The organism is Lacisediminihabitans sp. (genome assembly GCF_036569425.1).
GTDB lineage: Bacteria > Actinomycetota > Actinomycetes > Actinomycetales > Microbacteriaceae > Lacisediminihabitans.
Genome location: NZ_DATCQQ010000014.1, coordinates 1 through 104,710 on the forward strand (window position 1 = coordinate 1; position 104,710 = coordinate 104,710).

The window sequence follows — 104,710 nt, forward strand, 5'->3', positions numbered from 1 at the left end:
GCTTCACCTTAAGCAACCCCCACCCACAGCCCATCCCGAGCGCGGGTCATCGCCACGTACAGCTCCCGGCGGTCGAGCTCCCGCCTCTCGCTCTCGGCCGAGTCGAGGCCGAGCGGGGCGGCCTCGAGCAGCCGCAGGGGAGTGCGCACGACGAGCACCTGCTTGAACTCGAGGCCCTTCGCGCGCTTGATCGTGCCCACCTTGACCGCGTCCACAGGTTTGCCGTCGTACTTGAGAAGCTCCACAGTGCGAACGCCCGTACTGGCGAGGGCCTTGATCACGTCGGTCGCTGCGTAGTTGGTGTGGGTCAGGATCCCGATGTCTCCGGGCCGGGTTCCGGCCGCGAGCAGGGTCCGTACATGCTCCACGAGCGATCGATCGTGGCCGGAACGGGAGGTGAACCTGGTCACCTTCGGCTTCGTGCCATGCCGCATGATCTGCGCCGGCAGGTCCGCCTTTGACATCAGTCCCTCGATGTCCACGAACTCGTCGCCGGCCACCAGGCTCGCTGCAAAGTCGGCGATCCCACGGTGTTGCGGTAGTTCCTGGTCATGATCACGCCGCGGCCGGCAATGGAAATACTGGCCTCGGAGAGGGTGTAGCCGCCGGGATAAATCGTCTGCTGGCCATCTCCGATGAGGTTGAGGCCGTCAGCGCGGTCGCCGACAACGGCATGCAGCATCCGGATCATCGCGCAGCTGAGGTCTTGCGCCTCGTCAACGACGACAGCGCTGTAGCCCTCCAGCGGAGTCTTGCGCAGCGACTGCTCCGCGAGCAGGATCACGTCGGCGAAGTCGTTGACGCCGCTCGCGCGAAGCGCGGCATCATACGCGGTGTGCAACTCCCACACCGCGAATCGGTTCTCTGCCGTGAGCCCGCGGCGGCGCCCAACCCTGGCGAGCGTCGCATACTGCTCGAACCGAGTGAGGCCGCGCCCCTTGATCACGCAAAGAATCTCGTCCTTCCAGTAGTCCGAGCGGCTGTCGATCCGTCCAAGCGGGCCATCCTTCGCGACGGCACGCCACGCAGCGTCGAAGCACTGATCGGCCCTCTTCGAATCCAGGGAGTATGGGATTCCGCGGGCCTTGAGCACGCCAATCGCGAAGGCGTGCACACCCGTGAACTCCACCCGGTCGGCGATCTCGGGCGCCATTCGCGAAAGGAGGGACGACAGCACGTCCGGCAGCGTGCGCACGAAGGTGGTGACCAGCACCTTGCCGGGCCGGGTGCGGGTGATGTACGCCGCGCGGTGCAGGCCAACGACGGTCTTGCCGGTGCCGGCGGCGCCGCGGATGCGCGACGGGCCGTTGAACGAGCGACGCACGAGGCGAGCCTGCTCAGGATGCAGGAACGCCATCCATTCTTCGATCGGTTTGGCGAGGATGTTGGCAAGCAGCGCTTCCTCGATCTCCTCAACCGTGATCAGTGCCTGTTGCAACGTCGTGGGCACGATCGGTGCAGGGAGGGTGAGCTCCATCGGCTGATCGCTCATCGCGTACGGAGGGAACAGCTGTTCGACGGCCGACAGGGCGGTCGCAATCTGCTCGGAGGTGAGCCGAGGGCCGCGGCCGACGAGATAGTCAATTGCCTTGTCTTCGCCGACGAGGTCGACGCCGTTGACTCGGCTGCGGATGCCGCGCTGGTTCATGAAGACCGCGACGACCCGAACCTCACCCGGGGCGAGCCCCACGTCGGCAAGCGCTGCCTCGGTCGTGGCGGCCAGGCTGGAGATTCCGTCGAAGCGATCGGTGACGTCATCCTGTCCCTGGAACACCCGATCCGCTGTGACGTGTAGCTCAGCCCAGGACTTGGCATCCACGATGCAGACTCCGGTCGGCCCCACCAGCACGAAGTCCACCTGCGCCTTGCGCGAATTGGGCCAGAGTCGGTCGGTCAGTACGTGGTATCCCATCTCAGTGAGGGGCTCGAGCATGGAGCCGAGTCGCGTCTCGGTCGCCTCGGCGGCGGAGTATCGGCGGTGCATCTCGCGCGCCTTGAGCGCGATGAACTCGGCCTGTTCGGCCTGCGCCTTGTACCGGGCGGCCTCATTGGCCGCCGAATGTCCCGCTGCCATTGTCGGCCTCCATCGTCGCGCCGGAGTGGTCGCGCCCCATCGTCGCGCCGGCCGGCGACCACATCCTCATCCTTGCCGAGTGAGGAGCCCTCGTCTATCGCCCGTTCGGGGGCGGCTGGTGCACCCCGCACCCGCCCGAACAGCGGCTCTCTCACTGCATCCACGGGGCGAAACGGAAGCGGTTTCTCTCCTCTCCTCCACAGGGGAGATCGGGCGAAGTTATCCCCTGCCAAAATCATTAAAATAGCTGATCAAAGCCACTATTTAACTGGATATTCTGGCGTCAAAGTGGGAGAATATAGCCATGACATTGACCCTCTCAACCCCTCGGGAAGCGGCCATGGCCGCGACCGATGTGTGGGCTGTTCCGGGGGAGCAGAACGGGCTCAATCACGGGTTCGGAAGTGGAGACGCGGGCGAATCCCGCATGCTCGAAGACCTCGAGAGCGCCTTCGCCGAGCGGCGGCTCATCGACGCGAAGATCACCCGACTCTCGGTGGATGCCGGCGAGATGATGAAGGCCGCGCGAGCCGTCGAGGCACCACATGTGGCGCAGTCGAGTCGCAGCGTGGTCGAACTCCTCGTCGACGTCGGTCGCATTTCGCGAGTGGAAGCTCATCGCTACTACCGCGTCGGGGTTGCGACCGAACAGCGCTCGACTCTTCTGGGGCAGCCTCTTCCCATCGAATACGGTGTGGTGCGTGGTGCGCTGGATGATGGCAGCATTCCGTTGGACTCCGCGAACTACATCATCTCCGCTCTTGCACAAGCCGCCCCTCGGGCCGACACCGCCGACCTTCTTGCCGCCGAGGACGCACTCGTCGCCTTCGCCCGGGAGTGCCCGGCAGACCTGGTGCGCAGGGTGGCGAACTCGTGGCGCGAAGCGCTCGACGTCGACGGCATAGAGCCCCGGGAGGAAGCCCTCGCGGCGCTGATCTCCTTGCGCCGCACCATCCGCCCGAATGGCATGAAGCGGTACATCATCGATGCCGACCCGATCGGTGCCGCCTATCTGGATGCTGCAATCGACTCGCATGTGGGGGCGAACATCCGCCGCCCACGCTTCGAAACCGACAGCCCAAACTTAGACAACGCAGACACCGACAACGCAGACACCGACGCAGACGCAGATGACGCGCTCATCGCCCAGCGCAGCATCGCGCAGCTCGGCGCCGAGGCGATCTTCGAGCTCGCCCGACACGGCATCGCCTGCACCAACACGGAGATCCCGATTCGGGCGACCACGATCGTGGTGCGGATGACGCTCGAGTCCCTGCTCAGCGGGCTCGGTGAAGCGAACATCGATGGCATCGAGCAGCCGATCTCAGCGGGAACCGCCCGCCGGCTGTCCGCGGAAGCCCAAATTATCCCCATGGTTCTCGGCGGAGACAGCCAGGTGCTCGACCTCGGCACCAGTCAGAGGCTGTTCAGCACGGCGCAGAAGATCGCCATGGGCGAACGTTTCGGCGGCTGCGCCTGGCGCAACTGTCAGCTACCGCCCAGCCATACCGAGGCTCACCATGTGGTGTGGTGGGGCCACTCGGGTCCGTCGGATCTCCGCAACGGCATACTGCTCTGCTCGAAACACCATCACGAAGTCCATCGCAACAACTGGATGATCGAGGTTCGCGGCGATGTTCCGTGGTTCATCCCGCCATCGACAATCGACCACCGGCGCACTCCTCGCCGCGGCGGAAAGCCACCGCGACCAGCGCTGTAGGCCGTCGGCAGACCGACAGCTCCTGCAGATCGGGCAGACCCGGCGGGCCCAGCAGATCCGGCAGACCCAGCAGACCCGGCAGACCCGCCAGACCCGCCGCGCGCGACCGCGCCCGCCACCCCTATTGCGCCACGTACCCGCCATCCACCAGGTGGTAGCTGCCCGTGATGAACGAGGCGGCATCCGAGGCCAGGAAGCAGACGAGCGCCGAGACCTCCTCCGAGGTGCCGAGGCGACCGAGGGCGTGCTTGCCGGCGAGGAACTTCTGCGTGGCGTCATCCAGATTCGCGTCCACGAGGGGAGTGTGAATGAACCCAGGACCCACCGCGTTGGTGCGCACCTTCTTGGCGCCGTACTCGAGGGCCGCGTTCTGGGTGAGTCCGAGCAGGCCGTGCTTGGCGGTGACATAGGCGGAGGAGGAGGCGAAGCCCACGGTCCCGAGAATGGACGCCATGTTGATGATGGATCCGCCACCGTTCTCCGCCATGGAGGGCAGCTGCTCCTTGAGGCCGTAGAAGACGGCGTTGAGGTTCACCTCGATCACCCGGCGCCAGCTCTCGAGCGAATAGTCGCCGATCAGTGCCTGCTCACCGCCGATGCCCGCGTTGTTGACCGCGATGCGGAGGGGCGCGAGCGCGTTCGCGTCGGCCACGCAGGCCACGGCGAAGTCGGGGTCGCTCACGTCGCCCACGATCTTCTCGGCCGTTCCGCCCGCCGCGCGGATCTCGTCGACCACGGCCTGAGCCGGTTCGGCATTCAACTCCGCCACGATCACCGATGCGCCGTTCGCCGCGAGTTCGAGCGCTATCGCGCGTCCGATGCCCGAGCCCGCCCCGGTCCCGATCGCCGAGCGGTGTGCCACGTCGTAGGTTGCCATCTGATGCTCCCGTTCTGGTTGTTGGGACTCCAGCCTGGCCCCGGCGCGGCGGGTGGCGATTGAGGCTTTTGGCCCTTCTTTGGCGGGCGGATGCTCGGCTCCTGGTGCTCGTTCCGGGGTTCTCGGGGTGCCGTCTTCTCCCCTGCGGTCGCTGCCGCCGCCTCGGTTTGCCGCGGGCTCCCATCCTCCACAGGCGCCGCCGGCGCTCCGTTCTACACAGGAAGTGCTGGTCAGAGGCGGGTTGCCGACTTCAAATGTCGGTGGTCGGTGAGACGATGTGAGTATGAACAGTCCGACGGCAGCACCGACGATGAGCGTGAATGCGCTCACCGGTGAGATCGGTGCGCCTGACTGTCTCGGTGCGGCCGGCTGTCTCGGTGCGGCCAACAGTCTCGGTGCGCCCGACTCTTCGCTCGGCGCGCTGACCGACTCGGAGCTGCTGCACACCCTCGAGGCCGCGTTCGCGCGGCGGCACGAGATCGACGCCGAACTCGTGCGGCTGGCCAGCCAGGTGGTCGAGCGATCGCGGTCGTCGCTGGGGCCAGCCGGCCTGGCATCGCGCCTGGGCCAGACCAGCCCCGCCGCTCTGTTGACCGACATCGGCCGTATCCCGTCCGACGAGGCCTTCCGCCTTTGCCGCGTGGGGGAGGCGACGGGCACGCGAATGAGTCTGGTCGGTGAGCGGATGCCGCCTCTCTATCCGGCGCTCACCGAAGCGCTCGCGGCGGGCGGCATCCCGGTCGCCTCGGCCAACTGGATCGTGTCCGCCCTGTCGCAGGTCGCGCCCCAGGCGCACCCCGACGAGTTCGCCGAGGCGGAACGGCAGCTCGCCGCGCACGCCGCAGACCGCTCGGCGGACGAGATTCGCAAGCTCGCCACCCGCTTTCGCGACATGCTGGACGTCGATGGCATCGAACCGCGCGAAGAGGCCCTCGCGCAGCTGTGTTCGCTGCGTCGGATCGTCCGCCACAACGGTATGAAGCGCTACGTGATCGACCTCGATCCGCTCGGCTCGGCGCACCTCGACGCGAGCATCGACGCGGCGGTGACTCAGGCGATCCGCAGCGTGCGATTCGAGGGCGGGGAGGGGCCGGATGCTTGCGGCGACGACCGCGAGCAGCTGCCAGACCCGCGCACCCTCACCCAGATTGCCGCGGCGGCGATCGTGGAGATCGCGCGTCATGCAAACTCGTGCACGAGCACGCACGTGCCGGTGCCGTCGGCCACTATCGTCGTGCGCATGACGCTCGAATCGCTCATGAGCGGCCTCGGTGAGGCGCACATCGACGGCATCGAGCAGCCCATCTCGGCCGGCACGGCGCGACGGTTGGCTGCGGACGCCCACCTCATCCCGATGGTGCTCGGCGGCCCGAGCGAGGTGCTCGACCTGGGCGCGTCCCGACGGCTGTTCAGCCGGGCCCAGCGCCTGGCGCTCGCAGAACGGGACGGCGGATGCGCGGTGCGCGGCTGCCACCGCCCGCCCAGCTACACCGAGGCGCATCACATTCAGTGGTGGTCGCACACCAAGCGAACGGATCTCGACAACGGGATACTGCTCTGTTCGAAACACCATCACGGGGTGCATCGCGACGGCTGGGGAATCGAGGTGATCGACAACGTCCCGTGGTTCGTTCCGCCCTCGAGCGTCGACGTGCAGCGGACCCCGCGTCGAGGCGGCAGGTTGCCCGAGCCGGAGCTGCCCGAGCCCGAGTTGCCCGAGCCCGAGTTGCGGGGGAGGAGTGTGCCCGGCCAGTCGCCGCCGCCGTGGACGCAGTGATCCGCCCGCCGCCGCCCGCCCTGCCGCGACCTGCCCAGCAACCGCCCCACCACTTCACCGAAGCCCGGCACGCCGCACGCCGGGAATGGATCCCGGCCCCCGCGACTTTGACGTTGGGTAGCGCAATGATGTTGAGTACCGCATCGACCAGCAGCATGCACCTGCAAGGGGACCACGAGTGAGTTCGACCGTCACACGCGCCGACATCGGCTTCCGCTCCGAACGCGGACCGATCCTCATCGCGCTCATGGTCACGACCGGCCTCGTCGCAATCGACTCGACCATCCTCGCGACCGCGGTCCCCTCGATCGTCAAAGACCTCGGCGGCTTCTCGGAGTTCCCCTGGCTGTTCTCCATCTACCTTCTGGCCCAGGCCGTGTCGGTGCCCGTCTATGCCAAGCTCTCGGATGTCGTGGGACGCAAGCCCATCATCTTCATCGGCATCGGCCTCTTTCTGCTGGGCTCGATCCTGTGCGGCTTCGCGTGGAGCATGCCGGCCCTCATCGCGTTCCGCGTGGTGCAGGGCCTCGGGGCCGGCGCGGTGCAGCCGATGGCCATCACGATCGCCGGCGACATCTACACGGTGGCCGAACGGGCGAAGACGCAGGGCTACCTCGCGAGCGTGTGGGCGATCTCCTCGGTGGTGGGCCCGACCCTCGGCGGAGTGTTCTCGCAGTACCTGACCTGGCGCTGGATCTTCTTCGTGAACGTGCCGCTCTGCATCCTGGCGGTGTGGCTGCTGCTCAAGTCCTTCCACGAGAAGATCGAGCACCGCACGCACAAGGTCGACTACCTCGGCGCGACCCTGCTCACGGTGTCGCTGAGCCTCCTGATTCTCGGCGTGCTCGAGGGCGGACGCGCCTGGACCTGGAACTCGCCCCAGAGCATCGGCGCCTTCGTGGCGGGCGGCCTGCTGCTCGTGGCGTTCGTCTTCGCCGAGAAGCGCGCGGCGGAACCGGTGCTGCCGCTCTGGGTGTTCTCCCGGCGCCTGCTGCTCACGACGGCGCTCGTCTCGGTGGGCGTTGGCGCGATCCTCATCGGCCTCACCTCCTACGTGCCCACCTATCTGGAGCTGGCCATCGGCACGACACCGATCGTCGCCGGCCTCGCCCTCGCGGCGCTCACCATCGGCTGGCCGATCTCGGCGTCGCTGTCTGGACGCCTCTACCTGCGGATCGGATTCCGCAGCACCGTGCTCATCGGGATGACGCTGGTCGTCGCCGGCGCCGCCGTGCTCGCGGCGTTCTCCCGCACACCGATGCTCGCCGTGGTTGCCGGCAGCTGCTTCCTGATCGGCCTCGGCCTGGGTCTCGTGGCGACCCCGAGCCTCATCGCCGCCCAGGCGAGCGTCCCGTGGAACGAGCGTGGCGTCGTCACCGGCACCAACCTGTTCTCCCGTTCGATCGGCAGTGCCGTGGGTGTGGCGATCTTCGGGGCGGTGGCGAACGCGATCTTCGCCGCGTCCGGTGGGAGCGAGAAAAACCCGGCAACCGTGATCGCCGCCTCGTCGAGCGTGTTCATCTCGGTGGGAATCGTGACGCTCGCGACCGTCGTCGCCGCCCTCACCATGCCTCGCAAGACCGTCGAGCTGGCGGACCAGGCGCCGGCCGGCGAGACATCGGGTTGAACTCCGTTCGGACCGCACTTAGTCGCGAGTGTGCACCCGGTAGACGAGCACGGGGATGAGCACGAGCGACCGCAGGTCGATAAGGGTGTGAGCCACGATGGCGGCGAGAATGCTGCCGGTGGCCAGGTAGAGCAGCATGAGCGCGCCGCCGATCACGATGGACCCGATGATGCCCGCCACGCCCTGGTACACGTGCAGGGCGCCGAAGAGCAGCACGCCGCCCGCCACCGCGACCACGGCGTTGCCGAACACCCCGAAGACGAGGGCGGGAACGGCGAGTCGAAAGAGCAGTTCCTCCACGACGCCGGCGTTGAGCGACAGCGCGATGCCGTAGCGAAGCTCCTTGCGGTCGCGGGGGAGCAGGGCGCTGATGTCGCCGATCGTCGGCACATCCACGGTCTTGCGCGCGAGGTAGACGGCAAGGATGGTTCCGCCGACGAGCGCTACGGCCACACCCACCGCGAGGCCAGGCACGAGCCCGTCGGACCGCTCGACAACGTCCGAGAACCACACGGACAGGGGCCACCGCCGAACCTCGGCGAGGAGCCTCGGCGGGTACTGCCAGACGAGGGCGAGAATCACGATCGACGCACCGCCGAACATCACGAACGAGTCGATGAGCCACTTGCGGAACATCCGCCGACGGCTCTGGGAACTCCGATAGCGCTTGAAGCGCGAGTATTCGCGGCGATCCTTGCGCACGGCCCGCACGATGAGCAGCGCGAGCAACGCCCAGAGCACGCCCACGAGGATCAGCGAACTGGTCGGGGAATCGGGCGAGAGCACGACCCATTGTCTCCCGGGCAGGTTGGCAGCCCCGCTCGCTGGTGCAGGATTGGAGGCATGACCGATCAGCCGACCAGCCCGCCGCATCCGAAGCTCGACGAACTGATCGCGGTGCTCGCCCGACTTCGCGCGCCGGGTGGATGCGCGTGGGACGCCGAACAGACCCACGAGTCCCTCGTGCAGTACCTCATCGAGGAGACCTACGAACTCGTCGACGCGATCGAGGGTGGCAGCCGGGAGGAACTCATCGAGGAGCTCGGCGACGTGCTCTACCAGGTGATCTTCCACTCCGACATCGCCTCGGCGAGCGATGGCGAGCGGTTCGACATCGAAGACGTGGCCGCCCAGATGACCGCGAAGATGATCGGACGCCACCCGCACGTGTTCGGCGACACGGTCGCGGAGACTGCCCAGGACGTGATCGCGGTGTGGGATGACGTGAAGGCGGTCGAGAAGTCGCACCGCACGAGCGTGCTCGACGGCATCCCGCTCGGCATGCCGTCGCTCGCGCTCGCCGACAAGCTCATCGGCCGCGCCCAGAAGATCGGCGTGATCGAGGCTGACGCCCCCGCCGTGATCGGCGTCACCGATGAGGAGGAGCTCGGCGGCCTGCTGCTCGCGATCGTCGCGTCGGCGAAGGCGAACGGGTTGGACGCCGAACGCGCCTTGCGCGTGACGCTGCGCGGCCTGCAAGACGAGATCCGCGAGGCGGAGTCCGACCCCTTCGACGCGGGCATCATCGGCACCGCCGGCTAGGGAATCCGAGACGAGTGGGTGGTGCCCCCCTCAACCCGAATGAGAGGGGCACCCAGCCCGGGAACCGTTTTCGCTGGGAATTCCACAGTGAAATGGTTGCACCGGACTCAGGTCCGTGGATTACCCGATCCACAGACCTGGTCATGAATCCGGGTCAACATAGACCCGAACGTGATTGTCGGCCGCGCGGTTCACCACCGGATTGGTATCGACGATGTGACTTCGCGTGCGCCAAAATCGAGTGTAGCCGCCGCCGCAGCAATAGACAAACGTGCGTTATGTTAATCGCGTGGCGCGCAAACCCGACCCGGAACGCAAGCCCGCCCTGCTTGTCCAGATCGTGGACTTTCTGCTCGACAAGCCGCTCTCCGCCCTCACCTTCCGCACCCTCGCGAGCGGGCTCGAGGTGAGCACATACACGCTCGTCTATCACTTCGGCACGCGCGCGGACCTCGTGCGCGAGGTCGTGCTCGCCGTCTCCGAGCGCCAGGACCTCGTGGTGGCCGCCGTCCGGAGCGAGTCGGGCGGCCTCAAGGAGCACCTCGCAAACCTCCGCCAGTCCTGGGAGCTCTCGCTCACCGAGCGAAGCCGGCAGTTGCGACGCCTCGAGTTCGAGGCGGCAACCAGCGAATCCCGGGAACACGGGCTCGGCCAGATCACCCGCGGACTGTTCGACCGCTGGTTTTCCACGGGGGTCGACGCGCTCGTGCGGATGGGCATCCGCCAGGAGGAGGCGACTCTCGAGGCGCGAACCATGGTGGACACTATCTACGGGCTGCACTACGACCTCATGGTGACGGTGGATGCCGAGCGGGTGTCCGCCGTGTTCGCGCGAGTGCTGCGCGGCTACGAGGCTCGGATCGCGGCCCTCGTAGCCGAGGGCGCCGCGGAGGGCGCCGAGGGCGCCGCGCCGACCGAATAGCCGCTCGCCGGCCCTGCCCGACCCGAGGCGGCTCCCGTGAAACAATCGACTCATGGCCAGCCCTGTGAACCCTCCTCGCGGCATGCGCGACTTTCTGCCGGCCGAGAAGGCGCGACGCGAGCACGTGCTCTCGGTGATCCGGAGCGTGTTCTCCACCCACGGGTTCGACGAGATCGAGACCCCCGTGATGGAGGATTCGGCCCGGCTGCACGCCGGTCTCGGCGGCGACAACGAGAAGCTCGCCTTCGGTGTGCTCAAGCGCGGACTCACCACCGAGGACTTCGCCGCGGCGAAGGATGCCCTCGACCTCGCCGACCTCGGCCTGCGCTTCGACCTCACGGTGCCGCTCGCGCGGTTCTACGCGACCCACCGGGCCGAGCTGCCGACCGTGTTCCGGGCCATCCAGATCGCGCCGGTCTGGCGGGCCGAACGTCCCCAGAAGGGTCGCTACCGCCAGTTCGTGCAGTGCGACATCGACATCATCGGCGAGGCCGGCCCGCTCGCCGAGATCGAACTGCTCACGGCAACCGCCGCGACCATGACGGCCCTCGGACTGGCCGACTGGACCATCAGAGTCAACGACCGGCGACTGCTCATCGGCATGCTCGACACCTTCGGCTTCGCCGCGGCCGACCACGACTCGGTGCTCGTCACAATCGACAAGCTCGACAAGGTGGGCCAGGACGGGGTCGTCGCCGAACTGCGAGCCAAGGGAGTGGATGCCGCGGCCGTCGATGCGCTCGACGCCTTCTTCCGCCGCCCCCAGACCCTCGAGTACCTGTCGTTCGGTGAACGCGCGATCGCCAAGGCCCTGCCGCCGGACGCGGACCCGGCCGTGATCGCCCAGCTCGCGGCCATCGGCCACGCCGTCAACGCCGGCCTCGGCATCACCCCTGCCGACGACACCACCGCGGCCGACGGCACCATCGCGGTCGACGGCGGAGTCGCCTCCTCGGTGGTGGAGTTCGACCCGTTCCTCGTGCGCGGCATGGGCTACTACACCGGCACGATCTTCGAGATCGCGCACCCGTCATCCTCCAGTTCGCTCGGCGGCGGTGGCCGCTACGACGGCATGATCGGCCGGTTCCTCGGCTCCGACGTGCCGGCGGCAGGCTTCTCGATCGGCTTCGAACGCATCGTCGACCTCGTCGAGTTGCCCGCAGACATCGGTGTCGGCGGTGTCGCCCTCCTGTACGACAGCGACGTGTCGGCCACCACGCTGATGCACCTCAAATCGGAGCTCATCGCGAGCGGCCGGCGGGTGAGGCTGGAGCGTGCCCCGCGCAACATCAAGCCGCTTCTCGAACGGCTGGTGGCATCCGGTTTCACGGAGATCGCGACGGTGCCGAATGGCGCCGTCACCGTGGCCGAACTGAAGTTACGCAAACTCGGCGCCGAGTAGGATAGCGAACGCAAATCCCCCAACGTTAAGGAGTCCCGTCGTGGCTTTGATCGAAGCAGTAGGCGCCCGCGAAATCCTCGATTCCCGAGGCAACCCGACCGTCGAGGTCGAGGTGCTGCTCGAGGACGGAATCGTCGCCCGCGCGGCCGTTCCCTCCGGCGCCTCCACCGGCGCGTTCGAGGCCTACGAGCTTCGCGACGGAGACAAGAAGCGCTACGGCGGCAAGGGCGTGCAGAAGGCCGTCTCGGCCGTCATCGACCAGATCGGTCCGGTGATCGAAGGCTTCGACGCCACCGACCAGCGCCTCATCGACGCCGCCCTCATCCAGCTCGACGGCACGGAGAACAAGAAGAAGCTCGGCGCCAACGCGATCCTCGGCGTGTCCCTCGCCGTGGCCAAGGCCGCGGCAGACTCCGCCGACCTCCCGCTGTTCCGCTACCTCGGCGGACCGAACGCCCACACCCTTCCTGTGCCGCTGCTCAACATCATCAATGGCGGCTCGCACGCCGACAACGACATCGACGTGCAGGAGTTCATGATCGTTCCCCTGGGCGCCGAGACGTTCAGCGAGGCCCTCCGCTGGGGCGTCGAGACCTACCACTCCCTCAAGTCGCTCCTCCACTCGAAGGGCCTGTCGACCGGCCTCGGCGACGAGGGCGGATTCGCGCCGAACCTGTCGAGCAATCGCGAGGCGCTCGACCTCATCGCCACCGCGATCGAGCAGGCCGGGTTCACCCTCGGCACCGACATCGCGCTCGCGACCGACGTCGCCGCGACCGAGTTCTACAAGGACGGCTCGTACCACTTCGAGGGCAAGCAGCTCTCGGCGCTCGACCTCACCGCCTACTTCGCGGACCTCGCGGCCAACTACCCGCTCGTGTCCATCGAGGACCCGCTGCAGGAGGACGACTGGGAGGGCTACCAGCACTTCACCGCCGAACTCGGCAAGAAGGTGCAGATCGTGGGCGACGACCTCTTCGTCACCAACCCGATCCGCCTGCAGAAGGGTCTCGACCTCTCGGCGGCCAACTCCATCCTCGTCAAGGTGAACCAGATCGGAACCCTCACCGAGACGCTGGATGCCGTGGCCCTCGCCCAGCGCGCCGGCTACACCGCGATCCTGTCGCATCGCTCCGGCGAGACCGAGGACACGACCATCGCGGACCTCGCGGTCGCGACCGACTCCGGCCAGATCAAGACGGGCGCCCCCGCCCGCAGCGAGCGCGTGGCCAAGTACAACCAGCTGCTGCGCATCGAGGAGGAGCTGGGCGACGCCGCGGTGTATGCGGGACGCAAGGCGTTCCCGCGCTATCAGGGCTAGAACTGCGCGGGCTAGAACTGCGCGGGCCAGAACTCCGCGGGCCAGAACTCCGCGGGCCAGAACTGCGCGGGCCAGACCAGAGCCCGGGCATGCCTGACCGAGTTTCACGGCGGGCACGTTTAGGCTCGAGAGTATGACGAAGCAGGCTCGAGGCACGCGCGTGCCCACCACGCGCGTGCCCGTGAGCATGCCGGAAGAGAACGCGTCCGGGCAGTGGCTCCGCAGCATCCGTCTGTCCGGTTTCGCCATCACCGCGCTCAGCCTCATCGTGCTCTTCGTGGTCGTGCTCGCCCCGTCGCTGCGGATCTTCATCGACCAGCGCCAGCAGATCGCGGCCCTCGAGTCGCAGAACGCGGCGGCGAAGGCCGCGGTCGGCACGCTCAACGAACAGAAGGCACGCTGGGACGATCCGACCTACGTGGAGTCCCTCGCCAGGCAGCGGCTCAACTACGTGATCCCCGGCGAGTTCAGCTACCTCGTGATCGACGACGGCAAGACGGCCACCGCGCAGAGCGGGCAGCCGATCAGCGACAAGATCCAGACCACCCAGGTGGACTGGCTCGGTTCGCTGCTGTCGTCGGTCTTCACCGCCGGACTCACGGATGCCCCGGCGAACAAGATCGTCGCACCGGTGATCACCGGCAGCCAGTAGAGAGCACCATGACCACACCCCCCTTCGAGCCGCCAAGCGCCGCCGACATCGCCACCGTGTCGCGCCAGCTCGCCCGGCCGGCTCGCAACGTGATCGGAATCGCCGCGCGCTGTGTCTGCGGCGCGCCCACCGTGGTCGCGACGAAACCGCGCCTCGACGACGGCACCCCGTTCCCCACGCTCTATTACCTGAGCCACCCGGCGGCAACCGCGGCGATCTCCACCCTCGAGGCGAACGGCGTGATGACCGAGCTCGCGGCGCTCCTCGCCGACGAGACGGTCGCCGCCGCCTACTTCGCCGCGCACGAGGCGTACCTCGCCGACCGCAACGGCATCGAGTTCGTCGCCGAGATCGACGGCATCTCGGCCGGTGGAATGCCGGAACGGGTGAAGTGCCTGCACGCCCTCGCCGGGCACGCCCTCGCGGCCGGTCCTGGGGTCAACCCCATCGGGGATCTCGCGCTCGAGCGGGCGGACTGGTCGCCGACGGTGTGCGAGTGCGCACCGGAGCCGTGAGACTCGGCCGCACGACCGTCCGGGCCACGGGTGCTAGGGCGCTGCTGGCGGTGGCGGTGGCGCTGCTCGCGGTGGCGGCATCCGTCCTCCCGGCCGGCACGGCATCGGCGGACCCCATTCGGGACCGCGAATACTGGCTCTCCACCTACGGCATCACCGCGGCCTGGTCGACCACCAAGGGCGCCGGCGTCACCGTGGCGGTGATCGACACGGGGGTCGACGGAAGCCATCCCGACCTCACGGGAACCGTCGTCGGCGGCACGGATGTCTCGGGCGTCGGCTCCCCGGACGGCCAGAAGCCGATCGGCGAAGATCCGCAGCACGGCACCATGGTCGCGTCGCTGCTCGCCGGCCACGGGCACGGCGCGGGCGCCGGGGTGATCGGGGTCGCGCCCGAGGCGAAAATCCTCGCCGTGTCGGTCGGCTTCGGGGTGGGCTCGACGAACTCCGACGACCAGATCGCCCAGGCGGTGCGCTGGTCTGTCGACCACGGCGCATCCATCATCAACATGTCGCTCACTCGCAATACCCTCGACTGGCCGACCAGCTGGGATGATGCCTTCCTCTACGCGATGAAACACGACGTGATCGTCGTCGCGGCCGCCGGCAACCGGGGGAGCGGCACCACCGAGGTGGGCGCCCCGGCGACGATGCCCGGGGTGGTCGTCGTGGCCGGCGTCGACCGCAACGGCAAGGCAAGCTTCGACGCGTCGTCGCAGGGGATCACCCTCACCGTGTCCGCACCGAGCGAGGACCTCGTCGGTGCCGGCCCCGGCGGCGGGTACTTCCAGTGGGCGGGAACGAGTGGGGCCACACCGCTCGTGTCTGGGCTGCTCGCCCTCATCCGGGCGTCGCATCCGGGTCTCGACGCCGGAAACGTGATCAACCGGCTCACGGCGACCGCGACGAAGGCCGGCGACTCGATCGTCTACGGCAGTGGGCTCATCAACGCGCAGGCCGCAGTGACCGCGACGGTTCCCGCGGTGAAGGACAATCCGGCCAACGACCTCGCGGAATGGATTCGGCTCAACCGGCGGGCGGCGGCGACCGCGATCCCCGCGCCGACCCCCACTCCGACCCCGTCGTCCACCCCGACTCCCGTGGCGTCTGCCCAGAGTCCGTTTGGCAAAGTCTTGCCTTCGGTTGCCGCGCTGAGGGACCTCGGCGTGCCTCTCCTGGTGTACGGAATCTTCGCGATCCTGCTCGTCATAGTGGTTCGCGGGGCCCGGCGCGAGTTCGAGCGCACCCGACGCAAGTAGTAGATTGTAGGTCGTGCCCAAAATCTTGATCGTTGGCGGCGGATACGCCGGTTTCTACACGGCCCTCAAACTCGAACGCGCTTTGCGCCCCGGCGAGGCGGAGGTCACCATGGTCGACCCCCTGCCGTACATGACCTACCAGCCCTTCCTGCCCGAGGTGGCTGCCGGTTCGATCGAGCCGCGTCACGCGGTCGTGTCGCACCGCAGGCACCTCGTCAAGACGAACGTCGTCACGGCGAAGGTCACCAACATCAGCCACGCCACCAAGACCGCGACCATCACGCCGGCCGTGGGCGAGGCGTGGGACGTCGAGTACGACATCATCGTCGTGACCGCCGGTTCGGTCTCGCGCACCTTCCCGATCCCCGGTGTCGCTGACGAGGCGATCGGCCTCAAGAACATCGAGGAGGCCGTGGAGATCCGCGACCGCATCCTCGGCAACTTCGACAAGGCAGCCAACCTCCCGGCCGGCCCAGAGCGCGACCGCCTGCTCACCTTCACCGTCGTCGGTGGCGGCTTCGCCGGCATCGAGGTCTTCGGCGAGATGCGCAGCCTCGCGAGCTCGCTGCTGCGGTACTACCCCACCCTCACCTTCGATGACACGCACTTCCACCTCATCGAGGCCATGGGTCGCATCATGCCGGAGGTGTCACTCAAGACCAGCCTCTGGGTGATCAAGAACCTCGCCCAGCGCGGTGCGGAGATCCACCTCGAGACGCAGCTCACCTCCGCCGTCGGCGGCAAGATCGAGATGTCGAACGGGCAGACCTTCGAGACCGACCTCATCGTCTGGACCGCCGGAGTCATGGCCAACCCCGTGCTGCGCAACACCGACCTCCCCATCGAGGAACGCGGACGCCTGCGCGTCGCGGCGGACCTGCGCGTGATCAACGACGACGGCGTGGTGCCGGATGCCTGGGGCGCCGGCGACGTCTGTGCCGTCCCCGACCTCACCGGTACCGGTGTCGGCGGATTCACCGTGCCGAACGCCCAGCACGCGGTTCGCCAGGGCAAGCGGCTTGCCAAGAACATCATCGGCCAGCTCCGCGGCGACGAGCCCAAGGAGTACTACCACAAGGGTCTCGGCGCCGTCGCGGGCCTCGGCCTCGGCATCGGCGCGTTCCAGTCCGGCCGGTTCGCCGTCACTGGCCTGCTCGCCTGGTTCATGCACCGCGGCTATCACGGCCTCGCGGTTCCGATGTGGGAGCGCAAGATCCGCGTCTTCGGCAACTGGGTCCTCAACTTCTTCTTACGTCGCGACATCGTCTCGATCGAGGCGCGGGTCACTCCGCGTCACGCGTTCGAGGAGTTCGCATCACGGCCCAAGGTTCCCACGGCGTAGGTTTTCGGCTGCCGACGGCCTAGTCTGGCGATGCTTCGCCCCCATAGCCCAATCGGCAGAGGCAGACGACTTAAAATCGTCCCAGTCAGGGTTCGAATCCCTGTGGGGGCACTGCGCCCGACGAACAAAAAACGCGGAATGCCGGGGCTAAATCGGGTATCGGCCCTCCCTGCTGGCGTCCCGTGCCCACATTTTGCCCGTCTGAATTCATCGCGTGGGCATTGAGGGCGACTGCAACACCATCCAGGTCATCATCGAAAAGGTCGGCGTAGGTGTCGAGGGTCATGCTCGCGGAAGCGTGACCGAGCATCCGGTGCGCTGCTTTCACGTTCGCGCCGGCGCTGATCGCGAGGCTGGCGGCGGTGTGGCGTAGGTCGTGAGGGGTGACCCGGGGAAACTCAGAATCGACCTTTTGTGCTGCCTTCACCGCCATCACGAACCATCCATCGTGGGCCGGGGGCGTGGAAACGTGCACTGTGCCTCCGCCGAAGAGCAACTGGTCGGCTGACTTGCCCTCCGCTGCCTTCGCAAGGTGGAAAGTCAGCAGCTCGGGAAACGGCACCGAACGTGTGGAGTGCGTCTTGGGAGTACCGACAACGATATGTCCACCAACCCGCACTGCGTTCTCTTGCACGGCAAGGCGGCGACGCAACGGATTGAGATCTTTGACGCGCAAGCCGACCGCCTCGCCCCAACGAAGCCCGGTGTAGGCGAGGGTGAGCACGAGGGTGCTCTTGTCGCCCGAGTGTTCGGCCATCAGACTCACCCGGTCATGCGTGAGGTACACGTGTGGCTTCTTCTTGCGGGGCAAGGCGACGCCTCGCGCAGGATTCGACGAGATGCGCCGATCACGTAAGGCGACGTCCAGAATTGCTGCCATCACGCCATACGCGCGGATGACCACGGTCGCGCTGCGGGCGCCAGCGCCGTGAGCCGTCTTTGCGTCGCCCGTCGCGAGCTGCGATACCCAGGTTTGCACCTCACTGTGGCGAACGTCGCCTACAGGTACGTCTCCCCATACTGGCTCGACGTACAGCCGCCAGGCGATGTCGATTGCCTCACGCGAAGATGGCTTCAAGTGTGTCTGGGATTTGAGCCAAACATTACCGAGTGACCGGATGTTCGCCTTGGACGCAGTAGCGTCGACAAAGTCACCCCGCGCTTTGCTGACCTCGATCGAGGCTAGAAAAAGTTCTGCCTCACGTTTCGTCGTGAAGCCGCGCTTGTCGGTCTGAGCACGGTCAGGCTTTCGGTACCTCACTCGGTAGCGCTTACCCGCGGTGGTGGCATACGAGGTGATCGATCCCACAGGAACTCATCACGGCGGTTGTCCAGCTGGGGCTTGAAGCGTCACCCGTCTGATCCGGTTTCAGATTACGTCAGCCGCTGTGTCGCCGCCGAGTTTGGCTACTAGCGACGGATACGACGGGCTTCGCTAATCAGAAATAGCCCAGCCTGCCGACTTGAGGTACGCCGCAAGCCTCGCTGCTTCGCGACTCGCGTCTGCCAATCGTGATTCTGTGCTTCGAGGCAGGGAGCCTTCTAGGCCGGCTGATTGGCTTGATACCCGTTCCAGCTCGAGCACGACAAAGGCATGAACTGGGTGACGTGTGAAGAAGTCGATGATCCCGAGTTCCATCTAATCTCCCCAGAACCGATCGCCATTCCATGAGCCGTTCGGCTAATCTCAATTCATGCGGTGAGGGGGCCTCCGCTAAGGCGTACAGGTTTTTGTGCACCCCGACTCATCTAAGAGTGGCGGGAGCCTCCGGGCTCGCGACGCCATCAGACACGGAGTGAGACCTTGACAACGACCAAATACCGGCCAGACGCGAGAGCAGCCCTTGTCCGAAAGCCTGCTCGCATGCTGAAGGTCTTGTCTGGCGCTCTCGCCGTCGGCATCGTAGGCGGGGTCGTGGCCGCGAGCATGTACTCCGGAACCCCGGAAGCGCATATCTCTCCCGCGGTAGGCGTCGAAAGCAATGCAGGCGTCGCACAGAGAGCGGCAGCCGTTCCGAGCCCGTCGTACGACGTCCTCAGCAGTTACCAGGGCTCCGCAACACAGACCTCATCCAGCCGGATGACCGTGACCGCCGCGTCGCTCCCCACCCGGGTGTCATCGACAACGGTTGCAGCCGTTACCTTGTCCCCTTCATCCGGGCCCGTCGGCACCTCCGTCGCCGTCAGCGGCAGCGGCTTCCAGAAGAACACGACCGGGACACTCACGGCCGGGTCCTCCGCCATTTCCATCCGGACCAACGGAGCAGGAGTATTTTCCGCCACCTGGGTGGTGCCTGCCACGACCGCGGCAACATTCACCCTCGCAGCCACCGTCGCAAAGGTCTCAGCCTCGAAAACATTCACGGTAACCTACCCGGTGACCGTCCCGGCGATCAGCACGGCCCATCTCAGGTTCGGCGTCGCCACCGTCGGCGGTGCGCAGGCGAACACTGAACTCGACCAGGTCGCCACCATATCCGGCGAGAGCCCGTCCATCGTGCTGTCCTACTACGACTTCAACCAGGCAGCCTCGATAGCCGACCTGAATTCGGTCGCCGCCCGCGGCGCGACCAGCCTCCTCACCTGGGAACCATGGACGTGGGGCGGGGGACTGAACCAGACCGCGTACCAGTCGGCGACAATCGCATCCGGAACATACGACACCTATATCAAGTCGTGGGGGACCGCCCTGGCCGCGTGGGGGAAGCCGGTGATGCTCCGCTACGGCCACGAGATGAACGGCAACTGGTACCCGTGGGCCGACGGCGTCAACGGCAACGCCAGCGGCAGCTATGTCGCCGCGTACCGGCACGTTCATGACGTGCTGGTCGCCTCAGGTGCAACGAACGTGATCTGGGTGTGGAGCCCGAACGTCCCCTATTACGGTTCGACCCCGATCACCACCGAGTACCCTGGCGATGACTACGTGAATGACGTCGCCCTCGACGGCTACAACTGGGGTCTCGACAGGGTCGGAGGATCCTGGAAATCACCAAGCACAGTCTTCGGCGAGGGCTTGACGGAACTCCGCGGCCTCGCATCCACGAAACCGATCATCGTCGCAGAGACCGCCTCCTCAGAAAACGGCGGGTCAAAAGCACAATGGAACACCGACCTGGTCTCCTACCTCGCCGCTCAACCCGACGTCACCGGCTTCGTCTGGTTCGACTTGAACAAAGAGGTCGACTGGCGCATCGACAGTTCAACCACCTCCGCCAGCGCCTTCAACGCAGCGTTGGCCGCACGAAGGTAGCCGGGCGGGCTGGTCGTCGCGTATCTTTTTGCGAGCAGTCAATGGGCGTCCCACAAGCGGAACCCTCCGCGGGGCGGCGTTAGCAATCCGTCCGCGTCTGTGGCTTTCTGATTTTTCTGGCGGGGTTCTTTCTCTTTCGAATGGCGGGATTAGTTGACGCCGATGACGAGGGTGCTTTGTGCCGCGGCCCGTCGCGGTGTGTTTGGGCGGTGCACCCTCACCAGTGGGGCGTCAGCCGTCGGGCGTAACGTGGATTCTATGACCGATGTGCACTTCGCGCGCGAGAACGTCGACGCGGTTCCCGTCATCCACGTCTCCCCGAGCGTCGAGAACGATAGACATCAACTCGCACTGTTCCTCCCGTATCTCGGAGGCACCAAGGAGGCCGTCGCACCACAACTCGCCCGCCTCGCGGAACGCGGATTCACTGCGGTCAGCTTCGACCCGTGGCGACTTGGTGAACGTGGTGACGGCGACGACCGGGCTGTGATGGAACAGGTCTTCTCACACTTCCGCCGCGACATGTGGCCAATCCTTGGACAGAGCACCCTCGACGCCGTGCACGTACTCGACTGGGCAACTGAACGCTTCGACGTCGCGGCCGACAACATCGTGGCCGGGGGCCTCTCCATGGGCGGGGACATTAGCGTCGCTCTCGCCGGCATCGATAAGCGTGTGACCCGCGTCGCCGCCGTCGTCGCAACCCCCGATTGGACCCGCCCCGGCATGACTCGCGTGGGCGAGCCACGCAACATCATCGATCAGGGCCAGCCGACCGCCTATGGAGCCTGGCTCTACAATGAGCTCGACCCCTCCACCCATCAGGACCGGTACGCACATGGGCCCGCGATCGCCTTTGATTTGGGTGCTGACGACACGCATGTGCCTCCGGCGTCTGCCTTCGCATTCCACGAGGCGCTGAAAGCCTCCGCACCCGTCGCCGCCGAGCGCATGCGAATAACCGCACACGCTGGCCTCGACCACCTCGGCGCGGTGCGAGACGATACTGTGCTGACGGCTGCAATCGACTGGATGACCGCGCGCGCGAGCCGGAGCCGCGCCTAAAACGATCGTTTTTGACGGGCTAGACGAGGAATACCGTCCCGCACCGCTGACATCGCTACACCACTATGCGGGACTCAACTGCGGCCTGCAATAGCCAGTCGACCACATCGTTGGCGCCCCAGCCGTCGGGATGCGCCGCCTGGAGCGCGGCTGCGCCATCGAGGTTGGTACCGAGCGTCACTAGGGGTGCTTCGGTGTACCCGTCTTTGCGGGTCTGCCCGAGTCCCACGGTGGCGGTCAGCGCGTTGCACAGGCAGGCGCGCCCCACGGTATTCGCGGCATCGCCGCCCTTGCGCACATACATGTGCACCGGCTCGCCCGGGCACCGGAAGCCGACCACGCCGTCCCCCCGCAGGTAAGGCTCTCGCAGGTAGCTGAGATCGCACAGTCGGACCCGCTCGGCGTATATGGCGGGGTCGGACAGAGTGCCTGCCAGTTGTGCCACCTTGAACGGGAACCCCGTGGGTGAGGCCGCTGCGTCGGAGCGAACGGCCAGTTCGACGTGATCGAGTTGATCCAGAATCTGGCCGCGCACTGTGTCGGTGAACCCGGACTCGCGGCTGAGCGCGAACAGGGTCCCCACCTGAACCCCAGTCGCACCCGCGGTGAGCGCGGCGGCCAGCTGGTGCGGCGAACCGTATCCTCCGGCGAGCCAGAATGGCAGGCCGAGCGCGGCGATCTTCTCGAGGTCTGCGTCGTCGCGCGGCCCGTAGATCGGCTGGTTGTCGTCGTCGAGCATCAGTCTTCCGCGGGGCGGGGCATTATGTCCGCCGGCCGTCGGGCCCTCGATGACGAACCCGTCGGGGCGAATCTCCTCGTCTCGGGCCAGGTAGAACGCGAGCACGTCGGCGGAGACGATGGCGAGAAATCTCGGGCGCAGCAGTGGCGCCGGTATCGGGCCGAGCAGTTCCGCGGGATCCACACTCACGGTATGCAGTTCATGTGAGCCGTGGACATCGACGGTGAGACTGCCTAGTCGTCCCTCCGCCAATTCGTTGAGAAGATGGGGGATTTGCCGAGGTATCCCGGCGCCCATCAGCACGTAGTCGACACCGGCCAACATCGCGCCAAGCACGGCAGACGGGGTGGCCATCTGAATTTTCTCCATATAGTTGACGCCGACGATCCCCCCGTGGCCCTCCTTCGCGAGCCACACCTCGACGAAGTTGCCCAGGAGGCTCAACTCCTGCTGCTTCCGGGTGGGGGTCAGCGACAGCTTCGGGATAGGGACGTATGGTTCACCCGCAGAGCGGCCTCCCGGCAGGAAGTACCGATCCAGCACCGGTTCCGTCATGGTCTGGGCGGGAAAGTGGTCGAGCGCCCGGCGAATGTCGCCATCGGGATCGCCATCCTGGAGTCGCCTCGCGAGCACTGTGTCGAGGCCGACACCCGAGACCACGCCCAATTGCCCGGTTTGCGATACCGCTCGGGCGAGTTTCCAGGAGGAGACTGCCATCCCCATCCCACCTTGAATGACGACGGGCAATGAGCTTTCGAGCATGATGGCCTCCAGCAGCCTGCGCTTTGGCGGTCTCCCATCGACGGGAAGCCGTCTGCAGTGGCCGACACCGTTTGGTGAGAGCGGCTGTGACGCGCATCATCTTCGTGATCGTAACCCACGAGCCGTCGAGGTTCGTGGGAGCGGTGCTGCAATTACTGCAGTTACTGCGCGAGCGCCATGAGTTGCTCAACATACTCTGGGCGTGCGCCCTCGGCGCGAACCTCCTGAAGCACGTGCTCGTGCACTCCCGCGGCCATCAGCGAGGCGGTGAGTTCGGCGACGTGGCTCGGGGTGAGCACGGTCGGGTCGACTGTTGTACGCACCTGCAGGTCCACTTTCGAGTCGAGGGCGAGGCGAAGGCAAGCGTCCGCCTTGGCGGCGCTGGATTGAACACCGGTGATGGCGCCGTAGAGCCGTTGCGGCGCCTTGATATCGAGGCCCACCCAGTCGCACAGCGGGAGCACCTCGGCAAAACGGCGCGGGTAGGTGCCAGCGGTGTGCAGGCCAACCTTGAAGCCGAGGTTTCTCACCTCTCGCATCGCGGCCGCAAGCCCCGCCTGGCGGGTCGGTTCCCCTCCGGAGAACACGACCCCGTCGAGCAACCCGCGACGTCGGGCGAGCAGGTCGCGCACCTCTTGCCACTCGATGACGCCGGGCGTGCGCGGGTCGAGGAGCGCCGGGTTGTGGCAATACGTGCACGCGAGGGGGCAACCCTGGAGGAACACGGTCGCCACGAGCTTGCTCGGCCAGTCGCAGGTGGACAGCCGGGTCAGCCCGGCGATCTGCAGGGCATCGGCGCGCACCGGATCGCTCATTGCGCCATCGCCGATTCCTGGAAATGAGTGCGCTCGGCGTGCTCGCCCTTCTTGCCGATGTTGAACGAGCTGACCGGGCGGAAGTAACCCATCACCCGGGTCCATACCTCGCACGGCCCGCCGCAGGTGGTGCAGCTCTGATGCTCGCCAGCGAGGTAGCCGTGGTCAGGACAGATCGAGAACGTGGGGGTGACCGTGATGTAGGGGAGCCGGTGCACGGAAAGCGACCTTTTCACCAGTTCGCGGCAGGCCGCTGCGCTGGAGAGTTTCTCCGACATGTAAAGGTGTAGCACGGTTCCGCCGGTGTACTTCGTCTGCAGCTCGTCCTGGCGGTCGAGCGCCTCGAACGGATCGTCGGTGAATCCGACGGGCAGTTGCGACGAGTTCGTATAGTACGGGTTGGCATCGGTTCCTGCCTGCAGCACGTCGGGGAACCGCTTGCGGTCTTCCTTCGCGAACCGATAGGTGGTGCCTTCCGCGGGGGTGGCCTCCAGGTTGTACATGTTCCCGGTGCTCTCCTGGAACTCGAGCATGCGCGACCGCACATGATCCAGCAGATGCACGGCGATCGCGTGGCCGTCGGGGGTGGCGATATCCTGCTCGTCGCCGGTGAGGTTGCGGATCATCTCGTTGATGCCGTTCACGCCGATCGTGGAGAAGTGGTTGCGAAGTCCGGCTCCGAGATAGCGTTTCGTGTACGGGAACAAGCCTTCGACGATGAGTCGGTCGATGACCTTGCGTTTCAGCTCCAAGGAGTCCTTGGCGAGTTCGAGAAGCCGGTCGAGATCCCTGAGGAGGCCTGCCTCGTCGCCATGGTTAAGGTAGCCGAGCCGCGCACAGTTGATCGTCACGACCCCGAGCGAGCCGGTCTGCTCGGCCGACCCGAACAGACCGTTGCCGCGCTTGAGCAGTTCCCGCAGATCCAACTGGAGGCGGCAGCACATCGACCGGATCTGGTTCGGCTTCAACTCCGAGTTGATGAAGTTCTGGAAGTAGGGCGTGCCATACTTTGCAGTCATCTCGAAGAGGCGATCCGCGTTCTCGGATTCCCAATCGAAGTCCTCGGTGATGTTGTAGGTAGGGATCGGGAACGTGAAGACCCGCCCACTGGCATCCCCGTTCGTCATCACCTCGATATAGGCACGGTTGATGACCGCCATTTCGGTCGCGAGGTCACCGTAGGCGAAATCCTGCGCGATGCCGCCGATGACCGGCACCTGTTCGCGGAGGTCCTCGGGGCAGACCCAGTCGAAGGTGAGGTTGGTGAACGGCGTCTGGGTTCCCCAGCGGGAGGGCACGTTGAGGTTGTAGATAAGTTCCTGCACACCTTGGAGCACCTCCTCGTAGGAGAGGTTGTCGATCCGCACGAACGGCGCCATATACGTGTCGAAGGAACTGAAGGCCTGCGCGCCGGCCCATTCATTCTGCATCGTGCCGAGAAAATTCACGATCTGGCCGATAGCGGAGGAGAAGTGCTTGGGCGGTCGCGACTCGACTTTGCCGGGCACGCCGTTGAGCCCCTCTTCCAGCAGCACGCGCAGCGACCACCCGGCGCAGTATCCGGCGAGCATGTCCAGGTCGTGGATGTGCAGGTCGCCTTCACGGTGTGCCTTGCCGACCTCCGGGCTGTACACGTGGGACAACCAATAGTTCGCGATGACCTTCCCCGCAGTATTGAGGATGAGGCCGCCGAGGGAATAGCCCTGGTTCGCGTTCGCGTTGACACGCCAATCGGAACGGTCCAGGTATTCGTTGATCGAGCTGCCCACATCGATGACAGTCTTCGTGTCGTCGCGCAGGCGCGCGTGCTGGTCGCGGTACGCGATGAAGGCGCGCGCCGTAGCCGTGAACGATCCGGCGATCAGCGCCTGCTCGACGATGTCCTGGACGTATTCCACGGTCGGGTAGGTCACGCCGGAGCCGGCGAGCGCGACGAGCACCAATTGTGTGACGCGCTCCACGTCGGCACTGGACAATTCCTTCGTCGCGCGAGCGGCACCGGCGATGGCCGCGCGAATCCTTTCGCTATCGAATGGTGTGGTCGCCCCGGAGCGCGCGATCACGCCCATCGGAGCTGCGCGTTGGGAGGACATCGGCAAGAATCCTTTATCGTGTTGGTCGTGCTGCCGACACCCGAATTTGGGGCCGGTCGTGCTAGGAGCGTACGCCTCAAAACACTATATGTAGTGTTGGAACGCGGTATAAATGCCTATAAGTTGTGATTGCGCCGAGGCACTTGGTGCTTTGTGCTTGGTGCGACTGCAGCAACGCATCGTGTCAGTTTTCCCATAACACTTCACTATTGGTCATTGCTAGTTCACTAAAGGCCACAATTGACTTCACGCAAGGTCGCCCCTTCGCGCGGACTGGACGAGACTCACGAGGGGACCCGTCGCGAACAGACCTGCTGGCACTGTTTGACAAGTTTGACCACACCCTGACAACATCCGCTGGACTGCCCGGGCAAGGTCCGCGTCGGTGGGGCCCGCCCGCCGTGGTGCCCGGGGGCTAGCGGTGGGAGTTCGCCGCCGGTGGCGTCGCCCTCGAGCTTGCGCCCGGCGGGGTGACGGGGGGCACGATCGTCGACGGCCGTCTCGTCGGGTCGGGTCGGGTCGGGTCGGTGTGCCGAGGCGAGGGCGCGACGCTGGACTTGTCGCTCGGACCGCGTTGGGGGCCGACGGACGGGGTGCCTTCTTGGGCCGGCACCCGACTGCTCGTGGGAGCCGGAATCGTGGGCTGCCCGGGCTCGCGCAGCGTGCCGGGCGCAAGGGTGTGGATGAGGAACGTGATGGCAGTCTGCGCCGTGTGCCTGAAGTCCGGGCTGGCCGCAGCGGCCGAGGCGCCGACGCCGACCGATGCCGCGACGGCAATGGCCGCAACGATGAGACGACGGTGCCGAACCCGCCGGCGGACGGCGATATCCACCGGGCCAGGGGTCATGAGCGCGGCAAGTTCTGCCGATGGCTCGGGAGGGCTGCCGGCGCCGAGGGACCGAAGTTCGATGAGCAGCGGTCGAACGTCGGCGGCATCGTCGATTCCGGCCTCCGCGAGCAGATCGTCGACAACGCGGTCGTCACGAGTCATGGTGTGCCCCCGCTCTTTGTCGCCAGTTCCTGCTTGAGGTTGCCCAGTGCGCGCCGCTGAAGTTGTTTGATCGCCCCGGACGACTTGTCCATGATTATTGCCGTCTGTTCGAGGGAGAGGTCCGCGATGATTCGCAGGATCAGAACCTCCCGCTGATCGTCGCCCAGATGGCCGAGGAGATCGAGGACACCGGTATCGAGAGCCGAATCCAGCGCGTGATCTTCCGCAGAAGCGGTGAACCTGGAGTCGAGCTCCGGCAGGTATTCGGTGATCATGGGACTCCTTGCCCGCTGTCGGTGGTGATCCACCGACCGGGCGTGTGCGATGGAGAAGATGAGTGTCTTCAACCCCTTCACTCCTCCGTTCACGGTGGCGAGCCGAGGGTAGAGGGCAAGGAAGACATCGTGGGTAACGGCCTCGGCGTCATCCACACCGCGGGCCACAAGGTAGCCGTGCACAGAAGGCGAAAGCCCCTGGTACACGAGGGTGAACACCTCCGCCGGGTTGCTGCGCCCGTGAGCGAGCATCTCGTCGGTCAGTGTCTCCATCAACCACCTCGTCCCGTTCCGTCACCACGCCCTGCCGCGCAACGCTGCCTAGGCTAGCGCTGAGCGGCAGGGTAGCCGGTGAGAAAGTTACGGACGACCGGGCGCGGTCGGCTTGTGGTCGGTTCCCTGTGCCGCCTGGCTGGGACGCGCCGGAGACGCGGCGCTGGTGTCGGACGGTGCCGCGATCTTGCCTGGGTGAACGATCGTCGCGCAGTAGGCGGCGATGTCCGTCGAGCTGCTCGCCGCGACGACGAGGGACCTGTACGCCGTGGACGACGTGCTCAGGCCACCGTGCGTGAAGGCCGTGCAGAGTCCGAAGGCCGCGGGTCCCGTGGCGTCGGGGCCCACCGGGGTGCCGGTGGGTTTCGGCGTCTCGGTCGGGCCGGGTGTCTCGGTCGGATCCGCCGTGGCCGCGGCATCCACCTCTTCGCTTTCCGCAGGGGCAGGGGCGCCGATCAGGCTGTGGGCGCTCCGCTGCAGCGGAGCCGGAAGGGTCCCGGTGTAGGCGGCGACGGCGGTGCCGCCGGCGGCGACGGTGCCGAGCGCCAGGGCGCCGATGGCGATCTTGCTCGTGACAAGAACGGTGAAGAATGACATCTAAGTCCTCCAAGTGGGTCTGAGACCCGTCGGTTTATTTCTGCGGAGCCGAGGCCCACGTGGACGTAATCGACGACGGCACCCGAAAAGTTACGCTCGGCACCGAAGGCTTCGAGACGGCGGGAATGTGGCCGGTTCTGTTCTTACCGAACCCGGACGGCGGCGAGGATGGCGGCACCGAGCTCGGTGGGCTTGGTGAACTGGGGCCAGTGCCCGGTGGTCAGTTCCACGTATTCGACGTCGTGGATGAGGGCGAACTCCGACACCTGGGGGTGACCGCTCCTGATCCAGGTCTTCAGCGCCGAGACCGGGAACTCGCAGGTGATCACGGTGACCGGCACGTCGTAACGCCGCTCGTCGTGGAGGTGCTGGCGATCCTGGGCCACCCCACGCGGCTCCGGAACGGCCCGGGCCCGGAAGGCGGCCCGCAGGTCGTCGGTCAGGTCGACGAGGTCCTCGTCATCGAAGATGTCCCACGACGGCAGCGGCACGTCGTCCCCGACGGCAGACAGCCCATCGTTGATGACGCCGCCCTCGGCGAGTGGACCGCTGTCCACATAGACCGCGCGAATCACACGATCCGGCCGCGCATCCACCGCACCGTGGATGATCGCGCCACCGCCCGAATGACCGACCAGCACCACCGGACCAGCAAGGGCGTCGATCTCGGCCACGACCGCATCGATGTGGTCTCGCAGGCCGATGCCGGCGCGCGACGTGTCGGCCGACTCGAGCCCGGGCAGCGTGAGCGGGTGCACCCGATGCCCCGCCGCGACAAGGGCCGGGGTCACCTGCGACCAGGACGACGCATCCAACCAGAATCCGGGAACCAGAATGATGTCCATGCCAATGACGTCCATGTCCAGCGACGATACGCCGGCCGACCGACACGAGCCACCCCGTCGGCGAGACAATCAGCTGCCGGACCGCCGGTTTGCGATGCCGAGCGCCGACAGCACGCGCGCGGCATCGCCGGCACGCAGCGGATCATCGGCGGTGATGAGCGCCTTCCAGAGGGCCCAACCGCGGCCGCGCGCCCACAGGGAATCGTCGGCGCCGAGACCGTGCCGCAAGACGTCCCGCGAACTCTCGTCGAGAAAGGTCCAGGCGATGGCGAGATCGCAGGCCGGGTCGCCCACCCCGGCGCAACCGAAGTCGATCACGGCGGAGAGCCGACCATCGGCCACCAGCAGGTTCCCGGCCGCGACGTCCCCGTGAAACCAGACGACGGGTTCGGCGACGGGGGAGTCGAGAGCCCTCTCCCACTCCTCGAGGGCCGCGCCGCCGTCGATGTCGCCGCCGAGGGCACGGATGGCCGCCCGCGTTTCGGCATCCCACTGGTCGAGGCCGGCGCCGCGCCCGGCCGAGTGCGCGCCCGGTGCCGGACCCGCCGACGGGTCGACGCTTCGCAGTTCGACGAGGAACGCGGCCAGGTCCCGGGCAAGTGCGCGAAGGTCGAGGCCGCCGACGGCAGCGGCGGGCGTCCCCGGTATCCAGCGACGCATCGTCCACTCGAATGGATAGCCTTCCCCCGGCTCGCCGAGGGCAACGACTTCGGGGATGGGCAGGGAGACGGCCGAGGCGAGGAACGGCAACCAGGTGACCTCCTTGCGCACCTGCGGCACGTACCCCGCCGCGCTCGGCAGCCGGGCGGCGAGGGCCTCGCCGACCCGAAACGTGCGGTTGTCCCACCCGTCGAGATCGACGGGCCTCACCTCGAGACTCGCCCAGCGCGGGAACTGCGCGGCGATCAGGCGCCGAACGAGCGGCGCATCGATGCGTGGGGGTGCGGTCGCGATCAGCGTGAAACCTCCGGGGGGAGCGGTCGAGGCTCCCAGCGTACGCGGCCCATGAATGACGGCACCCGGCTCTCTTTGCCCGTGAGTGCGTGGCACCAAGGGTGATAACGGAGGGGGGAAGGGCGGCGCACGGTGCTTGACGCGCTCCCTGCTGGTGCGCAACAGCGCGGCGATCATGAGCGTGGCGCTGCTCGTGATCGGCGCGGTCCTGATCGGTGGGGGACTGTCTGGGCGCCAGTGACCCCGTTCGACGGCGAGCGATAGTCAGGGGTGGAGCAGCAGCCAGCCGAGGGATGCCGCGCCGGCCACGAGGGAGTAGACGGCGAAGGGGATGAGGGTCCTGGTGCGGAAGTAGCGGTCGAGAAAGGCCACCGCGAGGAGCGCCGCCACGAAGGCAGTCGCGCTGCCGGCGAGCACCTGGCCGTGGATCGAGGCGCCGAGCGGACCGAAGAGATCGGGCAGCTTGAGGAGCCCGGCGGCAAGGATCACCGGGGTCGCGAGCAGGAAGGAGAACCGGGCGGCCTCTCGGTGGCTGAGACCCACCGCCATGCCGGCGACCATCGACACGCCTGATCGGCTGATCCCGGGCAGCAGGGCGAGCGTCTGCACCGCGCCGATCGCCACGGCGCGCCACCGGGGCACGTCGGCAAGGGCGGTGTCGTCGCCAAGGGCGTTCGCATCCGGAACGGCCGGCGTGCGAAGCACCGCAGCGCCGAGCCCCGGGCCATGCAGCGCGGCCGCACGGTTGACGGCTGGTTCGCGCCGTCGTCGCAGGAGTTCGCCCCCTCCGAGGATCACCCCGTTCACCATCAGGAAGATCGCCGCGGGCACCGGCTTTCCGAGCACCGTGCGGAAGGTGTGCTCGAGCAGCAGGCCGGTCACTCCCACGGGGATGGTCGCGAGGATGAGCAGCCAGGCGAGCCGCTCGGGCGCGGTCCGGATGCGGCGGTACCGCACAGAGGTGAAGAAGCCCCGGATGATCCGCGCCCAGTCGCGACGGAAGAAGACGAGCAGCGCCAGCGCCGTCGCCACGTGCAGCCCGACGATGAAGGCGAGGTAGGGCGACTCGGGGGTGGAGACCGACAGGTCCCGACTCCATTGGCCGCCGAGCAGGGCGGGAATCAGCACCGCGTGGCCAAGGCTGGAAACGGGGAACAGCTCCGTGATGCCCTGGATCGCCCCCATCACAATGGCTTCGAGGTAGTTCATCGGTTCAGGTCCTCCGTTAAGCGCCACGCGTCGAGTGTCAAGGGGGAGCGAGGTCACCCCAGCCAAACAACGCCGCCCTAAGATTCCGTAGAGATTCCGTAGAGAACGGCGCGGCATCCGCTGGCCGACGGCACGCCGGGCAATGGCAACGAGACGGGGACCCAGCTGCAACTGGGGGCGATGGCCGCGATGACCAACCCGATCTGGCTCGGCGCGAAGCGCCCGTAGCCGAAGGGGAGACGGCTCGGGTCGTCCGGTCGGATTTCTACCGACCGGGGAAGATGCGCGAGAAGAGGCTCTGCCCGGCGGGCGTCTCGGACTGATGGCCGGGGCACCGCTCGGCGATCGGAACGTTGCGCATCACCTCGTCGACGTGCTGGCCGCACCCCGCCCAGGTGACCTTCCCGCACTCACTGCAGGTCACTGCCTGGCACATGTCTTGCTCCCTCTGCTGATTCCGCTGGTAAGGGAAAATATACCCCTAGGGGTATAACGTTTGCTGAGTGCGGTCAGCCGTGGGCGGGGACGATGCCTGGTCGCACTCCGGGCAGAGAGCCTCAGGTCCTCTCGCTCGGGTCGCTGCCCGTCAGGCGCTGGGCCGTCGCACGGCCACCGGCTCGACGAAACGCAGCCACGCCCACACCGCGAGGCTCAGGGCGGCGAAGGCGACGGCCAGGACAATCGATCCGACCACCGGGAATTCGGCGCTCCGGCCGCCGAGGATCACTCCGGCGGCGACGGTGGTCACCACGGCGACGCTCGCAAGCCAGACCGGCGGCGACCACTCCAGAATCACGCGGCCGGGCAGGGTCGCGACCGGGAGAACGAGGGTCATCGCCGAGCCGAGCCCGGCAAGCGCGATCGTCGCGAGCGTCTCGTGGAGCAGTGACGGCCAGAACCCCTGAACGGCACCGAGGGCGCCGTTCGCGAGCCACGCGGCGATCGCGAGCACGGTCACCCCGCCCACCTCCACGAGGTTGACGATGGCCCTGGGTCTCGCGGGCAGTCCTCGCGCGAAACCGATGCCGATGACCACCCCGGTAACGACGGCCGGCTCGATGCCCGTGGCCCTCGAGAGCAGGGCGGCCACCGCGGCGGCGAGGACGAGCATCGGCCGCGTGCGCAACCGTCCGGCAACACCCTGCCAGCGGCTCGCGAGCCGCGTCGTGACGGCCACCCCGATCACAGTGAGCAGGCCGAGACCGAGGCACACCGCCACGGTCAGCCTGAGGTAGCGCACCTCGTCGTTCACCCCGCCGGAGAAGACGATGAACGCCGCGGCCACCGCGAGCGAAATCGCCCCGGCGAGGATCGGGTTCAGCGGTGTCGTGTCGTCCCGATCCACGAGTCCCGGCCGGTTTCGACCGGTGAGGTGGATGCTCGGTCGTCTGATCCGCCCGCGGAGGGCCGTCGCGAGCATCCGGAGCGGCAGGGCGACGAGCAGGATGAAGGCGAGAGCGAGAAGCGGAGCGAGGAGCCAGTTGCCGCGATTGACGGTCTCGGCGAGCGTGGGGAGCGCGGAGCCGAACGACGTCGGGGTGCCCCAGTTGCTCGAACCTCCGCTCGCCGCCGGCGCGGGTGGCTGGCTGGGCTCCGGGGCCGGTTCGGTCGGCGCGTCGGAGGGCGGGGGAGTCTCGGCCGGCGGATCGGTCGTGGCCGGCGGCGCGACCGGCGGCACGGCCGCGCCGGGCTTCGGGCCGAAGAACACGGAGATCGCCGCGGAGGGGGCGCTGAAGTTGCCGGCCTGGTCGCGCTGGATCGCCACGACGGCGTGTTCGCCGCTCGCCGGTGCGGCCGCCGTGCAGGCCCAGGCCGTGCCGCTCACGCGGGCGCTGCAGACCGGCACGTTGTGCACGTACACGTCTACGGCGCCGGCCTCCTCGCCGGCGCCCCGGTAGGTGACGGTGCGGTCGGGTATCCGGCTTCCCGCGCGGGGCGAGGTGATGGCCGGGCTCGCCGGGGCATCACGGTCCACCGTCACGGTGAGGGAACCCGACGGGGAGGAGGATGCCCCACCGCCGAGCCCGGCCTGCGACTGGCGGGCGACGACGACCCACGACCCGGAGCCCACGGTGAGGGCGCACGACCAGTAGCCGGTGGTGCTGGCGACCGCGGTGCAGCCGCCGGCCGGTGCGCCGGCGACGGCCGCGACCACGGTGGCGCCGGCAAAACCGAGACCCGACACGAGCCCGCTGGTGACGTAGCCCGGCGCGCCGTCGATGGTGGGCGCTCCGAGCACATCGAGGGTCTCGGTGTCCTCTCCGGTGATCGAGCCGCTCGTGGTCTGCTGGGCGGTGAGGGCGATGGCCTTGCCGTTCGGCAGGGCGATCGTGCAACCCCAGGTTGTCTTCGAGTCCTCGGCGACCGCGCACACCGGCTGGTCGCCTGCCGTGAGGGGGAGCACGCTCACCCCGGAGTCGGCGTCCTTGGTGCCGGTCAGCGCGACGGCGTTGGTGGGAGAGAAGCCCGTCGCCGTCAGCGTGAAGTTCGGGCTGTGGCCGGCGCTCAGAGTGGGCGTGGGCGTGGGCGTGGGCGTCGGCACGGCGGAGGCCGCGGTCAGGAGCCCGGCGAGCCCGGCACAGGCGAGGATGGCGGCCAGCCGCAGGAATCGCCGGTCGGCGCTCGCTCCGCGTTCGCGAAACGAACGTCGGGGGACGTTCGTGGGAGAGGGCTGCACTGTACCTCCATTTAGCTCGGCATTCGCTGCCCTGTCAAACTGTCGCCCGAGTGTTGCGCCCCGTTTGGGTGATTGACGGCGCCGCGATTCGCCGCCATGATTCTTAGTCAGGCGACTGGGACAGTTGACCCAGTTCGGCCGATCGCAGACGAACCCAACGGAAGGGCACCAGGCATGACCCGAGTCCCCTCCGATGAACGACGAGCCGCGCTGATCCAGGCCGCCCTCGCGGTGATCGACCGGGACGGGGTGTCCGCGGCCACCACTCGCGCGATCGTGGCCGAGGCCGGGATGTCGCTCGCGAGTTTCCACTACGCCTTCCGCTCTCGAGACGAGATGATGCGAGAACTCATCGCCTTCCTCGTGGCGAACGAGAAGCGGGTGACGCGCGCCGCCGTCGCGCCCGGCACGGACATCCGCACCGCCGTTCGAGCCGGCCTCCAGGCCTTCTTCGACCTGCTCGTGGAGAATCCGCAACGGGAGCAGGCCCTCTTCGAACTCATGAACTACTCCCTGCGCACCCCGGAGCTCAACGCGGTGCCCGCCGCCCAGTACGCGAGCTACTTCGCGGCGGCGCGCGAGATCCTCGAGTACGGCGCGGTCGCCACCGGGGTCACCTGGTCGCTGCCCGTGCAGGAGGTGGCCCGCATCCTCATCGCCATCAACGACGGCTACACCCTCGCCTGGCTTGCCGACCGAGACACCGACGCCGCCGGGCGGCTCATGGACTTCGCGGCAGACACGATCGCCTCCCTCGCCCGCCCAGCCACCCCGCAGGAGCCCCAACCATGACGACACCCGAGACCGCCCACGCGCCGGCCCCGTTCGCCGAACCGCACACCCGCGTTCCCGGGCGGTGGATCGCGCTCTTCGCGGCAGCCTGGCTCGGGGTGTGGATGGCGCAGCTCACCCCCATCCAATTGCTGCTTCCCCTGCAGATCGAGGCACGCGTGCACTCGGCGGACTGGGTGGACAGTGTCGTGGCGTTCGGCGTGGTGTCCGGCATCGCCGGCGTCTTCGCCCTCGTCACGTTCCCCCTCACCGGGGCGCTGTCCGACCGCACGACCTCGCGCTTCGGCCGCCGCCGCCCCTGGATTCTCGGCGGGGCGCTCGTCTTCGCGGTCGGCCTCATCGCGCTGGGCGCCCAGACCTCCATCCTGGGGATCGGCGTGTTCTGGTCGGTGGCCCTGATCGGCTTCTGCGTGCTCTCCGCCGCACTCACGGCGATGATCTCCGACCAGGTGCCGGTGAACCAGCGCGGCTACGTCTCCGGCTGGATCTCGGCGCCGCAGGCGATCGGCACCATCCTCGGTCTGCTCCTCGTCGTGGTTCTCGGGCTCAGCATCTTCGCGGGCTATACCCTCGTCGCCGTCCTCGTGCTGCTGCTGGTGCTTCCGTTCGTCCTGGGGGTTCCGGATGCCGTGCTCTCGCCGGTGGATCGCCCGCCGCTCACTGGGCGCGGCCTGGTCGCCGGATTCTGGATCAGCCCGCGCGAGCATCCGGACTTCGGCTGGACGCTGCTCAGCCGCATCCTGGTCAACTTCGGCAATGCGTTCGGCACGGCGCTGCTGCTGCAGTTCCTGCAGTACGGGCTGCACCGGCCGCACGCGAAAGACGACCTGCTCGTGCTGGTCTTCGTCTACCTGGTCTTCGTCGTCATCGCCTCCCTCGTCTCCGGCCGGCTCTCCGACCGGCTCGGCCGACGCAAGGCCTTCGTCTTCGCCGCCGCAGCGCTGCAGGGCGTCGCGGCGCTCCTGCTCGCCTTCGTGCCGGAGTTCGCCGTCGCGATCGTCGCCGCCGGCATCCTCGGCCTCGGTTACGGCTGCTTCCTCTCTGTCGACCAGGCGCTCGCCACCCAGGTCCTGCCGGACGCGCGCACTCGCGGCAAGGACCTCGGCATCATGAACATCGCCACCGCCGTTCCGCAGGCGATCGCGCCCCTCATCGGGGCGTTCGTCGTGGCCGCGTCTGCCGGCTTCCAGAGCCTCTTCGTACTGTCGGCGCTCGCGGCCCTGCTCGGGGCCGCGGCAGTGCTGCCGATCAGGTCGGTGCGCTGATGACCATTTCGCTCACCCAGCCGTCGACCACTCCGTGGACCACGCCGTCACGCTACTGGCCGGCGATCGAGGCCGCGACGGCGGAGCTCGATCCGCCGTTCGGGGTGATCTCGCTGCCGGCGCTCGCCCACAACGCGTTCGAGATGGTGCGTCGCGCGAACGGCACGCCGATCAGGGTCGCGAGCAAGTCGGTGCGGGTGCGTTCGGTGATCGACGCGGTGCTTGCCCTTCCCGGATTCGCCGGGGTGCTCGCCTACACGCTGCCCGAGGCGCTCTGGCTGGCCGCGGGGGACGACGGCAACGACGGGATCGCGGATGTCGTGGTCGGCTACCCCACCGCCGACCGGGCGGCGATCCGCCGCCTCGCCACCGACGAGCGGCTCACCTCCCGGATCACGCTCATGGTGGATTCGGTGGCCCAGCTCGACCTGATCGACGCGGTGCTTCCTCCGGATCGCCGCTACATGATCCGGGTGTGCCTCGAACTCGACGCGTCGTGGAATTCGAAGGCCCTCGGGCGCCTCGGCACCTGGCGATCGCCCGTCTTCACCGTGGAACAGGCGCGCGAGCTTGCTCGCGAGATCGTTCGCCGCCGGGGGTTCTCCCTCGTCGGCCTCATGGCGTACGAGGGGCAGATCGCCGGACTCGTCGACGAGCCGGCCGGCAACCCGGCGCGCGGCGCCGTCGTGCGCTGGGTGCAGCGGCAGTCGGCCGCCGAGCTCGCCGGGAGGCGCGCCGAGGTCGTCACAGCGGTCCGCGCGCTCGCGGACCTCGAGTTCGTGAACGGCGGCGGCACCGGTTCGCTCGAGACCACGAGCGCCGAGCCCGCGGTGACCGAGATCGCGGCCGGCAGCGGGCTCTTCGGACCCCACCTGTTCGACCACTACCGTCGCTTCACCCCGGCCCCCGCGGCGGCCTTCGCCCTCTCGGTGGTGCGCAAGCCGACGCCGCGAATGGCGACGCTGCTCGGCGGCGGGTGGGTCGCCTCAGGGCCGCCCGGACCCGACCGGCTGCCCCTCGTCGCCTGGCCGGAGGGCACGAGCATGGTCGCGCGGGAGGCGGCTGGCGAGGTGCAGACCCCGCTGACCGGAGAGGCGGCCGCCCGGCTGCGGGTCGGCGACCGGGTGTGGCTGCGGCACACGAAGGCGGGCGAGTTGAGCGAGCACCTCGACGGCTTCACGCTCGTGGACGGGGATGGTGCGGCGGGCCCCGGAGCGGTCGGGTTCAGGGTGGTCGGCACCGTGCCGACGTATCGGGGAGAGGGGAAGGCGTTCCTGTGAGCATCGACAGCGCGACCGCGCGAATCCGGCCGGGCGAGACCTGGCGCAACTGGGGGCGCACCGAGTCGATTCTGCCCGCGTTCGCCGCGCGCGCATCGACGGTCGACGAGGTGGTGGATGTCGTGCGCTTCGCCCGTCAGCACGGCCTCACAGTAAAGACGGTCGGTGCCGGTCACAGCTTCTCGGGCATCGCGGTGGCCCCAGGGGTGCAGCTCGACATCTCCGGGCTCGACGGGCTGCTCGACGTCGACCTGCCGAACGCGCGGGTAACCATCGGAGCGGGCACCCACCTGCACCAGCTGCCCGACCTGCTCGAGCCCCTCGGCCTCGCGCTGCAGAACATGGGCGACATCGATCGCCAGACCATCGCCGGGGCGACCTCCACGGGAACGCACGGCACCGGGGCGCGGTTCGGGGGACTGGCCACCCAGGTGGTCGCGCTCACGCTCGTCACGGCGGACGGGTCGATCCTGCGGATCAGCGACACGAGCAACGCGCAGCTCCTGCCGGCGGCTCGGCTCGGTCTTGGCGCCCTCGGCGTGATCGTGGAGATCACGCTGCAGTGCGTGCCGGCCTTCCTGCTGCGCGCGGTCGAACGACCGGCGGGGTTCGACGAGGTGCTCGACGATTTCGAGGCACGCGTCACAGCCGCCGACCACTTCGAGTTCTACTGGTGGCCCCACACCGACAGCGTGATGACCAAGACCAACACGCGATTGCCCGGCGACGCGCTCCGGGAGCCGCTCGGCGCGGTCTCCGAGTGGCTGGAGGATCGGGTGCTCAGCAACGGCATGCTCGCCCTCATCTGCACTCTCGGCCGAGTGGCCCCCGCGCTCACCCCGCCGATCAATCGGCTGGCGACGAGGGTGTACGGCAACCGCACATTCACGGACCTCTCCCATGAGGTGTTCGTGAGCCTGCGCACGACCCGGTTTGCCGAGATGGAGTACGCGATCCCGCTCGAAGCGGTTCCCTCCGCCCTGCGCGACATCCGACGGCTCATAGACGATCGCGGCTGGCGCATCTCCTTTCCCGTGGAGGTGCGGGTCGCGGCCGCCGACGACAACTGGCTCTCGACCGCTCACGGGCGGCCGACGGGCTACATCGCCGTGCACCGCTATGTGCGCGACGATCACGTCGACTACTTCACCGCCGTCGAGCGGATCATGCGCGAGTACCAGGGCCGCCCGCACTGGGGCAAGATTCACTACCTCGACGCCGAGGCGCTCGCCGCGGTGTATCCGCACCATGCCGACTTCGTGGCGGTGCGCGACCGGCTCGACCCCGACCGCGTCTTCACCAACCGCTACCTCGACCGGGTTCTCGGACCCTGATCGCGCGTGCGCCGGTCGACGGGCGTGCGCTCTAGCTGACGTGCACCAGAGGCCGGCGCTTGGCATCCTTCTCGCACTCGCGCAGCACCTCGCGGGTGACCGGGGCCACCTCTCCCGTGCCGGTCACGAGGAACTTGAACATGTTCGAGATCGGGTTGCCCTGCGTCCACTCGAAGTAGATGTCCGGCACGATTCCGGCGAGGTCGCGGATCTCGAGCAGCACGGCGGCGAGGGTGTTCGGCACGTTTCCGCTCTCCACCTTGAGCACCCGGTAGCCGTGCATCTCCACCCCGCGCACCACGAGGTCCTCCTCGAAGTCGGAGGAGTCTGAGGGGTGTACCTCGAGGAAGATGGTGCGGGCGCGCTGCGGGATGTGGCTGAACCGGCGCTCGTCCGTGTTCTTCTCGCGGTATTCCTTGGCCGTGCCATCGTCCGGCTCGTTGGCGATGATGCGGATGTTGCCGTGTTCGGCGTCGGCCATCACGAAGGCGAGGGCCGTCTCGTCGAGCTCGACCGAGGTGGCCCTCAGCTGCAGCGACCTCTGCACGCGGGACACGATCGAGATCACGAGGATGCCGATGATGAACAGCGTCGCGATGCGCAGGCCGTCCGGCCGTTCGATGATGTTCACGACCGTCGTGTAGAGGAAGACCACGGAGACGACCGCGAATCCGACCGTGCGCTTGCGCTGCTTCTTGTGGAGCGCCGAGAGCGTGACCGCAACGGATGCCGAGGTGATGAGAACGAGCACGCCGGTCGCGTACGCGCCACCCTGGGCGTCCACGTTCGCCTTGAACACGATCGTGACGAGGAAGGCGATCGCGGTGAAGACGAGCACGAGCGGGCGTACGGCCCTCGCCCAGTTGGGCGCCATCCCATAGCGGGGAAGGTAGCGCGGCACGAGGTTGAGCAGGCCGGCCATGGCCGACGCCCCCGCGAACCAGAGGATGCAGATGGTGCTGATGTCGTAGATCGTGCCGAACACCGGCCCGAGGTATTCGTGCGCGAGGTAGGCGAGCGCGCGACCGTTCGCCGATCCGCCCGGCTGGAACTGCTTCTGCGGGATGAGGAAGGTCGTCACGAGGCTCGAGGTGATGAGGAAGGCGCTCATGATGAGCGCGGCCGTGGTGAGCAGCCGATGAGCCCCGCGGATGCGCCCGGTCGGCATCTGCGGCGTGTCCGTCGCGTCGCCGCTGATCTGCGGCATGACCGCGACCCCCGTCTCGAACCCGGAGAGGCCGAGGGCGAGCTTCGGGAAGACGATGAGCGCGATCCCCACCACGACGAGGGGATTCCCGTGCTGCGTGTTGAGCGCCGACCACCAGTCGGAGACGACCACGGGGTGAGTGAACACCTGGCCGATCGAGACGATCATCACCACGACGTTGAGGGCGAGGTACACGGCGACGAGGGCCACGGCGATGCCGATCGCCTCCCGGAATCCGCGCAGGAAGACCGCACCGAGCAGGGCCACGAGCACGAGGGTGATACCGATCTCGTTGCCGTGGAACCAGGCCGGGGCGAACGGATTCTCGATCGCGTGGGCGGAGGCGTCGGCGGCGGAGAGGGTGATGGTGATCATGAAGTCGGTGGCGGCGAATCCGAGCAGCACCAGCACGAAGAGCTTGCCGGCCCACCAGGGGAGCAGCTTTTCGAGCATCTGGATGGAGCCGGAGCCCTTGAAGCTCTCCCGGGCGACCCGGCGGTACACCGGGAGGGCGCCGAGCAGGGTGAGGGCCACCAGCACGATGGTCGCGAAGGGGGAGACGAGCCCGGCGGCGAGGGCGGCGATGGCCGGCTGGTAGCCGAGGGTGGAGAAGTAGTCGACGCCGGTGAGGCACATGACGCGCCACCACGAATGGGTCTTCTCGGGCGTTTCGGCGTGCGGCCCCAGGTGAGCGCCGCGGGGATCGACGAGACCCTTGAGTATCCAGGTGCGAAAACCGGCGGTCGTGATGGCCATCAGGACTTTCCTCCAGCAACAGGGTAGCTCCGCAGCGCGGCGTTCACAGCGTCACGAGCGAGTGCACGGTGCGACCCGGCAGTTTGGTTTTGCCCGCGAGCTCGGAGAGTTCGAGCACGACGCTGATTCCGGCGACAACCCAGCCGGATCTCTCGATGAGCGAGCAGCTCGCGGCGAGGGTACCGCCCGTCGCGAGCACATCGTCCACGAGCAGCACCCTGGCGCCTCGGTCGAGTTCGTCGGGGTGTACCTCGAGAGTGGTGCTGCCGTATTCGAGGTCGTAGTCCTCGCTGAGCACCGCGCGGGGGAGCTTGCCCGGCTTGCGGATCATGACCACCCCGAGCCCGGTCGCGTATGCAGCACTCGCCGCGAGCACGAAACCCCGTGCCTCGACTCCGGCGATGACGTCGAACCGGCCGGCGAACGGCTCCACGAGGGCGTCGGTGACGGCGTGCAGGGCCGGGCCGTCCGCGAATACCGGTGTGAGGTCGCGGAAGGTGATCCCGGGGGTCGGGAAGTCCGGCACCACCCGGCTGAGTCGTTCGATCGCCTCGTGTGCGGTCGCCGTCGGCATCCGATGTCCTCCCTGCGCACCACATGATGCGGCGCGACGACAATTGTCGCACTGTCGGTGGGCCACGAAGACGACAGTGCGGCCAGCGCCGTCAGGGGGTCCGGCGGCGAAGGGTGACCGAGCCGAGAACGATCGCGCCGACCGCGAAGGCACCGATGATGAGCAGCCTTCCGCCGATCCACGCCGCCGACTCCGAGTCGGTGGCCACGGCGTTGAGGGCGTCGATGGCGTGGGAGAGGGGCAGCCAGTCCGAGATCGCGTGCAGCACGTCGGGGAGCTGGTCGCGGGGGATGAAGATTCCGCCGAGCAGGATCTGCGGGAAGACGAGCGCCGGCATGAACTGCACCACCTGGAACTCGGTGCGGGCGAAGGCGCTCGCGAGCAGACCGAGCGTCGTTCCGAGAATCGCGTCGGCGAGGGCGACGGCGAGCAGCAGCCAGATCGAGCCCGTGATGGTGAGTCCGCACACCCACACCGCGTACGCCACCGCGACGAGGGCCTGAAGTATGGCGAGCAGCCCGAACGCCAGCGTGTAGCCGAGGATGAACTCCACCTTGCCAAGCGGCATCGTGAGCAGTCGCTCGAGAGTGCCGGTGCGGCGCTCGCGGAGCGTGGTGATGCTCGTCACGAGGAACATCACGATGAACGGGAAGAGCGCGATCATCGCCGGACCGACCCTCTCGAACACCGTCGTGTCGGAGAAGAGCCAGGAGACCAGACCGATCAGCAGGCTCGGCACCAGCAGGAGCAGGGCGATGGTCCGCGGATCGTGCCGGATCTGATCGAGCACGCGACGGGCGGTCGCGAGGGTGCGGGACAGGTTCACGAGTCGTCCTCCGCCCGTTTGCGCGGAGTTCGGGCGATGAGGGTGAGAAACGCGTCCTCGGTGTCCACCGCCCCGGTCGACTCGAGGAGCCCGGCCGGGGTCTCGTCCGCGAGCAGCACCCCGCCGCGCATCAGCAGCAGCCGGTCGCACCTCGTCGCCTCGTCCATCACGTGGCTCGAGACGAGCAGGCTCGTCCCCTCGTCCGCGAGCGCGTGGAAGAGCCGCCAGAGCTCCACCCGCAGCACCGGGTCGAGGCCGACCGTCGGTTCGTCGAGCACGAGCAGTTCCGGCGATCCGATGAGGGCGGCGGCGAGGGAGACCCGCGCGCGCTGGCCGCCGGAGAGCGAGTCGACGAGTTGGGACGCGTGGGCGCCGAGATCCGTCGCCTCGATCACCCGGTCCACCTCGCCGCGCTCGGCGCCGAGCACCCGCCGAAAGTAGGAGAGGTTCTGGATCACCGTGAGGTCGTCGTACACGCCCGCGGACTGCGTGACGTAGCCGACCCGCCTGCGCAGGTTCGCCGTGCCGGCCGGGCTGCCGAGCACCGTGACCGTGCCGGAGTCGATTCTCTGCACCCCCACGATCGATCGCATGAGGGTGGTCTTGCCGCATCCGCTCGGACCCAGAAGACCCACCACCTGCCCGGGCTCCACGGAGACCGTGAGCCCGTGCAGCACCTTTCGCCGTCCGCGCGAGACGTGCAGCCTGTCGACGATGATGGCCGGTGCGTGGTAGTTGGTCACAACTCGAACTCTCCGCGTGCGGGTGAGGTGCTGTCAAGAGTCGTCGGACCCGAGAGATCAGCGGAGGCTACGAGTTGTCTCGGAGCTTGCCGCGAACGAGGTGAGAGCGCAGATGACCTTGGCTATAGTTATCTCGAATGTGCGCCGCCCGCCCTGCCATTCCTGTCCTGTGGCGAGAATCGCACTTCCTCGAGGGAGTAGCAATGGAAACTCTGATCGTCGTAGGCATCATCGTCCTGCTGGTCGTCATCATCGGCATCTACCTGTGGTCGACCTACAACGGGCTCGTGCGCCTCAACGTGCGTGTCGACGAGGCGTGGAGCGACATCACGGTGCAGCTCAAGCGCCGTGCCGACCTCATCCCGAACCTCATCGAGACGGTGAAGGGCTACGCGGCCCACGAGAAGGGCGTCTTCGAGGCCGTGGCGCAGGCCAGGGCCGAGTCGATCGGCGCGAGCACTCCGGCCGATGCGGCCGTCGCCGAGAACCACATGCAGTCGGCGCTCAAGAGCATCTTCGCGGTCGCGGAGGCGTACCCGCAGCTGCAGGCCAGCCAGAACTTCCTGCAGCTCCAGGGCGAGCTCGTCGACACCGAGGACAAGATCCAGGCCTCGCGTCGCTTCTACAACGGCGGCGTGCGCGAACTGAACACCAAGATCAAGACCTTCCCGAACACGCTGTACGTGCGCAGCCTCGGCTTCCACGAGCGCGAATTCTTCGAGGTGGCGGATGCGGCGGCCATCGCCGAACCGCCCCGCGTGCAGTTCTAGGCCCGGTCGGTGGAATCCCCTCGAGCGCACTCGCGCCTCGATTCGTTGTGCTGATCACTCCAGGCTGAGACCCCCATGTATCGCGCGATAGCGAAAAACAAACGCAACACCGTCTTCATCATCCTGCTGTTCATCGTGATCATCGGCGGACTCGGCTGGTTGGCCGGTGCCGTCTACGGCAGCTGGGCGATCACGATCTGGACGCTCGCCATCGCGACGATCTACGCCGTGGTGCAGTACTTCGCGGCGTCCCGGCTCGCGATCTCGATCTCGGGTGGCCAGGAGATCCAGAAGGCAGACAACCCCCGCCTCTACCGCATCGTCGAGAACATCGCCATCACCGACGGCCTGCCGATGCCCAAGGTCTACATCGTCAACGACCCGGCCCCGAACGCCTTCGCGACCGGCCGCGACCCGGCGCACGCCTACGTGGCGGCGACCACCGGCCTGCTGGACATCATGGACGACTCAGAGCTCGAGGGCGTGATGGCCCACGAGATGGGCCACGTGCAGAACTACGACATCCGGGTCTCGATGATCGTCTTCGGCCTCGTTGTGGCGATCGGGTTCATCGCCGACATCTTCCTGCGCCTCTCGTTCTTCGGCGGTCGGAGCAACGACCGCAACAACGGCGGCGGCAACCCCGTCGTGCTCATCTTCGGCATCGCGGCGATGATCGTCGCCCCGCTCGTCGCCGCCGGCGTGCAGGCGGCCATCTCCCGCCAGCGCGAGTACCTCGCCGATGCGACGAGCGCCATGACGACGAGAAACCCGGATGCGCTCGCGAGCGCGCTGCAGAAGCTCGGCGAATACGGCCGACCGATGCGTCGGCAGAATTCGAGCACCTCGCACCTGTGGATCTCAGACCCGTCGAAGCCCGGGTTCATGAGCCGGCTGTTCAGCACCCACCCGCCGCTCCCGGACCGCATCGCGCGGCTGCACAAGATCGGCGGCGAGTTCTAGGCGCTGCCCGGTTCTACGCGGTGCTCGGCTCGACCACCCCTACGCCCAGCTCGGCGGCGACCGCGCCCGCCAGGTCTCCCCGGCCCATCACCTCGACGCCGTCGAGTCCCTGCCAGGCGGCGGTCTCGCGCAGCACCGCGGCGAGGCGCGCGGCCGTCTGCTGCGGCGCGCCCGGCTCGGTCCACGCGGCCTGCACCCGCAGCACCCGGTTCTGGCGGTCGCTCTTCAAGTCCACCCGGCCGACCAGTCGGTCATCGATGAGCACCGGCAGCGTGTAGTAGCCGAAGACGCGCTTGCCCGGCGGAGTGTAGATCTCGATGCGGTAGTGGAAGCCGAACATGCGCTCGGCCCTGCCCCGCTGCCAGACGACCGGGTCGAACGGTGAGAGCAGCGCCGTCGTCTCGATTCGCCGGGGCATCCGCGCGTCCCGGTGCAGCCAGGCGGGCCGGTTCCAGCCGGCAACAGTCACCGGGATGAGCTCTCCGGCGTCGACGAGGTCGTGCACGGCGGCCTTCGCCGGCTCCTGCTTGAGCCGAAAGTAGTCGGCAAGGTCGCTCAGGGTTCCGATGCCGTGGGCCGCGGCCGAGACGCTCATGAGCCGCCGGATCGCCTCGTCCTTCGGCACCTCGGCGTCGAGGATGTGGGTGGGCAGCACCGCGTCGGCGAGAGCATAGGTGCGTTCGAAGCGCGTGCGCCCGGCCGTGACGACCTCGCCGAACATGAACAGGTACTCGAGGCCGGTCTTCACCTCCGACCAGCCCCACCATGGTCCCTTGCGCGCCCCGGCGTCGTGCTCGATCTGGCTCGCCGCGAGCGGCCCCTTCTCGGCGAGTTCGGCGCGCAGCCAGTCGAGCATTGCCGGGTTGGACTCCACCCAGCCGCCAGCGATCGACGAATAGCGCGCACGCAGTGCGGCCATCTTCCACCGGAACAACGGCCAGCTCTCCACGGGGATGATCGCCGCCTCGTGGGCCCAGTACTCGATGTAGCGGCCCTTGCGCGCGAAGGTGAGCGCGTCGAGTTGCGCCTTGTCGTAGGCGCCGAGGCGGGCAAAGAGGGGCAGGTAATGACTTCGTTCGAAGACGTTCACCGAGTCGAGCTGCAGAAGTCCGAGCCGGTCGATCGCCGAATTCAGCTGCCGGGTGCCGACGCTCGCGGGGCGGGGACGTCCGAAGCCTTGCGCGGCGAGGGCGATGCGCCGCGCCTGCGCCGCGGAGAGTGTCGTGACCATCGCCCCCGACACTAGCGCGAGCCGCCGACGTCGGCGCCTCAGGCGGTGGCCTCCGCGAGGCCGGGCACATCGGCGACGGAAGCGAGGATGTGGTCATGCGGCTGCGCTTCGAGCTCGGCCCTGCCGAGGCCGCCGGTGAGAACTCCGACTCCGATCACGCCCGCGTTGCGCGCCGCGAGAAGGTCCACGATGGTGTCACCGGCCGCGAGCACCCTGCGCACATCGACCACTCCGGTGCGTTCCATCGCCCGGTGGATCAGATACGGCGCCGGACGCCCGGACGGCACATCCGAGGTTGTCACCACGGCATCGAGCAGGTCGGTCGGCGCGGCGCCCTCGACGGCCGGCCCAATGGTCCAGCCGATCGAGTGCAGGATGGCTTCGGCGACCTCGCTGGTGAAACCGGTAGTCAGGGCGACGCGGATGCCGCGCGACCGCAGTTCGCGCAGCGCGCCCTCCACGCCGGGGAGGGCGACGGGCGGCAGATCCCGGTACGACTGGGCGAGGATCCGGCGGAAGCCGTCGAATGCCGAGCTGACAGTCGACTGGGTCGGTTCGACCCCGCCGAGACGCAGGAGGGCACCGATCGCGGTGACCTTGTCGGTCCCCATCCAGAGCTGCAGATCCCGCGGGTGCACGGTGGCGCCGGCATCGGTGACGCAGCGTTCAAGAGCAACGTAGACCAGCCCGTGGTCGTCGATCGTGGTGCCGGCCATGTCGAAGGCGACGAGTTCGATCATCCGGGGCTCCCCTGCTCGCGGCCGAACGACCGACACGAACCAACCAACCAGTGCCAGGTGAACGGTGGGAAAACTCGGCCGGAACACGCGCGTCGTCCCTTGACTCGACACGCGCCGTCGCGCACAGTCGTCAACCATGGCCACCTCGACCCCGCCCATTCCCGCCTGCGACGTTCTCGTGGTCGGTGCCGGGATCGTCGGTCTCGCCCACGCGATGGATGCCGTGGCTCGAGGGCTGTCGGTGGTCGTGATCGACCGGGACGCCTGGGCTGTGGGCGCATCGGTGCGCAACTTCGGCCACTGCTGTGTTACCGCGCAATCGGGGGAACTGCTCGAGCTCGCTCAGGTTTCCCGCGAACGCTGGCTGCACTACAGCGGCCTCGCGGGATTCTTCTCGATCGAGTCGGGGGCGATCGCTGTGGCAGCCAACGATCGTGAGCTCGATGTGCTCACCGAGTTGGCGGAGTCCCGCGAACCCGGCCAGGTTCGCCTGCTCGACGCGCTGGGAACCCGAGCTCGGCTCTCCGTCGGCGCCGCGACCACCGGCGACCGGTCCGCAATCGTCGGCGGTGCCGTTCTGCGCGACGACCTGCGCGTGGATCCGCGCGAGGCCGTGTCGAGCCTGGCGGCGTGGCTGGCCGATCAGCCAGGAGTCACCTTCCACTGGCGGACCTCGTTCTTCGGCGCGGCGGACGGCGTCGCCGAGACGTCCCGGGGCGCGATCCGGGCAGAACAGACGATCGTCTGCGTCGGCCACGACCTCGACTACCTCTACCCGGATCTCGCGCTGCAACACGAGATCCGGCGCTGCGGGCTGCAGATGGCGCGGGTCGAGCCGCCAGCCGGGCTCGTCATCGCCGAGGCCGTGCTGACCGGCACCTCGATGCTGCGCTACCCCGCCTTCACCGAGACCGCGGCGGCGGGCGCGCTTCGCACGCACCTCGACGCGGCCGATCCGGCCCTGCTCGAAATCGACGCCAATCTCATGTTCACCCAGCGGCCGGACGGCACGCTCATCGTCGGAGACAGCCACAGGTACGGGTCGTCGGTGCCTCCGTTCCTCGCCGAGCCGACGAGCGACCTGCTGCTCGATCGGGTCGCGGCGGTTCTCGGTGTCGAGTCCCTCAGGGTGCTGGAGAGGTGGCAGGGGGTCTACGCGTCGAGTCCGCAGCATCCGTACCTCGTCCACGAGTTGCGGCCCGGTGTCACCGTGGTGGCGGTCACCTCGGGAGTGGGCATGACAATTTCGCTCGGGCTCGCCCGCAAGGTCATGGGCGCTCTGTACTGATCGTCACTGATCGTCGCCAGTCGTTGGTTCGACGTTAACCCTTTTGCCCCGTGCCGGTCACGATCGATGGTGAGCATCATCAGAGGTCCTCCTCGGTATCCGAAATGTTCGCCCCACAGCGCGAACGCCCGGGGGAGATCGCCTGGAGGAAGAATCGTGATCAGCAAGCGCTATGTCGCAGGCACCGCCATCCTGGTGGCTGCCGCAATCTCGCTCACCGCATGCGCGGGAACCGCGGCACCGTCGAGTTCCACTTCGAGCGCCGCCACCGCAGATGCCAAGACCGCCACGAGCGCGGCCGAGCTGGGCGGGCTGCCCGCCCTCGTCAAGGCCGCCAACGCGGAGGGCCAGCTCAACGTCATCACCCTCCCGCCGTCGTGGGCGAACTACGGCAAGATCATTGCCGGTTTCGAGAAGAAGTACCCGAAGATCACGATCAACTCGGCGAACCCCGACGGTTCAAGCGCGGACGAGATCTCCGCGGCCAAGGCGCAGAAGGGCCAGTCGACCGCTCCGGACGTCTTCGACCTCGGCACCGCCGTTCTGCAGCAGAACCTCGACATGGTCGCTCCGTACAAGGTCGCCAACTGGGCGGACATCCCCGCGGACTTCAAGGCCGCCGACGGAAAGTGGTACTACGACTACACCGGCCTGTTGTCGGTCGGTTACGACTCGAAGGTCATCAAGACCGCGCCGAAGTCCATCTCCGATCTTCTCGGCTCCGACTTCAAGGGCAAGGTGGCTATCAAGGGCGACCCGACCCAGGCGAACGAGGCCGCGAGCGCGGTGTACCTCGCCGCGCTGCAGAACAAGGGAAGCGCGAGCAACATCCAGCCGGGCGTCGACTTCTTCGCCAAGCTCAAGAAGGCGGGCAACTTCCTGGCCGTCACCCCCACCCAGGCCACCGTCGTGTCGGGCGAGACCCCGGTCGTGATCCAGTGGAGCTTCAACAACCTCGCCTGGGGCGAGGCGGGTGGCGCAGCCGGAAACCCGAATTTCAAGACTGTCGTCCTTCCGGGTACCGCGCTCGGTAGCTACTACAACCAGGCCATCAGCGTCGACGCACCGCACCCCGCGGCCGCGCGCCTCTGGGAGGAGTACATCTACACGCCCGCCGTGCAGAATCTCTTCCTCGCCTCGGGTTCCTACCCGGCGACGCTGGCCGCGATGGAGTCCGCGAAGACCGTGGATGCGAAGGTGCTCGCGACCGTCGGAGCTGCTCCGAAGGACTTCGTGCAACTCACCGCCGATCAGGCCACGACGGCGGGCACCCTGCTCGCCGCCAAGTGGGCCGCCGCAATCGGCTAATAACAGCACCGATGATGTCTGACGCAACCATCGCGCCAGCCACCACGACGAGCGGCGCCGGGGTCTCGACCCCCCGGCGCCGCAGCGTGGCCTGGCTCGGACTTCTGCCATTCGCCGGCTACGTGCTGCTCTTCCTCGCAGTGCCGGCGGTGCTGGCGGTGGGTAGCGGCTTCTTCACCCGCACCGGGGCGTTCACCTTTGCAAACCTCGCGGCGTTCGCCGACCCGAACATCCAGAAAGCCTTCTTCGCGTCGATCGGCATCTCGGCGCTCACCGCCGTGATCGGCGCGGTGATCGGCGCCATCGTCTGTTTCGCACTTCTCGGCACCCGTTCGGACGGATTCCTGCGCACCGCGGTCGACTCCGCCTCGAGCGTGCTCGCCCAATTCGGCGGCGTCATGCTCGCCTTCGCGTTCATCGCGACGATCGGCCAGCAGGGACTCATCACGAAGTGGCTGATCTCGACCGGCCTCGCCGACAACATCTTTCTCAACTTCAACAACCAGGGTCCGCTGCTCTACCAGATCTCGGGTCTCAACGTGGTCTACCTCTACTTCCAGGTTCCGCTCATGGTGCTCACCTTCATGCCGGCGATGGAGGGGCTGAAGAGCACCTGGGCCGAAGCCAGCGCAACGCTCGGCGGAACGCGGCTCACCTACTGGACACGAATCGGGATGCCGATCCTCGCTCCGGCATTCTTCGGAAGCCTGATCCTGCTCTTCGCCAACTCGTTCTCGTCCTATGCGACGGCGGCCGCGCTGCTCTCCCAGGGCGGCATCATCCCGCTCGCCATCAAACAACAATCGTCGAGCGAGACGGTGGTCGGAGTCGCGAACGTCTCCGGTGTGCTCGCCCTCGGAATGGTGGTCGTCATGATCGTGCTCATGACCGCGTATGCGGCACTCCAGCGTCGGGCATCGAGGTGGCAGCGATGACCGTCGCCAATGCAACGACCAGCGATCTGATTGCGCCGAAGGCGGCTCGGGGCCGCTCCGTCGGCCCGCGAAGCTTCGCGGCCGAGCCCGGACCGATCAGCCGCAGCATCATCCTCGGCATCGTGGGGCTGGTCTTCATCGTGCCGATCATCGCGATGATCGAGTTCTCGCTGAGAGTCGGCCAGCCGGTGGACGGGCGGCAGGCCTACGGCTTCCAGCACTTCGTCGCGGTCTTCGATCCGGTGAACTCGGCGGCCTACGGTGTGCTGTTCCAGGGCATCGTCAACTCGATCGGGATCTGTGCGATCACGGTGCTCATCGTGCTCGTGCTGCTGCTGCCGACCATGATCTTCGTCGAGCTCAAGTTCCCGGCGCTGCGGCGGGTGCTCGAGTTCGTCTGCATCATCCCGATCACCATTCCGTCGATCGTGCTCGTCGTCGGCTTCGTCCCGGTCTACTCCGTCGTCGCAGGCATCTTCGGCAGCCACCCCTGGACGCTCTCGTTCGCCGTGGGAATCATCGTGCTTCCGTACGCCTACCGTCCGATCGCGGCGAATCTCCGGGCGATCGAGGTGGTGGTCCTCAGCGAGGCGAGCCGCTCGCTCGGAGCCGGCTGGGTGAGCGTGCTCTCGCGCGTGATCCTGCCGAACCTGCGACGCGGCATCCTCTCCTCCGTGTTCATCACGATCGCGGTGGTTCTCGGGGAGTATACGATCGCGTCGTTCCTCAGCCAGAACACCTTTCAGACGGCGCTCATCCTCGTGCAGCACACCGACCCATACGTCGCCGTGATCTTCGCGCTCTTCGCGCTGATCTTCGCCTTCGTCCTACTCGTATTCATCGGACGCCTCGGGTCGGGTTCACCGCGACCGCGCCGCGACGGTCCGCGACGGCTCACTCGGAGGCCAGCATGACAAACACCCGCAGCTCCGCACGCAACACCGCGGGCGCGACGCCCGCGCTGACGCCTGGCCAGGCAATTCCGCCCGCCCGGGAGGGCGCCGCTGTCGAGCTGCGCAACGTCGTCAAGGACTACGCGGGGCACCGGGCCCTCACCGGCGTCAATCTCTCGATCGCGCCCGGCGAGTTCGTCGCGCTGCTCGGACCATCCGGGTGCGGAAAGACGACCGTGCTGCGCGCGCTGTCGGGCCTCGAGACCATCTCGGACGGCCAGATCAGGATCGACGGCGCGGATGTCGCCCAGCTGCCGGTGAACAAGCGCGACATCGGCATGGTCTTCCAGTCGTATTCGCTGTTCCCCCACATGACGGTGATGCAGAACGTCGAGTTCGGCCTGCAGATGCGCCGCGTGGATGCCGCGAGTCGTCGCGCTCGGGCCGTCGACGCCCTCGAGATGGTGGGCCTCGGCCACCTCGGCGGTCGCTACGCCCACCAGCTCTCCGGCGGACAGCAGCAGCGCGTGGCCCTGGCGCGTGCGCTGGTCACCCGCCCCCGGGTGCTGCTGCTCGACGAGCCGCTGTCCGCCCTCGACGCGAAGGTGCGCGTGCAGTTGCGCGACGAGATCCGGCGCATCCAGACCGACCTCGGCATCACGACAGTGTTCGTGACGCACGACCAGGAGGAGGCCCTCGCCGTGGCCGACCGGGTCGCGGTCATGCGGGACGGCAACATCGAGCAGATCGGCTCCCCGGAGCAGCTGTACACCCAGCCGGCAACCTCGTTCGTCGCGACCTTCGTGGGGCTCAGCAACCCGGTGGCGGCCGTGCTCGCGGGCGGAATCGTCACCGCCTACGGCGCGACTCTGCCGGTGCTCGGCACCGCGCCGGCCGACGGACCGGTGACCGCCTACATCCGGCCGGAGGACATCGCGCTCGGTTCGCGCGGCATCCCGGCGACCGTCGTCGCGTCGAGCTTTCTCGGCTCGCTCCGTCGCACCCAGGTGCGCATGGCCGACGACTCGCTGCTCTTCGTGCAGCACGACGTGCGCGAACGGCCGGTGTCCGGGGAGGCCGTCTTCATCGAGTTCGCCGGCCACCCGGTCGCGGTGAGCGAACGTGCGGAATGACACGGGGGCGCCGTCGCATACCGCACGGCGCATACGCCCGGACGTAGACTGACCGGGTGACTTTCGGACGACGGAAAAGGCCGCAGGATGCCCTCGAGCGGTGGCAGCCGGACGACGCGGTCCCCGCCGGCATGAAGGTCGCCGGCGCGTGGTCGTGGCGAATTCTCGCGCTCGCCGGCGTGATCGCCCTGTTCATCTTCCTCGTGATCCAGCTTCGTGAGATCGTCGTTCCGTTCATGGTGGCGATACTGCTCGCGGCGCTTCTCGTGCCGTTCGTGCAGTTCCTGCAGAGGCATCGCTGGCCCAAGTGGCTCGCCGTCGCCCTCGCCGAGGTCGGGCTCATCGCGATCGTCGCCGGCCTGGTCGTGCTCGTGGTGTTCCAGATCCGGGGCGGATTCCCCGATCTGCAGGCGCAGACCATCACCGCCTTCGAGGACTTCAAGAAGTTCCTGCTCGACTCGCCGCTGCACCTCACGGAGTCGCAGATCAACACCTATCTCGGCAACGCGTGGGCGAGCATCCAGAGCGACAGCCAGCAGCTCGTCTCCGGGGCGCTCACCGTCGGCTCGTCGGCCGGACGGTTCCTCGCCGGCCTGCTGCTCACCCTGTTCGCCACCCTCTTCTTCCTCATCGACGGCAAGGGCATCTTCGGCTGGTTCGTGCGGCTCTTCCCGCGCAAGGCGCGTCGGGCGGTCAGCGGGTCCGGCCAGGCCGGCTGGGTCACCCTCACCAACTTCGTGCGGGTGCAGATCTTCGTCGCGGCCGTGGATGCGGTGGGCATCGGACTCGTCGCCTTCGCCCTGCAGCTTCCCCTCGTGATCCCGATCGCGATCGCCGTGTTCCTCGGCTCATTCATCCCCGTCGTGGGGGCGGTGCTCACCGGTATCATCGCGGTCTTCATCGCGCTCGTCTATAACGGCCCGCTCGCGGCGCTCATCATGCTCATCGGCGTGATCGCTGTGCAGCAGATCGAAGGCCACGTGCTGCAGCCGTTCATCATGGGCAACGCCGTGAAGGTGCACCCGGTGGCCGTGGTGTTCGCCGTCGCGGCCGGCGGCTTCCTCGCCGGCATCCCCGGGGCGCTCTTCGCGGTGCCGGTCGTGGCGACACTCAACGTGATGATCAACTACGTCGCGCGCGGGGACTGGCGCAGCCGTGAAGACCCGACCCCGAAGGACGTTCTTCGTGATGCCTGACACCACCCTTGCCGGACCGACCCTCGCCGAGTTCGAGGCCGCGCGAGCGGTCGTCGCCCGGGTCGCCGAGGTCACGCCGATGGAGAGCTCGCGGTTCCTCTCCGAGGTGCTTGGCTCACCCGTGTATCTCAAGTGCGAGAACCTGCAGCGCACGGGCTCGTACAAGATCCGCGGGGCGTACAACCGGCTCGCGAAGCTCACCGACGAGGAGAAGGCGCGAGGAGTCGTGGCCGCCTCGGCAGGCAACCACGCCCAGGGGGTCGCCTTCGCGGCCCGCGAGCTCGGCATCGCGGCGACGATCTTCATGCCGGTCGGGGTGGCGCTGCCCAAGCTCCAGGCGACCCGCAACTACGGGGCCGAGGTGATCCTCCGCGGGCACACCGTGGACGAGCCGCTGCGCGCCGCCGCGGAGTTCGCCGCGTCGACCGGCGCGGTGCTCATCCCGCCGTTCGACCACCCGGATGTGGTGGCCGGCCAGGGAACGCTGGGCCTCGAGATCCTCGACCAGGTGCCGGACCTCGACACCGTCATCGTGCCGATCGGCGGCGGCGGTCTCATCTCCGGCGTGGCCAGCGCGCTCAAGCAGAAGTTCGCGACGCAGGGCCGCACGGTGCGCATCATCGGCGTGCAGGCGGCGAACGCGGCGCCCTACCCGCTGTCGATCCGCAACGGTGTGTCCACCGAGATCACCATCACTCCGACGATCGCCGACGGCATCGCAGTGAGCAAGCCGGGCATCCTCAACTTCGAGATCGTCAAGAACGCGGTCGACGAGGTCATCACCGTCACCGACGACGACATCGCGCGGGCCATGCTCGTGCTCATCGAGCGGGCGAAGCTCGTGGTCGAGCCGGCCGGAGCCGTGTCGGTCGCGGCGATCCTCACCGGCCAGGTGGTGAACTCGGGCACGACGGTCGCCATCCTCAGCGGCGGCAACATCGACCCGCTCGTCATGGAGCGGGTTCTCTCCCGCGGGCTCGCGGCATCCGACCGGTATCTCAAGATCCGGCTCATGCTGCCCGACCGCCCCGGCCAGCTCGCGCGGGTGGCCGAGCTGATCTCCGAGGCGAACGCCAACGTCGTCGAGGTGCTGCACACCCGCCACGGTCGCAACGCACTCATCAGCGACGTGGAGATCGAGCTGAGCATCGAGACGCGGGGCCCGGAACACGTGCAGCGTGTTCTCGGCCACCTCATCGAGGCGGGATACGACCCCCGCGTCGACTTCTGATCGAATCGCCGACCGCGGGTCAGGGCGTGTAAGTCTCCACCTTCACGATGTGCACGGTGATCTCCTTGCCGGTCGGCGCGACGTAGCTCGTGGTGTCGCCGACCTTGTGGCCGAGGATCGCCGTGCCGAGCGGGCTGCCCTCGCTGTACACGTCGAGGTCGCTGTCCTCGCCCACGATCTCGCGGCTGCCGAGCAGGAAGACGCTCTCGTCGCCGAGGAGCGTCGCGGTCACGACCGTTCCTGACTGCACGATGCCGGTGCTCTCCGGTGCCTCGCCGACCTTGGCGTGGCGCAACAGCTCGGTGAGCACACGGATGCGCGCCTCGATCTTGCCCTGCTCCTCCTTGGCGGCGTGGTAGCCGCCGTTCTCCTTGAGGTCCCCCTCTTCGCGGGCGGCCTCGATCTTCTTGGCAATCTCGGTTCTTCCGGCTCCCGCCAGCTGTTCGAGTTCCGCGCTGCGGCGGTCGAAAGCTTCCTGGGTGAGCCAGGTTTCGGTTGTCTCGTGGGACACGGTGAACTCCTTGGATGAACGACTGATCGCGCGGCCGCGGCCTCAGGGAGCGCGTCGTGGGATCGGGATAAACAAATGAGACCGGCCAAACGGCCGGTCTCCAATCGAATTACTCAGTTTAGGTCAGCCAACAGCGGTAGATCAAGCCGGTGACCGCCTGCTCCGCGGTTCGCACCGTGTTTGTGTGCCCCGTCGTGTAGAGCTTCGAGGCCGGAATCTTCACAATCCTCCAGCCGACGATGCCGTGGGCGTCGTTCTGAACCTGAAGTGCACAACTGGCCGTGCTCCCGACCGGCATCGACACCAGGAAGCTGATGCTCACGGCCTTGTCGTCGATGATCCGGTGGCTGGTGTCCTGCGCCTCGATCGAGCCCCCGGCCTGGTCGAGACCGGCCCAGATCACCCACGCCACCACGACGATGCCCACGAGCACGGCGAGACCGGTGTACAGCCGGCGATTGCGGCGCCTGATCGACGGCGTGCGTCCGTAGCGCTCGGCGAGGTCGCCGTCGTCCGCGCGCGCGGTGCGACCGATGGCAGTCATTCAACATCCCTCAGCGATTAGTCTTGGAATCCAAGGCTATCCGCTATCCCTGAGGAGTTCGGTGACACTGCGACTGCTGGCCGTGCACGCCCACCCCGACGACGAGTCGAGCAAGGGCGCAGCGACGTACGCGTACTACCGCAGCATCGGGGTCGAGGTCACGGTGGTGAGCTGTACAGGAGGCGAACGCGGCGACATCCAGAACGAGGGGCTGGTCGAACGCGCGGCAGCGGATCGGGACATGGCCGGGCTCCGCCGCATCGAGATGGCGCGCGCCCAGCAGGCGATCGGATTCGACCACCGCTGGCTCGGCTACCTGGACTCCGGGCTGCCGGACCCCGAGTCGGTGCAGGCCGGCGAGCCGCTTCCCGCGAACTGTTTCGCGGTAATCCCGCTCGAGATCTCCGCCGAGCCGCTCGTGCGCATCATCCGCGAACTGCGCCCGCAGGTGCTCATCACCTACGACGAGACCGGCGGCTATCCGCACCCCGACCACATCCGCACCCACGAGATCTCGATGTACGCGTTCGAGGCCGCCGCCGACCCCGCGCGGTATCCGGATGCCGGGGAACCGTGGCAGATCTCCAAGGTCTACTACGACCGCATCTTCAATGCGCCGCGGATCGAGGCGATGTACCAGTTCGTGCTGGCCAACGACCCGGGTTCCCCCCATCTCGAGCGCCTCACCGAGGTGCGCGGCTGGATGAAGGACCGCCCAAACCTCGCCACGACGCAGGTGCGGGTCGGCGACTTCCTCGAGGCCCGGGACGAGGCGCTGCGCTCGCACGCCAGCCAGGTGGCCCCGGACAGCTTCTTCTTCTTCTGGCCGAACGACATGCAACGCCAGGCCTGGCCGTTCGAGGACTTCCAGCTGGCCGTGTCGGTCATCGACAGCACCATCCCCGAGACCGACCTCTTCGCCGGAATCGCCAACGACCACCAAGGAACGTCATGATCGCCAGCATCCTCGCCCTCGCCGCCCAGGTGCCGGCCGCCAAGTTCGACGAAGAGTCCGTCACCCCCGGTTGGGTCGGTTTCGTCAGCACCTTCCTCATCGCCGCCGCCGTCGTGCTGCTGTGCATCGACCTCGTGCGCCGGGTTCGCCGGGTGCGCTACCGCGGCGAGATCCGCGAACAGCTCGAGGCCGAACGCCTCGCGGCAGGCTCGGGTCCGGAGAACCGGGACGACTGAGGCCGGCCGAACTGAGGCCGGCTACTCAGCCGCCGACGACGGGCGGGTTGGTCGCCACGAGGAAGATCGCCGTCCAGTGGCAGAGGAACGCCAGCAGCGTGAGAGTGTGGAAGATCTCGTGGAACCCGAACACGCCGGGGAACGGGTTGGGCCGCTTGAACCCGTAGGCGACCGCGCCGATCGTGTAGAAGAGACCGCCGACGAGGATGAGGGTCATCATCACGGCGTTCGCGTGGAAGAAGTCGACGATGAAGGCGAGGGCCGCGTAGCCGAGCAGGAGGTAGAGCGGCACGTAGAGCCAGCGCGGAGCACCGATCCAGAAGACCCGGAATCCGATGCCGAGCGCCGCGCCGCCCCAGACCAGCCAGAGCAGCAGCACCGCCTTGTCGTGCGGCAGGGCGAGCACGGTGATCGGCGTGTACGAGCCGGCGATGAGCAGGAAGATGTTGGCGTGGTCGAGCCGCTTGAGCAGACGCCTCGTCTTCTCCTGCCAGGTGACCCGGTGGTAGAGCGCCGAAATGCCGAACAGCAGGAGGGACGAGAGCACGAACACCGCGCTGGAGATCTTGGCCGCCGTGCCATCGGCGAGCACAATGAGGATCACCCCGAGCACGATGGCGAGCGGGAAGGTGCCCGCGTGGATCCAGCCCCGCCAGGTGGGCTTCTGCTCCGGCGTCCCGCTCTCGGCGATGGCATCCTCGAGAAGAGGAATGTTGGGCAGGCCGGCGCCCGGCTCCTGATCGACGCTGACGTCGTCCGCATCCTGCGTCATGCGCCAAGCCTAGCCGCAGAGTGGCGGCCGCGACTGGGAGCGAATCCGGGCGATTGCACTAGCGTTAGGTCGTGGCAAAGAGGGAGATACCGCTCGGTGAAGGGGTGCTCTACGGCCTCTACCAGAACCGGATCCGCCGCTGGCTGAGCAATCAGGAGCTGCCGAGGCACGTGGCGATGATCCTCGACGGCAACCGGCGATGGGCCAAGCAGCGGTTGCTCGAGACCGCCGCCCACGGGCACCGGGCAGGCGCGGCCAAGTTCCGCGAGTTCCTCATCTGGTGTGACGACCTCGGCATTTCGGTGGCAACCCTCTACCTGCTCTCCACGGACAACCTCACCGGACGTGACCCGGAGGAGCTCGACGAGCTGTTCCGGATCATCGGGGACCTCGCGGAAGACCTCTCGCACTTTCGCACCTGGCGCGTGCAGCATGTCGGCTCCGACGACGGACTGCCCGCCGGCCTGGTGGCGACGCTCGCCGCGGCCGAGAAGCGCACCGAGCACAACACGGGCCTGCACATCAACCTCGCCGTCGGCTACGGCGGGCGCCGGGAGATCGCGGATGCGATGCGCAGCATCGTGAAGAAGCACGGTGACGAGGGCGGAACGCTCGATGCGCTCGCCGAGATCCTCACCCCGGAGCTCATCGGTGACCACCTCTACACCGGCGGCCAGCCCGATCCCGACCTCGTCATCCGCACCTCCGGCGAGCAGCGCCTCAGCGACTTCATGCTCTGGCAGAGCGCGCACAGCGAGTTCTATTTCGTGGAGGCCCTCGGCCCTGACCTGCGTGAGGTCGACTTCCTCCGAGCGCTGCGAGACTATGCCAGGCGCCAGCGGCGCTACGGGAGCTGAACCGTGACCACCATCGACGACTTCGTCGCCGGTTTCGGCGAGGAGCCCGGCTACCTCAACTTCGCGAGCGTCGGTCCGCTCGGCCGGTCGGTGATCGAGGAGGAGCAGGCCCAGCTCGAGCTGTTGCGGCGTGTGCGCTTTGGGAGCCTGGGCAGCCTCGACCGGCAGGACGAGCGTGTGCGCTCCGCCGTTGCCGCCATCACCGGCTTCACCGCCGAGCAGGTCTGCTTCCAGCCGAACACCAGTACGGGGCTCATGCACGCGATGTTCGGCCTCACCGGGGGAGTGCTGCTGTCGCCAGCCGAATTCCCGAGCGTGACCTTCGCCGCGGCGCGCGCCGCCGACTCGCTCGGCGTGCTCAACCCGGTGTGGCTCGACACCGCGGGGGGACCGGTGACACCGGGCATCATCCGTGACCAACTCACGAAGAACACGGCCGCCGTCGCCGTGAGCCTCGTCGACTTTCGCACCGGGTATCTCGCCGACCTGGAGGGAATCCGGCAGGTGATCGGCGATCGCCTGCTCATCGTGGACGCGATCCAGGGCTTCGGGGTCGTGGATGCGCCGTACCGCGTCGCCGACGTCGTCGTGTCCGGCGGCCAGAAGTGGGTGCGCGCCGGATGGGGGACCGGCTTCCTCGCGCTGAGCGACCGGGCCGCCGAGTCGCTCACTCCGGTCTTCTCGGGGTTCAACGCGACGGACGAGGACGACCTGCCGCTCGACGCCGTCGTGCCTCCCGCCCGCGGCGTCGCGGCGTTCAGCATCAGCAACCCCGACCCGATCGCCCAGGCTCGGCTGGCGGCGGCGCTCGAAGACATCGCCCGGGTGGGGGTCGCCGCGATCGGTGAACGGCTGGCCGAGAAGGTGTCGCGGGTGATCGAGCTCGCGGACGAGTACGCGGTGCCCGTCTCGTCGTCGCGGGCCGAGCACGAACGCGCCGGAATCGTCGTGCTCTCGCCGGCGATCGACCAGCTCACGGTGCTCTCCGCGTCGCTCCACAATCACGGCGTCAGTGTCACGATCCGCCAGAACACGGTGCGGCTGAGTCCGCACGTCTCCACCGACGAGGAGTCGTTCGACATGCTCCGCGCGGCCTTCACCAGCTACGCCTCCGCCATCACCGTCTGACCCTCTGGGCTCATTCCCCTTCCGAAATCCATGCATCCTTGGGCGACACGCCGCCCGGCAGTCCCAACACGCCGCAACGCTGCACAGACTGCATGGATTTCGGAAGGGGGGGCTCACGAGTTCGGCCCCGCGAATTTACCGCGATGTAACACGGCACAGGGCGTGTCGATGCTGGTCTTGCCGATCGACCGACGTAGCGTCAGATCCATCGGGTATGGCACCCGATCGAGACGGCCACGTAAGTTCGTTTCGGAAAAAGACAGTGCCTAAAGGAACTGACCGGCCGTCACGCGACTGGATCCGAGTGTCAAACACTCGGGGATGGAGTTCACGTGGCCGCATTGGACAAGACCAGCCCAGCCTCCCCGTCAGCCTCGAAGGTCAGGCAAACCGAGCGCACGTATGTGCTCGATACGTCTGTGCTCCTGTCTGACCCGAAGGCGATCTTCCGCTTCTCGGAACACGCAGTCGTTCTGCCCGTCGTGATCATCTCGGAGCTCGAGGCCAAGCGCCACGACCCCGAGATCGGCTACTTCGCCCGGCAGGCTCTCCGCAACCTCGACGAACTGAGGATCCAGCACGAGAGGCTCGACTTTCCGATCGCGGTGGGCGATGGCGGTTCCCTGCGGGTCGAACTCAACCATTCGAACATGTCGGTGCTGCCCTCCGGTCTGCAACTGGGCGACAACGACTCGCGCATCCTCGCCGTGGCACTCAACCTCTCCAACGACGGGTTGGATGTCACCGTCGTCTCCAAGGACCTGCCCCTGCGGGTGAAGGCCGCGTCGATCGGGCTGGCCGCCGAGGAATACCGGGCGGAACTCGCGGTCGACTCCGGCTGGACCGGCATGGAGGATGTCACGCTCCCGTCCGAGCAGATGGCCAGTCTCTACGAGACCGAGTCGCTGCACACCCGCGTCGTCGGCGACACCCCGGTGAACACCGGACTGGTCATCCATTCGGACCGTGGATCGGCCCTCGGCCGGGTCACCGCCCCCGGGCAACTGCGACTGGTGCGCGGGGACCGCGACATTTTCGGCCTGCACGGCCGTTCGGCCGAGCAGCGCCTCGCCATCGACATGCTGCTCGATCCGGAGATTGGCATCGTGTCCCTCGGCGGCCGAGCCGGCACCGGCAAGTCCGCGCTCGCCCTGTGCGCCGGGCTCGAGGCGGTTCTCGAAAAGCAGCAGCACAAGAAGATCATGGTGTTCCGCCCGCTCTACGCGGTGGGTGGCCAGGAACTCGGCTTCCTGCCGGGCGACGCCTCGGAGAAGATGAACCCGTGGGCGCAGGCCGTGTTCGACACGCTGGGGTCGGTCGTCTCCCAGAACGTGCTCGACGAGGTCGTGGAACGCGGACTGCTCGAGGTGCTGCCGCTCACCCACATCCGCGGGCGCTCCCTGCACGATGCGTTCGTGATCGTGGATGAGGCCCAGTCGCTCGAGCGCAACGTGCTGCTCACCGTGCTCAGCCGCATCGGTCAGAACTCGAGGGTGGTCCTCACCCACGACGTGGCCCAGCGGGACAATCTGCGCGTCGGTCGGCACGACGGCGTGGCCTCGGTGATCGAGACTCTCAAGGGCCACGCGCTCTTCGGGCACATCACCCTGACCAGGTCTGAGCGTTCGGCGATCGCGGCGCTCGTGACCGAGATGCTCGAATCGAATGAGCTTGCCTGACAACTTGCCCGGGTAGACCGGTGAGGTCACCCACGATCGAGGGGCAGAGTTAAGCTCGTAGAGTGAGCAGCCTGACGATAACCGTGATGATCGCTTTCGCGATCCTCACGGTGTGGGGCCTCATCGCCCCACGCGGCCAGTGGCGCGCTCTCGCCGGATGGAGTCGACGTGATTCCGGCGGGGGCGACCCGGGTCCGCTCGCGGTTGCCATCCACCGGATCGTGTCTGCCATCGCCCTCGTGGTGGTCGTGGCCGGCAGTATTTCGTTGGCGAATCCGGTGCGCGAGGAGCTTCCCCGCGCCGTCGACGTGCCCGCGAGAATGAGCACGGTGGAGCGTCTGTGGGGTTCACCGGCGCCGGTCGTGGTCAACCGGGTGTTCGCCACGGTCTCCGCGCCCCCCGCCGGACTCGTCGTGCAGCCGGTGTTGAGGTATCAGGCCATGATCGGCGCGCAGCGCACGCCGAGCTACCTGTTCGGCCTGACAAGCTACACGAGGCACGGGGCGAAGCCGGGGGACGGCTACATCGGTTCGTCGCCACAGGTCGGCCTGACGGCGCTCGACTCTGCCGACCTGGTGTTGCAGGTGCGGGCAGACAAACGGTGCATCCCATACAAGGTCGCGCTGGTCGAGACGGAGGACACGGTCACCGTCGGGGTCTACTTCGGGCAGCCGAACGCTGCCGGTTCGGGCAATGACGCGAATGTCACCCAGTGCGACACGAGCGCGACCGGGTCGAAGGTGGTATCCATGCTCATCCCCGTCGACCTGCAGTCCGCCGTGGCCACCCGCACGGTGCAGAACTTCGACGGCTCGGCGATCGAGAGCGCCGGAGTGCCGACGAAGTAGGCTCCGCCCGGGGGCCTACGCCTGCGGCGGTCGGGTCATCGACAGCACGTCGAGCGCCGAGTCGAGCTGTTCGACCGTCACCTCGCCGCGTTCGACGAACCCGAGGTCGATCACCGATTCGCGGATCGTGATCGCCTTGGCCACCGCATTCTTGGCGACCTTCGCCGCCGCCTCGTAGCCGATCACCCGGTTGAGCGGGGTGACGATGGCCGGCGAGGACTCGGCGAGGGCGAGGGCTCGTTCCACGTTGGCCCGCAGGCCGTCGACCGTCTTGTCGGCGAGGGCGATCGTGGAGTTCGCGAGGAGGCGGATCGACTCGAGCAGGGCGGTGCCCATGACCGGGATCGCCACGTTGAGCTCGAACGAGCCGGAGGCCCCCGCCCAGGCGATCGTGGAGTCGTTGCCGATCACCCGGGCGGCGACCATGAGCACGGCCTCCGGAATCACCGGGTTCACCTTGCCCGGCATGATCGACGATCCTGGCTGCAGGTCCGGGATGTTCAGTTCGCCGAGGCCCGTGTTTGGGCCGGAACCCATCCAGCGCAGGTCGTTGCAGATCTTGGTGAGGCTCACGGCGATCACCCGGAGGGCTCCTGATGCCTCGACCAGGGCATCCCGGGCTCCCTGCGCCTCGAAGTGGTCGCGGGCCTCGGTGAGCGGCAGGCCGGAGTCGGCGGCGAGGAGTTCGATCACCCGCTGGGAGAAGCCGGCCGGCGTGTTGATGCCCGTGCCGACGGCGGTTCCCCCCAGCGGCACCTCGGCCACCCGGGAGATCGTGGACTGGATGCGGTCGATGCCGTATCGAATCTGGGCCGCGTACCCGGCGAACTCCTGCCCGAGGGTGACCGGGGTCGCATCCATGAGATGCGTGCGGCCGGACTTCACGACAGACTTCCACAGCTCGGCCTTGCTCTCCAGGGCGACGGCGAGGTGGTCGAGCGCGGGAACGAGGGTGCCGAGAAGCGCACCGGTCACCGCGAGGTGCACCGAGGTGGGGAACACGTCGTTCGACGACTGGGAGGCGTTCACGTGGTCGTTGGGGTGCACGGGCCGGCCGGCGAATCGGGTGGCGAGCGTCGCGAGCACCTCGTTGGTGTTCATGTTGGACGACGTGCCACTGCCGGTCTGGTACGTGTCGACCGGGAACTGGTTGTGATACCGGCCGGCGATGAGTTCGTCGGCGGCGAGCACGATTGCCTCCGCGATCTCCCCGTCGAGGATGCCGAGCTCGCGGTTGACGATGGCCGCCGCGCGCTTGATGCGGGCGAGAGCCACGATCTGGGCGGGCTCGAGCCCCGATCCGGAGATCGGGAAGTTGTCGACAGCGCGCTGCGTCTGCGCCCCGTAGAGGGCGGCGACGGGCACTCGCACCTCGCCCATCGTGTCGTGTTCGATGCGGTACTCGTCGTCGGCGACCTGGTGCAGAGTGTTCACGGCGCTGTGTCTTCCTTCTCGTTTATCCGGGGGAACCGGGATGGGGCGAACGGGGATGGTGGTGTCAGACCTCGCCGACAATGATGTCGGGAACGGCTGCACCCTGGAGCAAGCGGTAGTTCGCACCGACGATAGCCAGCGTACCCGCGGCGATCGCGTCGCTGATGAGCTCCGAGCTCTCGAGCAACTCGGTGACGGTGTCGCGCAGGTGTTCGCGGCCGACCTCGGTCGCATCCGGGCGGTCTCCGTCCGGGGCGGTGACGCGCTTCACCGCGGGGATGATCTTCTCGATCAGGCCGTGGATGTGCGGCGGCAGCGGAACGGCCCCCGGCGCCTGCGAGTCGATGGCCGCCTTCACCGCTCCGCACTCGTCGTGGCCGAGCACGACGATGAGCGGCACATGCAGCACCGTGACCGCGTACTCGAGGGAGCCGATCACCGAGTCCGAGATGATCTGGCCGGCGTTGCGCACCACGAAGAGGTCGCCGAGCCCCTTGTCGAAGATGATCTCGGCGGCGAGGCGGGAGTCGCTGCAGCCGAAGAGCGCGGCCTGGGGCGCCTGGCGGGCGACGAGTTGCTCGCGCCGCTCGACGTCCTGGCGGGGATGGCTCGGCTCGCCGTTCACGAAGCGCTGGTTGCCGCGGGACATCTCCTGCCAGGCGATGGACGGGGTTCGAATCTCGTCGCTCACTTGGCCGCCCCGTCCGCTTCGAGCTGCACGGCGATGGCGGTCGCGAGCATCCGGAATTCCGTCGTCTCGGCCGTGCCGTAGAGCACGATGCTGCTGCGCCCCACCGTCGTGGTGATGGCATAGGCGATGTTTCCGGTGCCACTCGCGCTGCGTCGGTCGTAGACGGTCCACTCGAGGCCGCCGATGGACTCCGTGCCGGTGGCCCGGGCCCGCTCGAGCTCGTTCGATACCCAGGTGCGGTTGGCATCGATGCCCTGCTTGAGCCCGATGAACTGCGTTCGCGGCGTGATGAACCCGATGGTCCACGCCGTGATTCCGTCGGCCGACGTGGTGACCCCGTCGTCGTTCGCGCTCCAGCCGCTGGGGAGCCGGGGCGCGGCGAGAGGCGCGCCGACGACCGGTTGCGACTTGGCAGCGTCGCTGACGAAGTCGACGGGTTGGCGGGCCGGCTGGTCGGGACGCACGACGACGATCACGAGCACGAGCACGACGCCGAGCGACGCGAGCAGGGCGAGCACGAGATTGATGAGGGACTGGTTGGAGCGGTGCTTGCGCGAGGCCTCCGCCTTGCGCGCGGCCGTCTCCTCCGGCGTCTCCGGTCGACCGAGCTCCGCGACGACGCGCGCCGGCCGGTCGGGGGGAAGGGGCACCGTTCTCAGCCCGCGACGGCGTTGCGAGCCGCGTCCAGTCGCGCCTTCGCGCCGATGAGCCACTCCTCGCACCGCTTCGCGAGGGCCTCGCCGCGCTCCCACAGGGCCAGCGACTGTTCGAGCGTCGTCGAACCCTGCTCGAGCTCGTTGACGACTCGCACGAGTTCGTCGCGCGCCTGCTCGTAGCTCAGGTCGGCGACCGCCGGAACGGGGGATGAGATCTCTGCCACGCCTTAACTCTACCGAGCCTTGGCGGCCATGGTCGGCTGCGGGGTGACGGTGGTGGTCACGGTGCCGTCGGCGAGAGTGAGGAGGAGCGGAGTGCCCACCGGGGCATCTTTCTCGCTGCGCAGCACCGCGCCGCCCGGCAGCTGGGCGATCGCGTATCCGCGGTCGAGGGTGCGTTGCGGCGACAGCGCCCGCAGCTGCGACCGCAACTCGCCCACACGAGTGCGGGAGCGTTCGATCATGAGGTCGATGAGTTCGGTGCTGCGGCCGATGTAGCGGCCGAGCTCCTCGGCGCGGGAGTCGACGAGCCAGGACGAGCTCGCGAGCACCGGGCGTGACCGCAGTTGCTCGAGGCGGTCGATCTCGGTCACGACGAAGCTCGTCACTCGGCTCTGGATGCGCGACCGGGCCTGCTGCACCCGGCTGAGTTCCTCCGCCACGTCGGGCACCACGCGCTTCGCCGCATCGGTGGGAGTGGATGCCCGCAGCGAGGCGACCTCGTCGAGCAGCGGCCGGTCCGCCTCGTGCCCGATGGCGCTCACGACGGGGGTGACGCACGCCGCGGCGGTGCGCACGAGGGTCTCGTCACTGAAGACGAGGAGATTCTGGAAGTCGCCGCCGCCGCGCGCAACGATGATCACGTCCACCTCGGGGTCCGCGTCGAGGAGTTTGAGCGCCGCCGTGACCTCGCCGGAGGCACGATCGCCCTGCACCGCGGTGTGCACGACGCGGAAGGCCACGGCGGGCCAACGCAACTGGGCGTTGCGCAGCACGTCCTTCTCGGCATCCGAGTCCTTTCCGGTGATGAGGCCGACACAGCCGGGCAGAAAGGGGAGCGGCTTCCGGCGGGCGGGGTCGAACAGGCCCTCCGCCATGAGCTTCTGGCGGAGGCGTTCGAGCCTCTCCAGCAGGTCGCCGAGGCCGACGTGGCGCATTTCGAACACCTGCATCGTGAGCGTGCCGCCCTTGACCCAGTAGTTGGGTTTGACGAGGGCGATCACCCGGTCGCCCTGCTTCAGGTCGTCCGGGAGCTTCGCCTTCACGGACGACCACACCGTGAAGCCGACTGTCGCGTCCACGTCGAGATCCTTGAGCTTTCCGTAGACGTTGCCGCCGGAGAGTCCCCACTGGGTGATCTCGCCCTCCACCCACACGGAGCCGAGCCGATCGATCCAGCCCTTGATCTTGTTGGAGAGGAGCGCGACCGGCCACGGGGCGTCGACGGTGGATGGCCCGGGATCTATCGTCATGGGCGAATCGCTCCTGCCGTCAAGATTGGCCACCCACGGGTGGCTCGCCCACGTACTCGTGTGCCTCGCCGGCGAGTTCCGGCCAGAGTTGCAGGTCGCTCACCCGCACCCGCTCGCGAGCCGGATGCCCGTCGAGCACGAATCGCTCGGCCACACCGCGGTGCACGAGGTCGCGCGCGCGGGCGGGCGCCACGTCGACCACGAGGTCGTCGCCCTCGAGAAAGGCGAAGAGCCTGCCGTGCACGAGCAGGCCCGCCGGGGTGGCCTCCACGCCGTCTTCGTCCCGCAGCGCGATTTCCAGTGTCTCGTACGCGTCCCGCGCCGCTCTGCCGGCCATCCGTTTGCCTCCCAGCGTCTCGGAGTGCACGCGAACTACAATCGGGTTCGTGAGCACGATAACCAACGGCGCTGCCGCCAGCCTGAACATGCCGCGGATTCCCGCGGTACGTAACAGGCTAAGGGACAACCCCGTCACCCATCCCAAGAGGGTGCTGCTCGCGGCGCCCCGTGGGTATTGTGCGGGAGTGGACCGGGCGGTGATCGCGGTCGAGAAGGCGCTCGAGCACTACGGTTCGCCGGTCTACGTGCGCAAACAGATCGTGCACAACATCCATGTCGTCTCCACCCTCGAGAAGAAGGGCGCGATCTTCGTCGACGAGGTCGACGAGGTGCCCGAGGGCTCGCACATCGTCTTCTCGGCGCACGGCGTTTCGCCCGCCGTCGTCACGGGCGCGGCCGACCGCAACCTCGAGGCGATCGACGCCACCTGCCCGCTCGTCACCAAGGTTCACCGCGAGGCGGTGCGCTTTGCCAGGGACGACTTCGAGATCCTGCTCATCGGCCACGCCGGCCACGAGGAGGTCGAGGGCACGATGGGCCACGCGCCGGAGCGCACCACCCTCGTGAACAGCCCGGCGGATGTCGCCCTGCTGCAGGTGAAGGATCCGGACAACCTCGTGTGGCTGAGCCAGACCACCCTGAGCGTGGACGAGACCATGGAGACGGTGCGCCTGCTGCGCGAACGCTTCCCCAACCTGCACAACCCGCCGAGCGACGACATCTGCTACGCGACCCAGAACCGGCAGGTGGCCATCAAGAAGGTCGCCGAGGAGGCCGAACTCGTGATCGTCGTCGGCTCGGCCAACAGCTCGAACACCGTGCGTCTGGTGGATGTCGCCCTCGAGAACGGCGCGCGGGCCGCCTACCGCGTGGACTACGCGAGCGAGATCCGTCAGGAGTGGCTCGACGGCGTCGCGACGGTCGGGGTCACGTCCGGCGCCTCCGTGCCGGACGTGCTCGTGCAGGAAGTGCTCGACGACCTCGCCGACGCCGGGTACACCGACGTGCGCCAGGTCGTGACGGCCGAGGAGGATCTGATGTTCTCGCTGCCCAAGGAATTGCGCAAGGACGCGAGCGGCCAGGCCGACTCACGCGGGCTCGGCGGCCGGACGCGACAACTCGATTGGCAGAAGAAATGACCGACCCCAGACCACGCCCGCAGTACGGCGAGTACGCGAGCCAGAAGGACCAGGCCGCGGCGGCCGGGCTGCCCGCCCCGTCGTTCGCGCCGCCCGTCGTGCCGCCCGCCGCCGAGCGGGCGGCCGAACGTGCGGCCGTCGAACGCGGTGCCGCGCCGTCGGCCACCGGCGCCGCCGCGCCGCGCCGTTGGGACATCTTCCTCAGCTACGCCCTTCTCGCCTATGGCGCGGTCACCGTGGTCGCCGGCTTCTTCCAGTTCACCGACCTGAATGCCGTGATCGAGCAGGTGTACACGATGATGAGCATCGGCACGTACACCCCGACGGCCCTCGCCGGCACGCTCGGAATCGTCATCAACGTCTCCAACGTCGTCCTCTTCGTGATCACCGTCGCCGTGACGATGAGGGCGCTTCGCAAGGGCCGCCTCGCGTTCTACCTGCCGATCATCGGTGGAGCGGTCGCCTACCTCGTCTCGTTCGTCTGCCTGGCCACGCTCATGCTCGGCGACCCGGCGTTCACCGCGTATGTCGGTCGCTGACCCTCGCGCCCTGAAGTCACCCCGCACCGCGCGACCGGCGCTCTCGTGGAACCTGCTACCGGCGGCCGGAGTCTCGGCATCCGCGGTTCTGCTCTTCGGCGTGCAGGCCCTGCCGGCCGGATACGCGACCCTGGCGGCCAGCCTGCTCGTGGCATTCGTTCTCGACCGCGACCTGTTCCGCAGCCTCGCGCTCGTGGCCGCCGGCCTCGGGATCGTCAGCACCATCTCGGTCGCGGCCGACATCAGCTATGCCAACATCGCGCTCATGGGCACGGTGCTCAGCCTCGCGGTCGCCGTGCCGTATGCCGCCGAGCGCTGGGGCTTCCCCCGGCTCGGCGCCGGGCGGGGTGCAGCCCGGGCGATCCGGTTCCCGGTCAACACAGGCCACCGCTGGACCCGGCTCGAACGGGCGTACCTGCCGATCGTGCTGGTGCTCGGCTACTTCATCCTGCCGTTCTACTTCATTGGCTCGGGGGCGTACCGCAACTGGCCGGCCATCCACGCTCCAGACGAGCTCGCCCGCCTGTTCGTCGGCGTGAACTTCGTCGGGATCTGGGACGAGATGTTCTTCATCTGCGTCGTCTTCGCGCTGCTGAGGCGGCATTTCCCCGTCTGGCAGGCGAACCTGCTGCAGGCGGTGATCTTCGTCTCGTTCCTCTGGGAACTCGGCTATCGCGGCTGGGGTCCGCTCATGACCTTCCCGTTTGCGCTACTGCAGGGGTACATCTTCGCCCGCACCCGGTCGCTCACCTATGTGGTGTGCGTGCACCTGCTGTTCGACCTGGTGGTCTTCCTGGTGCTGGTGCACGCACACAATCCGGGCTGGCTGCGGATCTTCCTCTACTGACCGCGCGGGCGGCCGGTGGGGCTAGTTGCCCGAGTGGCCGGCCGATCCGAGCTGCTGGGTCGCCTGCACCACGCGCTTCGCCATCGCGGTCTCGGCGAGCTTGCCCCAGGAGCGCGGGTCGTAGACCTTCTTGTTGCCGACCTCGCCGTCGACCTTGAGCACGCCGTCGTAGTTCTTGAACATGGTGTCGGCGATGGACCGCGTGAACGCGTACTGCGTGTCGGTGTCGATGTTCATCTTGATGACACCGTTCGCGACGGCGGTCGCGATCTCCTCGTCGGTGGAGCCCGATCCGCCGTGGAAGACGAGGTCGAGCGGCTTGTCGCCGGTGCCGTAGCGCTGGGCGATGCCGACCTGGATCTCGTGCAGCAGTTCCGGACGCAGCTTGACGTTTCCGGGCTTGTAGACGCCGTGCACGTTGCCGAAGGTGAGGGCGGCCATGTAGCGGCCGTTCTCGCCGAAGCCGAGCGCCTCGACCGTCGCGACCGCGTCGTCGATGGTCGTGTAGAGGTGCTCGTTGATGTCGTGGCTCACGCCGTCTTCCTCGCCGCCGACCACGCCGATCTCCACCTCGAGGATCGCGTTGATCGCCTTCATGCGCGGCAGGAGCGACTGGGCGATCTCCAGGTTCTCGGCGAGCGGCACGGCCGAGCCGTCCCACATGTGCGACTGGAAGATGGGGTTGCGACCCGCGCGGACCTCGGACTCCGAGGCCTCGATGAGCGGCAGGACGAAGCCGTCGAGGGCGTCCTTGGGGCAGTGGTCGGTGTGCAGCGCGACCGTGATCGGGTAGTTCTTGGCCACCTCGTGGGCGAACGCGGCGAACGCGAGCGCTCCGGCCGCGCGGTTCTTGACGGTGTGCCCGGCGAAGTAGTCCGCGCCGCCCGTCGTGACCTGGATGATGCCGTCTGAGCCGGCCTCGGTGAGTCCCTGGAGCACGGCGTTGATTGTCTGCGACGACGACACATTGAACGCGGGGTAGGCGAAGCCCCTCGCCTTGGCCTTGTCGAGCATGTCGGCGTACTGCTCGGGGGTTGCGATGGGCATTGCGTCTCCTTCTGGGCTACTCGGACTGGCAGATCGGGCCAGAGCCGAATTTACGGTACGAGTCTATTGACTCCCGACGCTGGCGAAAGAATGCCGATTGTTTCGCGAACGAGGGGACCGCGACGGGAGGCCGGCTCGCTAGCCTTGAAAAGTGAACACTGACACCGCCAACCTTTTCCAGCATCCCGACCGCAACCTCGGGATGGAGCTCGTGCGAGCGACCGAGGCGGCGGCCATTCGAGCCGTGCCCTTCATCGGCCGGGGCGACAAGAACGCCGCGGACGGAGCGGCCGTCGACGCGATGCGCAAGTTCCTCGGCACGGTGGGCTTCGACGGCCTGGTCGTGATCGGGGAGGGCGAGAAGGACCACGCCCCCATGCTCTTCAACGGCGAGCACGTCGGCACCGGGCAGGGTCCGGCCTGCGACATCGCGGTCGATCCCATCGACGGCACCTCGCTCACCGCGGCCGGTCGCCAGAACGCGCTCTCCATGATCGCGGTGGCCGACAGGGGCAGCATGTACGACCCGTCTGCGGTGTTCTACATGGACAAGATCGTCACTGGGCCGGAGGGCCACGGCGTGGTCGACCTTCGCCAGCCGATCGGCGAGAACATCCGCGCCCTCGCCAAGGCGATGAAGAAGGACATTGCCGACATCGTCGTGGCCGTGCTCGACCGCCCGCGGCACGCCGAGCTCATCGACGAGATCCGGGCGGCGGGAGCCGGCACGCGATTGCTTCTCGACGGCGACGTGGCCGGTGGCATCAACGCCGCGCGTTACGACGCGCGGATCGACATGTGCGTCGGGCGCGGTGGCACCCCGGAGGGCATCATCACGGCGTGCGCACTCAAGGGACTCGGCGGCTTCATCCAGGCGAGGCTCGCCCCGCGGGACGACGACGAGCGCCAGAAGGCGATCGACGCCGGACACGACCTCGACCGCATCCTCGAGATCGACGACCTCGTCACGAGCGACAACACCTACTTCGTCGCCACCGGCGTCACGGACGGCCAGCTCGTCGGCGGCGTGCGCAAGAAGGGCCCGATCGTGCGCACCGAGAGCATCGTGCTGCGCGGTCGCTCCGGCACCATCCGCCGCGTCGTCGCGGACCACCTCGCCGAGAAGTGGCTGTAGGCAACCCCAACCCCGGCTAGGCCGTGCGGTCCGGTTCCACCTCGAGGGCCGCGACGGCCTCGAGTTCCGCGACGAGCTCGTAGGCGCTCAGGTCACGCGGAAAGTCCTCGATCTCGTCGTGGCTGCCGAGCACCTTCGACTCGTCGAGAACGTTCAGCTTGCGCGCCGAGGGGAGCACCTGGCGCTCGAGCGACCCCACGAAGCCGTTGTAGTTCTTCACGGTGCTCTCGATCGACCGGCCGAGTTTGTCGACATGGCTCGCGAGAGTGGACAGGCGGCCGTAGAGCTCGCGGCTCAGGTCGAAGAGCATCTTCGCCTCCTGGGTCACGACATCCTGCTGCCAGCTGAAGGCGACGGTCTTGAGCACCGACCACAGCGTGACCGGGGAGGAGAGGGCGACGCGCTTGGAGAACGCGTAGTCCATGATGCCCGGGTCGGCCTCGAGGGCGCTCGAGACGAGCGACTCGCTCGGGATGAAGGCGATCACGAGTTCGGGGGACGCGTCGAGCCCAGCCCAGTACGCCTTGCTGCCGAGGGTGTCGATGTGCGCGCGCACCGCCTTGACGTGCTGGCGGATGAACTGCTCGCGCCGCGCGCCCTCCTCGCCCGTCGCGGTGACGGCTATCTGGCTCGCCTCGAGGTAGGCGTTGAACGGGACTTTCGCGTCCACGGCGATGTTCTTGCCGCCGGGAAGGTGGATGACCATGTCCGGTCGGCCGGCTCCGGCATCCGAGGAGATGCTCGACTGCACATCGAAGTCGACGCGTTCGATGAGGCCCGCTGCCTGCACGACGTTGCGAAGCTGGGTCTCGCCCCACACCCCGCGGGTGGCGTTGTTGCGCAGCGCGGAGGCGAGCGACTCCGCGGTGCTGCGGAGGCGTTCCTCGGACTCGGTCGCGGTGCGCAGCTGTTGGCTCAACTCGCCGTGCTGCTGGCTGCGCTGGGCCTCGAGTTCGGTCACCTTGAGCTGCATCGTGCGCAGCGACTCCTGCACGGGGCTGAGGGCCTGCAGCACGCGGCTCTCCTTCTGCTGCCGCTCCGCCTCGGCCGCCTGCTCGAGGCGGTGGCGCTCCACGAGCTCGCGGTACTGGGCCTGCTGACCGGCGACCTGCTCCTTGAGGGCGAGCGCAGTGGCCTGGATGGCGGCGAGCTCCGCGCTCAGCCTGGACTGCTCGGCGAGTCCGTTGGCACGCACCGCCGCGAGGGCGATCTCGTGCTGGGAGGCGACGAGCGCGGGGTCGATCGGAACCGGGTCGGTCGCCGCCGGCCTGCCTGCCTGCCGGGCCCGGGCGAGCAGGAGCCCGATGACTGCGCCGAGCAGCACCCCGATGAAGAGGCCGATGATGAGGGCGAGAAACGGGTCCATGAACCCAGTGTGACAGCGGGTTCCGACAATGCCGGGAAGCATCGCCCGTGATGGGCGGATCCCGCGGTCAGGGCGGGGAGAAGGCCGGGGAGAAGGCCGGCGAGTAGGTCAGGCCGGCCCGAGGGTGACGGTGTCCTCGCGGGAAACGCGCCAGGGGAGCGCCACCAGCCCCAAACATTTCGAGAACAATAACTGGCGAATTTCGGGCCGATCCCGCGGCTAGCATGGCGGCATGGACATCGTGAACCACTGGATCAACGGCGCGACATTCGAGGGCGAATCGACGCGCACCGGACCGATTTTCGACCCCGCTCTCGGCAGGGTCGCCCGCGAGGTTCGGCTGGCCACGACGGGCGACGTCGACGTCGCGGTCGCCACGGCGAAGGCGGCCTTCCCGGCCTGGGCGGACACCTCGCTCGCCAAGCGCCAGTCGATCATCTTCAACTTTCGCGAGCTGCTCAACACGCGCAAGCTCGAGCTCGCCGAGATCCTCACCGCCGAGCACGGCAAGGTGATCTCCGACGCCCTCGGCGAGATCGCCAGGGGCCTCGAAGTCGTGGAGTTCGCCACCGGCATCCCGCACCTGGTCAAGGGCGAGTACAGCGAGAACGTCTCCACCGGGGTCGACGTGTATTCCACCCGCGAGCCTCTCGGCGTGGTCGGCGTGATCAGCCCGTTCAACTTTCCGGCCATGGTGCCGCTCTGGTTCTTCCCGCTGGCGATCGCCGCCGGCAACACGGTCGTGCTGAAGCCGTCGGAGAAGGACCCCTCGTCATCCATCTGGATGGCGCAGCTGTTCCAGGAGGCCGGACTGCCCGACGGCGTGTTCAACGTCGTTCACGGCGACAAGGTCTCGGTGGATGCCCTGCTCGAGCACCCGGATGTCGCCTCCATCTCGTTCGTCGGGTCCACCCCCATCGCGAAGTACATCTACGAGACGGGGTCGAAGTACGGCAAGCGGGTGCAGGCGCTCGGTGGCGCGAAGAACCACATGCTCGTGCTTCCGGATGCCGACCTCGACCTCGTCGCCGACTCGGCCGTCAATGCCGGATTCGGCTCGGCCGGTGAGCGCTGCATGGCGATCAGCGTGCTCGTGGCCGTCGAGCCGGTGGCCGACGAATTGATCGAGAAGATCGCCTCCCGCATGTCGAGACTCCGGGTGGGGGACGGCCGCCGCAACTGCGACATGGGACCGCTCATCACGCGGGAGCACCGCGACAAGGTGGCCGGCTACATCGACATCGCGGCCGAGGACGGCGCGAAGGTCGTCGTCGACGGTCGCGGAATCGCGGTCGACGGGGAGACCGACGGTTTCTGGCTCGGCCCGACGCTCATCGACGCCGTGCCCACCACCTCCCGGGTGTACACCGACGAGATCTTCGGCCCGGTGCTGTCCGTGGTGCGCGTGGCCACCTATGAGGAGGGCGTCGCGCTCATCAACGCCTCGCGCTACGGCAACGGCACGGCGATCTTCACGAACGACGGCGGCGCGGCGAGGCGGTTCCAGCGCGAGGTGCAGGTGGGGATGATCGGCATCAACGTGCCCATTCCCGTGCCGGTCGCGTACTACTCGTTCGGCGGCTGGAAGGACTCCCTCTTCGGCGACTCGAAGGCGTACGGGCCGGACGCCATCCACTTCTTCACCCGCCAGAAGGCCATCACGCGCCGCTGGCTCGACCCGAGCCACGCCGGGGTGAACCTGGGCTTCCCGCAGAACAAATAGCGCGGAACAAATAGCGGCGGCTAGAGCACGGCGTCGGTGCGGATGCCGAGCAGGGTCTCGTTGGTCGGGTCGGCCGGGAGAGGGCGGAAGCCGAGCCGCGCGTAGAAGGCCCTCGCCCCGAGGTTTCGGATGCCGACGCCCAGGTGCACCCCCGGCACGCCCCGCTCCCGCAGCGCGGCAAGCAGCGTGCGCATGAGGGCGCGCCCGAAGCCCTGCCCCTGGAGCTCGGGGAGCAGGTCGATGTGCAGGTGCGCCGGGAAGAGTTCGGTGCCCGGCGCGATCATCGAATCCGGGTTGTGGCCGCGTGCGATCATCTTCTGGTCGGCGGTCACCGCCGGTTCGACGAGGCGGTACCGGGCGTCGAACCGCGGCAGCCACTCCTCGCGGTAGCGCTCGATGAACGCCGCCGTGTCCGCGGTCGCCACGAGGTAGCCGGCGACCCGGTCGCCGGTGTCCACGACGAACGCGAGTTCCGGTTCGAGGGTCGCATACGGGGCGGCGAAGATGTCCCCGAGCAGGTCGTCCGAGCTGTACTGGCCCGTCGCGTCGTCGCCTGCGGCGCCGGTGCGCACGCAGATCTCGTAGAGGTCGGCGAGGTCCCGCGGCTCGTATGGACGTATCCGGTTCACCTGTCGAGTCTGTTCCACCGTGCGCGAGCGGGTCAAGGCGGATTGGCACAGACCGCCGCACTGCCCCAGCTCGTCTCGCTCGTGGACCTCGCCGCGGCGCGCATCCTGGCCGGTGGATCCATCCACTACTTCGGCGCCGGCACGTCCGGCCGCCTCGGCGTGCTCGCCGCGGCGGAGCTGCTGGCCCCCTTCACCCTCGACGACGGTGTCGTCGCCGCCCACATCGCCGGTGGACCGCCGGCGCTGCTGCGCGCCGTCGAGGACTCCGAGGACTCGGATGCCGACGGCGCTCGGCGTGGGGTCGACGAGGCGTGGGATCGACGCGGCGTGGGTGGCCAAGGCACCGCCGAATTCGGCGTGAGACGAGGAGAGCCGCATCCGCCATTGCGGCGATGGCGATTGACCCCTAGAGTGGACTTGTCAATATGTCCTGACATATAGTCGACACGGCGGGCACAGCGGCTCGTCGGCCAACCAGGGAAGTTGAACAGAGCAGTATGACCCAGCCTCGTTCCGCACTCGATGTTCTCACGATCGGGCGTGTCAGTGTCGACATCTACCCGCTGCAGGATGGGGTCGGTCTCGAAGATGTCACGACCTTCGGAAAGTTCCTCGGCGGCAGCGCGACCAATGTGGCGGTCGCCGCAGCGCGCCACGGGCTGTCCTCCGCCGTGATCACGCGCACCGGCCACGACCCGTTCGGCCGGTACATCCACCAGGAACTGCGCCGCCTCGGGGTGAGCGACGAGTTCGTGTCGCCCGTCGACGGCCTCAACACCCCGGTCGTCTTCTGCGAGATCTTCCCGCCAGACGACTTTCCGCTCTACTTCTACCGCGCCCCCAAGGCACCGGACCTCGTCATCAACCCGGGCGAACTTGACCTCGACGCGATCAGGGACGCCCGCATCTACTGGTCGACCGTGACCGGACTCTCCGAGGAGCCGAGCCGCACCGCCCATCACGTGGCCTGGGACGCGCGCGGCCGCCGGCCGCTCACTATCCTCGACCTCGACTACCGTCCGATGTTCTGGGAGTCGCCGGCCGCCGCGACGGAGCAGGTCGACCGCGCCCTCGGCAAGGTGACCATCGCCGTCGGAAACCGCGAGGAGTGCGAGGTGGCGGTCGGCGAGACCGACCCGCACCGCGCGGCGGACGCCCTGCTCGAGCGCGGGATCGAACTCGCGATCGTCAAGCAGGGGCCGAGGGGCGTGCTCGCGAAGACGAGGACCGAGACGGTGGAGGTCGCCCCGTACCTCGTGGAGGTCGTCAACGGACTCGGCGCGGGGGACAGCTTCGGCGGCGCCCTGTGCTTCGGCCTGCTGCAGGACTGGCCGCTCGAGCGCACCCTGCGGTTCGCCAACGTCGCCGGGGCGATCGTGGCCGGTCGACGCGAGTGCTCGACGGCGATGCCGACCACCGCCGAGGTCGAAGACATCATGAAGGGAATCAGCGCATGACCGCTCTCGACTTCGAACTGCTGCGCGAGACGCGGGCTGCCAATCCCGGCCGGATCGCCGAGATCCTCGCCGCGCGCCGGCGTCGCGACGTGATCGCGGGCGACGGCCGCCTGTTCATCGTCGCCGCCGACCACCCGGCCCGTGGCGCGCTCGGCGTCGGCTCCAACGAGTCGGCCATGGCCAACCGCTACGAGCTGCTCGAGCGACTCGCGGGCGCGCTCTCCCGGCCGGGCGTGGACGGCGTGCTCGGCACGCCCGACATCATCGAAGACCTCGCGCTCCTCGGCCTGCTCGACGGAAAGATCGTCGTCGGCTCGATGAACCGCGGCGGGCTGCGCGGGGCGTCCTTCGAGATGGATGACCGCTACACCGCGTACGACATCGACCGCATCCGGCGCGACGGCCTCGACTTCGCCAAGAACCTCATCCGCATCAATCTGCAGGATGCCCGTTCGGCCGACACTCTCGAGGCGTCGGCGCTCGCCGTGAGCGCCGCGGCGGACGCCGGCATCCCGATCATGCTCGAACCCTTCATGAGCGAGTGGGTGAACGGCGCGATCCGCAACGACCTCTCGACGGATGCCGTGATCCTCTCGATCGCGATCGCCTCAGGGCTCGGCAACTCGAGTTCGCACTCCTGGCTCAAGCTCCCGGTGGTGCCGGACATGGAACGCGTCATGGCCTCGACCACGCTGCCGACCCTCCTGCTCGGCGGAGACCCGACCGGTGACCAGGACGAGACCTTCGACAACTGGAGCAACGCGCTCGCCCTGCCCGGCGTGCGCGGCCTCGTCGTCGGGCGCACCCTGCTCTACCCGCCGGACGGCGACGTCGTCTCCGCGATCGACACCGCGGCCGCGCTCGTCCACGGCCGCTGAACACCGCCCACGCCCCGAGAAAGAAGACCAGAATGTCCGACCTCCCCGTAGTCCCGCTCGCCGTCGTACCGCATTGGATCGACGGCGCCGAGCGTGCGAGCACGTCCGGTCGCACCTCACCGGTCTTCGACCCGGCGCTCGGCGTGGAGACCAGGCGGGTGGCCCTCGCCGACGCGGCCGAGATCGACGCGGCCGTCGCCTCCGCGAAGGCGGCCTTCCCGGCCTGGCGCGACCTGTCGATCACCAGGCGCCAGCAGGTGCTCTTCCGCTTCCGCGAGCTGCTGAACGAGCGAAAGGGGGACCTCGCCCTGATCCTCACCGCCGAGCACGGCAAGGTCGTCTCCGACGCGCTGGGCGAGATCACCCGCGGCCTCGAGGTCGTGGAACTGGCGACCGGCCTGCCGCACCTGCTCAAGGGCGAGCACTCCGAGAACGTGTCGACCGGCGTCGACGTGTACTCCACGAAGTCCCCGCTCGGCGTGGTCGGCATCATCAGCCCGTTCAACTTTCCGGCCATGGTGCCGATGTGGTTCTTCCCGATCGCGATCGCGGCCGGCAACACCGTGGTGCTCAAGCCCTCGGAGAAGGACCCGTCGGCGGCCAACTGGCTCGCCGCGCTCTTCACCGAGGCCGGGCTGCCGGACGGCGTCTTCAATGTGCTGCACGGCGACAAGGCGGCCGTCGACGGCCTGCTCGAGCACCCGGACGTCAAGTCGATCTCCTTCGTCGGCTCCACCCCGATCGCCAAGTACATCTACGAGACCGCCGCCCGCCACGGCAAGCGAGTGCAGGCACTCGGCGGCGCCAAGAACCACATGCTCGTGCTGCCGGATGCCGACCTCGACCTCACGGCGGACGCCGCGATCAACGCGGGCTTCGGCTCGGCCGGCGAACGCTGCATGGCGATCTCCGTGGTCGTGGCCGTCGAGCCCGTCGCGGACGAACTCATCGAGAAGATCACCTCCCGCATGGCGACCCTGAAGATCGGCGACGGCCGCCGCTCCTGCGACATGGGGCCGCTCGTCACCGAGGTGCATCGCGACAAGGTCGCGAGCTACATCGACATCGCGGTGGAGGACGGCGCCACCGTCGTCGTAGACGGCCGCGGAATCGAGGTGGACGGGGATGCGAACGGTTTCTGGCTCGGCCCGACCCTCATCGACCGGGTGCCCACGTCATCCCGGGTCTACCTCGACGAGATCTTCGGCCCGGTGCTGTCGATCGTGCGGGTGAAGAGCTACGACGAGGGTGTCGCCCTCATCAACGCGAGCCAGTACGGCAACGGCACCGCGATCTTCACCAACGACGGCGGGGCGGCCCGCCGCTTCCAGAACGAGATCGAGGGGGGCATGATCGGCATCAACGTGCCGATCCCGGTGCCGGTGGCGTACTACTCCTTCGGCGGGTTCAAGGACTCGGCGTTCGGCGACTCGAAGGCCTACGGGCTGCAGGGATTCCACTTCTTCACGCGCGAGAAGGCGATCACGAGCCGCTGGCTCGACCCGAGCCACGGCGGAATCAACCTAGGCTTCCCGCAGAACTGACCTCCGGCAAGCGTCGGCTCGCGCCAGCCCGTTCGACACACTCACTCATTAGTCTCATCGTGGAGGTGGAATCGTGACGCACGAGTCCGACGGCTGGTTCTATCCGCGGGGGACGCTCGCGCAGGAGGGCTGGGAGACCGTCGTCGATTCGGCCATCCACGGCTGGCACCACACCGGCCTGCGGGTCGCCGAGCTGGCGGAGGGCACCGAGCTCGCGCTCGGTCCAGACCGCGTCGAGCGCCTGGTCGTCCCGCTCTCCGGCTCGTTTACCGTGAGCTTCGTGCCGCCCGGCGAGCGGGACGTCGGCGTCCAGCACGTGCAGGAGCTGGCCGGGCGGGCATCCGTGTTCTCCGGGCCTACCGATTCGCTCTACCTGCCGACGGGAACGGCGCTGCGGATCTCGGGAGTCGGTCGCGTGGCGCTGGCGGAGGCGCCCACCGATGACCGCTTCCCGGTCGCCTACCTGCCCGCCGCCGCGGTCGCCGTCGAGCTGCGGGGCGCCGGGCGATCCAGCCGCCAGGTGCACAACTTCGGCACCCCGGCGCAGCTCGACGCCGCGCGTCTCATCGTCTGCGAGGTGATCACGCCGGCCGAGAACTGGTCGAGCTACCCGCCGCACAAGCACGACGAGTTCGTGCCGGGCGAGGAGTCGCGGCTCGAAGAGATCTACTACTTCGACAGCGCCGTCTCGCGCGGACTCTCCGCCCCCGACATGGCCGACCCGTTCGGCTTCATGCGCACTTACGCCTCGGACGACCGGGAGATCGACATCCTCGCCGAGGTTCGCCACGGCGACGTGGCCCTCGTGCCGCACGGCTGGCACGGACCGTGCGTCGCCGCGCCCGGCTACGACCTCTACTACCTCAACGTGATGGCCGGACCAGACCCGGAGCGGGTGTGGCTGATCAGCGACGACCCCGCCCACGGCTGGATCCGGGACACCTGGGCCGGCCAACAGGTCGACCAGCGCCTGCCGTACACGCCGGACCCCGAAGGGACCCCATGACCACCAGACGCATGACCGTCAGCCAGGCGCTGATCGAGTTCCTCGCCCACCAGTGGACCGTCGACGGCGACCACCGCGAACGCACGATCGCCGGCACCTTCGGCATCTTCGGCCACGGCAACGTCGCCGGCATCGGGCAGGCCCTCAAGCAGCTCTCCGCCGAGGACCCCACCCTCATGCCGTACCACCAGGCCCGCAACGAGCAGGCGATGGTGCACGAGTCGGTCGCGTACTCGCGCATGACGCGTCGCCGTTCCACGTTCGCCTGCGCGGCATCCGTGGGCCCCGGCGCCTCCAACATGCTCACCGGCGCTGCCCTCGCCACGATCAACCGGCTGCCGGTGCTGCTACTTCCCTCGGACACCTTTGCGACCCGGGTCGCCGACCCGGTGCTGCAGCAGCTCGAACTGCCGAACGACGCGAGCATGAGCGTGAACGACGCGTTCAAGCCGCTCTCGCGGTTCTTCGACCGGGTGCAGCGCCCAGAGCAGCTGTTCTCTGCCGCGCTCGGGGCGATGCGGGTGCTCACCGACCCGGTGGAGACCGGCGCGGTCACGATCGCGCTTCCCGAGGACGTGCAGGCCGAGTCCATCGACGTGCCGGCCGAGTTCCTCGCCGACCGCGAGTGGCACCTGCGCCGACCGCGCCCCGACCGTGGCGTGATCGCCGACGTCGTGCGGGCGATCCGGGCGGCCGAACGCCCGCTCATCGTCGCGGGAGGAGGCGTGATCTATTCGGATGCGGCCGCCGCGCTCCGTGCGCTCGTCGAGTCCACCGGACTCCCCGTCGGCGTCTCGCAGGCCGGGGTCGGCTCGCTCGCCTGGGACCACCCGCAGTTCCTCGGCGCGGTCGGCTCCACCGGCACGACCGCCGCCAACCGCGCCGCGGCGCGGGCGGACCTGATCATCGGCATCGGCACGCGCTACAGCGACTTCACCACGGCGAGCCGCACGGCCTTCCAGAACCCGGCGGTGCGCTTCGTTAACATCAACATCGCCTCCTTCGACGCGTTCAAGCACGGCAGCGCCATCCCCGTGGTGGCCGACGCCCGCGAGGCGATCCTCGAGCTCACGGCCACCCTCGAGGGCTACCGGGTCGACGAGGCGTTCGCGGCGGACTACTCCCGCGAGAAGAGGGCCTGGGACGACGTGGTCGACGCCGCGTTCGAGCCGCGCGGCCTCGACCTGCCGAGCCAGACCGAGATCATCGGCGCGGTGCAGCGGGCATCAGACCCGCGCGACGTGGTGGTCTGCGCCGCCGGATCGCTGCCCGGCGACCTGCACAAGCTCTGGCGCGTGCGAGACGACCTCGGTTACCACGTGGAATACGGCTACTCCTGCATGGGCTACGAGATCGCCGGCGGCATCGGGGTGGCCAGGGCGGACACCTCGCGCGACGCGATCGTGATGGTCGGCGACGGCTCCTACCTCATGATGCACACCGAGATCGTGTCGGCGGTGTCCGAGGGCATCAAGCTCATCATCGTGCTCGTCCAGAACCACGGCTACGCGTCGATCGGGCACCTCAGCGAAGATGTGGGATCGCAGCGCTACGGCACGCTCTACCGCTACCAGGACAAGGCCGGCAACAACTTCGAGTCGGGGGAGATCCTGCCGATCGACCTCGCGACCAACGCCGAGAGCCTCGGCATCCGGGTGATCCGGGTCGAACCGGGCGCGAACGCCATCGCCGACCTCGCCGCCGCCGTCGCGACGGCCAAGGCCTCCGATCGCGCGACCCTCATCCACATCAACAGTGATCCACTGCTCTATTCGCCCGACGGCGAGGGCTGGTGGGACGTGCCGGTGGCCGCCGAGTCGACTCTCGAGAGCACGCAGAAGGCCCGCGCCGACTACCTCGAATACCAGAAGAACCAGAGGCCGCATCTCGGCGCCGGCGCCGGCGAAAGGAACAATTAACCCCGATCAACCCTGGGTTCCTCTCATTTGTTGCCCAATCGAAACATTGCTTGTAAGAATGTCACGACAAATGCTTGACGGTCACTGGATCCAATGGATAGGTTCATACGGAAGCAGAGTTAAGACATCATGACAATCTCAGCGTGGAGGTAGAAAAGTGCGATTTGCAGTTCTTGGTGCAGGCAGGATCGGCTTGGCCCATGTCAGCACGCTCAAGTCGCAGGTTGGCGTCAGCGAGTTGCTCATTGCCGATCTAGATCCTGCGCGCGCGCAGGCCGCAGCGGCTTCGGTCGGTTCCGCGGGATTCGGCACGATCGACGACGCGTTCTCTTCCAAGCCAGACGGCATCGTGATCGCGGCGCCGACCTCAGCCCATGCCGAGTTAATCGTTCGCGCAGTTCAGGCGGGAATCCCCACTTTCTGCGAGAAGCCCCTGGCGGAGTCTCTCGCGTCGACTGTTGCCGTCGTTGGTGAGGTCGAACGCCACGACGTGCCAGTCCAGATCGGATTCCAAAGGCGCTTCGACGCTGGCTACCGTGCAGCGAAGCACGCGCTTGAGGCGGGGGAGATCGGTGAACTGCGTCGGATGCACCTTCTCACGTGCGACCCGACGCCACCGCCCGCGGAATACATCCCGACCAGTGGTGGGATCTACCGGGATTGCCACATTCATGACTTCGATATTCTGCGCTGGGTTACCGGCCGTGAGGTCGTCTCGGTCTTCGCTACGGGCTCGAACCGTGGCGCTCGCTTCTTCGGCGAGGCAGGCGACGTCGACGAGTCCGCTGCTCTGCTCACTCTTGAAGACGGTACCCTCGCGACCCTCCAGGGCTCGCGTTACAACGGTGCGGGCTACGACGTGCGCATGGAACTGTCCGGAACCACAGGAAACCGCTCGGTCGGACTGGACTACCGCGTTCCGCTCACGAGCGCTGAACCGGGCGTCACCTTCCCGGACGGCGCTCCATGGCCTAACTTTCAGGAGCGTTTCGCGCCAGCGTATTCCGCAGAACTAGCGACGTTCGTCAGGGTCGCCGCTGGCGAGATTCCCAGTCCATGCACGCCTCGTGAGGCGTTGGAAGCGCTGTACATTGCGGAGGCCGCCGAACTTTCTCGGGCTGAGGGTCGCGTCGTCCGGCTCGACGAAGTGAGGCGCTGACGTGCCACCATCGACCGTGTTTACCGACCGCATCGCGGCGGCGCCGATCTCCTGGGGAGTGTGTGAGGTTCCCGGCTGGGGATTCCAGCTCTCGCCTCAACGGGTCCTGGCCGAGATGCGCGACCTCGGCGTTGCCGCCACCGAGTTCGGCCCTGATGGGTTCCTGCCCACCGTACCGGCCGAGAAGGCGAAGACTCTGGCGGACTACGGTTTGCGCGCGGTGGGCGGCTTCGTCCCGATCGTCCTGCACGATGCATCCGCAGATCCGGTGCCGGCGATCGAAGCCGAACTGGACTCCTTTGTGGCAGCCGGGGCGACCCGCCTCGTACTCTCGGCGGACACTGGACAGATCGGCTACGACTCGCGTCCCACGCTGAGCGAGCAGCAATGGGACGTGCTTCTGGCCAACCTTGACCGCCTCGCGGAGGTCGCCATCGAGCGCGGCGTTGTCGCGTCGATCCATCCGCACGTGGGAACCATGGTTGAGTCAACGGATGACGTCAACCGCGTACTCGCCGGATCGGCCATTGGCCTCTGTCTCGACACCGGTCACCTTCTGATCGGTGGAACGGATCCGGTCGCCCTTGCCGCCCGTCATGCGGCGCGAATCAGCCACGTGCACCTCAAAGACGTGCGGCTCGGCCTCGCCGAAAGCGTGCAAAACGGCGACCTGAGCTACACGGACGCGGTTCGCCGCGGCATGTACACACCGCTCGGCGCGGGTGACATCGACATCGCGACGATCGTAACCTCGCTCGAGTCGGTCGGCTATGACGGCTATTACGTGCTCGAACAGGACACCATTTTGACGGAGGAGCCGGAGTACGGCCGCGGACCGGTGGACGATGTGCGGCAGAGCCTCGAATTCATCAAGAACGTGCCGCACCGGGCAGACAGTTCGGGGCGGCAACGGCACCAATCACAGGAATCCAATGGAGGACCCACAAATGAAGCACAGAATTAGTTGGCTCGCGGCACTGGTCGTAGTCCCACTCGCACTCGCGGGATGCACTTCCACTAATGGCAGCACGAATAACACGGCCGCACCGTCGTCCGACAAGACCACCATCGCTATGGTCACGCACGGCGGCCCGGGGGACACCTTCTGGGACGTCGTCAAGAGCGGCGCGAAGCAGGCGGGAAAAGATCTCGGCGTGACTGTCACGTACCAGGGCGATGGAGACCCCGTCAAGCAGAGCCAACTCATCGACGCCGCCATTGCGACACACCCCGATGGCCTGATCGTATCGATGGCGAACCCGGACGGTGTCAAGGCCGCGATCGCGAAGGCCGTCGCGGCGGGAATCCCGGTCATCACCATCAACTCGGGACTCGAGCAGTCGAAGGCATTCGGTGCTGAAACCCACGTGGGCCAGAGCGAACTAATCGCTGGTCAGGGCGCGGGCGAGAAACTGGCAAAGTCCGGTGTCAAGAAAGTGATCTGCATCATCCATGAGGCGGGAAATAGCGGTCTTGAGGATCGTTGTAAGGGAGCAGCGGACAAGCTCGGAGGCACCGTGAGCAATGTTCAAGTCGACGTTGCCAACCTTGCGGATGCGCAGAACACGATCAAGAGCAAGCTCCTCGCTGACCCATCCATCGACGGGGTGCTCACATTGAACCCGGGCGTGGCGGTGGCCGCGAGTCAGGCAATCACGGAGGCAAGCAGCAAAGCGAAGCTCGCGACATTCGACGTATCTGCCGATGTGACAAAGCTCATCGAGCAAGGCAAGATCCTCTTCGCAGTCGACCAGCAGCCATACTCGCAGGGTTACCTCCCGGTGGTGTTCCTCACGCTCCAGAAGCGGAATGGCGACGTTGTCGGCGGCGGGCAGCCGGTCTACTCCGGCCCCGGATTCGTGACCAAGGACAACGCGGCGCAGGTCGCGAAGTTCGCGAAGAACGGCACGCGATGACCATAGCCACTGCAACCGCAGTGGTTGACGAGCGGGTCAAGAAAACAAGCACCCTCGTCAAGCTGCTGCGCCGACCTGAGGTCGGCGCAGCAGTCGCTGCATTGGTTATCTTCGTGTACTTTTCGGCCTCGACGCAGGCGTTTCTGACGCCGGCGGGTGTTTCGACGTGGTTGTACTCAGCGTCACTGTTCGGGATTATGGCGGTTGCCGTCGCCCTGCTCATGATCGGCGGGGAGTTCGATCTCTCGGCCGGTGCGATGACAGGAACGACGGGCCTGATCGTCGGAGTAATCACAACGCAGTGGGGCATCAACATTTGGCTCGCAGTGCTGATCGCTCTTGTGATCGCTCTCGCGATCGGCGCGGGTAACGCGTACGTCGTGATGAAGACTGGCTTGCCGAGCTTCATTGTCACACTCGCGACCTTCTTCATTCTGCAGGGCGTCAACCTGGCTGTTACCAAGCTCATCACGGGAACCGTCGCGATCCAGGGCATGAGCGCCGTATCCGGTTTCGACCAGGTCAAGGTCCTCTTCGGATCATCCTTTTCCCTCCTGGGGATGGAGGTGAAGATATCGATCGTGTGGTGGATCGTCCTCGCGGCCCTCGCGACCTGGATCCTGCTACGGACCAGATCCGGTAACTGGATCTTCGCGGTCGGCGGCCAGGTGACGAGTTCTCGTCAGGTCGGCGTGCCCGTGATGAAGGTCAAGGTCGGACTCTTCATGACCACGGCCGGCGCCGCGTGGCTCGTCGGGATGCTTCAACTCTTTGACATCTCGACAGTGCAGGCGACGACCGGGATCGGCCAGGAGTTCATCTACATCATCTGTGCTGTGGTCGGCGGGTGTCTGCTCACGGGCGGATACGGCTCGGCTATCGGGGCGGCACTCGGCGCACTGATCTACGGCATGACGCTGCAGGGTATCGTCTTTGCCCAATGGGACAACAATTGGCTGAAGGCGTTCCTGGGTGGCATGTTGTTGCTCGCTGTGCTGGTCAATCTTTATGTTCGCAGGCAGGCAGGAGACCGGTCATGACCCAGGAACAACTATCCGCAGCTCCACCGATCCTCGAGGTGCGCGGTATCGGCAAGTCCTATGCTTCGATAGTCGCGCTGCACGGGGTTTCGGCCTCTGTGGGCGTCGGTGAAGTGCTGTGCGTGCTCGGGGACAATGGCGCAGGCAAGTCGACGTTCATCAAGATCCTGTCGGGCGCGCACGAGCACACAGACGGTGCCCTCCTCGCCTATGGGGTCGAGCGCAAGTTCTCGAGCCCTCGCGAGGCGCTGGATCTGGGTATCGCGACGGTCTACCAGGACCTGGCCGTGGTGCCTCTCATGCCCGTATGGCGCAACTTCTTTCTCGGCTCCGAGATGACGAAGGGACGGGGGCCGTTCCGGCGTCTCGACGTGAATTCCATGCGCAGGATCACCAAGGACGAGCTCGGCAAGATGGGAATCGATCTGCGGGACGTCGATCAGCCGATCGGTACGCTCTCGGGCGGTGAGCGGCAATCCGTCGCTATCGCGCGCGCCGTGTACTTCGGGGCGAAGGTCGTCATCTTGGATGAGCCGACCTCCGCGCTGGGCGTCAAGCAGGCCGGTGTTGTGCTCAAATACATCGCTCAGGCGCGCGACCGTGGTCTTGGCGTGGTGTTCATTACTCACAACCCACACCACGCATACCCGGTCGGCGACCGCTTCCTGTTACTGAAGCGCGGAACAAGCCTCGGCGATTTCAAGAAGAGCGAGATCACCATTGAGGAGATGACGAGACTGATGTCTGGCGGCGCGGAACTCGAGGCGCTCGCTCATGAACTTGCACGGTCGTGAAACAACCGAGCGTTACTTGTCGACGAGCGTGACCTCGAACGAGTAGAGGTCCGGTCGGTAGCAGTGGTGGCCGAATTCGACCGCGCGGCCCGAATTGTCGTAGGCGGTGCGGTCCATCGTCAACAGCGCCGAGCTGCGGTCGATCTCGAGCAGCCTTGCCTCGTCTGTCGTGGCCTTGCGCGCGCCGATGCGCTGCTTGGCCACGCGCATCGTCACCCCGCGGGCGCGCAGCACCTGGTAGAGCCCGTAGGCAGTGAGCTCATCGCTCGTCACGTCGAGAAACTCGGCGGGAAGCCAGTTCTCGAGCACCGCAACCGGAACGTCGTCGGCGAGGCGCACGCGTCGCAGGTGAAGCGTCGGATCTCCCTCGGCCACCGCGAGCTTTTCGGCGATGTTCGTGTCCGCAGGCACCTCTTGGAGCACCAGCAACTGGGTCGACGGCTTCTGCGAACTGTTGGCGAGGTCATCGAACAGGCTCGTGAGTTCGACGCGTCTCGTCACCTGGCCGTGCACGACCTGTGTTCCAATGCCGCGTCGGCGCACGAGAAGGCCCTTATCGACGAGCTCCTGGATGGCGCGGCGGATCGTGGGCCGACTCAATCCGAGCCGCTCGCCGAGGGCGACCTCGTTCTCGAGTCGGGAACCGGCGGGCAGGTCGCCTCCCATGATGGCCTTCTCGATGCGCTGCGCGATCTGGAAGTAGAGCGGCATCGGGCCGGAACGCTCGAGGTCCATGAAGAGGTCCGCGGGCAGGATGTGTTCCTTCTGGTTCACGCGGCGTCCATTCAGTGGGGTTACCTGTGACGAACTTTGATAACTTGTTATGACATTATCACGTTGGGCATCGACCGACGGGGCGATCCGGGCGTCGTCGATGCCCGGAGTGCCGCGGTCTCAGCGACACGAGGGTGCGATCAGCCGATCGCCATCGGACGACGAGCGGCGGCCACCGCGCCCGCTGCCTCCGCATCCGGCCCGATCGCCCCGATGCGCGAGCCGGTCGCCGTGGCGAGCTCCTCGATGCTCGAGGCGTCGTGGCGGCGCGCGGCGTGCACGATGATCGCGGCGCAGGCCTCGGAGTCGGCGAGGGCGTCGTGATGGGCGAAGTCCTCGAAACCGGCGGCCATCGCGGCCACCGGCAGGCGGTATGACTCCAGGTTGTAGGTCTTGCGGGCCACCTGGAGGCTGCACAGGTAGCGGAACTCCGGCACCTCGATGAAGCTCGCCCGGCACGCGCCGGCGATTACGCCCATGTCGAATCCGGCATTGTGGGCCACGAGGTGGTCGCCGTCGGCGAAGGCGACCAGATCGGGGAGTTGCTCGCTCCAGAGCAGGGCGTCCGCCACATCCGGAGCCATGATGCCGTGGATGCGGGTGTTCCACTCGTTGAAGTGGTCGTGACCGAGCGGCGGCTTGATCAGCCAGCCGGCCTTGTCCACGACGACGCCGTCGCGAACCTTCACTAGGCCCACCGAACACGCTGACGCGCTCGACGAGTTGGCGGTTTCGAAGTCGATCGCAGTGAAGTTCAGTGTCACGGGTCGATGGTCTCACGCGCGACCGACGGTGGCCCGCACGACCCGCGCGCGTCGCCGGAGTCGACGGGCGTATCCGCGCCACGCGTGCCGCACGGCGGCCGGCTATCACTCGATTGGCCGTGCCGAGCCGCCGGGAAGAAACCTAGGATTGGCGAATGGACGACGTGCGGGAGGCGACGGAGCTCGAGCGGATGATCGTGCTCGCCCAGGCGGACCGCGCGACGGGCGAGGCGGTGCTGCGGGTCTTCGCCGACAGTCGGGTGGTGATCCCGAGCGGAACCCCGGTCTCCAACAACCTCAGCCAGCTGCAGCCCCTGCTCTTCGACAACAACGGTGCATCGATGCTCGCGGCCTTCACCCATGCCGACCAGATCGGCGACTTCGCCGAACTCGCGGCGTTCTCGCTCACCATCGCCGGCCGGTTGCTGCTCGTGGCGATGCCGCCGGGGGCGGGTCTGGTGCTCAACCCGAGCCGGTCGATCGGCCTGGAGCTGCCGCCGGAGGCGATCCGGCTGTTCGTGCGCGACATCCAGGAGCAGGCGAGCGCAGCCGAGCAGTAGCGTCTGGCCGGTACGCTTGACCCCCGTCGGTCTCACTAGTGCAATCGTCGGTCCGCTGGATTCGAGCTCACGCCCGAAGCGCTCGGCGTCTTACTCGGCCGACTGAGGGAGCGCGAGAGGTGGACGAGAATCGCACAGCCGAGCAGGCGCACTCGTTCGGACGCGCGGCGGGGGAGTACGAGCGGGCTCGTCCGGAGTATCCGGATGCCGCGGTCGACTGGCTGCTGCCGGTCGGGGCGCACACCGTCCTCGACCTCGGCGCAGGCACAGGCAAGTTCACCCGATCCCTCGTCGCGCGCGGACTCGACGTGATCGCCGTCGAGCCGGATGACGTGATGCGGGACACCCTTGCCGCCGCGCTGCCCGCGGTTCGGGTGCTCGGCGGCACCGGGGAGCTCATCCCGCTGCCCGACGCCAGCGTCGACGCCGTCACTGTCGCCCAGGCGTGGCATTGGATGGATGCCCCGACCGCGGCCGCGGAGATCGCCCGGGTGCTGCGGCCCGGCGGCACGCTCGGACTCGTCTGGAACATCCGCGACGAGACCGTCGCGTGGGTTCGGCGGCTGAGCGACGTCATGGGCTCGAGCGATGCGGAGCGATTCATTCAGGGCGCGATCGTGATTCCAGCGCCGTTCGGACCGACCGAGGCATTCGAGGTGAACTGGCGGAACGACATTGACGTGGACTCCCTTGTCTCCCTCGTGGCCTCGCGGAGTTACATCATCACGGCACCGGACGCCGATCGGGTCGCAATGCTTGCCGGGGTGCGCGAGCTCGCGGCAACCGATCCGGCACTCGCCGGGCGCGACCGCTTCGCGATGCCGTATCGAACTCACGCGTTCCGCGCGACCCTTCCCGGCGACCGGGATACGACGCGCTAGATAGACTTGGCCCCCGTGGCTCTCACTATTGCAATCGTCGGTCTGCCCAATGTCGGCAAGTCCACCCTCTTCAACGCCCTCACCAAGAACCAGGTGCTCGCGGCGAACTACCCGTTCGCCACGATCGAGCCCAACGTCGGCGTCGTCAACCTTCCGGATACCCGGCTCGACAAGCTCGCGGAGATCTTCGGCAGCGAGCGCATCCTCCCGGCACCGGTCTCGTTCGTCGACATCGCCGGGATCGTCAAGGGCGCGTCTGTGGGGGAGGGGCTCGGCAACAAGTTCCTCGCCAACATCCGCGAGGCCGACGCGATCGCCCAGGTGATCAGGGGCTTCGCCGACCCGGATGTTGTGCACGTCGACGGCAAGGTCGACGCGGCATCCGACATGGAGACCATCAACACCGAGCTCATCCTCGCCGACCTGCAGACCCTCGAGAGGGTGGTGCCGCGCTACGAGAAGGAGGTCAAGACGAAGCGCACGGAGCCCGCCGTGCTCGCCGCAGCCATCGAGGCGCAGAAGTTCCTCGACTCTGGCAAGCCGCTCTCGTCGTCCACCATCGACGTCTCGCTCATCCAGGAGCTCGGCCTGCTCACCACCAAGCCCTTCATCTACGTCTTCAACGTGGACGAGGAGATTCTCGGCGACGCCGACAAGCTCGCCGCCCTCGCCGCCCTCGTCGCCCCGGCCAAGGCGATCTTCCTCGATGCCAAGCTCGAGTCGGAGCTCATCGACCTGGAACCCGCGGATGCCGCCGAACTGCTCGCCTCCACCGGCCAGACCGAGAGCGGCCTCGACCAGCTCGCCCGCATCGGCTTCGACACGCTCGGCCTGCAGACCTACCTCACCGCCGGTCCGAAGGAGACACGGGCCTGGACCATCCCGAAGGGCGCGAAGGCCCCGCAGGCGGCCGGCGTCATCCACACCGACTTCGAGAAGGGTTTCATCAAGGCGGAGGTGATCGGCTTCCAGGACCTCGTCGACACCGGTTCGATCGCCGAGGCGCGCGCCAAGGGGAAGGCCCGCATCGAGGGCAAGGAATACGTCATGCAGGACGGCGACGTGGTCGAGTTCCGCTTCAACAACTAGGCGCCCTCTTCCCACTCAACCGTCGCCAAGTGCTGGGTTGAGCCGCCCGGCCAGCGCTTACCGACGGATGACTACCGGGAGTCGGCACCAGCGCCGCGCGACCCCGGCCCGGCGCGACCACAGCCGACGCCCTGTAGCGTGGTGGGGTTCCGCCGACCCTGGCTAAGCACATCACCCCACAGAAACGGTTGGCATGAGCCTGATCAGACTGAACGACGTCGGCGTTCGATTCGAGAACAGCCAGGTGTTGCGCGAGGCGTTCTTCCGGCTCGAGGCCAAGGATCGGGTCGGCCTGATCGGCCGCAACGGGTCGGGCAAGTCGACACTGCTCAAGCTGGTGCTCGAGCAGGTGACACCGGATGAGGGGACTGTCACCCTCGAACCGGGCCTGACGCTCGGCTACTTCTCCCAGTTCTCCGAGCTGAACGGCGCGCAGTCGATCACCGAGGTGCTCGACGGGCTGTTCACCGAGATCCGGGGCGTCGAGACCGAGCTGGCGACGATCGACGCGGCAATCGCCGCGGACCCGACGGCCGACCTCGATGCGCTTATCCACCGCCAGGCCGAACTGTTCGAGGAGATGGACCGTCTCGACGGCTGGGACTACACCCGCCGCATCGACCACGCCCTCACCACCCTGGGGTTCACCGCGGCTCACCGCGTCTGCCCGATCGACGAGCTCTCCGGCGGATGGCGCAACCGGGCGGCGCTGGCGAAGATCCTTCTCGAGAAGCCCGACGTGCTGCTGCTCGACGAGCCGACCAACTTCCTCGACGTGGCAGGAGTGGAGTGGCTCGAGGCCTGGTTCCGCGACTTCCGCGGCGCCGCCATCGTCGTCTCGCACGACCGTCGGTTCCTCGACTCCATCGTCACCCGCATCATCGAGCTCGAGAACTTCCACCTGCACGAGTACCCGGGCAATTTCGGCGAGTACGTCATCCAGAAGCAGTTCAGGCTTAAGACGCTCGAGCAGCAGTTCGTGCACGAGTCCGAGCTGCTGGCCTTCGAGGCGGAGGGCATCGCCGACCGTCGCGAGGCGGCGAAGGCGGCGAGCCGCAGCCTGGGAAAGCAGCTCTCCACCATCAAGAAGGCCCGCGCTCCCCGGCCGGTCGACCAGATCATCACCGAGATCTACGGCGGACTGCACGTCAAGGACGTGCTCTGCCGCATCGAGTCGCTCACCAAGTCCTACGGAGACAAGACGCTCTTCGCCGACCTGACTCTCGAGATCCGGCGTGGAAACCGCATCGCTGTCGTGGGCGCCAACGGCAGCGGCAAGACCACCCTGCTGCGCGTGCTCAGCGGAGAGGAGAAGGCGGATTCGGGCGAGGTCGAGTGGGCACGGGGCGCCTCGGTCGTGTCATACAACCAGGTGCTCGCCGACCTGGACGACGAGGACACCATCACCCACGCCGTCAACGCGGCGCCGGGGAGCCTCGCCTTCACTGCGACGCGCAAGTCCGTCGGCAGGTTCCTCGCGATGTTCCAGTTCTCCGAACTCGAGCTCAAGCAGCGCATCGGCACCCTCTCGGGCGGCCAGCGCGCCCGCGTCGCCATGGCGCAGTGCCTGCTCTCCGGCGCCTCGGTGCTGCTGCTCGACGAGCCGACCAACCATCTGGACATGGCGAGCACCCAGGTGATGGAGCGCGCCCTGATCCATTTCCCCGGGGCCGTCGTGGTGGTCAGCCACGATCGCTTCTTCACCGACAAGATCGCCACTCGACGCCTGGTCTTCGACGCGGGGACCCCGGGGGAGATCGACGTGCGGGCCGCGTAGCCCGCGCCTCAGGAGGCCGGATGCGTGAACGGGATCCGCTCGAACGAGAGCGGTGCCGGCGAGCCCGTCGTCGTCGCGCTCACCTTGAGCCAGTCCTGCGCGTTCGACGACCCGTCGACGGTGACGCGGGTCAGGTTCTTCGCCGCGGTCGCCTGGCCGTAGAACGGCAACCAGGAGGAGCCGGCCGCCAGTGGGTGGTCTTCGTTGAAGACGTGGCTGTCGCCGTTGATCAGGTACACCGGTCCGTCGAAGGCGTTCGACTGCTCGATGAGGGCCTGCACGAGCGGCGCGTATGCCCCGAAGTCGGCCTGGGACGGGCTGGCCACCGTCGGGTCGAACATGTCGGCCTGGGTCATCACGACGACGGCCCTGTCGTGGTGCTCGCGGGCCTCGCGGAACGTGTCCTTGAGCTCGCGGATGTCGCCCTGGGTGCGCTTCTGCACCTCGGCGAGCTGCTCTGCGGTGGGCGCCGTCTGGCCGAGCCCGGCCCAGGGCAGCATCGAGTTGTCGCTGCCCGGGATGTTGACCGCCGTGATGGCGATGCCGTGGCTGCGGAAGCTGACGTTCTCCGGTAGGCCGCTGCGCGCCTGCGAGTCGACCTTCATCGGGGTGCCGAGGGTGGTACCCGGCTTCGGGAAGAAGACCTTGCGTACGGCGGCCAGCCGCTCGAGCGGGTTGTATGCCCCGTTGTTCGCCCGGTGGCAGTCGGTCCACTCGTTGTCGCCTGGCGTGTAGACGAGGGGGAGAGTGAACGAGTCGAAGTTCTTGCGGATGGCGGCGAAGTAGTCGTCGGAGCACACCGACGAGCCGTTCTTGATGTCGCCGACATGCCCCACGAAGCTGAGCTCCTTGTGGGAGTTGATGTCCTGGATGTACGAGGGGAACGCCGCAATCTCCGCCGCACCGTACGGCACGTCGCCGATCACGCCGAAGCTGAAGTTGCCGCGGCTGTCGTTCCCGTGCTCGGCGTCGTGCGCCAGCGCCGGCGTGGCCAGCGCGGTTGCCAGCAGCAGCGCGGTCCCGGCGACTGCCACCATCCTCTTCATCGAACGCATTCGATCCTCCTCCGTCGTGGTCCGCCACCGACGCTACGAGGCGAATATGACGAGCCGGGGTTGCGCGGGTGAATTCCCGGTGTCGCGACGCCCCCGGCGGAACTAGCGGGACTGGCGGCGCTTGCCTGGCCGGGGCTGGCCCTTGACGGCGGGCGCACGGCCCTTGCCCTTCGAGGCCTTGGCCTTGCCGCCGGCCTTCGGAGCGGGAGGTCTCGGTGGCCGTGAATCGGCCGGATCGGTGGGCGGCTCGTCGGTCATGCGCGGCCCTTCGTCCAGTCCACGCGGATCGTGGTCGAACTCACAGGCTACGCCGTCGCCGAGCTACGCGGTCGCGGTTCGACCGACCGGCCGTTCCCTCGCCAGCGCGATCGCCCGCGGGGCGGACACCCGGAGGGCGACGACGGCCACCCCGGCGAGCGTGAGGAGTGCGAGCACTCCGGTCGGGATCAGGCTGCCGATGAGGGAGAACGGGCCGAACACCGCGAGCGGCCAGAGTGCCGCACCGATCGCCAGGAGGGCCACGAAGATCTTCGCCGGTCGCGCGAGTCCCCCCACGAGCCACGCGAGGGCGATCACGAGCGGGGGGATCGCCCGCGGCGACGTGAGGGTGAGCGGCCCGGCGTAGCTGTATGCAAAGACGACGGCGGTCGAGGCCACGATCACGGCGACCGACGCGAGCATCGTGACGAGCCACACGCGATAGGCCACCGGGCTCCAGCGGCCGGTCGGGGCAGTCCGAGGCCCAGTGGTCCTGGGCCCAGCGGTCGGGGGCCGCTGAGGCTGCTCGCTGCGTCCAAACGGCTGGTCGCGTCCAAACGGCTGATCGCGTCCAGACTGCCGGTCGCCTCCGAACCGCTGGTCGGCGGTCCGGTCCGGCCCCGGCGAGGCCGCCGCGTGCGAGCGGCGGGCGCGATCGTACTGGGCACGCAGCACCGGATCGAGGAGCTCCCGTTGGGCGGCATTGAGTCGCAGCGTCATGGCCTCGCCTGACGCGCCGACCACGTCGGGATGATAGACGCGGATGAGGCGGCGATAGGCAGCACGAATATCATCTGCCGTGGCTTCGGGTGCCACGCACAGCAACTCGTAATGGGTCGGAGTGTCCATCGCGACCGATCCTACGCGATAGTGACCCCCCAAACGCGGGTCACGGAGAATTCCCGACGAAAACTCCGCACACGGCCCTTGGCGCAGGCTCTCCGGCGTGTTTCGCTGGGCGCATGGCCGACCTGCCGATGTTCCCGCTCGGATCCGTGCTGTTCCCGTACCTGCCGCTGCAGCTGCGGGTGTTCGAGGAACGTTACCTCGTGATGCTGTCCCGCATCCTCGTGAACGAGCCTGCCGAGTTCGGCGTTTTCCTGATCGAGCGCGGCCAGGAGGTCGGAGGAGGGGAGCAGCGCTTTCCCCTCGGCACGGTCGCGCAGGTCACCGAGTTCACCGACCAGGCCTGGCCGGACGACTGAGTCGCGCGGGTTGCCGGTCGCCCCGGTGGTCAGTCGCGCGGGCGAGCCGTGCGGCGACTGAGGTGGATGCCGGCCAGCATGCAGCGCACGGAACCCCCGGCGAGCTCGATGGTCGGCACGTCGAGCGGAACTATCGCCGCCGAGCGCTCGATCACCGCGACCTGCTGACTCGTGAGGCTCGCGAGCGCCCGGGACGACAGCGCGAGGATCAACCCGTGCGAGCCCTCGAGTTCGAGCGCGTTCCCGGCGAATTCTCCCACCTGCTCCCGGGACAAATGGATGAGGTCGCGGCCGGAGTCGCTCAACCGGTCCTCGATCTCAGTGCGGCGGGCATCGTCCACGACGAGGTCGAAACCGGCCATCGCGAACCGGGTGCCGATGCACATGAGCACGTTCGTGTGATAGATCGGCCTGCCGGCGTCATCCGTCGCGTCGAAGGCGATCGGCTCGAAGTTGAAGTGGGTGCAGAATCGCTCGAGCGCCACGGGGTCAGCACGGTTCGAACGGCAGACGTACGCCACGCGGTCGAGGTGGTCGAGCACCATCGCCCCGGTGCCCTCGAGGAACAGTCCATCCTGCTCGAGCCCCGAGTAGTCGATCACGTCCTGGACGCGGTATTCGCGCTTGAGCATCTCGATGATGTCCCACCGGCGTTCCAGACGCCGGTTCGGCGACCACATCGGGTACACGGCCACGTGCCCGCCGGCGTGCGTGGAGAACCAGTTGTTCGGGAAAACCGAATCGGGGGTGAGCCCCGTGCTGAGATCGTCGAAGAGGTGCACCTCCACACCGTGACCGGTGAGCACGTCGTGCACCCGGGTGACCTCCGCGTACGCGGCCCTGGCCATCTCGCCCGGCTCGGCGTCGATGCGGGCGGACTGGAAGGCATTGTCGGCCGCGGTCTGCCGGTTCACCGAGAACGCCGACGGCCGGATCGCCACGACGGAGCGGGGCGCCTGCGGCGAGTATGGATGAGCGACTCGATCCGAGCCCAGCAGAGCGGTGATGGCGTTCCCTTCGACGGTGCTCTCGCATCGTAAACCCCAGACTGGACGGTGGCCGTGTGCCGTGCGGCCGCCGAGCCGGTAGGCTGGCCCCACAATCGAACATCGGGCCGCTCAACGCGATGCGGGAGAGCCGGGGCACCAGTCGTACGCTGACTGCGCAACCCGGCACCGAAGGAGCAATTCTCCCCACCAATCTCTCAGGTACGTGTACCGCATCGAACAGGCCACTCTGAAAAGCAGGACTCAACGTCGACTCCTCGCCCACGGTGAAAGTCGGTCCATCGGGCCGGTGAAGCTCTCAGGCCTATGACAGAGGGGGAGTTCTTGGCAATCCGACCACGCTGGAGAACTCTGTGACCGATAGCACCCCGACAGAAAAGTACAGCCCGCTCCACCAGATCCACGTGGATGCCGGCGCGAGTTTCACCGATTTCGCCGGCTGGCAGATGCCGGTGCGCTACTCCAGCGACCTCGCGGAACATCACGCGGTCCGCACGGCGGCCGCACTCTTCGACCTCTCCCACATGGCGGAGATCATCGTGACCGGTCCGGATGCCGCCGCCGCGCTCGACTACGCCATCGCCGGCAAGATCTCGGCGATCGGGGTCGGCCAGGCCAAGTACTCCCTGCTGCTCACCCCGGACGGCGGCATCGTCGACGACGTCGTCGTCTACCGCACCCACCCGGAGCGGTTCGCGGTCGTCGCCAATGCCTCCAACCGCTTCCCGGCTGCCGCGGCGCTCGCCGCGCGGGCATCCGGTTTCGACGCGACCGTTGTCGACGAGAGCGACGAGATCGCGCTCATCGCCGTGCAGGGGCCGGAGGCCCTGGCCATCGTGGAGTCGATAGCGCGGGCTGTCGACGGGCTAGTGCTCCCCGTCGCCCCGGCAGACCTCAAATACTACTGGAGCACGCTCGGCACCTACCTCGGCGAGGAGGCCATGGTCGGCCGCACCGGGTACACGGGCGAGGACGGCTTCGAGATCTACGTGAGCAACGATCGGGCCGCGCGGCTCTGGAACGATCTCATGGCGGCCGGGGCCGACAGGGGGCTCGTGCCGGCCGGACTCGCGAGCCGGGACACCCTGCGCCTCGAGGCGGGCATGCCCCTCTACGGTCACGAACTGTCGCTGCACACGTTCCCGGTGCAGGCCGGGCTGGGCCGCGTCGTCAACCTCAAGAAGGAGGGCAACTTCGTGGGCCGCGCAGCCGTCGAGGCCGGACCACCGGAGGGCGCGCGGATGCTCGTTGGACTTCGCGCGGACGGCAAGCGGGCCGGCCGCGCGGACTACCTCGTCTACTCGGGAGACACCGAGGTCGGCGTGATCACGAGCGGGGCGCTCAGCCCCACCCTCGGGTATCCCGTCGCGATGGCCTATGTCGACCCCGCGTTCACCGAGCCGGGAACGCAACTCTTCATCGATGTGCGCGGGACTCGCATCCCGGCCACCGTCGTCACACTCCCCTTCTATAAGAGAGAGGCCAAATAACCATGGCTGACCACGAATCACTGGGTTACACCACCGAGCACGAATGGGTGCGGGTGGATGGCAACATCGCGACCGTCGGCATCACCGCCTACGCGGCCGAGAAGCTCGGCGATGTCGTTTTCGTCGAGCTCCCGGCGGTCGGCTCGCCGGTCGCAAGCGGCACGGTCGTCGGCGAGATCGAGTCCACCAAGTCAGTCGGCGAGCTCTTCGCGCCGGTGGATGGCACCGTCACCGAGACCAATGACGCCGTCGTGGCGAGCCCCGAGCTCGTCAACAGCGACCCGTTCGGTGAGGGCTGGCTCATCAGGGTGGCCTTCACCGAGCTGCCGGCGCTGCTGACGCAGGCCGAGTACTCGGCGCTGGTGGGAGAGTAGTGGAGTTGTTGGACGGCCCCGTGTCGCTTCCGACCGGCGATTTCGCCGAACGCCACATCGGCACCGACGACGCCGCGCAGGCGACGATGCTCGCCGCGATCGGCTACGAGACGGTCGACGACCTCGTCGGCGCCGCCGTGCCCGCCTCGATCCACGTTGACGGCTTCCGGGCGGCGAGCGAGAGCGTGCTCCCGCCGGCCGCGACCGAACGTGAGGCCCTCGCCGAGCTGCGCGGACTCGCGCGGCTCAACACCGTCAATCGGTCGATGATCGGCCTCGGCTATTACGACACGATCACCCCGGCGGTGATCAAGCGCAATGTCTTCGAGAACCCGAGCTGGTACACGGCGTACACGCCGTACCAGCCGGAGATCTCGCAGGGCCGCCTCGAGGCGCTGATCAACTTCCAGACCATGATCACCGACCTCACCGGGTTGCACACCGCCAACGCGTCGATGCTCGACGAAGGCACCGCCGTCGTCGAGGGAATGATGCTCGCGCGCCGCGCCAGCAAGGTGGAGCCGCGTGTCTTCATCGTCGATGCGGACACCCTGCCGCAGACGCGGGCGCTGTTGGCTAACCGGGCCGGGGCGGTCGGGATCACCCTCCTCGACCTCGACCTCACCACGATCGAACCGGACGAGCTGCCCGAGGCCTTCGGGGTCTTCGTGCAGTACCCCGGCGCATCCGGGCGCGTGTGGGATCCGTCCGCCGTGCTCGCGACGATCAAGGAGCGGGGCGGCCTCGCCGTCGTCGCCGCCGACCTGCTCGCCATCACCCTCATCGCCTCGCCGGCGGAGTTGGGGGCGGATGTCGCCGTCGGGTCCAGCCAGCGCTTCGGGGTTCCGATGGGCTTCGGCGGGCCGCACGCGGGCTTCATGGCCGTACGCGCCGGGCTCGAACGCCAGCTGCCGGGCCGCCTCGTCGGCGTCTCGCAGGACGCGGCCGGGCATCCGGCGTACCGCCTCTCGCTGCAGGTGCGCGAACAGCACATCCGCCGCGACAAGGCCACCTCCAACATCTGCACCGCTCAGGTGCTGCTCGCCGTGATGGCGTCGATGTACGCCGTCTATCACGGGCCGCAGGGCCTCACCCAGATCGCGACGCGAGTCGCGAGGCTCGCGCGGGTGCTCGCCAGCGCCGCCACCGAGGCCGGGCACACCCTCGTCACGGCCAACTACTTCGACACCCTTCGGCTGCGCACCAAGACGGATGCCGCGGCCCTCGTCGAACGTGCGCACGAGGCCGGCTACCTCATCCACCTCGCGGATGCCGATCACGTGCAGCTCTCGGTGGATGAGACCACGACGATGGACGACATCCGCGCTATCGCCGAGATCCTCGGCGAGGAGCTCGCGGACGACTGGGTGCCGCTCGAGACCGACACCTGGATTCCGGCGGAACTGCGGCGCGCGAGCGACTTCCTCACCCATCCGGTGTTCAACACGCACCGGTCGGAGACGTCGATGATGCGCTACCTCAAGCACCTCGCCGACTACGACTACGCGCTCGACCGCGGAATGATCTCGCTCGGCTCGTGCACGATGAAGCTCAACGCCGCCACCGAGATGGAGGCGGTGAGCTGGCCGGAGTTCGCTGGGCTCCACCCCTTCGCCCCCGAGGCGGACGTGGAGGGCTACCTGCAGCTGATCGAACAGCTGCAGTCGTGGCTCGCCGACGTCACCGGCTACGACGCGGTGTCGCTGCAGCCCAACGCCGGAAGCCAGGGCGAGCTCGCCGGTCTGCTCGCGATCCGCGGCTATCACCTCTCCCGCGGCGACGCCGGCCGCACGGTGTGCCTCATCCCGCAGAGCGCCCACGGCACGAACGCCGCGTCGGCGGTGCTCGCCGGACTGCGCGTGGTGGTGGTCGCCTGCGACGAGCTCGGCAACGTCGACCTCGACGACCTGCGCGCCAAGATCGAGGCGCACGCGGCGGAACTCGCCGGACTCATGATCACCTACCCGTCCACGCACGGCGTCTACGAGCACGAGGTCGGGGCCATCTGCAAGGCCGTGCACGACGCAGGCGGCCAGGTCTACGTCGACGGCGCAAACCTCAACGCGCTGCTCGGCTTCGCCCGCTTCGGCGATTTCGGCGGCGACGTCTCCCACCTCAACCTGCACAAGACGTTCTGCATCCCGCACGGCGGTGGCGGTCCGGGCGTCGGGCCGGTCGCGGCGAAGGCGCACCTCGCGCGGTTCCTGCCCGGGCATCCGATGGCGCAGCGCGACACGATCGTCGGCCGGCGCGCGGAGCAGCTTCCCGAGCACGCGAACATCGTCAGCGCGGCCCCGTTCGGCTCCCCGAGCATCCTGCCGATCAGCTGGGCCTACGTGCGCATGATGGGCGCGGATGGACTGAAGCGAGCCACCGGGGCCGCGGTGCTCGCCGCCAACTACGTTGCCGTTCGGCTGCGCGACCACTACCCGGTGCTCTACTCCGGCGACAACGGGCTTGTCGCGCACGAGTGCATCCTCGACCTGCGGCCGCTCACCGAGTCGACCGGCGTGACCGTGGACGATGTGGCCAAGCGCCTCATCGACTACGGCTTCCACGCGCCGACGATGTCGTTCCCGGTCGCCGGCACCCTCATGGTGGAGCCGACCGAGAGCGAGGACCTCGTCGAGATCGATCGGTTCATCGACGCGATGATCGCGATCAGGGGCGAGGCGGATGCCGTGAAGGCCGGCGAATGGCCGGCCGACGACAACCCGCTGCACCACGCACCGCACACGGCGCAATCCGTGATCGAGGGGGAGTGGACCCACGCCTACTCGCGCGAGCAGGCCGTGTACCCGGTTCGCACCCTCATCCGCAACAAGTACTGGCCGCCGGTGCGCCGCATCGACAACGCGTTCGGAGACCGCAACCTGGTCTGCGCCTGCCCGCCGCCGGAGGCGTTCGCCGACTGACCCCGCGCCTGCGCGGCCTTGAGTGACACGCGTGCCCGAAAATTCGGGCGCGCGTGTCACTCACAGCCGCGCCGCTGTCGCTGCGCTGGTCGAGTAGCGAGCGCCAGCGAGCGTATCGAGACCTCTTCGCAACACCCCGGCCCTTCCGGCGGCACGTCTTTCGCTGCTAGGGTCACACCCGTGAATTCCTTCGTGCGAACAGACGACGCCCCCCGTGGCGGCGTTCGGCGCGCAATCGGACAGCCAGATACAGCGCACATGGGGCAGTCGTAGGCCTTCGGGCTCCGACCGCACTCATTCTGTTTTTCTGACACCGATACCGAGGAGAATCATCATGTCAACCGTTCGCTGGAGCGACGGCGAATTGCGCCGATTCGTCGTGAACGCGCCGTCCCTCAGCTGGGGGGAGGAGACGCTGGCCGAGCTTGCCCGGCAGCGCTTCGGCTCCGAGTTGCGCCATCGTGTCGTGCCGCGCGTTCAGGCACGTCTGCTCGCCAAGGCGGGAGTGCCGCTTTCCGCCGAGGGAGTCTGCCTATTCGCGGGTGAACTGGTCGAGGACTCGCGGTACGACCGCCGCCGCGACTGGCTCCTGCTCTGCGCGGATCCGTGGGAATACCTCACCGAATGGGTGGGGGACGCGGTACTCCGCTCGTACAAGTCGACGATCGGCCGTTCGCGAAAGGACGCTCCTTTGCTCGAAGGAATCGCCGCGGCATCCTCTCGTCAATCGATCGAGGGCCCGATTGCGGAGTGACCGCGGCGCAGAAGTCGCCGAGGCTCCTGCAAGTGTTCCCCTGTGTCACGAATGCGCCCGGTCACCCGGGCGCAACCGTGGCGCGGGGGGACCATGCGCGGGGGGACCATGCGCGGGGGGAGCGAGACGCGGGGAGTGAGAGGCGGTGCGGGCTACTTCGGCACCCCGAACAGCCCGGGGAACGCGGATGCCGCCCACGGGTACCCGACGAAGATCGCGGTGTCGATAACAAAGTGCGCGATCACGAGCGGGAGCACGCGGCCGTACCGCGTGTACAGCCAGCCGAACAGCGCGCCCATCGCGAAGTTGCCCACGAACGCGCCGAAGCCCTGGTAGAGGTGGTAGCTGCCGCGGAGGGCGGCGGCCACGAGGATGATCGGCCACGGGCGCCAGCCGAGGTCACGCAGCCTCGCGAACAGGTAGCCGATCACGATGATCTCTTCCTGCAACCCGGCGCGCAGGGCGCTGAGCACGAGAATCGGCACCGTCCACCAGTAGGTGTCGAGCGGCGATGGACTCACCGTGAGGTTGATCCCGATCGCCTTGCTGCCCAGGTAGACGAAGATGCCGGGAATGCCGATCGCGAGCGCGAGCCCGAGGCCGACGACGGCGTCGCGCCCCGGCCGACGCAGGTCGACCCCGAGGCGCCCGAGGTGCGGTCGCGCCGCCCGCCAGAGCAGGAATCCCACGAGAACCACCGGAACCAGGTCGAAGAATATGGCCAGAAACTGGTAGCTGAGGTCGAACACCTGACGGTCGCTGAGCGCGGCGTTGAGCGACCGCACCTGCCGGGAGAGCGGTTGGGTGCGCGTGACACTGTCGGCGATCGACACGATCGAGTAGACGGCGGATGCCCCGAGCGAGAGCCCGAGCACGAGCCAGATCTCCCCGACGATGCGTCTCCGCGGCGGCAGCTCGTCTGGCGGGCCGGGAAGTGGGAACGGCCCGGCGGACAGCGGGAGCGGCCTCACGTCACCGCTTGACTGCGCAGGCGGGGGTGCCGCCCGGCAGCAGGTGCCGGTAGCGGGCCACGAGGGAGTAGCCGAGCGCCCCGGCCCAGGAGAAGGGGGGAGTGGCGAGCAGCCAGCCGACGAACCTCAACGCCTGGTTGGGCTGGTGCCTGAGCAGCGCGGAGACCGCGAGGTGTCCACCGTACTGGTGCGTGGGCGTCACGAGCCACACCCGGGCGGACGCCTCGTCGGTGCTCAGGCCGAGCGTGTCGAGGTCCGCCCATTGGTACGGAATGGTGGCGGGCATCGCCGGGAGGGTGCGCTCGAGATAGCGTACGGATGTCGTGCAGAAGCCGCAGTCGCCGTCGAAGATCAGGAGCGCATTTTTGGTGGAGTTCGACAATGAGGCCTGGGGCACGCCTTCGATGCTACCCCGATGTTCCCGCCGCTTTATCCCCGGACCCGCCGCACATTCGCAATAATATTGTGAATCTAGGGGTATCGACGCACCAAATCTCGATTTAGCGCAAGATTCTCTTGCGACTGTTACCACTGTGTAACGTTTGCCCTTACAGTTTGGCGGGGAGGCCACGGCCTACTTATGGTTTTTCTATCTAGCGCGGCAGAACGCTAGGAAATCGTGCTGCCGTCGCTCATCTTGCACAGGAGGAAAATTGAAAATCAAACGGATTGCGGTAGTGGCGTCAGTCGTTGCCGTCGCCGCGCTGGCTCTGTCCGGCTGCAGCGTGCCGAAGACCTCGGAAGTGATCAAGGGGACTTCCATCAGCGTCGCCTGGAACGATCCGCTGCAGGAGTACAACACCCTGTCGGCGACCGGTAACGCGGCGGCGAACAACAACATCTCCTACATGGCCAACTCTCCGTTCAACTACTACGACGACAAGAACAAGCTCGTCAAGAACACCGACTTCGGCACATACACGGTCGAGAAGAAGGACCCGCTCACGGTCAAGTACACCGTGAAAGAGGGCGTCAAGTGGTCTGACGGCGTGCAGGTCGGCGCGGCGGACATGATGATGACGTGGGCAGCGTTGACCACACACCTCAATAACGTCGAGGCGGAGTACGACGCCGACGGCAACGTCACGAACCAGGCGGCGCTCGACAAGGGCGTGTTCTTCAACGCCGGCGCTGTCAAGGGCCAGGGCCTCGACCTCGTGTCCAAGACCCCGACGATCAGCGACAACAACCGCAGCGTCACGATCGTCTACGACAAGCCGTTCGTCGACTGGGAGCTCTCGTTCCCGATCGGTGTCTCGGCCCACGGCACCGTGCAGCTCGCCTACCCGGACAAGAAGTACTCCGGCGACGCGGCGAACAAGGCGCTCATCAAGGCCGTCCAGGACAAGGACTACACGTTCCTGAGCCCGGTCGCCAAGTCCTGGAGCAACGACTACAAGTTCCTCGACATGCCGAAGGAGAAGCAGAAGCTGCTCTCCGACGGACCGTACGTCGTCTCGGACCTCAAGGATCAGCAGTACGTGACCCTGACGGCGCGCAAGGACTACACCTGGGGACCGTCGCCCAAGTACCAGAAGATCACGGTTCGAGTCGTCGGCGACCCGCAGGCTCAGATCACCGCGCTCCAGAACGGCGAGGTCAAGATCGCCGAGGGTCAGCCGACTGCCGACCTGCTCACGCAGATCAAGGGCCTGTCCGGCGTCAAGTACAAGGCGGCGACCGAGTCGACCTACGAGCACATCGACCTCCAGGTCACCAACGGTGGCGTCTTCGACCCGAAGACCTACGGCGGCGACGCGGCGAAGGCCCAGCTCGTTCGTGAGGCGTTCCTCAAGACGGTTCCCCGCCAGGACATCGTCGACAAGCTCATCAAGCCGCTCCAGCCGGACGCCGTTCTGCGCGCCTCGCTGCAGTTCGTGCCCGGCACCCCCGGATACGACGCGGTGAAGAAGGAGGGCGCGTACGCCCAGTACGACAAGGTCGACATCGAGGGGGCCAAGGCTGACCTCGCGAAGGCCGGAGTCTCCAACGTGAAGGTGCGATTCCTCTACGGCAAGACGAACACCCGTCGCCAGCAGGAACTCGAGCTCGTGCGCCAGTCGGCCGCACTCGCCGGAATCACGGTCATCGATGGTGGGAGCGAGACGTGGGGCGCAGACCTCTCGTCGAAGCCCAATGACTACGACGCCGCGCTGTTCGGATGGCAGGCCACGAGCCTGGCAGTCGCGCAGAACCAGGCGAACTACACGCCGGGTGGTCTGAACAACTACTACGGATGGTCCGACAAGGCGCTGACCACGATCTACGACAAGCTGTCGACCGAGACGGACACGGCCAAACAGGATGACCTGCTCGTGCAGGCGGACAAGATCATCGGCCAGCAGGCCTGGTCGGTTCCGATCTTCCAGTTCCCCGGAGTGACTGCCTGGAGCGACACGGTGGCGAACATCAAGCCGGCGTTCCTCGCACCGCAGTACTTCTGGAACTTCTGGGAGTGGGCACCATCGAAGACGGCAACCGCCAAGTAGTCGCTTTGTGAGTGGCCAGGGTGGATCATTGATCCACCCTGGCC

At 67.6% G+C, this 104,710-nt stretch carries 100 protein-coding genes, 1 tRNA gene and 2 riboswitches; of the genes, 59 read left to right on the forward strand and 42 right to left on the reverse strand.

Going from position 1 to position 104,710, the window contains the following annotated elements; translation table 11 throughout:
- Positions 1 to 8: 8 nt before the first annotated feature.
- Together VIM54_RS01335 and VIM54_RS01340 are read right to left on the reverse strand one after the other, a co-directional pair.
- Entirely contained in the window at positions 9 to 464 is a 456-nt protein-coding gene (locus VIM54_RS01335) for a 3'-5' exonuclease (RefSeq protein ID WP_331898503.1), read from the reverse strand.
- Positions 464 to 2,074: a nuclease-related domain-containing DEAD/DEAH box helicase gene (locus tag VIM54_RS01340; protein ID WP_331898504.1), complete on the reverse strand. Its 1,611-nt coding sequence runs from the start codon at positions 2,072 to 2,074 to the stop codon at positions 464 to 466. The genes VIM54_RS01335 and VIM54_RS01340 overlap by 1 nt, the downstream gene beginning before the upstream one ends.
- Positions 2,075 to 2,378: 304 nt before the next feature.
- On the opposite strand from VIM54_RS01340, the gene VIM54_RS01345 reads away from it, so the two are divergent.
- On the forward strand, positions 2,379 to 3,794 hold the full coding sequence (locus tag VIM54_RS01345) for an HNH endonuclease signature motif containing protein (protein WP_331898505.1): 1,416 nt from the start codon (positions 2,379 to 2,381) through the stop codon (positions 3,792 to 3,794).
- Positions 3,795 to 3,915: 121 nt separating this feature from the next.
- On the opposite strand, the gene VIM54_RS01350 is transcribed toward VIM54_RS01345, so the two are convergent.
- On the reverse strand, positions 3,916 to 4,671 hold the full coding sequence (locus tag VIM54_RS01350; RefSeq protein ID WP_331898507.1) for an SDR family NAD(P)-dependent oxidoreductase: 756 nt from the start codon (positions 4,669 to 4,671) through the stop codon (positions 3,916 to 3,918).
- Positions 4,672 to 4,954: 283 nt separating this feature from the next.
- Here VIM54_RS01350 and VIM54_RS01355 point away from each other — a divergent pair, with 283 nt between their 5' ends.
- Together VIM54_RS01355 and VIM54_RS01360 are read left to right on the forward strand one after the other, a co-directional pair.
- Positions 4,955 to 6,448 carry an HNH endonuclease signature motif containing protein gene (locus tag VIM54_RS01355; protein ID WP_331898509.1) on the forward strand — a complete coding sequence of 498 codons (1,494 nt, stop codon included), beginning with the start codon at positions 4,955 to 4,957 and terminating at the stop codon, positions 6,446 to 6,448.
- A gap of 247 nt (positions 6,449 to 6,695) precedes the next feature.
- The gene (locus VIM54_RS01360; RefSeq protein ID WP_331898667.1) at positions 6,696 to 8,075 is read left to right on the forward strand and encodes an MFS transporter; all 1,380 of its coding nucleotides are present in this window, start codon (positions 6,696 to 6,698) and stop codon (positions 8,073 to 8,075) included.
- Positions 8,076 to 8,093: 18 nt separating this feature from the next.
- Here the strand turns inward: VIM54_RS01360 and VIM54_RS01365 are convergent, their stop codons facing one another.
- A complete protein-coding gene (locus tag VIM54_RS01365) occupies positions 8,094 to 8,861 on the reverse strand; it encodes a CPBP family intramembrane glutamic endopeptidase (RefSeq protein WP_331898511.1) in 768 nt (255 codons plus the stop codon).
- Between the two features lie 57 nt (positions 8,862 to 8,918).
- On the opposite strand from VIM54_RS01365, the gene VIM54_RS01370 reads away from it, so the two are divergent.
- The 9 genes from VIM54_RS01370 (at position 8,919) to VIM54_RS01410 (ending at position 17,141) form a co-directional block, all read left to right on the forward strand.
- Entirely contained in the window at positions 8,919 to 9,617 is a 699-nt protein-coding gene (locus tag VIM54_RS01370; protein WP_331898513.1) for a MazG family protein, read from the forward strand.
- 289 nt (positions 9,618 to 9,906) lie between these two features.
- Positions 9,907 to 10,539, forward strand: coding sequence for a TetR/AcrR family transcriptional regulator (locus tag VIM54_RS01375; protein WP_331898515.1), 633 nt, complete (start codon positions 9,907 to 9,909; stop codon positions 10,537 to 10,539).
- Positions 10,540 to 10,591: 52 nt separating this feature from the next.
- Complete coding sequence (gene hisS / locus VIM54_RS01380) at positions 10,592 to 11,941, forward strand: histidine--tRNA ligase (protein WP_331898517.1); 1,350 nt, start codon at positions 10,592 to 10,594, stop codon at positions 11,939 to 11,941.
- 40 nt (positions 11,942 to 11,981) lie between these two features.
- Complete coding sequence (gene eno, locus VIM54_RS01385) at positions 11,982 to 13,262, forward strand: phosphopyruvate hydratase (protein ID WP_331898519.1); 1,281 nt, start codon at positions 11,982 to 11,984, stop codon at positions 13,260 to 13,262.
- Between the two features lie 133 nt (positions 13,263 to 13,395).
- Positions 13,396 to 13,914 (forward strand): septum formation initiator family protein, encoded by a 519-nt coding sequence (locus VIM54_RS01390; RefSeq protein WP_331898521.1) that lies wholly within the window; start codon positions 13,396 to 13,398, stop codon positions 13,912 to 13,914.
- An 8-nt stretch (positions 13,915 to 13,922) separates the two neighbouring features.
- Positions 13,923 to 14,429, forward strand: coding sequence for a DUF501 domain-containing protein (locus VIM54_RS01395; RefSeq protein WP_331898523.1), 507 nt, complete (start codon positions 13,923 to 13,925; stop codon positions 14,427 to 14,429).
- The gene (locus VIM54_RS01400) at positions 14,411 to 15,688 is read left to right on the forward strand and encodes a S8 family peptidase (RefSeq protein WP_331898525.1); all 1,278 of its coding nucleotides are present in this window, start codon (positions 14,411 to 14,413) and stop codon (positions 15,686 to 15,688) included. The genes VIM54_RS01395 and VIM54_RS01400 overlap by 19 nt, the downstream gene beginning before the upstream one ends.
- A gap of 13 nt (positions 15,689 to 15,701) precedes the next feature.
- Positions 15,702 to 17,030, forward strand: coding sequence for an NAD(P)/FAD-dependent oxidoreductase (locus VIM54_RS01405; RefSeq protein ID WP_331898526.1), 1,329 nt, complete (start codon positions 15,702 to 15,704; stop codon positions 17,028 to 17,030).
- Between the two features lie 37 nt (positions 17,031 to 17,067).
- Positions 17,068 to 17,141, forward strand: a tRNA-Leu gene (locus VIM54_RS01410).
- On the opposite strand, the gene VIM54_RS01415 is transcribed toward VIM54_RS01410, so the two are convergent.
- The gene (locus VIM54_RS01415; RefSeq protein ID WP_331898527.1) at positions 17,116 to 18,339 is read right to left on the reverse strand and encodes a tyrosine-type recombinase/integrase; all 1,224 of its coding nucleotides are present in this window, start codon (positions 18,337 to 18,339) and stop codon (positions 17,116 to 17,118) included. The genes VIM54_RS01410 and VIM54_RS01415 overlap by 26 nt on opposite strands.
- A 734-nt stretch (positions 18,340 to 19,073) precedes the next feature.
- The gene (locus tag VIM54_RS01420; protein ID WP_331898529.1) at positions 19,074 to 19,394 is read right to left on the reverse strand and encodes a hypothetical protein; all 321 of its coding nucleotides are present in this window, start codon (positions 19,392 to 19,394) and stop codon (positions 19,074 to 19,076) included.
- Between the two features lie 13 nt (positions 19,395 to 19,407).
- Between VIM54_RS01420 and VIM54_RS01425 the strand changes: the two genes are divergently transcribed.
- Both VIM54_RS01425 and VIM54_RS01430 read left to right on the forward strand, forming a co-directional pair.
- Entirely contained in the window at positions 19,408 to 20,283 is an 876-nt protein-coding gene (locus tag VIM54_RS01425; protein WP_331898530.1) for a glycoside hydrolase family 26 protein, read from the forward strand.
- Positions 20,284 to 20,541: 258 nt separating this feature from the next.
- The gene (locus VIM54_RS01430) at positions 20,542 to 21,348 is read left to right on the forward strand and encodes an alpha/beta hydrolase (protein ID WP_331898532.1); all 807 of its coding nucleotides are present in this window, start codon (positions 20,542 to 20,544) and stop codon (positions 21,346 to 21,348) included.
- Between the two features lie 55 nt (positions 21,349 to 21,403).
- On the opposite strand, the gene VIM54_RS01435 is transcribed toward VIM54_RS01430, so the two are convergent.
- From VIM54_RS01435 to VIM54_RS01485, 11 genes are all read right to left on the reverse strand, one after another.
- A complete protein-coding gene (locus VIM54_RS01435) occupies positions 21,404 to 22,849 on the reverse strand; it encodes a nitronate monooxygenase (protein ID WP_331898534.1) in 1,446 nt (481 codons plus the stop codon).
- A 161-nt stretch (positions 22,850 to 23,010) separates the two neighbouring features.
- Positions 23,011 to 23,664, reverse strand: coding sequence for an anaerobic ribonucleoside-triphosphate reductase activating protein (locus VIM54_RS01440; RefSeq protein ID WP_331898535.1), 654 nt, complete (start codon positions 23,662 to 23,664; stop codon positions 23,011 to 23,013).
- Positions 23,661 to 25,733: a ribonucleoside triphosphate reductase gene (locus VIM54_RS01445; protein WP_331898537.1), complete on the reverse strand. Its 2,073-nt coding sequence runs from the start codon at positions 25,731 to 25,733 to the stop codon at positions 23,661 to 23,663. Before VIM54_RS01445 ends, VIM54_RS01440 begins: the two co-directional genes overlap by 4 nt.
- Before the next feature lie 439 nt (positions 25,734 to 26,172).
- A complete protein-coding gene (locus VIM54_RS01450) occupies positions 26,173 to 26,748 on the reverse strand; it encodes a hypothetical protein (protein WP_331898539.1) in 576 nt (191 codons plus the stop codon).
- A complete protein-coding gene (locus VIM54_RS01455) occupies positions 26,745 to 27,296 on the reverse strand; it encodes a sigma-70 family RNA polymerase sigma factor (RefSeq protein WP_331898541.1) in 552 nt (183 codons plus the stop codon). Before VIM54_RS01455 ends, VIM54_RS01450 begins: the two co-directional genes overlap by 4 nt.
- Before the next feature lie 87 nt (positions 27,297 to 27,383).
- On the reverse strand, positions 27,384 to 27,893 hold the full coding sequence (locus VIM54_RS01460; protein ID WP_331898542.1) for a hypothetical protein: 510 nt from the start codon (positions 27,891 to 27,893) through the stop codon (positions 27,384 to 27,386).
- Positions 27,894 to 28,036: 143 nt separating this feature from the next.
- Positions 28,037 to 28,738: an alpha/beta hydrolase gene (locus tag VIM54_RS01465; protein ID WP_331898669.1), complete on the reverse strand. Its 702-nt coding sequence runs from the start codon at positions 28,736 to 28,738 to the stop codon at positions 28,037 to 28,039.
- A 69-nt stretch (positions 28,739 to 28,807) separates the two neighbouring features.
- Positions 28,808 to 29,608: an aminoglycoside phosphotransferase family protein gene (locus VIM54_RS01470; RefSeq protein ID WP_331898544.1), complete on the reverse strand. Its 801-nt coding sequence runs from the start codon at positions 29,606 to 29,608 to the stop codon at positions 28,808 to 28,810.
- Between the two features lie 348 nt (positions 29,609 to 29,956).
- Positions 29,957 to 30,901: an undecaprenyl-diphosphate phosphatase gene (locus tag VIM54_RS01475; RefSeq protein WP_331898546.1), complete on the reverse strand. Its 945-nt coding sequence runs from the start codon at positions 30,899 to 30,901 to the stop codon at positions 29,957 to 29,959.
- Positions 30,902 to 31,166: 265 nt separating this feature from the next.
- The gene (locus tag VIM54_RS01480) at positions 31,167 to 31,337 is read right to left on the reverse strand and encodes a hypothetical protein (RefSeq protein WP_331898548.1); all 171 of its coding nucleotides are present in this window, start codon (positions 31,335 to 31,337) and stop codon (positions 31,167 to 31,169) included.
- A 150-nt stretch (positions 31,338 to 31,487) separates the two neighbouring features.
- Positions 31,488 to 33,578 (reverse strand): hypothetical protein, encoded by a 2,091-nt coding sequence (locus tag VIM54_RS01485; protein WP_331898550.1) that lies wholly within the window; start codon positions 33,576 to 33,578, stop codon positions 31,488 to 31,490.
- A 174-nt stretch (positions 33,579 to 33,752) separates the two neighbouring features.
- Here VIM54_RS01485 and VIM54_RS01490 point away from each other — a divergent pair, with 174 nt between their 5' ends.
- The 4 genes from VIM54_RS01490 to VIM54_RS01505 are packed head-to-tail and all read left to right on the forward strand — an operon-like array spanning position 33,753 to position 38,249.
- The gene (locus VIM54_RS01490; protein WP_331898552.1) at positions 33,753 to 34,370 is read left to right on the forward strand and encodes a TetR/AcrR family transcriptional regulator; all 618 of its coding nucleotides are present in this window, start codon (positions 33,753 to 33,755) and stop codon (positions 34,368 to 34,370) included.
- Positions 34,367 to 35,635 carry an MFS transporter gene (locus tag VIM54_RS01495; protein WP_331898554.1) on the forward strand — a complete coding sequence of 423 codons (1,269 nt, stop codon included), beginning with the start codon at positions 34,367 to 34,369 and terminating at the stop codon, positions 35,633 to 35,635. The genes VIM54_RS01490 and VIM54_RS01495 overlap by 4 nt, the downstream gene beginning before the upstream one ends.
- A complete protein-coding gene (locus tag VIM54_RS01500) occupies positions 35,635 to 36,915 on the forward strand; it encodes an alanine racemase (RefSeq protein ID WP_331898556.1) in 1,281 nt (426 codons plus the stop codon). The genes VIM54_RS01495 and VIM54_RS01500 overlap by 1 nt, the downstream gene beginning before the upstream one ends.
- A complete protein-coding gene (locus tag VIM54_RS01505) occupies positions 36,912 to 38,249 on the forward strand; it encodes a D-arabinono-1,4-lactone oxidase (protein ID WP_331898558.1) in 1,338 nt (445 codons plus the stop codon). Before VIM54_RS01500 ends, VIM54_RS01505 begins: the two co-directional genes overlap by 4 nt.
- Before the next feature lie 31 nt (positions 38,250 to 38,280).
- Here the strand turns inward: VIM54_RS01505 and VIM54_RS01510 are convergent, their stop codons facing one another.
- The 4 genes from VIM54_RS01510 to VIM54_RS01525 form a co-directional block, all read right to left on the reverse strand.
- Positions 38,281 to 40,212, reverse strand: coding sequence for an amino acid transporter (locus VIM54_RS01510; protein ID WP_331898560.1), 1,932 nt, complete (start codon positions 40,210 to 40,212; stop codon positions 38,281 to 38,283).
- 43 nt (positions 40,213 to 40,255) lie between these two features.
- Positions 40,256 to 40,786 carry an adenine phosphoribosyltransferase gene (locus VIM54_RS01515; protein WP_331898562.1) on the reverse strand — a complete coding sequence of 177 codons (531 nt, stop codon included), beginning with the start codon at positions 40,784 to 40,786 and terminating at the stop codon, positions 40,256 to 40,258.
- A gap of 91 nt (positions 40,787 to 40,877) precedes the next feature.
- The gene (locus tag VIM54_RS01520) at positions 40,878 to 41,612 is read right to left on the reverse strand and encodes an ABC transporter permease (protein ID WP_331898563.1); all 735 of its coding nucleotides are present in this window, start codon (positions 41,610 to 41,612) and stop codon (positions 40,878 to 40,880) included.
- Positions 41,609 to 42,355 carry an ABC transporter ATP-binding protein gene (locus tag VIM54_RS01525; RefSeq protein WP_331898565.1) on the reverse strand — a complete coding sequence of 249 codons (747 nt, stop codon included), beginning with the start codon at positions 42,353 to 42,355 and terminating at the stop codon, positions 41,609 to 41,611. The genes VIM54_RS01520 and VIM54_RS01525 overlap by 4 nt, the downstream gene beginning before the upstream one ends.
- Before the next feature lie 203 nt (positions 42,356 to 42,558).
- On the opposite strand from VIM54_RS01525, the gene VIM54_RS01530 reads away from it, so the two are divergent.
- Entirely contained in the window at positions 42,559 to 43,125 is a 567-nt protein-coding gene (locus tag VIM54_RS01530) for a LemA family protein (RefSeq protein WP_331898567.1), read from the forward strand.
- 75 nt (positions 43,126 to 43,200) lie between these two features.
- Complete coding sequence (locus VIM54_RS01535; protein ID WP_331898569.1) at positions 43,201 to 44,088, forward strand: M48 family metalloprotease; 888 nt, start codon at positions 43,201 to 43,203, stop codon at positions 44,086 to 44,088.
- 13 nt (positions 44,089 to 44,101) lie between these two features.
- Here VIM54_RS01535 and VIM54_RS01540 read toward each other — a convergent pair whose 3' ends face one another.
- Positions 44,102 to 45,319 (reverse strand): winged helix-turn-helix domain-containing protein, encoded by a 1,218-nt coding sequence (locus VIM54_RS01540; RefSeq protein ID WP_331898571.1) that lies wholly within the window; start codon positions 45,317 to 45,319, stop codon positions 44,102 to 44,104.
- Between the two features lie 38 nt (positions 45,320 to 45,357).
- The gene (locus tag VIM54_RS01545) at positions 45,358 to 46,059 is read right to left on the reverse strand and encodes a phosphonatase-like hydrolase (protein WP_331898573.1); all 702 of its coding nucleotides are present in this window, start codon (positions 46,057 to 46,059) and stop codon (positions 45,358 to 45,360) included.
- A 136-nt stretch (positions 46,060 to 46,195) separates the two neighbouring features.
- Between VIM54_RS01545 and VIM54_RS01550 the strand changes: the two genes are divergently transcribed.
- From VIM54_RS01550 to ilvA, 7 genes are all read left to right on the forward strand, one after another.
- Positions 46,196 to 47,347, forward strand: a complete 1,152-nt coding sequence (locus tag VIM54_RS01550; RefSeq protein ID WP_331898575.1) for a TIGR03364 family FAD-dependent oxidoreductase — start codon at positions 46,196 to 46,198, stop codon at positions 47,345 to 47,347.
- Between the two features lie 156 nt (positions 47,348 to 47,503).
- Entirely contained in the window at positions 47,504 to 48,655 is a 1,152-nt protein-coding gene (locus VIM54_RS01555) for an ABC transporter substrate-binding protein (RefSeq protein WP_331898577.1), read from the forward strand.
- A 14-nt stretch (positions 48,656 to 48,669) separates the two neighbouring features.
- Positions 48,670 to 49,590: an ABC transporter permease gene (locus tag VIM54_RS01560; RefSeq protein WP_331898671.1), complete on the forward strand. Its 921-nt coding sequence runs from the start codon at positions 48,670 to 48,672 to the stop codon at positions 49,588 to 49,590.
- Positions 49,587 to 50,504: an ABC transporter permease gene (locus VIM54_RS01565; protein ID WP_331898579.1), complete on the forward strand. Its 918-nt coding sequence runs from the start codon at positions 49,587 to 49,589 to the stop codon at positions 50,502 to 50,504. Before VIM54_RS01560 ends, VIM54_RS01565 begins: the two co-directional genes overlap by 4 nt.
- The gene (locus VIM54_RS01570; protein WP_331898581.1) at positions 50,501 to 51,616 is read left to right on the forward strand and encodes an ABC transporter ATP-binding protein; all 1,116 of its coding nucleotides are present in this window, start codon (positions 50,501 to 50,503) and stop codon (positions 51,614 to 51,616) included. Before VIM54_RS01565 ends, VIM54_RS01570 begins: the two co-directional genes overlap by 4 nt.
- Positions 51,617 to 51,672: 56 nt before the next feature.
- Positions 51,673 to 52,812, forward strand: coding sequence for an AI-2E family transporter (locus tag VIM54_RS01575; RefSeq protein WP_331898583.1), 1,140 nt, complete (start codon positions 51,673 to 51,675; stop codon positions 52,810 to 52,812).
- Positions 52,805 to 54,043 (forward strand): threonine ammonia-lyase, encoded by a 1,239-nt coding sequence (ilvA, locus tag VIM54_RS01580; protein WP_331898585.1) that lies wholly within the window; start codon positions 52,805 to 52,807, stop codon positions 54,041 to 54,043. The genes VIM54_RS01575 and ilvA overlap by 8 nt, the downstream gene beginning before the upstream one ends.
- Positions 54,044 to 54,062: 19 nt before the next feature.
- Here the strand turns inward: ilvA and greA are convergent, their stop codons facing one another.
- Both greA and VIM54_RS01590 read right to left on the reverse strand, forming a co-directional pair.
- Positions 54,063 to 54,554, reverse strand: coding sequence for a transcription elongation factor GreA (greA, locus tag VIM54_RS01585; RefSeq protein WP_331898587.1), 492 nt, complete (start codon positions 54,552 to 54,554; stop codon positions 54,063 to 54,065).
- Positions 54,555 to 54,672: 118 nt separating this feature from the next.
- Positions 54,673 to 55,098 (reverse strand): DUF4307 domain-containing protein, encoded by a 426-nt coding sequence (locus VIM54_RS01590; protein WP_331898589.1) that lies wholly within the window; start codon positions 55,096 to 55,098, stop codon positions 54,673 to 54,675.
- A 61-nt stretch (positions 55,099 to 55,159) separates the two neighbouring features.
- Between VIM54_RS01590 and mca the strand changes: the two genes are divergently transcribed.
- Both mca and VIM54_RS01600 read left to right on the forward strand, forming a co-directional pair.
- On the forward strand, positions 55,160 to 56,053 hold the full coding sequence (mca, locus tag VIM54_RS01595) for a mycothiol conjugate amidase Mca (protein WP_331898591.1): 894 nt from the start codon (positions 55,160 to 55,162) through the stop codon (positions 56,051 to 56,053).
- Complete coding sequence (locus tag VIM54_RS01600) at positions 56,050 to 56,289, forward strand: hypothetical protein (protein WP_331898593.1); 240 nt, start codon at positions 56,050 to 56,052, stop codon at positions 56,287 to 56,289. Before mca ends, VIM54_RS01600 begins: the two co-directional genes overlap by 4 nt.
- A 25-nt stretch (positions 56,290 to 56,314) precedes the next feature.
- Here the strand turns inward: VIM54_RS01600 and trhA are convergent, their stop codons facing one another.
- Positions 56,315 to 57,061 (reverse strand): PAQR family membrane homeostasis protein TrhA, encoded by a 747-nt coding sequence (trhA, locus tag VIM54_RS01605; RefSeq protein ID WP_331898594.1) that lies wholly within the window; start codon positions 57,059 to 57,061, stop codon positions 56,315 to 56,317.
- A gap of 71 nt (positions 57,062 to 57,132) precedes the next feature.
- Here trhA and VIM54_RS01610 point away from each other — a divergent pair, with 71 nt between their 5' ends.
- The 4 genes from VIM54_RS01610 to VIM54_RS01625 all read left to right on the forward strand — a co-directional run bounded on the left by VIM54_RS01610 (position 57,133) and on the right by VIM54_RS01625 (position 61,573).
- Complete coding sequence (locus VIM54_RS01610) at positions 57,133 to 57,918, forward strand: isoprenyl transferase (protein WP_331898595.1); 786 nt, start codon at positions 57,133 to 57,135, stop codon at positions 57,916 to 57,918.
- Positions 57,919 to 57,921: 3 nt separating this feature from the next.
- A complete protein-coding gene (locus VIM54_RS01615) occupies positions 57,922 to 59,046 on the forward strand; it encodes an aminotransferase class V-fold PLP-dependent enzyme (RefSeq protein ID WP_331898597.1) in 1,125 nt (374 codons plus the stop codon).
- A gap of 341 nt (positions 59,047 to 59,387) precedes the next feature.
- Complete coding sequence (locus VIM54_RS01620; protein WP_331898673.1) at positions 59,388 to 60,725, forward strand: PhoH family protein; 1,338 nt, start codon at positions 59,388 to 59,390, stop codon at positions 60,723 to 60,725.
- Between the two features lie 62 nt (positions 60,726 to 60,787).
- Positions 60,788 to 61,573, forward strand: a complete 786-nt coding sequence (locus VIM54_RS01625; RefSeq protein WP_331898599.1) for a hypothetical protein — start codon at positions 60,788 to 60,790, stop codon at positions 61,571 to 61,573.
- 15 nt (positions 61,574 to 61,588) lie between these two features.
- On the opposite strand, the gene VIM54_RS01630 is transcribed toward VIM54_RS01625, so the two are convergent.
- From VIM54_RS01630 to VIM54_RS01655, 6 genes are all read right to left on the reverse strand, one after another.
- Positions 61,589 to 63,007, reverse strand: coding sequence for a class II fumarate hydratase (locus tag VIM54_RS01630; RefSeq protein WP_414673149.1), 1,419 nt, complete (start codon positions 63,005 to 63,007; stop codon positions 61,589 to 61,591).
- A gap of 64 nt (positions 63,008 to 63,071) precedes the next feature.
- Positions 63,072 to 63,656, reverse strand: a complete 585-nt coding sequence (locus VIM54_RS01635) for a carbonic anhydrase (RefSeq protein ID WP_331898676.1) — start codon at positions 63,654 to 63,656, stop codon at positions 63,072 to 63,074.
- Positions 63,657 to 63,694: 38 nt separating this feature from the next.
- Positions 63,695 to 64,348, reverse strand: a complete 654-nt coding sequence (locus tag VIM54_RS01640) for a DUF4245 domain-containing protein (protein WP_331898601.1) — start codon at positions 64,346 to 64,348, stop codon at positions 63,695 to 63,697.
- 5 nt (positions 64,349 to 64,353) lie between these two features.
- Complete coding sequence (locus VIM54_RS01645; RefSeq protein WP_147783193.1) at positions 64,354 to 64,569, reverse strand: exodeoxyribonuclease VII small subunit; 216 nt, start codon at positions 64,567 to 64,569, stop codon at positions 64,354 to 64,356.
- 18 nt (positions 64,570 to 64,587) lie between these two features.
- Complete coding sequence (xseA, locus tag VIM54_RS01650) at positions 64,588 to 65,826, reverse strand: exodeoxyribonuclease VII large subunit (protein ID WP_331898603.1); 1,239 nt, start codon at positions 65,824 to 65,826, stop codon at positions 64,588 to 64,590.
- Positions 65,827 to 65,845: 19 nt separating this feature from the next.
- Positions 65,846 to 66,163, reverse strand: coding sequence for a hypothetical protein (locus VIM54_RS01655; RefSeq protein ID WP_331898605.1), 318 nt, complete (start codon positions 66,161 to 66,163; stop codon positions 65,846 to 65,848).
- An 88-nt stretch (positions 66,164 to 66,251) separates the two neighbouring features.
- On the opposite strand from VIM54_RS01655, the gene VIM54_RS01660 reads away from it, so the two are divergent.
- Genes VIM54_RS01660 through VIM54_RS01670 form a run of 3 tightly spaced genes read left to right on the forward strand, consistent with a single transcriptional unit; the run spans position 66,252 to position 68,690 of the window.
- Entirely contained in the window at positions 66,252 to 67,304 is a 1,053-nt protein-coding gene (locus VIM54_RS01660; RefSeq protein ID WP_331898680.1) for a 4-hydroxy-3-methylbut-2-enyl diphosphate reductase, read from the forward strand.
- Positions 67,301 to 67,843 carry a DUF6264 family protein gene (locus VIM54_RS01665; protein ID WP_331898606.1) on the forward strand — a complete coding sequence of 181 codons (543 nt, stop codon included), beginning with the start codon at positions 67,301 to 67,303 and terminating at the stop codon, positions 67,841 to 67,843. The genes VIM54_RS01660 and VIM54_RS01665 overlap by 4 nt, the downstream gene beginning before the upstream one ends.
- On the forward strand, positions 67,830 to 68,690 hold the full coding sequence (locus VIM54_RS01670) for a CPBP family intramembrane glutamic endopeptidase (RefSeq protein ID WP_331898608.1): 861 nt from the start codon (positions 67,830 to 67,832) through the stop codon (positions 68,688 to 68,690). The genes VIM54_RS01665 and VIM54_RS01670 overlap by 14 nt, the downstream gene beginning before the upstream one ends.
- Before the next feature lie 21 nt (positions 68,691 to 68,711).
- Here VIM54_RS01670 and fbaA read toward each other — a convergent pair whose 3' ends face one another.
- Positions 68,712 to 69,737: a class II fructose-bisphosphate aldolase gene (gene fbaA, locus VIM54_RS01675; protein ID WP_331898610.1), complete on the reverse strand. Its 1,026-nt coding sequence runs from the start codon at positions 69,735 to 69,737 to the stop codon at positions 68,712 to 68,714.
- 202 nt (positions 69,738 to 69,939) lie between these two features.
- On the opposite strand from fbaA, the gene glpX reads away from it, so the two are divergent.
- Positions 69,940 to 70,872, forward strand: coding sequence for a class II fructose-bisphosphatase (glpX, locus tag VIM54_RS01680; protein ID WP_414673152.1), 933 nt, complete (start codon positions 69,940 to 69,942; stop codon positions 70,870 to 70,872).
- Between the two features lie 16 nt (positions 70,873 to 70,888).
- Here glpX and VIM54_RS01685 read toward each other — a convergent pair whose 3' ends face one another.
- Complete coding sequence (locus VIM54_RS01685; RefSeq protein ID WP_331898613.1) at positions 70,889 to 72,238, reverse strand: DNA recombination protein RmuC; 1,350 nt, start codon at positions 72,236 to 72,238, stop codon at positions 70,889 to 70,891.
- Between the two features lie 232 nt (positions 72,239 to 72,470).
- Here VIM54_RS01685 and VIM54_RS01690 point away from each other — a divergent pair, with 232 nt between their 5' ends.
- Entirely contained in the window at positions 72,471 to 73,961 is a 1,491-nt protein-coding gene (locus VIM54_RS01690; protein WP_331898615.1) for a CoA-acylating methylmalonate-semialdehyde dehydrogenase, read from the forward strand.
- A gap of 20 nt (positions 73,962 to 73,981) precedes the next feature.
- Here VIM54_RS01690 and VIM54_RS01695 read toward each other — a convergent pair whose 3' ends face one another.
- Positions 73,982 to 74,590 carry a GNAT family N-acetyltransferase gene (locus VIM54_RS01695; RefSeq protein WP_331898617.1) on the reverse strand — a complete coding sequence of 203 codons (609 nt, stop codon included), beginning with the start codon at positions 74,588 to 74,590 and terminating at the stop codon, positions 73,982 to 73,984.
- Positions 74,591 to 74,632: 42 nt separating this feature from the next.
- Between VIM54_RS01695 and VIM54_RS01700 the strand changes: the two genes are divergently transcribed.
- From VIM54_RS01700 to VIM54_RS01750, 11 genes are all read left to right on the forward strand, one after another.
- Positions 74,633 to 75,031 carry a hypothetical protein gene (locus VIM54_RS01700; RefSeq protein ID WP_331898619.1) on the forward strand — a complete coding sequence of 133 codons (399 nt, stop codon included), beginning with the start codon at positions 74,633 to 74,635 and terminating at the stop codon, positions 75,029 to 75,031.
- Positions 75,032 to 75,087: 56 nt separating this feature from the next.
- Positions 75,088 to 76,047, forward strand: coding sequence for a 5-dehydro-2-deoxygluconokinase (iolC, locus tag VIM54_RS01705; protein WP_331898620.1), 960 nt, complete (start codon positions 75,088 to 75,090; stop codon positions 76,045 to 76,047).
- Positions 76,044 to 76,925 carry a Cgl0159 family (beta/alpha)8-fold protein gene (locus VIM54_RS01710; protein WP_331898622.1) on the forward strand — a complete coding sequence of 294 codons (882 nt, stop codon included), beginning with the start codon at positions 76,044 to 76,046 and terminating at the stop codon, positions 76,923 to 76,925. The genes iolC and VIM54_RS01710 overlap by 4 nt, the downstream gene beginning before the upstream one ends.
- A 32-nt stretch (positions 76,926 to 76,957) precedes the next feature.
- Positions 76,958 to 78,469 (forward strand): CoA-acylating methylmalonate-semialdehyde dehydrogenase, encoded by a 1,512-nt coding sequence (locus VIM54_RS01715; RefSeq protein WP_331898624.1) that lies wholly within the window; start codon positions 76,958 to 76,960, stop codon positions 78,467 to 78,469.
- Between the two features lie 73 nt (positions 78,470 to 78,542).
- On the forward strand, positions 78,543 to 79,475 hold the full coding sequence (iolB, locus tag VIM54_RS01720; RefSeq protein ID WP_331898625.1) for a 5-deoxy-glucuronate isomerase: 933 nt from the start codon (positions 78,543 to 78,545) through the stop codon (positions 79,473 to 79,475).
- Positions 79,472 to 81,394 (forward strand): 3D-(3,5/4)-trihydroxycyclohexane-1,2-dione acylhydrolase (decyclizing), encoded by a 1,923-nt coding sequence (gene iolD, locus VIM54_RS01725; protein ID WP_331898626.1) that lies wholly within the window; start codon positions 79,472 to 79,474, stop codon positions 81,392 to 81,394. The genes iolB and iolD overlap by 4 nt, the downstream gene beginning before the upstream one ends.
- Positions 81,395 to 81,551: 157 nt before the next feature.
- Positions 81,552 to 82,553 carry a Gfo/Idh/MocA family protein gene (locus VIM54_RS01730; RefSeq protein ID WP_331898628.1) on the forward strand — a complete coding sequence of 334 codons (1,002 nt, stop codon included), beginning with the start codon at positions 81,552 to 81,554 and terminating at the stop codon, positions 82,551 to 82,553.
- Between the two features lies 1 nt (position 82,554).
- Complete coding sequence (locus VIM54_RS01735) at positions 82,555 to 83,517, forward strand: TIM barrel protein (protein WP_331898630.1); 963 nt, start codon at positions 82,555 to 82,557, stop codon at positions 83,515 to 83,517.
- A gap of 109 nt (positions 83,518 to 83,626) precedes the next feature.
- Positions 83,627 to 84,469 (forward strand): sugar ABC transporter substrate-binding protein, encoded by an 843-nt coding sequence (locus VIM54_RS01740; RefSeq protein WP_331898632.1) that lies wholly within the window; start codon positions 83,627 to 83,629, stop codon positions 84,467 to 84,469.
- Complete coding sequence (locus tag VIM54_RS01745; RefSeq protein WP_331898634.1) at positions 84,466 to 85,509, forward strand: ABC transporter permease; 1,044 nt, start codon at positions 84,466 to 84,468, stop codon at positions 85,507 to 85,509. The genes VIM54_RS01740 and VIM54_RS01745 overlap by 4 nt, the downstream gene beginning before the upstream one ends.
- Positions 85,506 to 86,303 (forward strand): ATP-binding cassette domain-containing protein, encoded by a 798-nt coding sequence (locus VIM54_RS01750; protein ID WP_331898636.1) that lies wholly within the window; start codon positions 85,506 to 85,508, stop codon positions 86,301 to 86,303. The genes VIM54_RS01745 and VIM54_RS01750 overlap by 4 nt, the downstream gene beginning before the upstream one ends.
- Before the next feature lie 12 nt (positions 86,304 to 86,315).
- Here the strand turns inward: VIM54_RS01750 and VIM54_RS01755 are convergent, their stop codons facing one another.
- Together VIM54_RS01755 and VIM54_RS01760 are read right to left on the reverse strand one after the other, a co-directional pair.
- Positions 86,316 to 87,077, reverse strand: a complete 762-nt coding sequence (locus tag VIM54_RS01755; RefSeq protein ID WP_331898638.1) for a GntR family transcriptional regulator — start codon at positions 87,075 to 87,077, stop codon at positions 86,316 to 86,318.
- Positions 87,078 to 87,217: 140 nt separating this feature from the next.
- Positions 87,218 to 87,841, reverse strand: coding sequence for an exonuclease domain-containing protein (locus VIM54_RS01760; RefSeq protein ID WP_331898640.1), 624 nt, complete (start codon positions 87,839 to 87,841; stop codon positions 87,218 to 87,220).
- A 155-nt stretch (positions 87,842 to 87,996) separates the two neighbouring features.
- On the opposite strand from VIM54_RS01760, the gene VIM54_RS01765 reads away from it, so the two are divergent.
- The 4 genes from VIM54_RS01765 to VIM54_RS01780 all read left to right on the forward strand — a co-directional run bounded on the left by VIM54_RS01765 (position 87,997) and on the right by VIM54_RS01780 (position 92,148).
- Complete coding sequence (locus VIM54_RS01765) at positions 87,997 to 88,401, forward strand: SseB family protein (protein WP_331898642.1); 405 nt, start codon at positions 87,997 to 87,999, stop codon at positions 88,399 to 88,401.
- A 119-nt stretch (positions 88,402 to 88,520) separates the two neighbouring features.
- A complete protein-coding gene (locus tag VIM54_RS01770) occupies positions 88,521 to 89,282 on the forward strand; it encodes a class I SAM-dependent methyltransferase (protein ID WP_331898644.1) in 762 nt (253 codons plus the stop codon).
- A 15-nt stretch (positions 89,283 to 89,297) separates the two neighbouring features.
- A complete protein-coding gene (gene ychF / locus VIM54_RS01775; protein WP_331898646.1) occupies positions 89,298 to 90,371 on the forward strand; it encodes a redox-regulated ATPase YchF in 1,074 nt (357 codons plus the stop codon).
- Between the two features lie 193 nt (positions 90,372 to 90,564).
- Positions 90,565 to 92,148, forward strand: a complete 1,584-nt coding sequence (locus VIM54_RS01780) for an ABC-F family ATP-binding cassette domain-containing protein (protein ID WP_331898647.1) — start codon at positions 90,565 to 90,567, stop codon at positions 92,146 to 92,148.
- Between the two features lie 8 nt (positions 92,149 to 92,156).
- On the opposite strand, the gene VIM54_RS01785 is transcribed toward VIM54_RS01780, so the two are convergent.
- A complete protein-coding gene (locus VIM54_RS01785) occupies positions 92,157 to 93,203 on the reverse strand; it encodes a hypothetical protein (protein ID WP_331898649.1) in 1,047 nt (348 codons plus the stop codon).
- Positions 93,204 to 93,524: 321 nt separating this feature from the next.
- A complete protein-coding gene (locus VIM54_RS01795) occupies positions 93,525 to 94,310 on the reverse strand; it encodes a J domain-containing protein (protein WP_331898651.1) in 786 nt (261 codons plus the stop codon).
- 113 nt (positions 94,311 to 94,423) lie between these two features.
- Here VIM54_RS01795 and VIM54_RS01800 point away from each other — a divergent pair, with 113 nt between their 5' ends.
- A complete protein-coding gene (locus VIM54_RS01800) occupies positions 94,424 to 94,666 on the forward strand; it encodes an LON peptidase substrate-binding domain-containing protein (RefSeq protein ID WP_331898653.1) in 243 nt (80 codons plus the stop codon).
- 29 nt (positions 94,667 to 94,695) lie between these two features.
- Here the strand turns inward: VIM54_RS01800 and ctlX are convergent, their stop codons facing one another.
- Positions 94,696 to 95,607 (reverse strand): citrulline utilization hydrolase CtlX, encoded by a 912-nt coding sequence (gene ctlX, locus VIM54_RS01805; protein ID WP_414673150.1) that lies wholly within the window; start codon positions 95,605 to 95,607, stop codon positions 94,696 to 94,698.
- A 178-nt stretch (positions 95,608 to 95,785) separates the two neighbouring features.
- A riboswitch (glycine riboswitch) is annotated at positions 95,786 to 95,896 on the forward strand.
- A riboswitch (glycine riboswitch) is annotated at positions 95,897 to 95,996 on the forward strand.
- Between the two features lie 30 nt (positions 95,997 to 96,026).
- Between ctlX and gcvT the strand changes: the two genes are divergently transcribed.
- The 4 genes from gcvT to VIM54_RS01825 all read left to right on the forward strand — a co-directional run bounded on the left by gcvT (position 96,027) and on the right by VIM54_RS01825 (position 101,206).
- Positions 96,027 to 97,163 carry a glycine cleavage system aminomethyltransferase GcvT gene (gcvT, locus tag VIM54_RS01810; RefSeq protein ID WP_331898657.1) on the forward strand — a complete coding sequence of 379 codons (1,137 nt, stop codon included), beginning with the start codon at positions 96,027 to 96,029 and terminating at the stop codon, positions 97,161 to 97,163.
- A gap of 2 nt (positions 97,164 to 97,165) precedes the next feature.
- On the forward strand, positions 97,166 to 97,537 hold the full coding sequence (gene gcvH, locus VIM54_RS01815) for a glycine cleavage system protein GcvH (protein ID WP_331898659.1): 372 nt from the start codon (positions 97,166 to 97,168) through the stop codon (positions 97,535 to 97,537).
- 86 nt (positions 97,538 to 97,623) lie between these two features.
- The gene (gene gcvP, locus VIM54_RS01820) at positions 97,624 to 100,452 is read left to right on the forward strand and encodes an aminomethyl-transferring glycine dehydrogenase (RefSeq protein WP_414673153.1); all 2,829 of its coding nucleotides are present in this window, start codon (positions 97,624 to 97,626) and stop codon (positions 100,450 to 100,452) included.
- A 334-nt stretch (positions 100,453 to 100,786) separates the two neighbouring features.
- Complete coding sequence (locus VIM54_RS01825) at positions 100,787 to 101,206, forward strand: hypothetical protein (RefSeq protein WP_331898662.1); 420 nt, start codon at positions 100,787 to 100,789, stop codon at positions 101,204 to 101,206.
- A gap of 152 nt (positions 101,207 to 101,358) precedes the next feature.
- Here the strand turns inward: VIM54_RS01825 and VIM54_RS01830 are convergent, their stop codons facing one another.
- Positions 101,359 to 102,177 carry a CPBP family intramembrane glutamic endopeptidase gene (locus VIM54_RS01830; protein ID WP_414673151.1) on the reverse strand — a complete coding sequence of 273 codons (819 nt, stop codon included), beginning with the start codon at positions 102,175 to 102,177 and terminating at the stop codon, positions 101,359 to 101,361.
- 1 nt (position 102,178) lies between these two features.
- Positions 102,179 to 102,574 (reverse strand): thiol-disulfide oxidoreductase DCC family protein, encoded by a 396-nt coding sequence (locus VIM54_RS01835; RefSeq protein ID WP_331898663.1) that lies wholly within the window; start codon positions 102,572 to 102,574, stop codon positions 102,179 to 102,181.
- A gap of 280 nt (positions 102,575 to 102,854) precedes the next feature.
- Here VIM54_RS01835 and VIM54_RS01840 point away from each other — a divergent pair, with 280 nt between their 5' ends.
- The gene (locus tag VIM54_RS01840) at positions 102,855 to 104,666 is read left to right on the forward strand and encodes an ABC transporter family substrate-binding protein (protein ID WP_331898665.1); all 1,812 of its coding nucleotides are present in this window, start codon (positions 102,855 to 102,857) and stop codon (positions 104,664 to 104,666) included.
- The last annotated feature ends 44 nt before the right edge of the window (positions 104,667 to 104,710 follow it).

Bases quoted from the DNA above. Each gene is read 5' to 3' on its own strand.
- VIM54_RS01335 (WP_331898503.1), bottom strand. From the start codon at position 464: ATGTCAAAGGCGGACCTGCCGGCGCAGATCATGCGGCATGGCACGAAG.
- VIM54_RS01340 (WP_331898504.1), bottom strand. From the start codon at position 2,074: ATGGCAGCGGGACATTCGGCGGCCAATGAGGCCGCCCGGTACAAGGCG.
- VIM54_RS01345 (WP_331898505.1), top strand. From the start codon at position 2,379: ATGACATTGACCCTCTCAACCCCTCGGGAAGCGGCCATGGCCGCGACC.
- VIM54_RS01350 (WP_331898507.1), bottom strand. From the start codon at position 4,671: ATGGCAACCTACGACGTGGCACACCGCTCGGCGATCGGGACCGGGGCG.
- VIM54_RS01355 (WP_331898509.1), top strand. From the start codon at position 4,955: ATGAACAGTCCGACGGCAGCACCGACGATGAGCGTGAATGCGCTCACC.
- VIM54_RS01360 (WP_331898667.1), top strand. From the start codon at position 6,696: ATGGTCACGACCGGCCTCGTCGCAATCGACTCGACCATCCTCGCGACC.
- VIM54_RS01370 (WP_331898513.1), top strand. From the start codon at position 8,919: ATGACCGATCAGCCGACCAGCCCGCCGCATCCGAAGCTCGACGAACTG.
- hisS (WP_331898517.1), top strand. From the start codon at position 10,592: ATGGCCAGCCCTGTGAACCCTCCTCGCGGCATGCGCGACTTTCTGCCG.
- VIM54_RS01390 (WP_331898521.1), top strand. From the start codon at position 13,396: ATGACGAAGCAGGCTCGAGGCACGCGCGTGCCCACCACGCGCGTGCCC.
- VIM54_RS01395 (WP_331898523.1), top strand. From the start codon at position 13,923: ATGACCACACCCCCCTTCGAGCCGCCAAGCGCCGCCGACATCGCCACC.
- VIM54_RS01430 (WP_331898532.1), top strand. From the start codon at position 20,542: ATGACCGATGTGCACTTCGCGCGCGAGAACGTCGACGCGGTTCCCGTC.
- VIM54_RS01435 (WP_331898534.1), bottom strand. From the start codon at position 22,849: ATGCTCGAAAGCTCATTGCCCGTCGTCATTCAAGGTGGGATGGGGATG.
- VIM54_RS01440 (WP_331898535.1), bottom strand. From the start codon at position 23,664: ATGAGCGATCCGGTGCGCGCCGATGCCCTGCAGATCGCCGGGCTGACC.
- VIM54_RS01445 (WP_331898537.1), bottom strand. From the start codon at position 25,733: ATGGGCGTGATCGCGCGCTCCGGGGCGACCACACCATTCGATAGCGAA.
- VIM54_RS01450 (WP_331898539.1), bottom strand. From the start codon at position 26,748: ATGACTCGTGACGACCGCGTTGTCGACGATCTGCTCGCGGAGGCCGGA.
- VIM54_RS01455 (WP_331898541.1), bottom strand. From the start codon at position 27,296: ATGGAGACACTGACCGACGAGATGCTCGCTCACGGGCGCAGCAACCCG.
- VIM54_RS01460 (WP_331898542.1), bottom strand. From the start codon at position 27,893: ATGTCATTCTTCACCGTTCTTGTCACGAGCAAGATCGCCATCGGCGCC.
- VIM54_RS01465 (WP_331898669.1), bottom strand. From the start codon at position 28,738: ATGGACATCATTCTGGTTCCCGGATTCTGGTTGGATGCGTCGTCCTGG.
- VIM54_RS01475 (WP_331898546.1), bottom strand. From the start codon at position 30,901: ATGAACTACCTCGAAGCCATTGTGATGGGGGCGATCCAGGGCATCACG.
- VIM54_RS01480 (WP_331898548.1), bottom strand. From the start codon at position 31,337: ATGTGCCAGGCAGTGACCTGCAGTGAGTGCGGGAAGGTCACCTGGGCG.
- VIM54_RS01490 (WP_331898552.1), top strand. From the start codon at position 33,753: ATGACCCGAGTCCCCTCCGATGAACGACGAGCCGCGCTGATCCAGGCC.
- VIM54_RS01495 (WP_331898554.1), top strand. From the start codon at position 34,367: ATGACGACACCCGAGACCGCCCACGCGCCGGCCCCGTTCGCCGAACCG.
- VIM54_RS01500 (WP_331898556.1), top strand. From the start codon at position 35,635: ATGACCATTTCGCTCACCCAGCCGTCGACCACTCCGTGGACCACGCCG.
- VIM54_RS01510 (WP_331898560.1), bottom strand. From the start codon at position 40,212: ATGGCCATCACGACCGCCGGTTTTCGCACCTGGATACTCAAGGGTCTC.
- VIM54_RS01515 (WP_331898562.1), bottom strand. From the start codon at position 40,786: ATGCCGACGGCGACCGCACACGAGGCGATCGAACGACTCAGCCGGGTG.
- VIM54_RS01530 (WP_331898567.1), top strand. From the start codon at position 42,559: ATGGAAACTCTGATCGTCGTAGGCATCATCGTCCTGCTGGTCGTCATC.
- VIM54_RS01535 (WP_331898569.1), top strand. From the start codon at position 43,201: ATGTATCGCGCGATAGCGAAAAACAAACGCAACACCGTCTTCATCATC.
- VIM54_RS01540 (WP_331898571.1), bottom strand. From the start codon at position 45,319: ATGGTCACGACACTCTCCGCGGCGCAGGCGCGGCGCATCGCCCTCGCC.
- VIM54_RS01545 (WP_331898573.1), bottom strand. From the start codon at position 46,059: ATGATCGAACTCGTCGCCTTCGACATGGCCGGCACCACGATCGACGAC.
- VIM54_RS01550 (WP_331898575.1), top strand. From the start codon at position 46,196: ATGGCCACCTCGACCCCGCCCATTCCCGCCTGCGACGTTCTCGTGGTC.
- VIM54_RS01560 (WP_331898671.1), top strand. From the start codon at position 48,670: ATGTCTGACGCAACCATCGCGCCAGCCACCACGACGAGCGGCGCCGGG.
- VIM54_RS01565 (WP_331898579.1), top strand. From the start codon at position 49,587: ATGACCGTCGCCAATGCAACGACCAGCGATCTGATTGCGCCGAAGGCG.
- VIM54_RS01570 (WP_331898581.1), top strand. From the start codon at position 50,501: ATGACAAACACCCGCAGCTCCGCACGCAACACCGCGGGCGCGACGCCC.
- ilvA (WP_331898585.1), top strand. From the start codon at position 52,805: ATGCCTGACACCACCCTTGCCGGACCGACCCTCGCCGAGTTCGAGGCC.
- VIM54_RS01590 (WP_331898589.1), bottom strand. From the start codon at position 55,098: ATGACTGCCATCGGTCGCACCGCGCGCGCGGACGACGGCGACCTCGCC.
- VIM54_RS01600 (WP_331898593.1), top strand. From the start codon at position 56,050: ATGATCGCCAGCATCCTCGCCCTCGCCGCCCAGGTGCCGGCCGCCAAG.
- trhA (WP_331898594.1), bottom strand. From the start codon at position 57,061: ATGACGCAGGATGCGGACGACGTCAGCGTCGATCAGGAGCCGGGCGCC.
- VIM54_RS01635 (WP_331898676.1), bottom strand. From the start codon at position 63,656: ATGTCCCGCGGCAACCAGCGCTTCGTGAACGGCGAGCCGAGCCATCCC.
- xseA (WP_331898603.1), bottom strand. From the start codon at position 65,826: ATGACGATAGATCCCGGGCCATCCACCGTCGACGCCCCGTGGCCGGTC.
- VIM54_RS01655 (WP_331898605.1), bottom strand. From the start codon at position 66,163: ATGGCCGGCAGAGCGGCGCGGGACGCGTACGAGACACTGGAAATCGCG.
- VIM54_RS01660 (WP_331898680.1), top strand. From the start codon at position 66,252: ATGCCGCGGATTCCCGCGGTACGTAACAGGCTAAGGGACAACCCCGTC.
- VIM54_RS01665 (WP_331898606.1), top strand. From the start codon at position 67,301: ATGACCGACCCCAGACCACGCCCGCAGTACGGCGAGTACGCGAGCCAG.
- VIM54_RS01670 (WP_331898608.1), top strand. From the start codon at position 67,830: ATGTCGGTCGCTGACCCTCGCGCCCTGAAGTCACCCCGCACCGCGCGA.
- fbaA (WP_331898610.1), bottom strand. From the start codon at position 69,737: ATGCCCATCGCAACCCCCGAGCAGTACGCCGACATGCTCGACAAGGCC.
- glpX (WP_414673152.1), top strand. From the start codon at position 69,940: ATGGAGCTCGTGCGAGCGACCGAGGCGGCGGCCATTCGAGCCGTGCCC.
- VIM54_RS01685 (WP_331898613.1), bottom strand. From the start codon at position 72,238: ATGGACCCGTTTCTCGCCCTCATCATCGGCCTCTTCATCGGGGTGCTG.
- VIM54_RS01690 (WP_331898615.1), top strand. From the start codon at position 72,471: ATGGACATCGTGAACCACTGGATCAACGGCGCGACATTCGAGGGCGAA.
- iolC (WP_331898620.1), top strand. From the start codon at position 75,088: ATGACCCAGCCTCGTTCCGCACTCGATGTTCTCACGATCGGGCGTGTC.
- VIM54_RS01710 (WP_331898622.1), top strand. From the start codon at position 76,044: ATGACCGCTCTCGACTTCGAACTGCTGCGCGAGACGCGGGCTGCCAAT.
- VIM54_RS01715 (WP_331898624.1), top strand. From the start codon at position 76,958: ATGTCCGACCTCCCCGTAGTCCCGCTCGCCGTCGTACCGCATTGGATC.
- iolD (WP_331898626.1), top strand. From the start codon at position 79,472: ATGACCACCAGACGCATGACCGTCAGCCAGGCGCTGATCGAGTTCCTC.
- VIM54_RS01740 (WP_331898632.1), top strand. From the start codon at position 83,627: ATGGTCACGCACGGCGGCCCGGGGGACACCTTCTGGGACGTCGTCAAG.
- VIM54_RS01745 (WP_331898634.1), top strand. From the start codon at position 84,466: ATGACCATAGCCACTGCAACCGCAGTGGTTGACGAGCGGGTCAAGAAA.
- VIM54_RS01750 (WP_331898636.1), top strand. From the start codon at position 85,506: ATGACCCAGGAACAACTATCCGCAGCTCCACCGATCCTCGAGGTGCGC.
- VIM54_RS01765 (WP_331898642.1), top strand. From the start codon at position 87,997: ATGGACGACGTGCGGGAGGCGACGGAGCTCGAGCGGATGATCGTGCTC.
- VIM54_RS01780 (WP_331898647.1), top strand. From the start codon at position 90,565: ATGAGCCTGATCAGACTGAACGACGTCGGCGTTCGATTCGAGAACAGC.
- VIM54_RS01785 (WP_331898649.1), bottom strand. From the start codon at position 93,203: ATGCGTTCGATGAAGAGGATGGTGGCAGTCGCCGGGACCGCGCTGCTG.
- VIM54_RS01795 (WP_331898651.1), bottom strand. From the start codon at position 94,310: ATGGACACTCCGACCCATTACGAGTTGCTGTGCGTGGCACCCGAAGCC.
- VIM54_RS01800 (WP_331898653.1), top strand. From the start codon at position 94,424: ATGGCCGACCTGCCGATGTTCCCGCTCGGATCCGTGCTGTTCCCGTAC.
- gcvH (WP_331898659.1), top strand. From the start codon at position 97,166: ATGGCTGACCACGAATCACTGGGTTACACCACCGAGCACGAATGGGTG.
- gcvP (WP_414673153.1), top strand. From the start codon at position 97,624: ATGCTCGCCGCGATCGGCTACGAGACGGTCGACGACCTCGTCGGCGCC.
- VIM54_RS01825 (WP_331898662.1), top strand. From the start codon at position 100,787: ATGTCAACCGTTCGCTGGAGCGACGGCGAATTGCGCCGATTCGTCGTG.